This is a genomic window from Thalassospira sp. CH_XMU1420-2, assembly GCF_037029325.1.
GTDB classification, from domain to species: domain Bacteria; phylum Pseudomonadota; class Alphaproteobacteria; order Rhodospirillales; family Thalassospiraceae; genus Thalassospira; species Thalassospira povalilytica.
The window spans coordinates 170,039-285,381 of the sequence record NZ_JAYMEG010000001.1 but is presented as its reverse complement, the minus strand read 5'-3'; the positions used below and the strand labels follow the sequence as shown (position 1 = coordinate 285,381).

Annotated in this window: 104 protein-coding genes and 1 riboswitch (2 of these 105 running past the window's edge); of the genes, 46 read left to right on the top strand and 58 right to left on the bottom strand. The window is 55.2% G+C overall.

The genetic code is table 11. The features are described from left to right. The 5 genes in view from addA to tsaE are tightly spaced (each overlapping or abutting the next) and all read right to left on the bottom strand, a layout consistent with a single transcriptional unit that may run on beyond the window. On the bottom strand, nucleotides 1–1,178 hold the start of the coding sequence (addA, locus tag WA429_RS01375) for a double-strand break repair helicase AddA (RefSeq protein ID WP_287464465.1). Its footprint begins 2,287 nt before the window's first position; the window shows 1,178 of its 3,465 coding nt (coding positions 1–1,178); it begins with the start codon at nucleotides 1,176–1,178; the stop codon falls past the left edge of the window. Further along, the gene (gene addB / locus WA429_RS01370) at nucleotides 1,175–4,378 is read right to left on the bottom strand and encodes a double-strand break repair protein AddB (RefSeq protein ID WP_287464466.1); all 3,204 of its coding nucleotides are present in this window, start codon (nucleotides 4,376–4,378) and stop codon (nucleotides 1,175–1,177) included. The genes addA and addB overlap by 4 nt, the downstream gene beginning before the upstream one ends. Then, the gene (locus WA429_RS01365; RefSeq protein WP_101246501.1) at nucleotides 4,378–5,139 is read right to left on the bottom strand and encodes a nucleotidyltransferase family protein; all 762 of its coding nucleotides are present in this window, start codon (nucleotides 5,137–5,139) and stop codon (nucleotides 4,378–4,380) included. Before WA429_RS01365 ends, addB begins: the two co-directional genes overlap by 1 nt. Then, complete coding sequence (locus WA429_RS01360) at nucleotides 5,136–6,263, bottom strand: aminoglycoside phosphotransferase family protein (RefSeq protein WP_101246502.1); 1,128 nt, start codon at nucleotides 6,261–6,263, stop codon at nucleotides 5,136–5,138. The genes WA429_RS01365 and WA429_RS01360 overlap by 4 nt, the downstream gene beginning before the upstream one ends. Then, nucleotides 6,260–6,736, bottom strand: coding sequence for a tRNA (adenosine(37)-N6)-threonylcarbamoyltransferase complex ATPase subunit type 1 TsaE (tsaE, locus tag WA429_RS01355; RefSeq protein ID WP_101246503.1), 477 nt, complete (start codon nucleotides 6,734–6,736; stop codon nucleotides 6,260–6,262). The genes WA429_RS01360 and tsaE overlap by 4 nt, the downstream gene beginning before the upstream one ends. Nucleotides 6,737–6,978: 242 nt before the next feature. Here tsaE and WA429_RS01350 point away from each other — a divergent pair, with 242 nt between their 5' ends. Both WA429_RS01350 and WA429_RS01345 read left to right on the top strand, forming a co-directional pair. Further along, on the top strand, nucleotides 6,979–8,001 hold the full coding sequence (locus WA429_RS01350) for an NAD(P)/FAD-dependent oxidoreductase (RefSeq protein ID WP_170310180.1): 1,023 nt from the start codon (nucleotides 6,979–6,981) through the stop codon (nucleotides 7,999–8,001). A gap of 40 nt (nucleotides 8,002–8,041) precedes the next feature. Next, complete coding sequence (locus tag WA429_RS01345; protein WP_287464467.1) at nucleotides 8,042–8,440, top strand: GFA family protein; 399 nt, start codon at nucleotides 8,042–8,044, stop codon at nucleotides 8,438–8,440. An 8-nt stretch (nucleotides 8,441–8,448) separates the two neighbouring features. On the opposite strand, the gene WA429_RS01340 is transcribed toward WA429_RS01345, so the two are convergent. Further along, entirely contained in the window at nucleotides 8,449–9,246 is a 798-nt protein-coding gene (locus tag WA429_RS01340; protein WP_287464468.1) for an SDR family oxidoreductase, read from the bottom strand. Between the two features lie 44 nt (nucleotides 9,247–9,290). Further along, entirely contained in the window at nucleotides 9,291–9,611 is a 321-nt protein-coding gene (locus WA429_RS01335) for a nuclear transport factor 2 family protein (RefSeq protein WP_287464469.1), read from the bottom strand. Nucleotides 9,612–9,716: 105 nt separating this feature from the next. On the opposite strand from WA429_RS01335, the gene WA429_RS01330 reads away from it, so the two are divergent. Further along, entirely contained in the window at nucleotides 9,717–10,061 is a 345-nt protein-coding gene (locus WA429_RS01330; RefSeq protein ID WP_287464470.1) for a winged helix-turn-helix transcriptional regulator, read from the top strand. A 36-nt stretch (nucleotides 10,062–10,097) separates the two neighbouring features. Here WA429_RS01330 and WA429_RS01325 read toward each other — a convergent pair whose 3' ends face one another. Further along, a complete protein-coding gene (locus tag WA429_RS01325) occupies nucleotides 10,098–10,562 on the bottom strand; it encodes a heme-degrading domain-containing protein (RefSeq protein WP_287464471.1) in 465 nt (154 codons plus the stop codon). A gap of 135 nt (nucleotides 10,563–10,697) precedes the next feature. Further along, a complete protein-coding gene (gene lepA, locus WA429_RS01320; protein ID WP_114112000.1) occupies nucleotides 10,698–12,503 on the bottom strand; it encodes a translation elongation factor 4 in 1,806 nt (601 codons plus the stop codon). A gap of 560 nt (nucleotides 12,504–13,063) precedes the next feature. On the opposite strand from lepA, the gene WA429_RS01315 reads away from it, so the two are divergent. After that, complete coding sequence (locus tag WA429_RS01315) at nucleotides 13,064–15,106, top strand: sensor histidine kinase (RefSeq protein WP_228194758.1); 2,043 nt, start codon at nucleotides 13,064–13,066, stop codon at nucleotides 15,104–15,106. A gap of 150 nt (nucleotides 15,107–15,256) precedes the next feature. Further along, a complete protein-coding gene (locus WA429_RS01310; protein WP_228194759.1) occupies nucleotides 15,257–15,730 on the top strand; it encodes a hypothetical protein in 474 nt (157 codons plus the stop codon). Nucleotides 15,731–15,835: 105 nt separating this feature from the next. Here the strand turns inward: WA429_RS01310 and pheT are convergent, their stop codons facing one another. From pheT to rpmI, 4 genes are all read right to left on the bottom strand, one after another. Then, the gene (gene pheT / locus WA429_RS01305) at nucleotides 15,836–18,244 is read right to left on the bottom strand and encodes a phenylalanine--tRNA ligase subunit beta (RefSeq protein WP_287464472.1); all 2,409 of its coding nucleotides are present in this window, start codon (nucleotides 18,242–18,244) and stop codon (nucleotides 15,836–15,838) included. A 4-nt stretch (nucleotides 18,245–18,248) separates the two neighbouring features. Next, nucleotides 18,249–19,319, bottom strand: a complete 1,071-nt coding sequence (gene pheS / locus WA429_RS01300) for a phenylalanine--tRNA ligase subunit alpha (protein ID WP_287464473.1) — start codon at nucleotides 19,317–19,319, stop codon at nucleotides 18,249–18,251. A gap of 121 nt (nucleotides 19,320–19,440) precedes the next feature. Next, entirely contained in the window at nucleotides 19,441–19,797 is a 357-nt protein-coding gene (gene rplT / locus WA429_RS01295; RefSeq protein WP_101246511.1) for a 50S ribosomal protein L20, read from the bottom strand. A 17-nt stretch (nucleotides 19,798–19,814) separates the two neighbouring features. Next, entirely contained in the window at nucleotides 19,815–20,012 is a 198-nt protein-coding gene (rpmI, locus tag WA429_RS01290) for a 50S ribosomal protein L35 (protein ID WP_044829755.1), read from the bottom strand. Between the two features lie 253 nt (nucleotides 20,013–20,265). Here rpmI and WA429_RS01285 point away from each other — a divergent pair, with 253 nt between their 5' ends. After that, on the top strand, nucleotides 20,266–21,225 hold the full coding sequence (locus WA429_RS01285; RefSeq protein WP_287464474.1) for an AEC family transporter: 960 nt from the start codon (nucleotides 20,266–20,268) through the stop codon (nucleotides 21,223–21,225). A gap of 100 nt (nucleotides 21,226–21,325) precedes the next feature. Here the strand turns inward: WA429_RS01285 and WA429_RS01280 are convergent, their stop codons facing one another. From WA429_RS01280 to WA429_RS01265, 4 genes are all read right to left on the bottom strand, one after another. Beyond that, a complete protein-coding gene (locus tag WA429_RS01280) occupies nucleotides 21,326–21,730 on the bottom strand; it encodes a response regulator (protein ID WP_101246513.1) in 405 nt (134 codons plus the stop codon). A 52-nt stretch (nucleotides 21,731–21,782) separates the two neighbouring features. Beyond that, on the bottom strand, nucleotides 21,783–22,298 hold the full coding sequence (gene infC / locus WA429_RS01275; RefSeq protein WP_101246514.1) for a translation initiation factor IF-3: 516 nt from the start codon (nucleotides 22,296–22,298) through the stop codon (nucleotides 21,783–21,785). A 231-nt stretch (nucleotides 22,299–22,529) separates the two neighbouring features. After that, nucleotides 22,530–23,561, bottom strand: coding sequence for a glycosyltransferase family 9 protein (locus tag WA429_RS01270; RefSeq protein WP_287464475.1), 1,032 nt, complete (start codon nucleotides 23,559–23,561; stop codon nucleotides 22,530–22,532). Next, complete coding sequence (locus WA429_RS01265; RefSeq protein ID WP_336107142.1) at nucleotides 23,558–24,712, bottom strand: glycosyltransferase family 4 protein; 1,155 nt, start codon at nucleotides 24,710–24,712, stop codon at nucleotides 23,558–23,560. Before WA429_RS01265 ends, WA429_RS01270 begins: the two co-directional genes overlap by 4 nt. A gap of 116 nt (nucleotides 24,713–24,828) precedes the next feature. Between WA429_RS01265 and WA429_RS01260 the strand changes: the two genes are divergently transcribed. Beyond that, nucleotides 24,829–25,647 (top strand): alpha/beta hydrolase, encoded by an 819-nt coding sequence (locus WA429_RS01260; protein WP_287464477.1) that lies wholly within the window; start codon nucleotides 24,829–24,831, stop codon nucleotides 25,645–25,647. Between the two features lie 39 nt (nucleotides 25,648–25,686). On the opposite strand, the gene WA429_RS01255 is transcribed toward WA429_RS01260, so the two are convergent. From WA429_RS01255 to tsaD, 5 genes are all read right to left on the bottom strand, one after another. Next, nucleotides 25,687–26,022, bottom strand: a complete 336-nt coding sequence (locus WA429_RS01255) for a Rieske (2Fe-2S) protein (RefSeq protein WP_258548098.1) — start codon at nucleotides 26,020–26,022, stop codon at nucleotides 25,687–25,689. Then, nucleotides 26,019–26,432, bottom strand: a complete 414-nt coding sequence (locus WA429_RS01250; protein WP_101246518.1) for an EVE domain-containing protein — start codon at nucleotides 26,430–26,432, stop codon at nucleotides 26,019–26,021. Before WA429_RS01250 ends, WA429_RS01255 begins: the two co-directional genes overlap by 4 nt. 3 nt (nucleotides 26,433–26,435) lie before the next feature. Continuing rightward, nucleotides 26,436–26,714: a YciI family protein gene (locus WA429_RS01245; RefSeq protein ID WP_101246519.1), complete on the bottom strand. Its 279-nt coding sequence runs from the start codon at nucleotides 26,712–26,714 to the stop codon at nucleotides 26,436–26,438. Between the two features lie 113 nt (nucleotides 26,715–26,827). Further along, a complete protein-coding gene (locus WA429_RS01240; protein WP_287464478.1) occupies nucleotides 26,828–27,832 on the bottom strand; it encodes an NAD(P)H-dependent glycerol-3-phosphate dehydrogenase in 1,005 nt (334 codons plus the stop codon). Nucleotides 27,833–27,892: 60 nt separating this feature from the next. Further along, the gene (gene tsaD / locus WA429_RS01235; protein WP_114112346.1) at nucleotides 27,893–28,951 is read right to left on the bottom strand and encodes a tRNA (adenosine(37)-N6)-threonylcarbamoyltransferase complex transferase subunit TsaD; all 1,059 of its coding nucleotides are present in this window, start codon (nucleotides 28,949–28,951) and stop codon (nucleotides 27,893–27,895) included. A 318-nt stretch (nucleotides 28,952–29,269) separates the two neighbouring features. Here tsaD and hemC point away from each other — a divergent pair, with 318 nt between their 5' ends. The 4 genes from hemC (at nucleotide 29,270) to WA429_RS01215 (ending at nucleotide 33,916) form a co-directional block, all read left to right on the top strand. Continuing rightward, nucleotides 29,270–30,214 carry a hydroxymethylbilane synthase gene (gene hemC, locus WA429_RS01230; protein WP_206926580.1) on the top strand — a complete coding sequence of 315 codons (945 nt, stop codon included), beginning with the start codon at nucleotides 29,270–29,272 and terminating at the stop codon, nucleotides 30,212–30,214. A 75-nt stretch (nucleotides 30,215–30,289) separates the two neighbouring features. Continuing rightward, nucleotides 30,290–30,973, top strand: coding sequence for a uroporphyrinogen-III synthase (locus WA429_RS01225; protein WP_287464479.1), 684 nt, complete (start codon nucleotides 30,290–30,292; stop codon nucleotides 30,971–30,973). 40 nt (nucleotides 30,974–31,013) lie between these two features. Further along, on the top strand, nucleotides 31,014–32,486 hold the full coding sequence (locus WA429_RS01220; protein WP_287464480.1) for a COG4223 family protein: 1,473 nt from the start codon (nucleotides 31,014–31,016) through the stop codon (nucleotides 32,484–32,486). Continuing rightward, nucleotides 32,483–33,916 carry a heme biosynthesis protein HemY gene (locus tag WA429_RS01215; protein WP_287464481.1) on the top strand — a complete coding sequence of 478 codons (1,434 nt, stop codon included), beginning with the start codon at nucleotides 32,483–32,485 and terminating at the stop codon, nucleotides 33,914–33,916. Before WA429_RS01220 ends, WA429_RS01215 begins: the two co-directional genes overlap by 4 nt. A 72-nt stretch (nucleotides 33,917–33,988) precedes the next feature. Here WA429_RS01215 and WA429_RS01210 read toward each other — a convergent pair whose 3' ends face one another. Genes WA429_RS01210 through WA429_RS01195 form a run of 4 tightly spaced genes read right to left on the bottom strand, consistent with a single transcriptional unit; the run spans nucleotide 33,989 to nucleotide 37,839 of the window. After that, nucleotides 33,989–34,951 carry an ABC transporter substrate-binding protein gene (locus WA429_RS01210; protein WP_287464482.1) on the bottom strand — a complete coding sequence of 321 codons (963 nt, stop codon included), beginning with the start codon at nucleotides 34,949–34,951 and terminating at the stop codon, nucleotides 33,989–33,991. A 22-nt stretch (nucleotides 34,952–34,973) separates the two neighbouring features. Further along, nucleotides 34,974–36,038 carry a FecCD family ABC transporter permease gene (locus tag WA429_RS01205; protein ID WP_287464483.1) on the bottom strand — a complete coding sequence of 355 codons (1,065 nt, stop codon included), beginning with the start codon at nucleotides 36,036–36,038 and terminating at the stop codon, nucleotides 34,974–34,976. Beyond that, nucleotides 36,038–37,051, bottom strand: a complete 1,014-nt coding sequence (locus tag WA429_RS01200) for a FecCD family ABC transporter permease (protein WP_287464484.1) — start codon at nucleotides 37,049–37,051, stop codon at nucleotides 36,038–36,040. The genes WA429_RS01205 and WA429_RS01200 overlap by 1 nt, the downstream gene beginning before the upstream one ends. Then, nucleotides 37,048–37,839, bottom strand: a complete 792-nt coding sequence (locus WA429_RS01195; protein ID WP_287464485.1) for an ABC transporter ATP-binding protein — start codon at nucleotides 37,837–37,839, stop codon at nucleotides 37,048–37,050. Before WA429_RS01195 ends, WA429_RS01200 begins: the two co-directional genes overlap by 4 nt. Before the next feature lie 122 nt (nucleotides 37,840–37,961). On the opposite strand from WA429_RS01195, the gene WA429_RS01190 reads away from it, so the two are divergent. Further along, nucleotides 37,962–39,269 carry an NtaA/DmoA family FMN-dependent monooxygenase gene (locus WA429_RS01190; protein WP_287464486.1) on the top strand — a complete coding sequence of 436 codons (1,308 nt, stop codon included), beginning with the start codon at nucleotides 37,962–37,964 and terminating at the stop codon, nucleotides 39,267–39,269. Nucleotides 39,270–39,335: 66 nt separating this feature from the next. On the opposite strand, the gene purH is transcribed toward WA429_RS01190, so the two are convergent. The 4 genes from purH to WA429_RS01170 form a co-directional block, all read right to left on the bottom strand. After that, nucleotides 39,336–40,913 (bottom strand): bifunctional phosphoribosylaminoimidazolecarboxamide formyltransferase/IMP cyclohydrolase, encoded by a 1,578-nt coding sequence (purH, locus tag WA429_RS01185; RefSeq protein WP_287464487.1) that lies wholly within the window; start codon nucleotides 40,911–40,913, stop codon nucleotides 39,336–39,338. 347 nt (nucleotides 40,914–41,260) lie between these two features. Beyond that, on the bottom strand, nucleotides 41,261–42,667 hold the full coding sequence (gene hglS, locus WA429_RS01180; protein ID WP_287464488.1) for a 2-oxoadipate dioxygenase/decarboxylase HglS: 1,407 nt from the start codon (nucleotides 42,665–42,667) through the stop codon (nucleotides 41,261–41,263). Nucleotides 42,668–42,862: 195 nt separating this feature from the next. After that, complete coding sequence (locus tag WA429_RS01175; protein WP_101246530.1) at nucleotides 42,863–44,824, bottom strand: polysaccharide biosynthesis protein; 1,962 nt, start codon at nucleotides 44,822–44,824, stop codon at nucleotides 42,863–42,865. Between the two features lie 124 nt (nucleotides 44,825–44,948). Next, entirely contained in the window at nucleotides 44,949–45,962 is a 1,014-nt protein-coding gene (locus tag WA429_RS01170) for an MraY family glycosyltransferase (RefSeq protein WP_287464489.1), read from the bottom strand. Between the two features lie 232 nt (nucleotides 45,963–46,194). Here WA429_RS01170 and WA429_RS01165 point away from each other — a divergent pair, with 232 nt between their 5' ends. From WA429_RS01165 to WA429_RS01150, 4 genes are all read left to right on the top strand, one after another. Then, nucleotides 46,195–47,541 (top strand): RsmB/NOP family class I SAM-dependent RNA methyltransferase, encoded by a 1,347-nt coding sequence (locus WA429_RS01165; protein WP_287464490.1) that lies wholly within the window; start codon nucleotides 46,195–46,197, stop codon nucleotides 47,539–47,541. A gap of 132 nt (nucleotides 47,542–47,673) precedes the next feature. After that, nucleotides 47,674–48,339 (top strand): ribulose-phosphate 3-epimerase, encoded by a 666-nt coding sequence (gene rpe, locus WA429_RS01160; RefSeq protein ID WP_101246533.1) that lies wholly within the window; start codon nucleotides 47,674–47,676, stop codon nucleotides 48,337–48,339. Nucleotides 48,340–48,516: 177 nt separating this feature from the next. Continuing rightward, nucleotides 48,517–50,829 (top strand): FdhF/YdeP family oxidoreductase, encoded by a 2,313-nt coding sequence (locus WA429_RS01155; RefSeq protein WP_287464491.1) that lies wholly within the window; start codon nucleotides 48,517–48,519, stop codon nucleotides 50,827–50,829. A 50-nt stretch (nucleotides 50,830–50,879) separates the two neighbouring features. Next, entirely contained in the window at nucleotides 50,880–51,176 is a 297-nt protein-coding gene (locus WA429_RS01150; protein WP_287464492.1) for a hypothetical protein, read from the top strand. Nucleotides 51,177–51,186: 10 nt separating this feature from the next. Here WA429_RS01150 and WA429_RS21410 read toward each other — a convergent pair whose 3' ends face one another. Continuing rightward, entirely contained in the window at nucleotides 51,187–51,459 is a 273-nt protein-coding gene (locus WA429_RS21410; protein ID WP_412559274.1) for a DUF1674 domain-containing protein, read from the bottom strand. 245 nt (nucleotides 51,460–51,704) lie between these two features. Here WA429_RS21410 and WA429_RS01140 point away from each other — a divergent pair, with 245 nt between their 5' ends. The 5 genes from WA429_RS01140 to WA429_RS01120 all read left to right on the top strand — a co-directional run bounded on the left by WA429_RS01140 (nucleotide 51,705) and on the right by WA429_RS01120 (nucleotide 57,213). Further along, on the top strand, nucleotides 51,705–54,062 hold the full coding sequence (locus WA429_RS01140; protein ID WP_114112021.1) for a Tex family protein: 2,358 nt from the start codon (nucleotides 51,705–51,707) through the stop codon (nucleotides 54,060–54,062). Nucleotides 54,063–54,191: 129 nt separating this feature from the next. Then, nucleotides 54,192–54,297: riboswitch (TPP riboswitch) on the top strand. Between the two features lie 76 nt (nucleotides 54,298–54,373). Next, complete coding sequence (gene thiM / locus WA429_RS01135) at nucleotides 54,374–55,183, top strand: hydroxyethylthiazole kinase (RefSeq protein ID WP_287464493.1); 810 nt, start codon at nucleotides 54,374–54,376, stop codon at nucleotides 55,181–55,183. Continuing rightward, nucleotides 55,180–55,812 carry a thiamine phosphate synthase gene (thiE, locus tag WA429_RS01130; protein WP_287464494.1) on the top strand — a complete coding sequence of 211 codons (633 nt, stop codon included), beginning with the start codon at nucleotides 55,180–55,182 and terminating at the stop codon, nucleotides 55,810–55,812. Before thiM ends, thiE begins: the two co-directional genes overlap by 4 nt. Nucleotides 55,813–56,023: 211 nt before the next feature. Then, nucleotides 56,024–56,329, top strand: coding sequence for a hypothetical protein (locus tag WA429_RS01125; protein ID WP_287464495.1), 306 nt, complete (start codon nucleotides 56,024–56,026; stop codon nucleotides 56,327–56,329). A 278-nt stretch (nucleotides 56,330–56,607) separates the two neighbouring features. Next, nucleotides 56,608–57,213, top strand: coding sequence for a superoxide dismutase (locus tag WA429_RS01120; protein WP_101246540.1), 606 nt, complete (start codon nucleotides 56,608–56,610; stop codon nucleotides 57,211–57,213). Nucleotides 57,214–57,270: 57 nt separating this feature from the next. On the opposite strand, the gene WA429_RS01115 is transcribed toward WA429_RS01120, so the two are convergent. The 5 genes from WA429_RS01115 to WA429_RS01095 form a co-directional block, all read right to left on the bottom strand. Then, on the bottom strand, nucleotides 57,271–57,555 hold the full coding sequence (locus tag WA429_RS01115) for a type II toxin-antitoxin system RelE/ParE family toxin (protein ID WP_114112025.1): 285 nt from the start codon (nucleotides 57,553–57,555) through the stop codon (nucleotides 57,271–57,273). After that, the gene (locus tag WA429_RS01110) at nucleotides 57,555–57,809 is read right to left on the bottom strand and encodes a CopG family ribbon-helix-helix protein (protein WP_206926563.1); all 255 of its coding nucleotides are present in this window, start codon (nucleotides 57,807–57,809) and stop codon (nucleotides 57,555–57,557) included. Before WA429_RS01110 ends, WA429_RS01115 begins: the two co-directional genes overlap by 1 nt. Before the next feature lie 112 nt (nucleotides 57,810–57,921). Beyond that, entirely contained in the window at nucleotides 57,922–59,421 is a 1,500-nt protein-coding gene (amaB, locus tag WA429_RS01105) for an L-piperidine-6-carboxylate dehydrogenase (protein ID WP_287464496.1), read from the bottom strand. 58 nt (nucleotides 59,422–59,479) lie between these two features. Continuing rightward, nucleotides 59,480–60,799: an aspartate aminotransferase family protein gene (locus WA429_RS01100; RefSeq protein WP_287464497.1), complete on the bottom strand. Its 1,320-nt coding sequence runs from the start codon at nucleotides 60,797–60,799 to the stop codon at nucleotides 59,480–59,482. Between the two features lie 61 nt (nucleotides 60,800–60,860). Further along, nucleotides 60,861–62,048 (bottom strand): NAD(P)/FAD-dependent oxidoreductase, encoded by a 1,188-nt coding sequence (locus WA429_RS01095; RefSeq protein ID WP_287464498.1) that lies wholly within the window; start codon nucleotides 62,046–62,048, stop codon nucleotides 60,861–60,863. 290 nt (nucleotides 62,049–62,338) lie between these two features. On the opposite strand from WA429_RS01095, the gene gcvA reads away from it, so the two are divergent. Continuing rightward, on the top strand, nucleotides 62,339–63,253 hold the full coding sequence (gcvA, locus tag WA429_RS01090; RefSeq protein ID WP_101246545.1) for a transcriptional regulator GcvA: 915 nt from the start codon (nucleotides 62,339–62,341) through the stop codon (nucleotides 63,251–63,253). A 200-nt stretch (nucleotides 63,254–63,453) separates the two neighbouring features. Further along, complete coding sequence (locus WA429_RS01085; RefSeq protein WP_287464499.1) at nucleotides 63,454–65,163, top strand: methyl-accepting chemotaxis protein; 1,710 nt, start codon at nucleotides 63,454–63,456, stop codon at nucleotides 65,161–65,163. 12 nt (nucleotides 65,164–65,175) lie between these two features. On the opposite strand, the gene WA429_RS01080 is transcribed toward WA429_RS01085, so the two are convergent. From WA429_RS01080 to WA429_RS01045, 8 genes are all read right to left on the bottom strand, one after another. Beyond that, complete coding sequence (locus tag WA429_RS01080; RefSeq protein ID WP_287464500.1) at nucleotides 65,176–66,000, bottom strand: heme ABC transporter ATP-binding protein; 825 nt, start codon at nucleotides 65,998–66,000, stop codon at nucleotides 65,176–65,178. Further along, nucleotides 65,997–67,082 carry a FecCD family ABC transporter permease gene (locus WA429_RS01075; protein ID WP_114112033.1) on the bottom strand — a complete coding sequence of 362 codons (1,086 nt, stop codon included), beginning with the start codon at nucleotides 67,080–67,082 and terminating at the stop codon, nucleotides 65,997–65,999. Before WA429_RS01075 ends, WA429_RS01080 begins: the two co-directional genes overlap by 4 nt. Next, nucleotides 67,079–67,936, bottom strand: coding sequence for a heme/hemin ABC transporter substrate-binding protein (locus tag WA429_RS01070; RefSeq protein ID WP_287464501.1), 858 nt, complete (start codon nucleotides 67,934–67,936; stop codon nucleotides 67,079–67,081). The genes WA429_RS01075 and WA429_RS01070 overlap by 4 nt, the downstream gene beginning before the upstream one ends. Nucleotides 67,937–67,939: 3 nt before the next feature. Continuing rightward, complete coding sequence (locus WA429_RS01065; protein WP_287464502.1) at nucleotides 67,940–69,013, bottom strand: hemin-degrading factor; 1,074 nt, start codon at nucleotides 69,011–69,013, stop codon at nucleotides 67,940–67,942. A gap of 63 nt (nucleotides 69,014–69,076) precedes the next feature. Beyond that, on the bottom strand, nucleotides 69,077–71,146 hold the full coding sequence (locus WA429_RS01060) for a TonB-dependent hemoglobin/transferrin/lactoferrin family receptor (RefSeq protein ID WP_287464503.1): 2,070 nt from the start codon (nucleotides 71,144–71,146) through the stop codon (nucleotides 69,077–69,079). Between the two features lie 114 nt (nucleotides 71,147–71,260). Continuing rightward, on the bottom strand, nucleotides 71,261–71,428 hold the full coding sequence (hemP, locus tag WA429_RS01055) for a hemin uptake protein HemP (protein ID WP_101246552.1): 168 nt from the start codon (nucleotides 71,426–71,428) through the stop codon (nucleotides 71,261–71,263). A gap of 207 nt (nucleotides 71,429–71,635) precedes the next feature. Beyond that, nucleotides 71,636–72,862 (bottom strand): CynX/NimT family MFS transporter, encoded by a 1,227-nt coding sequence (locus WA429_RS01050; RefSeq protein WP_114112037.1) that lies wholly within the window; start codon nucleotides 72,860–72,862, stop codon nucleotides 71,636–71,638. A gap of 94 nt (nucleotides 72,863–72,956) precedes the next feature. Then, nucleotides 72,957–73,592, bottom strand: a complete 636-nt coding sequence (locus tag WA429_RS01045) for a LysE family translocator (RefSeq protein WP_206926555.1) — start codon at nucleotides 73,590–73,592, stop codon at nucleotides 72,957–72,959. A 161-nt stretch (nucleotides 73,593–73,753) separates the two neighbouring features. Here WA429_RS01045 and iadA point away from each other — a divergent pair, with 161 nt between their 5' ends. The 14 genes from iadA (at nucleotide 73,754) to WA429_RS00975 (ending at nucleotide 88,527) form a co-directional block, all read left to right on the top strand. Continuing rightward, complete coding sequence (gene iadA, locus WA429_RS01040; RefSeq protein ID WP_101246554.1) at nucleotides 73,754–74,923, top strand: beta-aspartyl-peptidase; 1,170 nt, start codon at nucleotides 73,754–73,756, stop codon at nucleotides 74,921–74,923. 198 nt (nucleotides 74,924–75,121) lie between these two features. Beyond that, on the top strand, nucleotides 75,122–75,355 hold the full coding sequence (locus WA429_RS01035; protein ID WP_101246555.1) for a hypothetical protein: 234 nt from the start codon (nucleotides 75,122–75,124) through the stop codon (nucleotides 75,353–75,355). Between the two features lie 14 nt (nucleotides 75,356–75,369). Continuing rightward, a complete protein-coding gene (locus WA429_RS01030; protein ID WP_287464504.1) occupies nucleotides 75,370–75,948 on the top strand; it encodes an RT0821/Lpp0805 family surface protein in 579 nt (192 codons plus the stop codon). A gap of 234 nt (nucleotides 75,949–76,182) precedes the next feature. Further along, nucleotides 76,183–76,479, top strand: coding sequence for an SCP2 sterol-binding domain-containing protein (locus tag WA429_RS01025; protein WP_101246557.1), 297 nt, complete (start codon nucleotides 76,183–76,185; stop codon nucleotides 76,477–76,479). Nucleotides 76,480–76,511: 32 nt separating this feature from the next. Continuing rightward, complete coding sequence (locus WA429_RS01020) at nucleotides 76,512–77,180, top strand: DUF6134 family protein (RefSeq protein WP_206926552.1); 669 nt, start codon at nucleotides 76,512–76,514, stop codon at nucleotides 77,178–77,180. Nucleotides 77,181–77,234: 54 nt separating this feature from the next. Beyond that, complete coding sequence (locus tag WA429_RS01015; RefSeq protein ID WP_101246559.1) at nucleotides 77,235–78,545, top strand: OmpP1/FadL family transporter; 1,311 nt, start codon at nucleotides 77,235–77,237, stop codon at nucleotides 78,543–78,545. A 97-nt stretch (nucleotides 78,546–78,642) separates the two neighbouring features. Next, entirely contained in the window at nucleotides 78,643–80,334 is a 1,692-nt protein-coding gene (locus WA429_RS01010; protein ID WP_287464505.1) for a long-chain-fatty-acid--CoA ligase, read from the top strand. A 105-nt stretch (nucleotides 80,335–80,439) separates the two neighbouring features. Next, nucleotides 80,440–80,844: a MerR family transcriptional regulator gene (locus WA429_RS01005; RefSeq protein WP_101246560.1), complete on the top strand. Its 405-nt coding sequence runs from the start codon at nucleotides 80,440–80,442 to the stop codon at nucleotides 80,842–80,844. A 45-nt stretch (nucleotides 80,845–80,889) separates the two neighbouring features. After that, entirely contained in the window at nucleotides 80,890–82,026 is a 1,137-nt protein-coding gene (locus WA429_RS01000; RefSeq protein WP_101246561.1) for a thiolase family protein, read from the top strand. Beyond that, nucleotides 82,026–84,350 carry a 3-hydroxyacyl-CoA dehydrogenase/enoyl-CoA hydratase family protein gene (locus WA429_RS00995; protein WP_287464506.1) on the top strand — a complete coding sequence of 775 codons (2,325 nt, stop codon included), beginning with the start codon at nucleotides 82,026–82,028 and terminating at the stop codon, nucleotides 84,348–84,350. The genes WA429_RS01000 and WA429_RS00995 overlap by 1 nt, the downstream gene beginning before the upstream one ends. 22 nt (nucleotides 84,351–84,372) lie before the next feature. After that, nucleotides 84,373–86,157, top strand: coding sequence for an acyl-CoA dehydrogenase C-terminal domain-containing protein (locus tag WA429_RS00990; RefSeq protein WP_287464507.1), 1,785 nt, complete (start codon nucleotides 84,373–84,375; stop codon nucleotides 86,155–86,157). Nucleotides 86,158–86,212: 55 nt separating this feature from the next. Next, nucleotides 86,213–86,743 carry a thioesterase family protein gene (locus tag WA429_RS00985; protein ID WP_287464508.1) on the top strand — a complete coding sequence of 177 codons (531 nt, stop codon included), beginning with the start codon at nucleotides 86,213–86,215 and terminating at the stop codon, nucleotides 86,741–86,743. Nucleotides 86,744–86,804: 61 nt separating this feature from the next. Then, entirely contained in the window at nucleotides 86,805–87,611 is an 807-nt protein-coding gene (locus tag WA429_RS00980) for an enoyl-CoA hydratase/isomerase family protein (protein ID WP_287464509.1), read from the top strand. Nucleotides 87,612–87,633: 22 nt separating this feature from the next. Then, nucleotides 87,634–88,527 (top strand): SDR family oxidoreductase, encoded by an 894-nt coding sequence (locus WA429_RS00975; protein ID WP_287464510.1) that lies wholly within the window; start codon nucleotides 87,634–87,636, stop codon nucleotides 88,525–88,527. A gap of 254 nt (nucleotides 88,528–88,781) precedes the next feature. Here WA429_RS00975 and WA429_RS00970 read toward each other — a convergent pair whose 3' ends face one another. The 7 genes from WA429_RS00970 to WA429_RS00940 form a co-directional block, all read right to left on the bottom strand. Next, nucleotides 88,782–89,279, bottom strand: coding sequence for a hypothetical protein (locus tag WA429_RS00970; RefSeq protein ID WP_287464511.1), 498 nt, complete (start codon nucleotides 89,277–89,279; stop codon nucleotides 88,782–88,784). Between the two features lie 159 nt (nucleotides 89,280–89,438). After that, nucleotides 89,439–91,517, bottom strand: coding sequence for a glucans biosynthesis glucosyltransferase MdoH (mdoH, locus tag WA429_RS00965; RefSeq protein WP_250281325.1), 2,079 nt, complete (start codon nucleotides 91,515–91,517; stop codon nucleotides 89,439–89,441). Between the two features lie 56 nt (nucleotides 91,518–91,573). Then, nucleotides 91,574–93,349: a glucan biosynthesis protein gene (locus WA429_RS00960; RefSeq protein ID WP_114112047.1), complete on the bottom strand. Its 1,776-nt coding sequence runs from the start codon at nucleotides 93,347–93,349 to the stop codon at nucleotides 91,574–91,576. Between the two features lie 349 nt (nucleotides 93,350–93,698). Beyond that, entirely contained in the window at nucleotides 93,699–95,297 is a 1,599-nt protein-coding gene (locus WA429_RS00955) for a gamma-glutamyltransferase family protein (protein ID WP_287464512.1), read from the bottom strand. A 23-nt stretch (nucleotides 95,298–95,320) separates the two neighbouring features. Continuing rightward, nucleotides 95,321–96,844 (bottom strand): tripartite tricarboxylate transporter permease, encoded by a 1,524-nt coding sequence (locus WA429_RS00950; RefSeq protein ID WP_101246570.1) that lies wholly within the window; start codon nucleotides 96,842–96,844, stop codon nucleotides 95,321–95,323. 15 nt (nucleotides 96,845–96,859) lie between these two features. Continuing rightward, nucleotides 96,860–97,411 (bottom strand): tripartite tricarboxylate transporter TctB family protein, encoded by a 552-nt coding sequence (locus WA429_RS00945; protein ID WP_101246571.1) that lies wholly within the window; start codon nucleotides 97,409–97,411, stop codon nucleotides 96,860–96,862. Beyond that, complete coding sequence (locus tag WA429_RS00940; protein WP_101246572.1) at nucleotides 97,408–98,352, bottom strand: tripartite tricarboxylate transporter substrate binding protein; 945 nt, start codon at nucleotides 98,350–98,352, stop codon at nucleotides 97,408–97,410. Before WA429_RS00940 ends, WA429_RS00945 begins: the two co-directional genes overlap by 4 nt. Nucleotides 98,353–98,587: 235 nt before the next feature. On the opposite strand from WA429_RS00940, the gene WA429_RS00935 reads away from it, so the two are divergent. Further along, complete coding sequence (locus WA429_RS00935) at nucleotides 98,588–99,421, top strand: sulfite exporter TauE/SafE family protein (protein WP_287464513.1); 834 nt, start codon at nucleotides 98,588–98,590, stop codon at nucleotides 99,419–99,421. 112 nt (nucleotides 99,422–99,533) lie between these two features. Continuing rightward, a complete protein-coding gene (locus WA429_RS00930) occupies nucleotides 99,534–100,205 on the top strand; it encodes a FadR/GntR family transcriptional regulator (protein WP_101246573.1) in 672 nt (223 codons plus the stop codon). Nucleotides 100,206–100,291: 86 nt separating this feature from the next. On the opposite strand, the gene WA429_RS00925 is transcribed toward WA429_RS00930, so the two are convergent. The 5 genes from WA429_RS00925 to WA429_RS00905 form a co-directional block, all read right to left on the bottom strand. Further along, nucleotides 100,292–101,050 (bottom strand): aspartate/glutamate racemase family protein, encoded by a 759-nt coding sequence (locus tag WA429_RS00925; protein ID WP_287464514.1) that lies wholly within the window; start codon nucleotides 101,048–101,050, stop codon nucleotides 100,292–100,294. Further along, complete coding sequence (locus tag WA429_RS00920) at nucleotides 101,047–101,874, bottom strand: ABC transporter permease (protein ID WP_250281310.1); 828 nt, start codon at nucleotides 101,872–101,874, stop codon at nucleotides 101,047–101,049. Before WA429_RS00920 ends, WA429_RS00925 begins: the two co-directional genes overlap by 4 nt. 2 nt (nucleotides 101,875–101,876) lie before the next feature. After that, nucleotides 101,877–102,734 (bottom strand): ABC transporter permease, encoded by an 858-nt coding sequence (locus tag WA429_RS00915; RefSeq protein ID WP_101246575.1) that lies wholly within the window; start codon nucleotides 102,732–102,734, stop codon nucleotides 101,877–101,879. A 154-nt stretch (nucleotides 102,735–102,888) separates the two neighbouring features. Beyond that, nucleotides 102,889–104,202 carry an ABC transporter substrate-binding protein gene (locus WA429_RS00910; protein ID WP_101246576.1) on the bottom strand — a complete coding sequence of 438 codons (1,314 nt, stop codon included), beginning with the start codon at nucleotides 104,200–104,202 and terminating at the stop codon, nucleotides 102,889–102,891. A 41-nt stretch (nucleotides 104,203–104,243) separates the two neighbouring features. Then, entirely contained in the window at nucleotides 104,244–105,329 is a 1,086-nt protein-coding gene (locus tag WA429_RS00905; protein WP_101246577.1) for an ABC transporter ATP-binding protein, read from the bottom strand. Nucleotides 105,330–105,644: 315 nt separating this feature from the next. On the opposite strand from WA429_RS00905, the gene WA429_RS00900 reads away from it, so the two are divergent. The 5 genes from WA429_RS00900 (at nucleotide 105,645) to WA429_RS00880 (ending at nucleotide 112,895) form a co-directional block, all read left to right on the top strand. After that, nucleotides 105,645–106,376, top strand: a complete 732-nt coding sequence (locus WA429_RS00900) for a GntR family transcriptional regulator (protein WP_101246578.1) — start codon at nucleotides 105,645–105,647, stop codon at nucleotides 106,374–106,376. Nucleotides 106,377–106,680: 304 nt separating this feature from the next. After that, on the top strand, nucleotides 106,681–107,193 hold the full coding sequence (locus WA429_RS00895; RefSeq protein ID WP_101246579.1) for an RNA polymerase sigma factor: 513 nt from the start codon (nucleotides 106,681–106,683) through the stop codon (nucleotides 107,191–107,193). Nucleotides 107,194–107,259: 66 nt separating this feature from the next. Next, nucleotides 107,260–108,288 carry a FecR family protein gene (locus tag WA429_RS00890; protein WP_101246580.1) on the top strand — a complete coding sequence of 343 codons (1,029 nt, stop codon included), beginning with the start codon at nucleotides 107,260–107,262 and terminating at the stop codon, nucleotides 108,286–108,288. Nucleotides 108,289–108,472: 184 nt separating this feature from the next. Beyond that, on the top strand, nucleotides 108,473–110,932 hold the full coding sequence (locus WA429_RS00885) for a TonB-dependent siderophore receptor (RefSeq protein WP_101246581.1): 2,460 nt from the start codon (nucleotides 108,473–108,475) through the stop codon (nucleotides 110,930–110,932). Nucleotides 110,933–111,317: 385 nt separating this feature from the next. After that, complete coding sequence (locus WA429_RS00880; RefSeq protein ID WP_206926534.1) at nucleotides 111,318–112,895, top strand: aldehyde dehydrogenase (NADP(+)); 1,578 nt, start codon at nucleotides 111,318–111,320, stop codon at nucleotides 112,893–112,895. 83 nt (nucleotides 112,896–112,978) lie between these two features. Here WA429_RS00880 and WA429_RS00875 read toward each other — a convergent pair whose 3' ends face one another. After that, on the bottom strand, nucleotides 112,979–113,428 hold the full coding sequence (locus WA429_RS00875; RefSeq protein WP_287464515.1) for a PaaI family thioesterase: 450 nt from the start codon (nucleotides 113,426–113,428) through the stop codon (nucleotides 112,979–112,981). Nucleotides 113,429–113,750: 322 nt separating this feature from the next. On the opposite strand from WA429_RS00875, the gene WA429_RS00870 reads away from it, so the two are divergent. Both WA429_RS00870 and WA429_RS00865 read left to right on the top strand, forming a co-directional pair. Beyond that, nucleotides 113,751–113,927 carry a hypothetical protein gene (locus tag WA429_RS00870; RefSeq protein WP_170310186.1) on the top strand — a complete coding sequence of 59 codons (177 nt, stop codon included), beginning with the start codon at nucleotides 113,751–113,753 and terminating at the stop codon, nucleotides 113,925–113,927. A gap of 100 nt (nucleotides 113,928–114,027) precedes the next feature. Beyond that, the gene (locus tag WA429_RS00865) at nucleotides 114,028–114,960 is read left to right on the top strand and encodes a LysR family transcriptional regulator (protein WP_101246583.1); all 933 of its coding nucleotides are present in this window, start codon (nucleotides 114,028–114,030) and stop codon (nucleotides 114,958–114,960) included. 17 nt (nucleotides 114,961–114,977) lie between these two features. On the opposite strand, the gene WA429_RS00860 is transcribed toward WA429_RS00865, so the two are convergent. Then, nucleotides 114,978–115,343: the end of a sirohydrochlorin chelatase gene (locus WA429_RS00860; RefSeq protein WP_287464516.1), read on the bottom strand. 435 nt of this gene lie beyond the right edge of the window; 366 of the gene's 801 nt are visible here — the last part of the coding sequence; its start codon lies off the right edge, out of view; the stop codon is at nucleotides 114,978–114,980.

The window sequence follows — 115,343 nt, the reverse complement described above, 5'->3', positions numbered from 1 at the left end:
CCGGCAATCCCGGCCTGACGTTGCAAAAGCTGCAAGCTGGTCAGGATCAGATCATCGTAATCAAGCCGCGCATGCAGCGCCTTTTTGGTGGCATAGCGATCAAGCATCGCATTACCGATGGTAATTAGCGCCGATGTCGCCCCGGCCATGGCAGCCGCCTTGCGCTGACGGTCAATTTCGATCAGACGCGCACATTCCTGTTCAAGGGCATCGGCCCCCATCGGGTGGTTTTCCGCCGCCCCCTTGGTGATCAGTTTGGCGCGCGGTTCACCCGCGGTCGTAAAGAACACGCTGCGATAATCATTAAACACCGCCAAGCGGTCTTCGACCGTGGTCTTTTCCAAAAATTGCGCCAGTGCCGGCACACGGGCCTTATCGGTTTTGGTTCCGGCTTCAAGGGCGGCAAGACCGCGCATCAATCCGTCACGGTCAAAGGCATCATCGGATAGCGCCTTGGCAAGAATGGCTTCCTCGTTAACACCGACCGGCACGCCAAGCGCCTTATAGACCGCTTCGCGCATGCGATTGGCCCCACCCAGATTGGCCAGCATCCGTTTAAGACGGCCACGTTCGCGGGCCAGTTCGCCCATGACTTCGCCAAATGCGCCTTCGCGGACCTGTCCGGTGACAACCGAAAGTGCCTTGGCCAGATCTTCGTCGCGCCCCGTACGGGCAAAGGCCAGAACTTCTTCCTGCACATCGGCCATGGTTTCGGCGGCTGTGCGGTCATCCATGATTTCGAAATGCGGGGCAAGGCCCGCTTCAAGCGGGAAACGACGCAGCAGTGACTGGCAGAATGCGTGGATGGTCTGGATTTTCATCCCGCCCGGCGCATCAAGAACACGGGCAAAGAGCTGACGCGCACGGATGGTTTCATCGGCACTGGGCGCCGATCCGGCCAGATTGGCCAGATCATCATGCAATGCGCGGTCTTCCATCGTCGCCCAGCGGCCCAGCCGTTCATTGACACGGTTGGCCATCTCGGCGGCGGCTGCCTTGGTAAAGGTCAAACACAGAATGCGATGGGGTTCGGTGCCCGACAGCATCAACCGCAATACCCGGTCAGACAACACCTTGGTCTTGCCTGCCCCCGCCGATGCCGACACCCACACCGATGCAGTTGGATCGGACGCATTGCGTTGCAGGACATTGGGATCCGTACCGCGCATTTCGGTCATGACTTTTCCCCTTTTCCCGCATCAGGATTTGCAACGATCTTAGCGCTAACATCACCATTTTCCGCACCGTCCGCATGGGCGTCGATATCCTCACTGCCCATCCATTCACGCAGGCGCGACAGATGCACATAATCGGAATATTTCGGCGCGTGATCCGGGTGCGGGACACTCAGATACGGCGTGTCGGGATCAGCGAAGGCTGCGGCCAGACCATTCACACCTTCCACGGCCTCGTGCGCCAGGGCGGCGGGCGTGGTTTTCATGCGGGCGGTATTAATCTCGACAATTTCACCGGCCGGATCACCGCCCGATAGCTTCCAGAATGCCATGCTGGCCGGTGGCCCGGCGGGCACATCGCCAAATCCGCCCTTTTCGGCAATCGCGGCTTCAAGCGGCAATTGTGGAGCAAAGCCGTTGGCAACGTCCCCCTGACTGGGCGGAGCACCGGTCTTATAGTCAATGATCGCAATGCCACCATCACGAAGCTGATCAATACGATCGGCCCGGGCATAGACCTGAAAACCGCTGCTGGTATCGAGGGTTCCGGCCTGTTCGGTATAGGACCGGCGCACCGCATCACGCCTTGTGGCTTCGGTCTGGATGAACCATTTGGCAATGCGTTCAAAGCGCGGCCACCAGAATGCCCAAAGCCCCGGGCGTGCTGCCAGCGGCCGGAAGACTTCGTGCCCGATAATCAGCAATTCCTGTTCGCCGTCGGGTGGCAAATGATCGGGATGGCGGGCAATGAATTGATCAAGGGCATCATGGATCAGATTGCCGTAATCCGCCGCGCCGGGATCTTCATCAACCCCGTCAAGTTTGCGCAAACCCAGAATATGGCGGGCATAGATCGCATAAGGATCGCGCATCCATGTTTCGATCTGGGTTACCGACAAACGTTGCGGACGGGCCGATACCGGTGGTCTTGGGGCCGGACGCCCGATCCTGATCCGCATTTCGTCAGTCGGCTCGTCAAGGGTTTCGGCCAAGGCACGCCAGTCGGCCGCATCGGATTTTTCCATCGAAACACCCGATTTCCGCAGAATGTTTTCAATCCGTAACAACCACCGCGACGGTACTGTCGGCGTGCCTTCGATACGCAATGCGCGGGTCATCACCACATCTGGCGAACAAAACAGTTGCTGAAAATCATGGGCCGATTGCCCGACCCGATGTTCGGGGGCCGGAAGACCGAAATTGCGGCGCATCGGGCGGCTCATCCACGGGTCGGCCCCGGCTTCTGGCGGCCAGACGCCTTCGTTCAGGCCCCCCAGAATGGTCAGATCGGCCTGTTGCATCTGGGCTTCGACCGTACCCCAGATAAACAAACGCGGATGTTTGCCATAGCGCGGGCGCACCGCACGATCAGCCATCAATGCATCGAGAAACGCGCCATAACGATTGCCCGGCATTGGCACAAACTCGCCCAGGGCATTCAGCAATTCATGCACGAAATCGGCCAATGCCTCGCCCGCTTCGCCGCGCCAAAGTCGGTCTGCACCCGATTGGGTATCGCTTGCGGCCAATGCCTCGGCTGCGGTGATATGACAACGCAGGGCATGAACCGGCGACAGGGCCTTTTCCGCATTCAGATCCGACAGACTTTCAAGACAGGCCGCACAACGCGCGACCAGATCAGACAGCCGATCATGATCATCGCGTATCCGTTCAATCCGGGCCGGGGCACTGTCCGATCCGCTTGCCGTCAGGCGTTCGATAGCCTCGTCACGCCAACCATCAAGGGCGGTTTGCAAACCATCCAGTCCGGGGCCCGGACGCGCCCCGCGCAACACTTCCTTTTCCAGAAGTCGGGTCAGAACACGGAATGTTTCCGGCGACAAACCGGCAGCCGACAAGGGATGTTTGAGAAGCTCCAGCAACGGAACCGGTGCGAATTCTTCCTGAACCGCACGCACGACAAGGCGCAGGTAAATGGCAGGCGCCGTGTCATGAAGCGGAATACCCGCCGAATCATCAATTTCAACTTCCCACCGGCGAAGCTCGGTTGCAACACGGCGTGCCAAGCCACGATCGGGGGTCACCAGCGCACAGGTCTTGCCGGGATGTTCAAGGGCCTCGCGCATCATCAATGCGATTGTCGTTGCCTCTTCCCGAGCACCCGAACAGTCAACACGCAACACCCCATCAAGCACATCAGGCGCAAAGCCCGTGATATGCCGCCAGTGATGGGTGGTTTTGGCCGGACGCAGGGCTTCGCGGGCCAGACGACGGCGTTCGATGGTGGCATCCGACTCTTCGCCTAGTGCGGGCCATGGCAGCACACTGTCGGCATGACGTCCGATATGGCGCAATGTCTTGCCCAGCAAATGCTGGGGATGGGTGGCGTCCTCATTGATCGCGGCCCAGTCTTCGTGATTAAGCCCCTTCATCAGACCGGGCAGAACCACGCGCCCCTTGGGCATCCCAAGAACTGCACGCATCAGATCACGCAATGCCGGAAACGGCCCGGTCGACCCAACAATCAAAACCGGGTTTTGTGGCGGATTGGCATCCCAAAGATCAATCTGCGCCTTGATCAGGGCATTGCGGCGCATCGCCCGGTCACTGACATCCTGGGAGGCCAGAATACCCGGCCAATGCAGGGTCAGGATTTGCAGGAATTCAAGCGTCAGTTGCCAATGCTCGGCAAATTCTTCGGGCACCAAGCCTTCAAGATCATCAAAGGCGCAGTTTTCGGTCTGTACCTGATCCAGGAAACGGGCCAGTTCCCCGGCAAGACGGGCGGCCTGATCGGCGGTCGGTTTTTCACCGCGGTGATCGGGCCGGTTCATGATCAACCGGGTCAAAAGCAGTTTTCGTTGCAGGTCCGGAATGGCTGGCGGAAGATCAAGGGCCGCCTGTTCCCCGCCGGCACCATAGATCGCCAGTTCGTCTTCGTCGGCCTCGCCCAGTGGCCGGATGGTCGGAAGCAGGGTGACCGCGCCATTCGATTGGCGCAGAAAAGCATCGCGCATCACCTTGGCCGACCGGCGATTGGGCACCATCAAAACATAATCGGGCAAGGCGACTGGCTGATCAGCGGTTTCTGCGATCAGTTGCCTGGCGATCAGATCGGCAAAAGCTTCGCCCGGCGGGATAAAGAACAGGTTTTGCGCAAGCGCTTCTTCACCGCCAAACGGGTCCGCGCCGCCATCATCGGGATATTCGGGTGCGTCCATGTAATCAAATAGGTCCGCCATTACTTGCCCCCGGCTGCGGCTTGTTTGTCGCGTTCGATTTCAAGCGCCCGGGCAATGACCGGTTCGGAGTCCGAAAGGGCTTCGGGGGTTCCGATATGAAAATGCCCGCCATCATGGACAAGCCCGTAACACCGCCCTTCTGCCAGCGCCTTGTCATAAACGACGTTCAGCGAAAAGGCCCCGTCCGGGGTGTTTTCAAACAGCCGCGGGGACAGGACCTGAACCCCGGTAAAGAAATAAGGCGCGCTTGCCGCGTCGCCGCGACGTTTTAACCGCCCATCAACCTGCCAGAAGAAATCACCGGCGCCATCATAGCCATATCCATCCGCCACCGGATAGATCGCCAAAAGCGCATCCATATGATCAGGATCAAAGGCACTGATCAGGCGATCAAACAAGGCTTCCCGTCCCTCGGTCCAGAAGACATCGGCATTGGCAATCAGGATCGCCTCACGGTCCAGCAACGGCAGGGCCTTTTTCACCCCGCCCCCGGTTTCCAGAAGGTCAACTTCCGGCGAGGTCACGACCATCGGTGCCGCCCGTGCCGCAACATGATCGGCAATCATCTGGCCAAGGTAGTGGCAATTGACCACCGCCTGATCAAACCCGGCCGCTGCCAGCTTATCAAGCACATGATCAAGCATCGGCTTGCCTGCCACCGGCACCAGCGGTTTGGGCATGGTATCGGTGATCGGGCGCATCCGTTTGCCAAGACCGGCGGCCAGTACCATTGCCTGTGCGCGATGATTGTTGCTGGTCATGGATGCGCCTTTCGGGTCGGGGTGGTGGCCAAATTTGTCGCAAGATCGGGTGCCTTACGTGCCGGTTCGGGGATATGGGTTTGGACCCAGTCTGCAAGGGCTGGCAAATGGTCACCCGCCCCGCGCAGGATCAGATCCCAACAGCGCGGGATATAGTCAAAATATCGCGTTTTCCCGGCCTTGACCGCAAGCCAGCCAAACCGACCAAGAATACGGAAATTACGAACCATCGATGTCGCCACATATGACGTTTCGAAATCGGAATGATCAACATTCGGAAAGGCCGCCAGATAAAACTGCTTCATCCGGTTTTCAAGATCAGGGCCGATATCATGGCGCACATCGCGCATAAGCGACGCCAGATCATAGGGGCGCGTGGCAATCGCGGCATCCTGAAAATCAATGATGCCGCAATCATCGCCGCCATCGCCATTTTCGACCAGCATCAGGTTATCGACATGATAATCACGATGAATAATCACTTCACCCGCCTGCCAGCACATCGGCAATACATCATCCAGTAACCGGTCAAATGCGGCAATTGCGTCGGCGCGCCTGGCTTCGTCGTCAATGATCAGTGGCAGATAGTCATTCTTGAAACTGGCCAGCATCTTGCGGAAGTTATCCGGGCCATACTGGACAAGGCCACTGTCTTGCATGCCACCACCATCGCAGAAGCGATGCAGAATGATCAGTTGTTCGACCGCACGAAGATAAAGCCCGTCCTTGCCTGTCCCATCCATCATGGCCCCGGCCTGAAGCGCGCGGGTAAAGGTGATATCGCCAAAATCCTCGATCAGGACAAGACCGCGTTTTTCATCGGACGCCTGGATGTGCGGCACCCGCCAACCGGCACGTTCAAACAGCGGCGTCGTATGCAGAACCGGGGCAACCGATGCCGGGCGTTCGGGATCATCGTAAATGCCATGCGGATCGACATGGATCGCACTGGGCGGGAAATCCATCAAAAGGGCCGTGTCATGACGACGTTCAAGCCGGAAATATTTGCGCGCTGATGCATCATCGACCAGCGGGGAAACCTGTGCATTTTGCCAGCCACACGACACCAGAAAATCCTGGCGTTCGAAATTGCGGCGTTCCTGATCGGGGGTCGCGCGGCTCATACCCCGTCCCCTGCCAGCTGATCAATGCGCTTCACCCAGTCATCCCCGCTTGGTTCAAGGATGAACACCCGCCCATCGGGGGTTGATCCGGGTTCGATATGAATATCAAGACGGTTTTCCGGGGTCAGATATTCCAGCCGGTCGGGCCATTCAATCAGGCTGACGGCATCGGCAAAGGCGTCCTCGATATCGAGTTCGTGGATTTCTTCGGGGTCAGACAGGCGATAGAGATCAAAATGCCAGACCGGCAGACGATCAAGTTCGTAAATCTGAACCAGCGTGAAGGTCGGGCTTGGGACTTCTTCATGCGGATTATCGGCAACGGCCCGGATGAAGGCCCGGCAAAACGCACTTTTGCCCATGCCCAATGTGCCATGCATCAAAATCACATCACCCGGCTTGGCGATGGCGGCAAGGCGCGTGGCAAAGGCTTCGGTCCCGGTTTGATCACTGACAGTGACTGTCTTGCTCATGATATCCGTTCATTGAATGGGATCTGTTTGTTCTGTTGTAGGGTGACTGACCGTCCCTTCGCAATGATTTTACAAAATCCCGATTGCATGCACAGCAAAACAGGCCGCACATGGCAAATTTGCCCGGTTTACGTTGCGATAAATGCCCCCAGATGCTATTTCGCAGCTAACAGTTTTCCCGCAGATCGTCGGGCAAAGGTCGCGACCTGGCCCAAACTTGATTTTAGTTGGATGGAATAAGTATGTCAGACGCATCAAACAGCACAGATATTGCCATTATTGGCGCAGGCCCGGTCGGGCTTTTTGCGGTTTTCGAAGCCGGTATGCTGGGGCTTAAATCCCATGTGATTGATGCGCTTGAAATGGTTGGCGGCCAGTGCAGCGCCCTTTACCCGGAAAAGCCGATTTTCGACATCCCGGCCCATCCGCAGATTGCCGGTCAGGACCTTATTGATCAGCTGGCCAAACAGGCCGAGCCGTTCGAGCCGACCTATCACCTGGGCCAGCAGGTCATCAAACTTGAAAAACGCGACGATGGCCGTTTCACGCTTGAAACCAATACCGGCACGGTGATTGACGCCGGTGCGGTCGTGATTGCCGCTGGTTGCGGTGCCTTTGGCCCGAACAAGCCGCCGATGGATGGCCTTGAAGATTACGAGGGTTCCGGTGGCGTTCAGTATTACGTCAAACGTCGTGCCGATTTCGCCGGCAAGAAGGTTGTGATTGCCGGTGGCGGTGATTCGGCCGTTGACTGGGCATTGTCGCTTCATGATGTCGCCGAAAAGGTGATGGTTGTCCACCGTCGCCCGAAATTCCGCGCCGCGCCCGACAGCAGCGCAAAGCTTCAGGCACTGGCAGAAGCCGGCAAGATCGAAATGGTCATCCCCTATCAGCTTAAGGGCCTTAAGGGTGAAAACGGCAATCTGTCACATGTGGTTGTCGCGACGCTTAAGGGCGAAGAGCGCGAACTGGAAGCCGATCACCTTCTGCCGTTCTTTGGCCTTGCCATGGAACTTGGTCCGATTGCCGACTGGGGCCTTAACCTTGATAAAAGCCATATCGGCGTAACCCAGGGTACGATGCAGACATCGGTTCCGGGCATTTTCGCGATCGGTGATATCGCGACCTATGAACATAAACTGAAACTGATCCTTTCGGGCTTTGCCGAAGGTGCCAGCGCAATCCACGCGGCGCGTTCCTATCTGTTCCCGGACAAGGAATTCCACTTCGAATATTCGACCACCACGGGTGTTCCCAACGAATAATCGAAGCCGGTCCAAAACCACCATTTCAGGAAAGCGCACCATGACCACGCATAATCCAACCCATTCCGGTGGATGTCTGTGTGGCGCGGTGCGCTTTGTTGCTTCTGGTGATCCGATTGGCGGCAATCATTGCCATTGCGACATGTGCCGGAAAGACAGCGGTTCGGGGGTTTCGACCTTTGTCACCTTTGCGACCGGTTCTGTGACGTGGGATGGGAAGCCCACCGATTATGAAAGCTCGCCAGGCAAGTTTCGCGGATTTTGCCCGAAATGCGGATCAAGCATCACCTGGCGGAATGGCGCCAATGACAGCACCATCGACATCCGGCTTGGCAGCTTTGACGACCCGCGCCCGTTCAAGGCCCGCAAACATTTGTGGATGCGTAACGCCCTTGAAAGCTTTGCCGGAATTGATCCCGATATCGAACATATCGACTGATATTCAATTCAAACGGTCGGGATCGTGCCGCAATCGATCGTATATTCCGCACCATGAATGGCCGATGCGCGTTGTGACACCAGAAATGCCACCAGTTCGGCAATTTCATCCGGAACAGCCGGCCGCCCCAGCGAAATACCACCCAAAGCATCAAGAATAGATTGCCTGGCGGCATCTTCGGTCATGTTTCCGCCCTTTGCGATGCGCGATACCATCGCCTTGGCCGCATCGGTATATATCCAGCCCGGGGCGATGCTGTTGACGCGGATGCCTTTGGGACCAACCTCCTTTGACAAGGATTTGCTGTATGTCGTCAAAGCCGCCTTGGCCGCGGCATAAGCCGTGGTTGCGTCATGAAGTGGCAGTTGGCGTTGAATAGATGACGTATGCAAAACAACACCCTGCCCGTTCCTGATCATCGCGGGCAATATGAAGCGATCCAGCCTGACAGCAGAAAGCAGGTTCAGGTTTAATTCCTGCATCCAGATATCATCATCAATGACCGCAAATCCGCCCGACGGCGCGGTTGAGCCCCCAACAACATGAATAAGAATATCCACATGCCCAAAGTGCGATAATGCGGCCTCACCAAACCTTTTGACATCGGCCGGATCGGTCAGGTCGGCCTGTATATATGGCCCGTGTTCCAGATCATCGGGCTTTGACGACCGACCCGCAGTCAAAATGTCGGCACCCGCAGTTTTAAGCCGGTCGTAAATGGCCTTGCCTGCCCCTTGGGTTCCGCCGGTCAGCACAACTGTTTTGCCGGCGAATTCCCGGTCGAAACCCGATTGATGCCTGGTCATGTTCATCGCTTTCATCAACTCGTTAAAACTGTTGGCAGCTGTGACTATGAAATTGAAAGACGGTGAATAAGCCCGTCACAAAGCGTGAAACGGTAATCAAGCATCACTGGACTGCCGGGAAAGTTTCCCGACACCTTGGCGCGCACAATGACGTCGTCTGCATCGTTGGTCAGTTCTTGGGGTTCGGCGTGGAAGTCGTATTTTTGTCGTGCTGCGGCCTGCCAGGCGTTGATTTCCGCATGGCCACGATGTGTGTTGCTTTCGTCATGAACGATAGCGTCATTGGAAAACGCCCGCAGATCAAAGGACCCGTCATGCTTTCCGGAAAAATATCGATCGATCGGTGATGGAAGGATCGGTTTCATGGTCTGGACTCCTGATTGGATGATTGTCAGACCGCGATATTTTGCCTTAACTTACTTTTTGTGAAGTACGCACTTAAAAGTAAGTTAGTGAGCGTAAGGTAGGAAATGGGGAAACAATACACACCCGATAGTGCAGCATCTGATGTCGAGGCCATTCTGCGGATGCTCGAAGGTCGATGGAAACTGGTGATCCTGTTTCACCTGTTCGGTGGCAAGACGCAGCGTTATTCCGACCTTGAACGTCTTATTCCGGCGATTTCACAAAAAATGCTGGCCCAGCAGTTACGACAACTTGAAGCCGACGGCATCATAAAGCGCAAGGTGTACCCGCAAGTCCCGCCCAAGGTGGAATACAGCATGACCGAATGGGGCCAATCATTGTGCCCTGCACTGGATGCACTTTTGAAATGGGCAGAAGCACGCCCGGCTACAACGGAAGCAGAAAGCTGACAGCTTGTCCTTGGCAGAACGGGTCTGCACCGCGGGTCAGAGACCGGGGTCTGTTTTCAGATAGGCTGCCAGAACATCAACAATCATGCCGTGATCTTCGTGCGATGCCAGTCCAGATACCGTAATCGCACCAATGACCCCGACACCGGCAACCCGGATCGGGAAACTGCCGCCATGATCGGCGAAATCGGCAAAATCAATCCCGTGATCGGCCAGCGTCTTGCCCTTGGCCTTAAGAGCCATGCCAAAACGCATTGAACTTTCATGTTCGCGCAAGGTCAGGTTGCTTTTGCGACGCGCCCAGGCGTCATTGGCCGGTTTGGCACCGGGCAAGGATACATGAAACAGTGTGCGGTCAGGGGTTCGGATATCAACCACCACAGGCGCATTCTGGGCACGCGCGACCGCAACCAGATTTGAGCCGATGGCCCATGCCGTATCCTCGTCAAAGCGATCAAAGACCAGCTTTTCTTCCTGACGGGCGAGAAGGTCGAGATCCATGGACGGCTCCTTGGCAACGGTGTTTGATGATCTTGCTTCATCCATAACGCGGCTTTGGCATTGATGGAAACAGCAAAGAAAAAAGGCTGCATCCGCAATTGGATACAGCCTTTGTTTCGATATCGTAATTTCAGCTTATTTATCGTCGCCCATCTTGAGCGCATTGATAAAGGCCGATTGCGGAATTTCGACCTTGCCGAACTGACGCATCTTTTTCTTACCGGCCTTCTGTTTTTCCAGAAGTTTACGTTTACGCGAAACGTCACCGCCGTAACATTTTGCCGTCACGTCCTTACGCAGGGCTGATACGGTTTCACGGGCAATCACCTTGCCGCCGATGGCGGCCTGAATGGCGATGCGGAACATCTGGCGCGGAATAAGGTCCTTGAGACGTTTACAAATCTCGCGGCCACGATATTCAGCAGCCGAACGGTGAACCATCAATGCCAGCGCATCGACCGGTTCTTCGTTCACAAGGATGGAAACCTTGACCAGATCGCTTTCGTCATAGCCGGCGATCTCGTAGTCGAAGCTTGCATAGCCGCGCGAGATCGATTTCAGGCGGTCATAGAAGTCAAACACCACTTCGTTAAGCGGCAGCTTGTAGACCACCATCGCACGGTTACCGACATAGGTCAGGTCAAGCTGCACACCACGGCGTTCGGTACACAGGGTCAGGATGCCGCCAAGATAATCATCGGGCACCATGATCGATGCCTTGATCCACGGTTCTTCAATCGCCTTGATCTTGGTGACGTCCGGGAAATCTGCCGGGTTATGAAGCAGGATTTCTTCGCCCTTGCTCATGGTGATCTTATAGGACACCGACGGGGCGGTCGTGATCAGATCAAGCTCGAATTCACGTTCCAGACGTTCCTGGATGATTTCGAGATGAAGCAGACCCAGGAAGCCACAGCGGAAACCAAGACCAAGTGCGGTCGAGTTTTCCGGTTCGAACTGGAAGGATGCGTCATTGAGATGCAGCTTTTCAAGCGCATCACGCAGCACTTCATATTCGCTGGTATCGACCGGGAAGATGCCACAGAACACAACCGGGATGGACGGTTTGAAACCGGCCAGCGGCTTGGCACAGGGGCGCTTTTCTTCGGTAATGGTGTCACCGACTTCGCATTCTGCCACGGTTTTCATGCCGCAATTGATAAAGCCGACTTCGCCCGGGCCCAGTTCATCAAGGGCAAGCGGTTTTGGCGTAAAGACGCCGACACGTTCGATCTGATGGGTGACCTTGGCGTTCATGAAGCGGACTTTCTGCCCTTTTTTGAGCGTCCCTTCCTTCACACGCACCAGAATCATCACACCAAGATAGGTGTCATACCAGCTGTCCACCAGAAGGACCTCAAGCGGGGCATCCGCATCACCGGTCGGTGCCGGAAGACGATGCACCAGTGCTTCGAGTACATCAGGCACGCCAAGGCCGGTCTTGGCCGAAATCATCACGGCTTCGGATGCATCAATGCCAATGACTTCTTCGATCTGTTCCTTTACGCGGTCGGGTTCGGCAGCCGGAAGATCGACCTTGTTCAATACCGGAACGATTTCGTGATTGTTTTCAATTGCCTGATAAACGTTGGCAAGGGTCTGTGCTTCCACACCCTGGGCGGCATCCACCACCAGAAGCGATCCTTCACACGCCGCAAGCGACCGCGATACTTCATAGGCAAAGTCCACGTGGCCCGGCGTATCCATCAGGTTGAGCGTATATTCCTGCCCATCCTTGGCGGTGTATTTCAAACGCACGGCCTGTGATTTGATCGTGATGCCGCGTTCACGTTCGATATCCATCGAATCGAGAACCTGATCGGCCATTTCACGTTCGGTCAGGCCACCGGTCAACTGGATCAGACGATCGGCCAGGGTCGATTTGCCGTGGTCGATATGCGCAATGATCGAAAAGTTACGAATGTTCTTAAGGTCAGTCATTTTGGCTGCTTCTGGCACTAAAATTGGCTGGCATTTCGCCGCGTGGCACATGTGTTTCGATTTGGTGTGATCCCCCCGAACCGGGCGGTTACGATTCACACAATCAACAAGCTTTCCCATTGCGATCCATCCCGGTCTGCACGCCTGTGTGGCGGCGACTCAAAGGTAGGATCACATCCGGTTACCGGACTGGCATAAACAGGAAAACCCGCCTTGCGTGATCGTCGTATCCGTCAGAAAACCGCATTTTCAATTTTCCGGATCAATCACCAGCGGGTTTATAGGGGTTTTTGCCCGCAATTAGAAGCGTTGTGTTGTGTTTGCGGCCCAACGAATTCACATGCCAGACACGCACCCCATATCAACAGAACACCGCGACCAGGTGCCAAAGCATCGCCCGATCACGCAAACAGGCACAGTTGAAGGCTTTTTCTTTTGCAGTACCTATGAATTCATCTGTTTGTCATCTTTTCAACCGCATGAAAAGAACATAGGTTTTAAAGAGTAAAAACAACAACCTTCCTGACAGGGACAGCCGGGGATACGCGAAGAACATGTTCATGACGTCGATCGAGCCGTCCCTGTCACGGCGCAGCCTGGTGAAATTGCGCAAAAGGCTGGCGGCCCTGACCCTTACGGGTGTGTTTGTCTTGCTGTTTTCGTTCTTCTTTATTCAGAAGACGCTTTATGACAGTGCGGTTGAACATGCCAGTGCCCAGCTTGAAGCAACGGCCTACCGGCTGGGCTCGATGTTGTTGCAACATGACGATGTCGATCTGCAACAGATCGTGAATGACAATTCCACCATCACCGTCGGGGTTCTTGATCAGGACCTTAATCAGATCAAGGGGTTTATCCCGCCGCATCTGATCGGTGATCTGGCTGACTATATCAGCCATCAGAATAATGATCGTGATTCGCTGATTTGCGTGCACGGTCAGCAGGTCATGGTTCTGGCATACAGCAAATTGCCCGAACTTGACCGCATTGTGGTGGCCTATACGCCGCGCAGCATCCTGATGGAAAGCTGGCGCGAAGCCATCATCCTGCATGCCCTGATGTTTGTCATGGCGCTGGTTATCATGTGCGGATTGTCGATCTGGCTTTGGCAGCGCCTTAAACGCCAGCATCTGCGGGCGATCAACCTGACGGAGCATTTCAGCGAAACGGAAAACACGCTTTCGGAATGCGGATGTGCTGTCATCAGCTGGCCGGTCGAAAGCAATGATGGCAGGCTTTCCACGCAATTGAACTGGCCGGAAATCCTTGGCCCCACCGACGAAACAGTTGGGCCGTTCATGACCGATTTCCTTGATCGGCTGTCGCCGGCATCAAGGGCCAAATTGCAGGGCCCCCTTATTCAGAACAAATGGCCCGACGAGCGGATTGGCGCGATGGTCGATCTGCGGGTTTCGGGGAGCCAGTTGCAGCGTTTCTATCTGATGGCGCAACGCGTTCAGGAAGATGATCACGAAACCATTTCGGTTTTGCTGCTTGAAACGGCAAGCCATCAGGAACTTTGCCATCCGTTTGAAACCTATTTGCGCCACACGCCCGAACCATCCATCGCAATTGATCAGGACGGGATTTTACGCGGCTTTAGTCCGGCACTCGAAGAGCTTGTCGGGTTGCAATTGCATGAAGTGATCGGCAAACATTTCTTCAAGATCTTTGAGCCGGATGATCAGCAATCTGCCATGACCGCGTTTCGTGACCGCGGCCCGGCACATATGATCGGGGACGGCAATTCCATACTGCGCGTGCGTGACCATCACAACCAGGTGCGCTGGCTGGCCTGGCGCGGTACGCGGCCGATCGACGGCATGATCTTTGCCAGTGCGCGCGACGTGACCGAGTTTGTCGAAAACGCCAACAAGTTGCGTGATACCCTTGATCAGCTCAAGCGCAGTAACGAAGATCTTGAACAGTTTGCCTATGTTGCATCCCATGACCTGCAGCAGCCATTGCGCATGGTGGCAAGCTATACCCAGTTGCTTAAACGTCGTTATGGCGGAACCCTTGATCAGGAAGCCGACGAATATATCGATTATGCCGTTGATGGCGCCAAACGGATGCACAAGCTGATCAGTCATCTGCTTGAATATGCCAAAACCGGCACCAGCGAAGATTTCACCGAAATCGACTGCAATCTTGTTCTGAACGAAGCACAGGCCGATTTGAAAGCCGTGATCAGTCAGGAACATGCCACCATTACCCATGACGATTTGCCGATCATCAAGGGCGACAGGATCGCATTGTCGCGTCTGTTCCAGAATTTGCTGTCGAACGCCATCAAATACCGCCGTCAGGGCGTGCCGCCGCATATCGAAATCACCGTCGAACCGGACCCGGTCATGGGTGATTTCTGGCGGTTTTCGATCCGCGATAACGGGATTGGCATTCATCCCGAACATGCACAACGCATCTTCCGGCTGTTCCAGCGCCTTCACAAGGATGAATTTTCCGGCACGGGACTTGGTTTGTCATTATGCCGGAAAATCGTGGAACAGCATGGCGGTCGTATCTGGCTTGATACCAGCCGTCCGGTCAGCGACCCGGGCACGACCATCATCTTTACATTACGGGTCAACCGGCCGGACTGATCGGGAAATTGCCCCGCCGGGGCATCCCGAAGGCTCCAGAAATACGTCGCATCGCCAGAACGTCACACCGGATGGCAAGCATATTGCTTTGATAACGGGGTATCGGGGCTGCCGGGAAAAAGCTGCCCTGTTGTGGCAATGGAGTGACGCATGTTCAGATTTTCGGCCCTGTCCCGCCCCCGTCTTGGCATCCTGTTTGTGATGCTCGGTACATTGACCATAAGCGCCTGTGGCTCGGACATGCGCACCATGAATAACAGCCACATGCAAAAACTGGCCTATTTCTTTGCCGAACATGAACCGGGTGAACCGTTGCCCCGCGGCTGGAGACGACTGGACGGCCGGGAAATCAATTACCGTTTCGCAAACGAAACATATGCCATCTACTCAATTGATGAAGATGAACAGCTTTTGGTCATGCATCTTTATGACAATGGCGAAGGCCGCCTTGAAGCCGACGATGATCGCGAACGGTGCGCCTGGAACACCATGATGGATCAGTTGACGATCGAATGCGACGACACCGATATGGAATGGCATGTCTATACCAACGGTCCCGATTTGATTGCGCTTGATCTGGACGAGGAAGAATATGCCATCCTGCGCAAACGGCCGGGTCGGTAAATATTGTCCGGTCGGCGTTTATCACACTGTCGGAATTTCCAAAAGAAAACGGGCCGCGCATTGGAAAATGCGCGGCCCGTTTTGATTTTACATGGTCTGCGGCACTTAAGCGCGCAGCGATCCACCAGTTGCCTTTTGAACGGCTTCGACAACCTTTTTGCTGACCGCTTCAATTTCTTCTTCGGTCAGGGTTGCCTTGGTCGGCTGCAAGGTGATCGAGAAGGCAAGTGACTTCTTGCCGTCTTCAATGCCCTTGCCTGCATAAAGGTCAAAGATCGTCACATCCGTGATCAAAGCTCGGTCGGCACTGCGTGCGGCCTTGACGATGGCTTCGGCTTTAACGTCGTCATCAAGCAGGAAGGCAAAGTCACGCTCTACCGACTGGAAGCTCGATGCGTTCAGTGCCGGGCGAGCGGTGCCTTTTTTCTTGGGCATCGGAATGTTTTCAACAAACAGCTCAAACGCCACGACGCGGCCTTTGACACCAAGCGCTTTGAGCACTTTGGGGTGCAGTTCGCCGAAATAACCAAGCACGTTTTTCGGCCCCAACTGCAAGGCAGCCGATCGACCCGGATGATACCATGCCGGTGCGCCCTCGGTATTTACCTGAAGGTTGGCCGCATTGGTACCAAGTGCGTCAACAAGTGCTTCGACATCGGCTTTGACATCAAAGACATCGACATCACGACGCGAACCGGTCCAGCTGCGCGGGGTTGTTGAACCGGCACGAAGACCCGCTGCGACCAGACGCTGATCACCGGGCTGATCGCCAAAGAATTCCGGACCAACTTCAAACAGCGACAGATCGGCAAAGCCGCGCGCCTGGTTGCGTCCCGCGGCGGCGATCATGTTGATCAATGCGTTCGGACGCATGACATCCAAATCGGAGCTGATCGGGTTTGCCAGATACAGACCTTCTTTGAGTTCGCCAAACAGCTTTGCCCAGCGCGAGTCGGTAAAGGACCAGGTCACGGTTTCATAAAGACCACGCGATGCCAGAACACGACGGGTCAGACCGACACGCTTTTGCATCGGCGACAGGGCCGGAACCGGAAGGCTGGTTTCACGTTCCAGCGCAACAGTCGGGATCTTGTCATAGCCGACGATACGCAGGACTTCCTCGACCAGATCGGCTTCACCAATGATGTCAGGACGCCAGGTCGGTGCAACCGCGGTAATAACCGGGGCCGATCCGCTGACGTCAAAGCCAAGTGCGGTCAGGATTTCAATTGCACGGTCGGCCTCAACAGCAACACCGCCAAGTTCAAGAATCCGGTCAATGCGCAGATCAAAGGCATTGCGCGGATTGGGAACTTCGCCCGCCTTAACAACGTGGGAAACTTCACCACCACAGATTTCGGTGATCAGGTGGGTGGCCACTTCCATACCCCAACCGATCGACTGCGGATCAACGCCGCGCTCGAACCGATAGCGGGCATCAGAATTGATCTGAAGCTTACGGCCGGTCTTGGCGATGCTGATCGGATCAAACAGCGCGCATTCGACAAACACATTGACGGTTTCATCAAGGCAGCCGGTTTCTTCACCACCGATGATGCCACCGATGCCCAGTGCCTTTGCCTGATCGGCAATGACAACCATGGAGTCTGAAAGCTCGTATTCCTTGTTATCAAGGGCAGCAATCTTTTCGCCATTGGTCGCATAGCGGACATTGATATTGCCCGACAGTTTGTCGGCATCAAAGACGTGCAACGGACGGCCAAGATCGTGGGTCACAAGGTTGGTGATGTCGACCAGTGCCGAAATCGGGCGCAGACCGATGGCTTCAAGACGGGCTTTGAGCCAGTCCGGGCTTTCACCATTTTTCACGCCACGGATATAACGCCCATAAAATGCCGGGACCGCGTTGTTTGCTGCGATCTCGCCAGAAATGGTCACGCCAATCGGGCTATCAAACGAACCGGCAACCGCCTCCTGACGCGGATCCGCCTTAAGGGTGCCGATACCGGCAGCCGCCAGATCACGGGCAATACCACGCACACCCGTACAATCGGGGCGGTTCGGGGTCAGACCGATTTCAATGATCGGATCATCCGCACCCAGAACAGCCGCAACCGGTGCACCGATTTCAGCATCTTCGGGAAGTTCGATGATACCGTCATGATCTTCGCCCAGGCACAGCTCGCGGGTGGAGCACATCATGCCCTGGCTTTCGACACCACGGATTTTGCCCGGTTTCAGCTTGGAACCGTCGATCGGAATAATCGCGCCCGGCTGTGCCAATGCAACCTTGAGGCCCGTTCGGGCATTCGGCGCACCACAGACGACCTGGATCATCTTGTCACCGGTATTGACCCGGCACAGTTTCAGTCGGTCGGCATCTGGATGCTGACCTGCTTCTTCGATATAGGCGACACGGATGTCAGCAAGGGCTGCTGCGCGGTCGGTGACGCTTTCAATTTCCAGACCGATATCGGTCAGTTTTTCGGCAACCACCTCGATCGATGCATCGGTATCAAGGTGCTGTTTCAGCCAATTCAGTGTGAATTTCATAATCTCAGCCCCTTACCATGTTCGGTACATCCAGCGGCAAGAAACCATAATGTTTCAGCCAGCGCAGATCGGTATCGAAGAAGGTGCGAAGATCGGGAATGCCGTATTTCAGCATGGCGATACGTTCGATCCCCATGCCAAAGGCAAAGCCCTGATATTCATTCGGGTCAAGGCCACAAGCTGCGAGAACACGCGGGTGAACCATGCCGCAGCCGAGAATTTCCAGCCAGTCATCGCCTTCACCGATTTTCAGCTCGCCGCCTTTGCGCGAACAACCGATATCCATTTCGGCACTCGGCTCGGTGAACGGGAAGAAGCTTGGACGGTAACGGACCGGCACATCATCAAGTTCGAAATAGGTTTTGACGAACTCAAGCAGGCAGCCCTTCAGATGACCCATATGGGTTTTCTTGTCGATGACCAGACCTTCGACCTGATGGAACATCGGCGTATGGGTCATATCGCTATCGGAACGATAGGTGCGACCCGGCGCAATGATACGGATCGGCGGGGTTTTGCTCTGCATGGTTCTGATCTGAACCGGGGATGTATGGGTCCGCAGCACAAGGCGCGATCCATCTTCCTGTTCAGGCAGATAGAAGGTGTCCTGCATTTCACGCGCCGGATGTTCCGGCGGAATGTTCAATGCGGTAAAGTTATGGAAGTCGTCTTCGACGTCCGGCCCCTCGGCCAGGGCAAAGCCCATCTCGCCAAAGATCGAGACAATTTCATCAATCGTCTGGCTGATCGGGTGAATGCGGCCTGCGGTTTCATCCGGGCGTGACGACAGGGTGACGTCGATCCGTTCGCCGGCAAGACGCGCCTCAAGGGCTGCATCTTCGAGGGCGGTTTTGCGGGTGTCGATTGCGCCTGCTACCTGGTCTTTGACAAGGTTCAGCGTCTGACCAAATTCACGACGCTGATCCGGGTCCATCTTGCCAAGGTTTTTCATAAGGCCGGTAATGCGGCCTTTCTTGCCAAGGGCGCTGATGCGGACTTCTTCAAGGGCAGCAAGATCAACTGCCTTTTCGACTTCCGCCAGAACCTCTTCGCGCAATGCTTCGATGTTTTCCATAACTTCCGACGCTTTGGCTTGGGTTTAAAAAAGTACATAAAGAAAAAGAAAGGGGACGGCCAATATGGCCGCCCCCGATCAAATCAGGCAAGTGCCGATTAAACCTTTTGACAAAGGTTTATTAGCCGAGTGCAGCCTGCGCCTGGGTGACCAGAGCTTTGAAAGCTTCCGGTTCACGCACTGCGATGTCGGCGAGCACCTTGCGGTCCAGTTCAACACCAGCCTTCTTCAGGCCGTTCATGAACTGCGAGTAGCTCAGGCCGTTCTCACGTGCGCCAGCGTTGATACGCTGGATCCAGAGCGAACGGAACTGGCGTTTCTTAACGCGACGATCGCGGTATGCATACTGCAGACCTTTTTCCACAGCCTGAACGGCGGTGCGGAAAGTATTGTTGCGGCGACCGCGGTAACCCTTGGCAGCCTTAATAACCTTGCGGTGACGAGCGTGTGAAGACACGCCCCCTTTTACACGAGCCATTTAACTCTCCTTCAACCTTAACCGTACGGCAGGAATTTTTTGACGATGCGGGCATCTGCGTCACAGAGGATCTCCGTGCCACGAGCCTGGCGCTTCATCTTGGTCGGTTTTGCAGTCAGAAGGTGGCGCTTGTTTGCCACGTTGTGACGAACCTTCCCGCTTGCAGTCAGGCGAAAGCGTTTTTTCGCACTCGATTTGGTCTTCATCTTGGGCATTTTTCTATCCTTGCATAAGCAATGAAAACGAAATCCCCTTCGGCGGCTGGGCATGCCCTGAAGGACCATTACAGACCTTCCAGCCTCACCACCTGTTTTGGGGACGGGTGGTTATAGACTCCGGGATTGCCTTTTTCAAGGGCCAATTCGCCCCTTTCCCCTTGCTTTTTGCGGCTCTGACCCGTCATTGTGCGCAGGCTTGTTTGTTCATCCACTCAGCAAGCGTCCTGATTTCAGCTATCTGACTGATCATATGTCACAAATCACGTCTATCATTTTGCCGTTCTTTGCCCTGATCGGTCTGGGCTGGATTGGCGGCAAGTTCAAAATTGTCACGCCTGAAGGCATGCGCGGCATTAACGGGTTTGTCTTTTATTTTGCCCTGCCTGCCCTTTTGTTCCGCGCGCTTGCAACCCGCACGCCGACAGAAATCTGGCAACCAGACATTCTGCTGGCTTATGGCGGGGGGACACTTGTGGTTTATGGGCTGATCCGTCTGATGGCGGCCAAAATCTTTGATCTCGATCCGACCAGCCAAACCCTGTTTGCCTTTGCCGGCACGATGTCCAATGTCGGCTTTATGGGATTGCCGCTTATTATCGGGTTATTGGGCCCCCAGGCCACGGTTCCGCTGATCGTCGCCCTGGCCTTTGATTTGATCGTGATGTTGTCGCTATCCCTTTTGCTACTGGAAGGGGCCAAGCATGCCAATGGCAGAAAATCGGTTGGCAAAATCATTCGCGGGACGCTGACCAACCCGGTTGTCCTGGCGATCATGGCTGGCGTGTTTGCCAGCCTGATGGACCTTCGCTGGCCCGATGGTGTTGACTATCTGCTTGAATTGCTTGGGCGAAGTGCAGGGCCCGCTGCCCTGTTTGCAATTGGCGTTGCCCTTGTCGGTCGGCCGATTGCCGAAAAACGTGCCGAGCTTGCGGCCATGTCGATCGCCAAACTGGTGATCCATCCACTGATCGTTTTTGTCGGCTTTTATCTGGTGGGGACCGTTAGTGCACTTGAAGCAAAGGCTGTATTTCTGCTGGCCGCATTGCCGACTGCGGGCAATGTCTTTGTCGTGGCGACGACCTATGACCGATATATCGTCCGCAGCTCATCGATTGTGCTGGTAACGACAGCATTGGGCGTGATTACGTTTTCGATCTTTTCGTTTTACATCGATCCGATCTTTGGCGTGCTTGAGCACATAGCACCCTAGCCCCGCCCGACATAAACGGGGCAACATCACGTGCATTGCGATCTGATTTCGCGAAACGGACTTTAACAGGAAAATTTGCAGTCTGATCCCGGTGATTGGATCAAACAGCGGTTTTGATGGTGTGGGCGCGGCCGATCCACTTGTCGATTCGGCTCATCAGCTTTTCACGATTGACCGGTTTGAGAACAAAGTCATTGCCCCCCGCAGCAACACCACCGCGCAGATCTTCTTCGCCCTGGCGGGCTGTTACATAAATGATGGCACAGGCCAGATCAGGGAACTGGGTACGCACATTCAGCGCGGTTTCAAACCCGTTCATGTCCGGCATCATGATATCCATCAGAATGATACGGGGGCGCTTGGTCTTCAGAAGCTTGAGAAGCTCCGCGCCAGAGGAAACACCGACAAACGAGAAACCGCCGCTTTCGACGATTCGTTTGAGCAGAACCAGACTCTTGGGATCGTCATCGACACCAACGATCAGAAGATCATTTCCAGCTGGCATGGCATTCCCTCTTTGGCTTGGACCTTGGGGCAAAACGGCAAAACGCCGCGTCTTAACGCGGCGCCAGCACCATAATCATAACACGGCCTTCCATCTTTGGCATCATTTCCGCTTTTGCGAGATCGTCGAGATCCCCCGAAAAACGTTGCAGCATGCCAAGACCGAGATCCTGGTGAGCCATTTCACGTCCGCGGAACCGCAGCGTGACTTTCACCTTGTCTCCACCGCCAAGAAACTTCTGCGCGGCGCGCAGTTTGACATTGTAGTCATGGGTGTCGATGTTCGGACGGAGTTTGATCTCCTTGACCTCGATCACCTTCTGTTTCTTCTTGGCCTCGTTCTGCTTCTTGCTTTGTTCGTATTTGAACTTGCCGTAGTCGATCAGCTTGCACACAGGCGGTTCAGCATTCGGCGCGACTTCGACGAGGTCGAGTCCAACTTCCGCTGCCATTTCAATGCCTTCACGCACCGTCATCGGCTCCGACATATTGCCTTCGGCATCGACAACACAGATGGAACGGGCTTTGATATCCTCATTGACGCGCGGACCTTCCTTGGTCGGCTGCATCGGTTTGCGTGGTCGTGCTATGGATAATCTCCTATGGTAATCAAACAAATCGGTCAGAAACAGAAACGACGAAAAGCACCGCTTGATCCGACAGTGTTTTCGTTCCGACCTCACCTAGCATATCCGCGTGCGTTCAGAAAGCAATGTTTTTAGGCAATTAAACCGGACGCAAAGCGCCATTTTCTGCGCCTTTTATTCACAAGCCCCTGTAACGGCATTTGCGCAAGACGCCTAATCTGTCAGATCGAGACGGTGACGCACTTCATCCATCACCCGATTGACGGTCAACTGACGCAGATCACTCTCGCGGATAATACTGACAGCATCCTTTGAAAGTCCGCGCGGCGCACTGAGTTTCGGATCAGATTCGCGGGAAAACAGCACAATGGACGGTGCCCCCGCAGCAGCCGCGACATGCATCGGCCCGGTATCATTCCCAATCGTCAGCACCGAACGCGCCGCAAGCGATGCAATTTCAAGGAAATCGGTCCGTCCCATAAGGTTTCTGGCCTTGGGACACATCTGATCAATCTTTTTAAGGACGTCGCTTTCCTTGTCTGTTCCGATCAGGACCGGCGTCAAACGGTAGTCTGCAAGCTTCTTGGCCAACAGACCAAATCGTTCAGCAGGCCAGCGCTTTGCCGGACGATGTGGCGCCCCGCCCGGACAAATCAGGACAAACGGGCTTCGAATACCGAACCGTTCAAGATCAATATCCGGCCCCTGAATATAAGGAAGCGGCACATCGGAAATGCCCGCGTCATGCAGTTGTTCGGCCATACGATCAATTGAATGCATCGAATCCCGATGCGGATTGGCGTGAGGATGCGAACAGCCTCTGGCGATCCCCGACCATTCCGGTTTCGGGCCCGGCCAGAACAGCTTGTAATAAAAGCCGCTGCGATCTGATGTCTGAAGATCATACACCCGATCGAACCTGCCATTGCGCAGAAAACGGCGCAGTGCCAGAACTTCACGTGGCTGGCTTAGTTTGGGGCGGCGATCAATGGCGATGGAGTCAAAATGACCACTTGCCTTCATCAGATCGACATAGGGACGGGTGGTCAAAACGGTGATATGCGCGTCAGGATGTGCTGCCCGGATGGCCGCAAACGGCCCCAAGGCCAGGATGACATCCCCAAGCGCCGACAGCTTGATAACAAGAATCCTCTCTCGATGCGGTTCTGGTGCAGACACAGCACCATCGTCAACCGCGAGAGAAATCGCAGGATCCTGGCCGGTTTCAATTTTTTGATCGGTCATACTGCGTTCCTGGTAACGCGCTTGAGCGCCTTGGCGTATACCCGCAAGGTCCGCTCAGCCATCTGTTCAAGCGAATATTCCGCAATCACGTGATTGCGTCCTTTGCTCGCCAGAATTGCCCGTTTTTCCGGCGTCAGGCTCAGGACCTGAATCAATGCTCGGGATAGCTGATCGACCTCGTTCGGACTGACCAGCCAACCGGTTTCGCCAGGCAAGACCGTCTCCATCGCGCCACCATGTGCTGTTGAAACAACCGGCCGCCCCATGGCCTGGGCCTCGGACGGAATGCGACCGAAAGCCTCGGGCTCTACTGACGGACACGCAACAACATCTGCCAACATGTAGGCAGCAGGCATATCGGCACAATGGTCGACGATATGCACAACATCCTGAAGGCCAAGCTTACGGGTCAATTGAAGGATTTCCTCGCGGTAGGCTGTTCGCCCCTGATCCGATCCGACAATCAGGCAACGCACCTTTCGGTGGCCCAGCTCTTCAAGGACTGCCGGCAGGCCACGAATCAAGAAACTGTGCCCTTTCCAGCGCGTGATCCGACCTGGCATCATGATGACATATTCTTCACCATTCAGACGCCATTGGGTCGAAAGCGCAATCAGGCGTTCCTGACTGACATTTTCCGGATTAAACAGATCAACATTCGTACCACGTGGCACAATGTTCAGCCGATCCGGATCAACCTTGTAATATTTGTTGATGTGATTGGCGATATGCTTGGAAATCGCGATCACCTGATCGCCCATGGTCATGATCGCGTTGTAACGGCGCTTGAACGGATTGGTATAGCCGGAATAGGTACCGTGGAACGTCGTGACAAAGGGAATGCCGGCCTTGCGTGCCGCGAAATACGCGCTCCAGGCAGGCGCCCGTGACCGGGCGTGAATGATATCAACCCCTTCTTCCCGGATCAGCTTGACCAGCGCGTCAATATTTCTGCGCATCACCAGAATGTTTTTGGATTTGAGCGGCAGGTTGATGTGTTTGGCGCCAAACCGGGCCAGTTCACGCTCAAGGCGCCCGCCTTGCGATGCGACAAGTGCCTTGCCACCACCATCGACGATGGCACGCGCAATATCGACGGTACCGCGTTCCACCCCACCGGCATCAAGTTCGGGCAGCACTTGCAGAATCACGGCAGGACGATAGTCCCCGTCTTGCACTCGGGGCTCGGTTCGATAGACTGTTTCTGTCATTACTTCTGACGCGCTCATGCAACTCCAACCATCAACACCCAAGGATCCCGCCCCGGATGACACATGACATGCCGACGCCACAGCGTGAAAAGCCCCAATTTCTTGACCGGCCTGACGGGTTAAAAATCGCATACCATCACGTGCCGGGCAAGCCATCTGACGTACAGGCCCCCAATACTCCCGGCGTGATGTTCCTTGGCGGCTTCATGTCGGACATGACCGGCACCAAGGCCACGCACCTTGAGGCACACTGCGTTCGGCAGGGGGTGGCTTATACCCGCTTTGACTATTCCGGTCACGGACAATCGTCGGGGAAATTCGCAGACGGGACGATCGGCAAATGGGCCAGTGATGCCATTGCCATTCTTGATGAAATCGCAACCGGCCCGCAGATATTGGTCGGATCTTCAATGGGCGGATGGATCATGCTTCTGACCGCGCTAGCACGCAAGGAACGGGTCGCAGGCCTGGTCGGGATTGCAGCAGCGCCGGACTTCACAGAAGATCTGATGTGGGCACAATTCAGTGAAGAACAGAAAAAAGCGATCCTTGAGGATGGTGCGCTGATCGAACCCACGGAATACGGAGATGATCCCTATACCATCACGCGTGATCTGATCGAAGATGGCCGCAACCAACTCTTGCTACGCAAGCCGATTGATCTTTGCTGTCCGGTCCGGCTGGTACAAGGCATGCAAGACCCCGATGTGCCCTGGCAAACCGCCATTCGCCTGACCGAGGCACTGGTCAGCGATGATGTTCGGGTTGATCTGATCAAGACCGGTGATCATCGCTTGTCCGAACCCGATCAGCTTGATGTCATTACCGGTCATCTGGATGACGTGATCGCAAAAACGGCGTCCCAGGGAACCTAGGATCGCCGTTTCGATCGTCCGAAAACATCAACTTTCCGATCAGGCGAGAACCACGTTCTCGCCTTTGATCGTTACTGCGACCGGTTCAAGAACATCGCCGGTGCAAGGACCCGAAACACATTCCCCGTCTTCGATGCGGAACCGTGCGCCGTGGGTTGAACAGATGATTTCTTCACCGAAATCACTGATGAATTCGTCCGGTTCCATTTCAAGCGGCACACCGATATGCGGACAGCTGTTTACATACCCAAACACATCACCGCCGCTTCGAACGACAAAGATACCGGTGCCAGCAAGATTGATTCCTTTGGCACCGGTCGCATCAAGATCAGAAAGCGCGCACAAAACGGTCCCGGATTCCGGAAGACTGATCACGGTGTCACCCCGCCCATTTCACAGATCGCCGCCCAGGACGCATCATCAATCGGCATCACAGACAGGCGCGACTGTTTAAGCAATGACAGCTCGGCAAAGCGCGGATCAGCCTTGATATCGGCAAGGGTCACCGGAGTTTTGAACGGCTTGACCGTCTTGAAATCAACCTGCACGAACTTGCCAGTCGCATCGGTCGGATCTGGATAGAATTCGCGCACCACTTCAACGATACCGACAATGCGTTTTTCATTCACCGAATGATAAAAGAACGCCTTGTCACCGATTTTCATGGTGCGCAAATTCTTCGCGGCCTGATGGTTACGCACACCATCCCAGCCTTCGACATCTTTCTTGACCTGGTCGTCCCACGACCAGCTTCCCGGTTCGGTTTTGACCAGCCAATATGCCATGGATCAGAACACCTTCTTGAACGGGCGGATCACAACCGATTCAAAAAGCCCGGCCTTGGCATAGGGATCATTGGCCGCAAATTCGCGGGCATCTTCGATTTTATCGAACTCGATGATAAAGACCGAACCATTCATGCCCTCAAGATCAGGATCAAGGGTCGGGCCAGCCGCAACAATACGATCAGCAAAGCCCCCCTTGATATAGGCAAGATGGTCATCACGATTGGCCTTGCGGACATCAAGATGACCGGGCTTATCAACGCAACGAATATAGAAATGCATGGACTGTTTCCTGCTTCTTTATGGGATCAATGGCCATAAAGTGACAGAACCACCCGACATTCTCAAGCCGAACCAATCGGGACTACAAGGCTTGCTCAAACAGCAGCCCGACGTCAGCCGACACTTTCCAGCTCATCGCGGAACGGACGTTGCAACAGGGCGTTAATCGTGCTGCGCAGATCGGCATTATGGTTTGCGACCTGATCGACCGCGGCGCAGATCGGCATTTCAACACCGTATTTTGCCGCAACCGCCGTGATTGACGCAGCGGTATGAACGCCCTCGGTCACGGAACGACGTTCTGCAAGAATATCCTTGGCCTTGCGACCTTCGCCAAGGGCAACACCAAAGGTGTAATTGCGCGAAAGCGTACCGGTACAGGTCAGGGTCAAATCACCAAGGCCCGCCAGCCCCATCATGGTTTCAACCCGTCCGCCCATCGCAACAGCAAGGCGCGACATTTCGGCAATTCCCCGTGTAATCAGGGCCGCGCGCGCATTGTCACCAAGTTTGAGCCCGGCAACCACACCACTTGCAATCGCAAGAACGTTCTTGATTGCGCCTGCAACTTCGACACCGGCAACATCAGTACTGAAATAAGGACGGAATTCCGGGGTCCCGATGAGATCGACCAGTCGCTTTCCAAGCACCCGGTCTTCGCAGGCAAGCGTGATCGCAGCGGGCAGGCCAACCGCGACTTCCTGTGCAAATGTTGGCCCGGAAAGCACCGCAACCGGCACATTGCCAAGGGTCTCATTGACCACCTGCGCCATCAGGGCACCGGTTTCCTTTTCAATCCCCTTGCAGCAAATCACCGCCGGAAGATTATCCGTCCAGTGCGCGGCAAACCGGGTCAGGGTTTCACGCAAATGCTGTGCTGGCGTAACCAGAAGCACAGCATCTGAATCGCGAATACCGTCATAGTTTGTTGTCGCGCGAAGCGCACCTGGCAACGAGATACCGGGTAGGTAAAAGTCATTCTCGCCGTTATTGTTGATCCGGTCCGCAAGGTCGGGATTGCGCAAGATCAGTTCGACATCTTCGCCCGCACGCACCGCCTGCACCGCAAGAGCCGTTCCCCAGGCACCGCCACCAACAACTGTAATGCGCTTTTTCATGTTCATTGTTCCGGCAAAAATGAAGTCGTTTCGTATCGTGGTAACCCGCCCCGAGAGCCACTAGGCCTTGACGCCGGCACCGGGTCTTTTGGGGGCTTCGGGGTCGAGTGGCCAGCGCGGACGCGGCTTGAAATCAAGATCATCGCGTTCGCCAAGTCGGAACCGTTCCAACCCGGCCCAGGCGATCATCGCGGCATTATCGGTGCAAAGATCAAGTGGCGGCGCAACAAGCTGCATCCCTGCCTGATCTGTCAATTCCGTCAAACGGCCGCGCAGATATTTGTTGGCGGCAACCCCGCCGGCAAGAACCAGCGTTTTGCCCGTCGGGTAATCGCGCATGAATTCAAACACCGCATTGCGCGCCCGATCAATCAGCGTATCACCGACAGCGCGCTGGAAAGATGCGGCAAGATCGGCTTTGACTTCGTCTGTTTGCTGATCGACCGGAAAACCGTCCATATATGTGCGAACAGCGGTCTTGAGCCCGGAAAACGAAAAATCACAGCCCGGACGGCCGCGCAACGGGCGCGGCAGGCCAAAACGATCCGGATCGCCCTTTGCCGCGATCTTTTCCAGGGCGGGACCGCCCGGATAGCCAAGACCCATCATTTTGGCAGTCTTGTCAAAAGCTTCGCCGACCGCATCATCAATGGTTGTGCCGATCCGTTTATATTTTCCGACACCTTCAACAATCAGAACCTGACAATGACCACCGGAGACCAGCAACAGCAAATAGGGAAACGCAACATCATCGGTCAGACGCACGGTAAGCGCATGACCTTCAAGATGATTGACCGCCAGAAACGGCTTGTTGGCGGCAAAGGCAATGGCCTTGGCCGTCATGGTGCCAACCATCACCCCGCCGATAAGCCCCGGCCCGCCGGTGCAGGCAACCGCATCAAGATCATCGAAATCGACACCGGCATCATCCATGGCCTCGGCGACCAGCCGGTCAAGATGTTCCAGATGGGCGCGCGCGGCAATTTCGGGCACAACCCCGCCATAGGGACGATGATCGTCAAGCTGGGACAAAACACGGTTTGCCAGAATTTCGCGCTTGTCATTGACGACAGCAGCGGCCGTTTCATCACAGCTTGTTTCGATACCAAGTACGATCATGGGTCTGATCCGGTCAGGGTGTGCCAAACAGTCGGCAATCGGAATACAATAATACGCCTGGCGATGATGTAGCGGAAAGTTTGCCTGCTTTCCACCCCCGACGGGCGCATTTGCCATATGCAGTTATCGCGCTTCACGCCCAACTTCGGCAATTTTCATCGAAATCCCCCGCATCGCCGACACCACGGCACGCGCGATATAAGTCAATGCGCGCAACCAATCAGTTGCTATCATCACCATGGACAGAACGGAAAATTCGCACCCGATTTCCGCTGGCGAACCTTGTTTCCAAACGATTTTACGACTAAGACTCCTGCCATGACAGATACAGCAAAACTTCGCATCGGTACCCGTGGTTCACCCTTGGCTCTTGCCCAGGCACATGAGGTCCGTGACAAACTGGCAAAAGCGCATCCCGAACTTGCAGAAGACGGTGCAATCGCCATTACCGTGATTACCACGACCGGCGACAAGATCCTTGATCGTGCCTTGTCCGAAATTGGCGGCAAGGGCCTTTTCACCAAGGAAATCGATGACGCCCTGATGGGGGGCGAAATTGACCTTGCCGTTCATAGCATGAAGGATGTGCCGACAGTCCTGCCTGATGGCATGATCCTGCCGACCATTTTGCCGCGCGAAGATGTCCGCGATGCGTTTATTTCGCTGAAATATAAAAGCTTTGCCGAAATGCCGGCGGGGTCTGTCATCGGATCGGCGTCCCTGCGCCGTCAGGCAATGATCCTGAACAAATATCCGGACCTGAAAGTCGTGACATTCCGTGGCAATGTTCAGACCCGCCTGCGCAAGCTGGGTGAGGAACAGGTTGACGCCACCCTGCTTGCGATGGCCGGACTTAACCGGTTGGGTCAGCCGGAGATCGCAACCGCACCAATCGCCGAAGATGACATGTTGCCCGCAGTCGCGCAGGGTGCGATTGGCATTACCATCCGCGAAGAAGACCAACAGACCAAAGATTGGCTTGCCGCCCTTCATTGTGAAAAATCGGCCATTCGCGTGGCGGCCGAACGTGCCGCACTCAAGGCACTGGACGGTTCATGCCGCACCCCGATTGCCGCACTGGCAGAATTCAATGACGATGGCAGCATGCGCTTGCGTGTCAGCATTGTGCGCCCGGATGGCAGTGAACGACTTGATACCGAACGCCTGATTGCCAAACCCGATATGGCATCCGCCGCAGCAGCCGGCACAGACGCCGGTGAAGAATTGAAGCAACGTGGCGGGCCCGACTTTATTTCGGCCTGATCCCATAAATGGACGGGAACGCAGATGGGACCCTTGGTGTTAAATACCCGGCCCGAAACCGATTCTGCCGACCTTGTGGCCGCGCTTGATGCGCGCGGCTACCGCCACCTGTCTGCTCCGATGCTGCATATCTCGTTCCCGGCGCGACAAAAGCCACTTGATATCGGCCACTATCAGGGGCTGATATTTACATCTGCCAATGGTGTACGTGCCTTTATCGGTCTTAGCAGCGAGCGCACTTTACCGGCATTTTGTGTCGGCGATGCCACGGCACGCATGTGCCAGGAGGCGGGTTTCAATTCCGTTCATTCGGCAAATGGCGACATTCATGACCTTGCGACCCTTATTCGTCAGAAAGTCATGGCATCTGATGGGCCGCTTTTTCATCCTGCGGCACGCAAAACAGCCGGTGATCTTGGCGCGATGCTGCGCGATGACAGATATGAAATAGATCGCCAGACAGTTTATGAAGCAATCGCAAGTGATGAACTGCCAGAAGATGTACTGACGGCCATTCGCCGTCATCACATTGATGCAGTTTTATTTTTCTCTCCCCGCACTGCGGAAACCTTTGTTAAGCTTGTTCAAAGCTATAAACTTGAAGGTGACCTGGCCAGGGTGAATGCAATTTGCCTCAGCCCGGCAGTGCAATCGAAGATCTCAGACCTTACATGGCATAGAACGCACGTTGCATCACAACCGACACAAGAATACCTTCTTTCCTTATTAGGGTCCGTCGTAACGGCTTGCCGTACCTGACGCCGTTTTGGGAATAACCGCAAACTGCAATGGTCCAATCGTGAAAACACCAGAAACGCCAAAAACCAACGCTTCCGCAAAGTCGACCGATACGGAAAAGCCAACTGAAACCATTTCCGTTGACAGCAAGGGCAATGCCAGCCCGGACCCCAAAAAAGCAGATGCAACCCACGCATCAAAACCCGGCACGTCCGACAATTCGGCAAAGAAACCCGATAGCAGTCCCAAGGCCGAAAATCCCGCAAAGGCGGATGCCACCAAGCCTGGCTCCACATCGACGGGTGCAAAGCAACAGGACGAAAAACCGGCAAGTACAGCAGCCCGCAAGGGTGCCGGTGGCAAGGCAATTGTCATCTTTGTCCTGATCATTGTTGGCGGCCTAGCAGCTGGCTGGTTGACCCGCGCAATCTGGTGGCGCGATGCCCAGCCGCATCTGGCACAGTTTGTCCCGAACGATATTCTGGCTGAAATTGCGCCGGACGGCTTTGACGCAGACAATCCGCAAAGTGGTGAAATCACAGTCACCAACGGGCCGGAAGCTGCGGGCGGATCAGAAGAAAACACCATTCCGGCACCAAGCGAAGATGCCGCAATGGCCGAAAAGGATGACGCCGAAGTCAAAACCGAAGAAGAATCCCGGCCGACCGTAACCGGCATGGACAGCGAAACAGCCGACGCAGCACCGATCCCGGACGGGGCGGTTGTGGTCGATCCGGATTTGACCGAACGACTTTCGCGTCTTGAAGGAACGATCAATGCGCTGCGTGAACGACTGAATAGCGAACGTGGCGATACCCTTAACAATACGGTTGCCCGCCGCATGGCCGAGATCGAGACCCGTACCGCCCCCATCGAGGAACTGGCACGCGTCGAAAGCGAACTGGCCGGTGTGGCCAATGAAATGCGCGAACTGTCCGCACGCCTGTCGACCATGGAAGAAGAAGTTCGTGCCACCACCGGCCTTCGCGTCGAAAGCCGTGGTCAGGCCATCGCCATGGCCGTTACCATCCTGCGTGATGCGCTTCAGCGGGGTGGACCGTTCATGATTGCCCTTAATCAGCTTGAACGCAGTGCCGGCGATGACGCCGTAATCCTTGATCAGATCGAAACCCTTAAACCGCTTGCCGAACAGGGTGCACCGACCATCGAAAAACTGCGTCAGTCGTTCCCTATCATGGCGCAAGAGGCCGTGGCCGCAGCGACCGACGATCATTCGGGGAGTGTCCTTGATGCGACCTGGGCCAACATCAAAAAGCTGGTTCCGATCCGCCGTGTCGATGCCGCAGGCGAAGAATCCCTTGAGGGACGTCTTGTTCTGGCAGAAAACGCCCTAGCGCAAGATGACCTTGATGGCGCAGTCGCGGCACTTAACGGCGTCGAAGGTGAACATGCACAGGCTGCTGTAAGTGACTGGCTTGATGCAGCTAAACGCCGTCAGACCCTTAACGCGTCGATTGCAACCCTTAGCGCCCACGCCATCGGCCTTCTGACCGGGGCGGAGGACAGCCAATGATCCGTCTTCTGACCTTTATTCTGATCACGGCTGTTCTGGTTTTCTGCACCGTCTGGTTTGCCGAAAATCCGGGCAACATGACGATTGTCTGGCTGGGATACCGGTTTGACGGATCGATCGGCATGGTTGCACTTGGCCTTCTGGCCTTGACCGTGGTGCTGGTTCTGGTCTGGCGTGGCTGGACAATGATTGCAAATTCGCCGGGCTGGATCGGGCGTTTGCTTGGCAGTCGTCGCCGCAAAAAGGGCCAACAGGCATTGACCATGGGGTTGCTTGAACTGGCATCAGGCGATGTGCGTCAGGCCCTTAAACATACCCGTGCGGTTGACCGTTATCTTGAAGATGACACCCTGACCCGTCTTCTGACAGCACAGGCCGCCGAACTGGATGGCAATAACGACGCTGCCAAACGCCAATTCGAAGCCATGCTTGAAAAACCGGACTCGGCATTTTTCGGGCTACGTGGACTGTTGCAATTGGCCCTTAAGGCCGATGACCGCGAAGCGGCACTTGATTACGCCGAACGGGCCCACCGTTTGCGTCCGCGCAACCCGGCGGTAATCGTGACCCTGTTTGACTTGTTGCTGACGTCGCGACGCTGGGACCGTGCATTAAGCCTGCTGGTGGATGCGCAAAAGGCATCGGTGTTCGATGAACAGGAACTGACACGTCGTCGCGCCCTTTTGATCACAGCCAAGGCCGAAGACGCCATTGCAGCTGGTGAAAATGCCGAGGCGATCAAACTCCTGCGCAAGGCATTAAGCGCATCCGCCGAATTCACCGGCGCGGCCGTCCTGCTGGCGGGTCTTTATCGTGACCTCAAACAGGATGCCAAGGCCCGTGATGTTGTCATGCAAAGCTGGCGTGTTGCGCCGTCAGCGGCACTGGGCACCATTTATCGTGAAACCCTGACCGGCGACCCGCTGCTACAAGTCAAATCGGTTGAGAAGCTGGTGGCAACCAATCCCGAACATGTTGAAAGCCAGATCGTCCTTGCCGAAGCCGCCCTTGAAGCGGACCTTTGGGGGGTTGCGCGCAGCAACCTTGAAAAGGCGATGGCATCCAAAGCCGAGGCACGCCATTACCGGCTTCTGGCCGATCTGGAATTGCGTGAAAATCAGGATGGCGCAAAGGCCCGAGATCTGTTGATCAAGGCCAGCCACGCCAACCCCGATCCGGATTGGCGTTGCGGAGCCTGTGGCGCGGAAACTGATCGCTGGGTCGTATCCTGCCCGTCCTGCCATTCATTTGGCAGCGTAGATTGGCGTGCCCCGCTGCGCGTCCATCAGGACAACACAGCCAAATCACCTGACAACCGTGCAAAGAATCCGGTCGCACTGGAACAGGATGGCACCGTCATTGACCATGATAATGACGATACCCCGTCCCCGACCGATCAGACATCAAAAGGCAACCAGCCAGCGATTTAAAATCGTGTCGGCCCGGGAAAACAAACAAACCCCTGCAACCATGTTGCGGGGGTTTGGTTTATATCAGCCATGCTATTTCGATGTCGCCCAGGCCTCGATTGCATCAAGCGTGTGCCGCGCACTGGCGACCGTTGGCGTGGTTACGGCAACCGAATCAAGATAAAGAACCCGGCCTTCCTTGTGCGGGCGCAGGAAACGATCCCATCCGGGCACAATGGCATTCAACCGGTCACGAATGGCAGCCTGACCACGATCCGCACTGACATAACTGTTCATAATAATCAAAATATCAGGATTAAGGCGGGCGAACTGTTCGGAACTCAGGGGCACGGCGAAGCCTTGGCCATAACCCGATGCCTTGCCACTGCCTTGAAGGTCTGCACGACGATATCCCAGATCCTCGATCGCCTGAATGACACCGGACATGTTGCTGACGACATTGATCTGGTCATAAATGATCACCGCCAGATACGTCTTTTCGTCCGGGGTTTCGGGCAATTTGGCACGCACATCATCAAGCTGGCTTTTATAGTCGGCCATCAGGGCATCGAAACGATCCGATGCGCCCAGAAGGTCTGCCAGTTTTTGCTGGGTGCTGAACCCGGTGATATCCGGGGTCCGGATGTTTTTGAGATAAACCGGTGCGACAGATGACAGGATATCGGCCTTATCCGCGTCACTTTCCCCACCAATGATCAGATCCGGTTTCAGGGCACTCAGTTTTTCAAGGTCAATATTCCCCAGCGGACCAATACCAGAAATCCCGAGATCCGCGCCATCCTTGCCCAGAACGGTTTTGATGAAATCGACCCGCAACATCGAACTGCCATCATCGTTGCGCCCGTAAGACCCGACAATATCAAGCCCGAGTTCAAGGATCGGAATCCCCAATAGCGGTTCTTGCAAGACAACAATACGTTCGGGCGTATCGGGCATGGGCACGGTACGCCCGCGATCATCCTGCACATCGTGACTTTGTGCATTTGCCAGTCCGCTTACAACAATCAGCGCCAGGGTCAAAAACAGCTTGTGCATGGGAACTCCAATCAATCGGGTATCAACCTGTTCGGGCCTGTGAAATGGTCCGAAGACGCAGGGAAATGATAAAAATCGGGGCCCCGATCATCATGATGGCAAGCCCGGTCGGCAGTGCCACCTGATCAGAGCCAAGACGCGTCAATCCATCGGCCGCCACCACCAGAACACCCCCGGTCATTGCCGCCAGAAACAGTCGCGCCCGCCCCTTTGCCGGGGATATGAAACCGGCAAGATGCGGGGCCATCACCCCCAGAAACACCAATGGTCCGACCGCGGCGATCGCCGCGGCCGTCAACAGCACGGCAACAATCAGAATGACCGGCTTGGTGATATGAACGGCCTCCCCCAGGGCCAGCGCCATATGGTCACCAAGGTCAAGACTGCGCAATTTACGACCGATCACCAGAATTGCCGGAATGGAGATAACAAACCATGCCGCAAAACTGCCAACAGCCGACCAGTCGGAATGGAAAAGCGACCCGGCCAGCCAGCTTGAAATCGCGTGTGACTGTTCGGGCGGCGCATAAAGGATCAGGATCGATGTCACCGCTGACAAAGTGGTTTCCACCGCAATCCCCATCAGCAAAATACCAAGCCCCCCTGAATGATGACGCCCGACCAGTACCATCAACAGCACGGCCACCGCCAACCCACCGGCAAATCCGGCAAGGGGGGTAAAGATCAACGGCAATCCGGGGAAAAGGACCAGCACAAGCATGATGACCACAAGCGACCCCTGGCTAAGCCCAAGCAGCCCCGGATCCGCCAGCGGATTTTGGGCAAGTGATTGCAACATCGCCCCGGTCAGCGCAACGCACCAGCCTGCCATGAACCCCATCAGAATGCGGGGCAGACGGACATCTGCAATTGCAAATGCGACATCACCAGAGACAGCATTGCCATCAAACAATCCGACAAGATCGGAAAATGTGCTGTCGGTTGATCCTGTGGTCAAAAGCGCCACACCACTGACCACAGCAACCATCATCAGGATCACCGCACAGATCAGATTATGCAGACGGATTTCCAAACCACCGGAAAATTTGAGAACAACATATCCATGAAGGCCGGTCGTCAAACGCATTACAATGACCTCCGCAATCCGGGGGTCAGGTAATAGCGCCGCACGACAAAGGCAAAAACAACGCCACCGAACAGGTCCATCATCACGCCGGTATGAAGAACAAACGGGCTGAAGGCCAGTCTTGCAACCATGTCGGCAATCAGACTAATGCTGGCCCCGACCAGAATGCAGCCCGGAATGATCACTGTCTGCTTTGCCCCGACCAATGGCCGCACGATATGGGGCACAACCAGACCGACAAACCCGATCGGCCCGCAAATTGCGACCGCCGCACTGCTTGAAAGAACCACGGATGCAATTGCCAGACGCGACACAAGGACAATATTCACACCGGCCGATGCCGCCTTTTCCGGGCCAAGGGCAATAAGGGTCAGCGCGCGCGACAAGATCAGAAGCACGACCACACCACCGACGCCAACCGGCCACATCTGATGAAGGCGGTCGATATAGACATGGTTGATATTGCCCGTTACCCAGCCAAGAAACTCGTTTCGCAGTTCCGGCGTCGATAACAGCAAGGCATTGGCAATGCCGATAAACAGCATTGAAACCACCGCCCCGGACAGAATAAGCGACAACCCCCGCGGGTTGCCATCCATGCCCGACATACGTGCAACCATCAGACAGGCGCCAAATCCGCAAATCCCGCCAATCAGCGCCGCAATTCCCTGAAATGCGGATGAAATCCCGAAAAATATCACCCCGCCAACCACAAACAGGGTCGCACCGGCATTGATCCCCAAAAGCGCTGGTGATGCGAGGGGATTACGCATCAATCCCTGAAGCACAGCACCGCTGCATGCCATCACCGAACCGACAAAAACGGCAATCAATACCCGTGGAAGACGTTGATAGATCACGACAAAATGGTCGTAATTATCCGCATCAAAGCTGAAAAACGCCAAAAGGATGTCTTCGGGTGCAATATTGGTCGCCCCAAGTGACAGATTGGCAAAAAATGCTGCCATCAGGATCAGAATGAAGGCCGAAAAGACCTTTGCACGACCGGTCATTCTGCGCGTGCCGGCATCTGTGCGTCCTGACGCGGCAAACAGACAAGACGATCTTCACGCATGAAAACATCGGCATCGAAATCAAAGACCATGCGGATGTTTTCCGGTGTGATCACCTGTCTGGTCGGGCCGGAAATGCCTGCTTTGCCCTGACGGACCATCACAACATGGTCGGCAAATGCCGATGCCAGATTAAGGTCGTGCAAAACCGTGATGATTGTTTTGCCATGCGCCTGACCCAGACGGCGCACCAGATCAAGCACGGCATACTGGTATTTCATATCCAGATGATTGACCGGCTCGTCCATCAGAATGATGTCGGCATCCTGAGCCAGAACCATGGCGATCCAGGCCCGCTGGCGTTGCCCGCCCGAAAGCGAATTGACCGGCACATGGGCCATATCGGCCAGCCCAACAGTGCGAAGAACGTCTGCAAACAATGCCCGGTCCTGTGCACTTGGCCCGCCAAACAGGGAATAGCGTGCATATCCGGCAAGTTCGATCAGCTCACCCAGAACGATATAATCCGGGCAATGGTTTTCCTGTGGCAAATAGGCGATGCGCCGTGCCAAGGTTCGCCGCGGAATATCGTCGATCGGAACACCATCAAGGGTGATGGTCCCGGCTGATTTTGGCAAGAGACCAAGGATCGCCTTGAGCAGTGTGGATTTCCCACATCCGTTTGGCCCGACCAGTGCCGTCACACCGCCTGTGTCGAACTGCACCGAAAGTCCGTTCAGGACCGGTGATTTTCCATAGGAAACAACAAGATTCTGGGCAGACAGCACGTTCAAAGGTCCGGTTTTTCAATCCTGACCAGAACATAGATCAAGGCGTTTTATGCTGCAAATGATATTCATTCATATTATCAAGCATGCAACAGACGACGATCAAAGGAATTCTGCCCGCCATGACGACCCGCAAGCACATCCATATCGGTTTGTCCGTCGCCCCGACCTGGTTGATGAATGATGCCTGGCGCCGTGATGACAGCAATGTCGAAAATGTCTTTTCCACAGACTTTTTTGTCGAGATTGCCAAACGCGCGGAAAAGGCCAAGATCGACTTCCTGTTTCGTCCTGACACGCTTTTCATGAAACCGGAAATGATTGCCGGTTCCCCCGGGTTTTCCAGTCTCGATCCGACGATCCAGCTTGCGGCACTGGCCGAGCACACCAGCAAGATCGGACTGGTCACGACAGCGTCCACGACGTTTTATCCGCCCTATATCGTCGCCCGACAGATCCAGTCGCTTAATATCCTGTCCAAGGGGCGGGTTGGCTGGAACATCGTCACATCCCTTGATGGCAACGAGAATTTCGGAATTTCGGAAATGCCGTCAAGCGAGGATCGCTATCGACAGGCTGCCGAATTTAGCGATGTGGTCCACAAACTTTGGGCAAGCTATCCGTCCGATGCCATCATTGCCGACCGCGAAAGTGGCACTTATGGCACCCCGGACGCCCTGACACGGATTGATCATCACGGGGAGTTTTATAATGTTGCCGGGCCGCTGAACACACCGGCCTTTGGCAATGGCAAAGTCCCACTTTTTCAGGCCGGGGCATCGCCGGCCGGACGTAACTTTGCCGCATCCGTTGCCCATGCGATCTTTGCCGCCACCCCGGACCCGGAAGTTGCGCGCGAACTGCGCAGTGACCTGCGCGAACGGGCGGCAAGCAAAGGCCGCGACCCCGATGATATTCGCATCCTGCCCGGGCTTAACATGTATCTGGCCCCGACCCGCGAAGAAGCCCGCGAAATTTTCGCCCAAACCCACGCCCGCATGGACCCGCGCCGCATGATTGCCAAGGTCAAGGAACTGATTGCCCTTGATCTGACAGATCACCCGATGGATGCACGTGTCACTGCCGATATGTTGCCCCCCGCGGATACGGTGGTGCGCAGCAAGACCCATGGCGACCTTGTCCGTCGTGTGATTGAACGCGACCAACCAACGGTCAAGGATCTTCTGATCCGTCCGGAAGTCATGGGGTCATCGCACTGGATCGTGGTCGGCACGCCCGAGGATGCGGTCAACGAAATTGCGGCATGGGCTGATATCAATGCCGGTGATGGCATCATTGCCTTGCCCAGCGGATCACATCAGTCGGTTGACCTGTTTCTTGATCAAGTGGTTCCGGGTTTGCAGGAGCGCGGACTTTTCCGCACCGAATATTCCGGTCATACCCTTGCTGATCATCTTGGCATCAAATAGCCAACAAAAAACCCCGGGAAGTTCCCGGGGTTTTTCAATTTGATCTGGACGTGATCCCGACCGCGCTTAGTGGCGGAAGTGACGCATGCCGGTAAAGACCATGGCAATGTCATGTTCGTCGGCTGCGGCAATGACTTCTTCGTCACGCATGGAGCCACCCGGCTGGATCACAGCCGTTGCACCGGCCTTGACTGCGGCCAGAAGACCATCTGCAAACGGGAAGAAAGCATCAGACGATACGACCGAACCCTTGGTACGCAGTTCGGCTTCACCGGCATTTTTGCCAGCTTCTTCTGCTTTCCAGGCGGCAATGCGCGAGCTGTCAACGCGGCTCATCTGACCGGCACCTACACCAACGGTCTTGCCGTCTTTGACATAGACAATCGCGTTTGATTTCACGTGTTTGCCAACGCGGAACGCAAACAGAAGATCATCAAGTTCGGCCTCGGTCGGCTTGCGCTTGGTGACGACTTTCAGTTCTTCGCGTTTCACACGGCCTGCATCACGGTTCTGAAGCAGATAACCACCTGCCAGCGAACGAAGCGTCATGTCTTCGCCTTCCGGGTCGGCCATGCCGCCGGTTACCAGCAGACGCAGGTTTTTCTTGGCTGCCAGAACTTCCTTGGCGGCATCGTCTGCATCCGGGCAAATCACAACTTCGGCAAACAGTTTGGCGATTTCTTCGGCGGTTTCTTTATCAAGGGTACGGTTGACCGCAATGATGCCACCAAATGCCGAAACCGGATCACAAGACAGCGCCTTGTTATAGGCTTCGATCAAAGTTGCACCCTCGGCAACACCGCACGGGTTGGCGTGCTTGATGATCGCAACAGCCGGTTTTTCGTCAAACTCGGAAACCAGTTCAAACGCGGCATCGGTGTCGTTCAGGTTGTTGAATGACAGTTCCTTGCCCTGAAGCTGGGTCGCGGTTGCCACACCCGGGCGGTTTTTACCGTTGGTGTAGAATGCGGCCTGCTGGTGCGGGTTTTCGCCATAACGCAGGGTCTGTTTCAGTTCGGCCGAAACATTCAGGCGCTGCGGGAAGGTTTCACCAAGCTGACCGGCAAACCAGCTTGAAATCGCCGAGTCATAAGCACCGGTGCGGGCAAAGGCCTTGGCGGCCAGAACACGACGGGTTTCAGCGGTGGTGGCACCGGCATTGTCATTCATTTCGGCGACAACACGGTCATAATCGGACGGATCGACAACCACGGTAACCGATTCATGGTTTTTCGCCGCCGAGCGGATCATGCTTGGACCGCCGATATCGATATTTTCGATGCAGGTGTCGAAATCGGCACCCTTGGCAACGGTTTCTTCGAACGGATACAGGTTCACACAAACCAGATCGATCGGGGAAATGTCGTTATCTTCCATCGCCTGCATGTGGCTGGAAAGAGAACGGCGGCCCAGAAGGCCGCCGTGAATCTTCGGATGAAGAGTCTTGACACGACCGTCCATGATTTCGGGAAAACCGGTGTGATCGGCAACTTCCTTGACAGGCACACCAGCGGCTTCGATCGCCTTGGCAGAGCCGCCAGTCGACAGAATTTCAACACCCTGGGCGTGAAGGGATTTGGCAAATTCGACCAGACCGGTCTTGTCGGAAACGGAAATAAGCGCGCGCGCAATACGAGCAGTCATTGGGTTCGCTTTCATGCATCAATGTGATGAAGGTTACGGACCCATTGATGATATATCGGCCCACAATATCAGAAATGCGCATGGCTGCTCGTGCATGCGATGTGACAGTGTTGCGGGCAAAACCGGCCTTTTAACGGGACAGAAATGACATCATTTCGATCCGGGCCGACACATGATCAATGAGTCCGAACCATGTTTCGCGCGGAGCTTTATCATGTGCAGCGCAAAATGTGGACCCCGAATTCTTGCATGGCCGCCTTTTGCAAACCCGTCAACTGTCCGGGCATCCGATACTGAAAACGGGGCGGTCCAATGACCACCCCGTATCGGTTTTGCCAACTATCGGATCAGGCGACGTTTTTCCGAATACCCAATGTTTCGAACGCCTGATCAATAGATGCCTGTTGATGGGCGGCATAAAGCGCCAATTCATCGGCAACAGATGCGCCAAGGCATTTCTCGAACACATCCTGATTGGACTGTTCGGCGTAATTTTTCTGTTCGTCACTGCCAAGATTCGACTGGAAGATGCCCGCCGCACTGACCGGCAGGAAATCTTCATAGATGATCGGGTCTGCATGCAGGTATCCCTGATCAACCAGCTCGTCTACCGAAACATCACGATCAACCTTACCCGCCGCATCGCGACCAGCGTCCGTCACGCTGTAACGGAAGAAAGCCAGCTTTTCGACACGGAGCGTCTCGTAATCATCGGGAAAGGCGGCAAAACGTTCGGCCAGTTCGGTTTCATAATCGCGTGCGTTTGATCCGCCAGCACTGACCTGAACGGCATGGCGCACCGATGCCAGAAGCGTGTCATAAAGTTTGCGCCCCTCGGCGGTAAGGGCAATACCGCGCTGCTCGATCTCGCCAAAGCGTGCGGTGTGGGTGCCCGCCGTTCCCTTCGGATTGCTCCCGACGAAATAGACCTGCTCTTCGAGTGCCTTGAAGCTGGTTTGGCGCAAAAGGATCGGACATTTGCGTGATGGCGGACCTTCGACAATGGCCTTGGGCGAAATGCCGCGTTCGGGCATGGCACGCTGAACCGCATCAATATCAAGGGTCCGCGGCGTCAGATGGTTGATATGCGGCCCCTTAAAGCAGACAACGTCGGCAATCAGGCGGTGCGCATCATGAAGCTTCTGATAGGTTTCAAGTGACACCGTGGCATCACTGTGCCAGCGGAAGGTTTCCAGTGCCTCGGTGACAAATTGTTCGGCCTGAATACGGTCAAGCCCGCCGTTCTTTTCAGCCAGATAAATCAGTTTCAGCGCATCGGGGGTAAAGATTTCACGCTTTGCCAGGATTGCTTCGGCCTCTGTACGCAGTTGCGCATCCTCGATCAGTTCAAGGCGCAGGAGCGACGTGAAAACACGGAACGGATTGCGGCGCAGGGCATCGTCATCAATCGGGCGAAATGCCGTTGAATGCACCGGCACACCGGCAACCGACAGATCGTAATACCCGACCGGATGCATGCCCATCACCGCAAACAGGCGGCGCATGTTGAACAGTTCTTCGGGCTTGCCCAGACGGATTGCGCCATGACGTTCAAGATCAATACGATCAAGGTCATCACTGCGTACAAGTCTGTTACGAAGCACGGGATCAGCAGCAAGTCTTTCCTGATTGATGTCCGAAACGAGTTCCATCAGGGTGCCATATTGCGGCACTTCGGCACGGTACATGTCCGACATCGCGCCGGAAAACATCGAACGGATTTCATCAGGGTGGACAAAAGCATCTGCCGACATGCGGGGCCTCCAATAGACGGATCGTCAGGAAAATCGGCTCACCATCAACAAGGTCATTCCGATTTGTCATTCTGAGCGCAAGATATGGCCCGCATTTGGCAATGACAAACGACAATTCCGCACGAGTTCATTCATTGAAGGAATGAACATGCATCGCTATTGCTCGGCTGTGGATGATTGAAAATGGCCCGATAACTAGGCCGTATCACCGGTCACTTGATTGGCCGTTTCCGCCGGGGTGTCGGCAAAGATCGATTTGACACCAATTTCGGGCGGCTGGAATTCCGGCACCAGCTTGCTGATCAGTTCGAGTGTCTGGTGGGTATTGCGGTTGGTTGCACTGTCTTCAAGCGCATCGAAAACCTGTTTGATTTCGGCATAATCAACCACACGCGGGCTTGCCAGCATGACGCCATCGGTTTCGGTGGGAACCGGCGGTTCGCTGTCATGGAACAATTCTTCATACAGCTTTTCACCGGGGCGCAGGCCGGTAACCTTGATCTCGACATCCTTGCCCGGACGAAGTCCCGAAAGCAGGATCATCTGACGGGCGAGGTCAATGATCTTGACCGGACGCCCCATATCAAGAACGAAGATCTTTCCGCCATCGGTCACGCCATGGCGACCAAGTTCCGCTGATTGCAGGACAAGTTCGACAGCCTCGGCAATGGTCATGAAATATCGAGTGATGCCTTCATGCGTTACGGTCAGCGGCCCACCGGCTTCAAGCTGGCGGCGGAACAATGGTACAACCGATCCGGTCGATCCCAGAACATTCCCAAACCGCACAGTGACAAAACGGGTCGGACCGCGCTGATCAAGTGGCAATGTCTCCAACGCCTGACAATAACATTCTGCCAGACGCTTGGACGCCCCCATGACATTGGCCGGGTTTACCGCCTTGTCCGTCGAAATCAGAACCATGGTCGCTACACCGGCTGCACGGCAGGCCTCGGCAACATTTCGGGTGCCAAGGGTATTGGTCAGAATACCTTCATTGGGATTGTGTTCGACCAGCGGGACATGCTTGTAGGCTGCTGCATGAAACACGATTTCAGGTGCCACATGGTCAAATACCTGACCGATCCGGACACGATCACGAACATCGCCAAGAATGCTTTCGCGTGGCAGATCAGGGAACTTTTCTGCCATTTCCATGTCGATGGCATAAAGATTATATTCCCCCGCATCGACCAGGGTCAGGCTGGCCGGACCATAAGAAGCAATCTGGCGCACCAGTTCCGACCCGATCGAGCCACCCGCGCCGGTTACCAAAACCCGCTTGCCCCCGATCATTTCACGCACACGATCACGATCCAGACGCGCTTGTGGCCGGCCCAGCAAATCTTCGATGGCGACCGGGCGAATTTGCAGCGGATCGGCAAGACCTTCGCGCAGATCACCGAGTTTCGGCAAACGCGCCAGTGTCATACCGTAACGATCAGCAATTTCCACCCATTTGACATTGTCTTCGTGGCGCAGCGCATCACCGGTCAGAACAAGACGACGCGGAACGCCATGGCGGCTCATTTCCAGTTTTTTGATGACGTCTTCAAGTTTATCAGCGGTGGCGAGCACATCAACGCCATGCATGTTGCGCCCGACCCGTCCTTCGGTCAGGGACACAATGCCAACAACCTTGAACGGGGTATCTGCCGATCGTTCGGTTTCACGAATAAAGGCCTCGGCCTCGTCACCGGCACCAATCAGCAAAACAGGCAGACGCGTTGTTCCCTGCCGAACCAGTGCGCGTGCAGTGGATTTATCCTTGGCAATACGGTAGGTCAGCCGCGATCCACCCAGCAACGCCATCAGCAGGAACCACTGGATTATCGGTGCTGAACGGGGCATCCAGTCCAGACGCGTGGTCAGAAACAGCACAAGGAACAAAACAGCCACGGCAACCGAAACCGCCTTGGCAATACGGGTCAGATCATTAAGCGACGCATAGCGCCAGATGCCGCGGTAAAGCCCGAAATACCAGAATGATGCCGCTGCAATCAGGGTAAATAAGGCAGCCGAAAACAGGATGTTGTCAGCCTGATAAAACCGCACACCATCGCCAACCCGAAGATAAAGGGCCAACGGGAACGAAATCGCAGCCATGAAGACATCATGGACAAAGGCAATATGGCTTCGCTGTAAAATGCGCGACATGCGGTCCCTAGTGGCAGTTTTCTGTTTTTAAAAGGATATACCTGTCTGCCCAAAAGACGGACAAGGCATTCTTTTCGCGCCCGTCCGGGCACAAGTCAAGCAATGCGCAACTTCCGTGCGATACTTAACTGTCCGTGCGTCCCTTGACCGGCATCCGCACCATCATTCCAACCAGTGACAACACCACAATCAGGGCAGCAAATACCCGCATCCAGCCGGGCGTTTCGCTTTGTGCAAAACACACCGCAATCAGGATCAGATTGCTGATTGCAATCATGGTCGAAACCCGCGCATGGGAAAAGCCGCGCTGGGTTGCCAACTGATAGAAATGTTCGCGGTGGGCCTGCCAGATTTTTTCACGACGAAGCGCACGTTTGACCAGGGTAAAGGTCGCATCAAAAAGATAATAGGATGGCAGGATCAGCGCGACGACCCATGCCCCTTCTGACGCTGTCTTAAGCAACACCCAGCCCAGAACAAAGCCAAGCGGCACGGATCCGACATCACCCAGAAACAGTTTGGCCGGATGCCAGTTCCAGATCAGAAACCCGATCATGATGGCCAGAATACCAAGCCCGATATAGCCAAGCCCGATGAATTGCGGCAATGGCATCAGAAGCGCCAGAATAAAAATGCCCAGCCCGATCGAGCCGGCTTCGACCCCGGAAATGCCGTCAATGCCATCCATGAAGTTGAACAGATTGATAAACCAGACCCAGGCAAATACCATCAGAACGTGATCGAGCCACACAGGCACCAAACCACCCAAAACCGGTTTGTCGATGGCAAAAACGCCGACAATCACCGCAACAAATTGCATGGCAAAGCGTATGGCAGCCGAAAGATCGTGACGATCATCAAGCCAGCTGAGCAATCCAAGCCCGGCTGCTGCTGCCAGCATCAACCAATGACTGACCGAAGTGACCCCGGTATGGATAAACACAACCGCAACCAAAAGGATCAAAAGCGGTGTGACCGCAAGCCCGCCACCGCGCGGCGTCGGCACCGCATGGCTGGACCGGTGGTTGGGCATATCAAGGATCGCCTTGCGTCGCAGATAGTTCAAAACCACCCAGGTCAGCAACATCGAGCCAATCAGAAAGATGCTCGAAAAGGTCGCAAGGCCGGTGAAAGTCATGGTTCTGGCGTTCCTGTCACTATCGACGTCAAATGATCCGTCTGGATTAGCCGGACCGCACATCCATCGCAAGGCTTTTCAAACCTTAAGCCAAACCCTAAGCAAGGTAATCTGCCCCCTCATCTGCCCGATAACACAAGGCAGCCATGCCACCTATTCGGGTGCTTGGTGCTTTACACTTTGCCACGCGACGCTTAACTAACCTTCATAACACGAAACCGGAGATATCCCTTTGACAGAACGCCGTTCCCGTCCAGCACATCGCAACGCCCCGCGCAAACAGCCGGTCGAGACACCCGATCCGCGGATGCTTGCACTCAAAACCTTGCAGGAACTGCGCGGCGGTGAAGTGACTCTGGACGAACTTCTGTCAAAACATGGCTATGGTCTGCCATCGCTTGATCGCAATTTCCTGCGTCAGCTGCTTGGCACCACATTACGCCATTTGGGTGAAATCGATGCGGTTCTGGCCCCGCGTTATCAGCCACCGCAAGACCGCGTTGCCGCCCGCCTGACCAATATTCTGCGCCTTGGCGTCGCACAGTTGTTCTTCATGGATACATCCGATTACGGTGCGGTCGACAGTACGGTCAATCTGGCCCGCGACGCAGGCCTGCATAAATACACCAAACTGATCAACGCCGTGCTGCGTGGATTGCAGCGTGATGGATTTGAATGGCCCGAAGGTGTCGAAGACTGGCAGCTTAACATCCCGGCATGGCTGCGCGGGTCATGGAAAAAGGCCTATGGGGCGGAAATCAGCCAAGCCATTGCCGAGGCATGCCTTGGCCATGCCATGCTCGATCTGTCGATCAAGAATCGCAGCACATCGGCCGACTGGGCGGAAAAGATGGATGGCCTTGTCCTGCCGACCGGTTCGGTCCGCCTTGAAAGTGGTCGTCGCATTCGTGATCTTCCGGGCTATCGCGATGGTGACTGGTGGGTTCAGGACGCAGCCGCGGCCATTCCGGCAACCCTGTTTTCCGCCTATAAGGGCAAAACGATCTATGACCTTTGTGCTGCCCCCGGTGGCAAAACCATGCAATTGGCATCCCTTGGTGCCAATGCGATCGCCGTCGATAAATCCGAAGGCCGCCTGAAACGGGTGTTTGAGAATCTTGAGCGCGTTTCCCTTGGTGCCGCAGTTGTCACCGGGGATGCCACCGATCTTGCACCCGATACCCCGCGTGCGGATGCGGTCCTTCTTGACGCACCCTGCTCGGCAACCGGTACCATTCGTCGTCATCCAGACATTTTGCTGCGTCAAAATGACAAATTGATGCGGTCGCTGCTGCCGATCCAGACCAAGCTGCTTAATCAGGCCGACAAGCTTTTGAATGTTGGTGGCGAGCTGATCTATTGCACCTGTTCCCTGCAGCCCGAAGAAGGCGAACATCAGGTCAAATCGTTCCTGGCCGACCATCCCAATTACGAACGTAAACCGATCACGGCGGACGAACTTGGTGGCTGGGATGAAGCCATCAACAAGGATGGTGAATTGCGGGTTCTGCCGATCCATATGGCCGATTTCGGCGGCATGGATGGTTTTTTCTGCGCCCGGCTTGTCAAAAAGTCCTGATTTCACGTCAGGATAGCCGTCAAACCTGCAAACAAGGCAGCCATGAGCCCCATTCGGGTGACAGGGCTGCCTTTTTACGTTATGAGATGCGCGAATTTCCCATATCCCGCATTGCTTCAGGACCCGTGACGCATGACCACGTCGAACATTAAAATCGCACCTTCGATCCTTTCGGCCGATTTCGCCCAGTTGGGCGTTGATGTCCGCGCTGTTGACGCAGCAGGCGCCGACTATATCCACATTGATGTGATGGATGGCCATTACGTGCCCAACATCACCATCGGACCGGATGTGGTCAAAGCACTGCGCCCGCATTCCGACAAGGTGTTTGACGTGCATCTGATGATCGCGCCGGTCGATCCGTATATCGAAGCATTCGCCAATGCCGGTTCCGACATCATCACCATCCATGCCGAAGCAGGCCCGCACCTGCATCGTTCGCTTCAACTGATCAAGTCGCTGGGTAAAAAAGCCGGTGTGTCGCTGAACCCGTCGACTCCGGAAAGTGTCATTGAATATGTCATGGATCTGGTTGATCTGGTTTTGGTCATGACCGTGAACCCGGGCTTTGGCGGCCAGAAATTCATCCCAAGCCAGCTTGAGAAGATCAAACGCATCCGCAAGATGATCGATGCGACCGGCCGCGATATCGATCTTGAAGTCGATGGTGGTGTAAACCCGGAAATCGCCCCGCAGGTCATCGAAGCAGGCGCCAATGTTCTGGTTGCCGGTTCTGCGACCTTCAAAGGCGGTCCGTCGGAATATGCCAACAATATCAAGGCTATTCGCGGCGCGTAATCTGCGTTAAAGGCAGCATCAAAGATTGTTCGGGGTCGGAATCACCACAGGGTTCCGGCCCCGATTGCATTTTGAACACATTCAAATCATTGCCGGAACTCTTTGATAAATTTTTTCTATCGACCGATTAGGTATGCATACTTGACCTAATTTCGGTTCTGGCAAATAGATGCCTGCATGAATGAAAGCTTTATTGGAAAAAAATCGTCGGCAGCCGGTGGCTGGGGTGCGCTGAAAAGTTGCGGCAAGCAACTATTGCAAAGCGGCAGCCCGTTTAACGGCGCACGCACGATGCTTAAGGCCAATCAACCTGACGGTTTTGATTGCCCGGGTTGTGCATGGGGTGATCCCGAGCACGGGTCATCTTTTGAATTCTGTGAAAACGGGGTCAAAGCCGTTTCATGGGAAGCAACCGAAAAGCGTGCGACGCCGGCATTTTTTGCCAAGCATACCGTAACCGAACTGAGCAAACTGAGCGATTACGAACTGGAACTGAACGGGCGCATCACCCACCCGATGCGCTATGATCGGCAAAGCGATACCTATCAACCTGTCGCGTGGGAAGATGCCTTTGCTGAAATCGGTAGCATCCTTAAGGGGTTAAATACCCCCGATGAGGCCGAGTTTTACACGTCAGGCCGCGCAAGCAACGAAGCAGCCTATCTCTATCAGCTGTTTGTCCGCATCTTTGGCACCAACAATTTCCCTGATTGTTCGAACATGTGCCACGAAGCCAGTGGCGTTGGTCTGCGTCAGGCAATTGGCGTGGGCAAGGGAACGGTTCTTCTTGAAGATTTCGAAAAGGCGGATGCCATTTTCGTCCTTGGACAGAACCCGGGCACCAACCACCCGCGCATGCTGGGCGATTTACGCCGGGCGGCAATGCGTGGTGCAAAGATCGTGGTCTTCAACCCGATCCGTGAACGCGGACTTGAACGGTTTTCCGACCCGCAGGACAAGCTTGAAATGTTGCATGGCGGATCCACCGAGATTGCCAGCCATTATTTCCAGCCTTGCCTTGGCGGTGACATGGCCGCCGTTCGCGGCATGAGCAAAGCGGTCTTTGCCGCCGACGATGCCGCGATTGCCAAGGGCGAACCTTCTGTTCTTGATCACGCGTTCCTTGATGAACATTGCGCCGGACTTGCCGATTACCGTGCTGTGGTTGACGCCACCAGCTGGTCGGAAATCGAAGATCAGTCAGGGCTGAGCCGCCAGGAAATTGAACAGGCCGCCAATGTCTATCTCTCGGCAGAGCGAGTCATCTGCACATGGGCAATGGGCATCACCCAGCACCTTCATTCCGTGCCGACCATTCGTGAAATTGCCAATTTCATGTTCCTGCGCGGCAATATCGGCAAACCGGGTGCCGGCCTGTGCCCGGTCCGCGGACATTCCAACGTTCAGGGCGACCGTACGGTCGGAATCAATGAAAAGCCGCCCGCGGCCTTTCTCGATGCGCTGGAAAAGGAATTCGGTTTCAAGGTACCGCGCAAACACGGGCACAATGTTCTTGGCGCGATCGGCGCGATGCTTGATGGCAGCGCCAAGGCCTTTATCGGGCTGGGCGGGAACTTTGCCCGTGCCACGCCTGACAGTGCCCTTGTCGAAAAGGCGATGAAGAACCTCAAACTGACGGTTCACATCGCAACCAAGCCCAACCATTCGCATCTTATGCCCGGCGAAACCGCCTTTATCCTGCCCTGTCTGGGCCGGACCGAGATTGATCTGAATTCCCGTGGTCAGTCCCAGGTGGTCAGTGTCGAAGATTCCATGAGCATGGTGCACGGTTCGGCTGGTATCAATCGCCCTGCATCACCGCATCTTCTGTCCGAAGTTGGCATCATTGCCGGAATTGCCGAAGCAACGGTTGGCAGCGATATCGTATCCTGGGCAGCACTTGCCGATGATTACGAGCTGATCCGCAGCCATATCGAGGCGACCGTTCCGGGCTTTACCGATTATAATACCCGTCTGCGCAAGCCGCGCGGCTTCCATCTGCGCAATGATGCAGCACACCGGGAATGGAATACCCCCGCTGGCAAGGCGACATTTTCCAATGCGCCGCTTCCCAAGCAAACCGTCCACCAGCAGGCACGCCAGACCCGCCCCGCATCTGCCGCCCAATCGCGGTTTGCCTTGCAGACATTCCGCTCCCACGATCAGTACAACACGACCGTCTATGGTCTTGATGACCGGTATCGCGGGGTTTACGGCGAACGAAAGGTCATTTTCATCCATCCAGATGATCTTGCCAATCTGGGTGCCAAGGCCGGTGATCGCGTTGATGTCATTTGTGAATATGATGACGGGATCGAACGGATCGCCAATGATTTCCGGTTCGTTTCCTATGACATTCCGCGTGGCAGTGTTGCCGGCTATTACCCGGAACTGAACGTTCTGGTGCCGCTTGGCAGTGCTGGTGAACAAAGCGATACACCGACATCCAAATCGGTGATGGTTTCGTTCCGCCCGGAAGACCGGGTTTGAACAACCACGCCCGAAATCCCGTGGATGGCCATCTTGCACCGGATGCAGCGATGTTTCTGCATCTGGTCGAACGCCTGATGGCAACGCAGCCGGAACTTACCCCCGTTCAAGCCGGCATTCTTGTCGCCGCGCGTGAAGATATCGCCCGTGACAGCCGGACCTTTGCCCGGCTGTTCGGGGTGGCGCATGCCATTGTATTACGGGAACTTAATGCGCTTGTGCAGTCAGGCGATCTGTTAACCGTGACCAAGCGCGATGCACGCACGTTGCGTACCCATTATCTACCGACAACCGGCCGTGCAAGCCCAGACAACGCGGACCGACCGCCCCACAGCCCGGCCGGGTAGTAAGGTCGCATCAGAAATCGATGCAGCGGCCCTTGTTTTCCCAATCGCCAAAGCGGGTCGGTTCCGGGCCTTTGGGGCCACCGATTTCCCGGGCCTTGGCAGCCGCTTCCTTGAAGGCCTTTGCTTCGGCCAGCGCATTGATCGCATCTTGCGACAATTGCGGGGCTGTGTCGGCACCTGCGATTTCGTCGGCTGCGCTATCTGCAGCCGCATCGGTTTGCGGTTCGGCTTTTTCTTTTGGCTCTACGTTATGAATGACGGTCTCGCGGAATTTGCCGGCCATCCGAATTCTCCTGCTTGGGCGCATCGCCCCTGAAATCACATTTGCCAAAGAAATAACGTCATCGGCCACCACTCGCAACCCTTGGCGCCGGGCGATCGAACCGGTCAAAAGACATTGGATTTCAGTCCTTTGGAATCAAACACGGAATCCTGATCCGGACTTTGGGAAAAATTTGGAAAAACTGGCTCTTTTCGATCACGCCCAAAGCCGCTATTTCAGGCATACGAGCAAAACAAGGAGAAACCATGCGTCCAATTCCCCAGCGTATCGCCGAAGAACTTTCGGTTCGTCCGGAACAGGTCATTGCCACCATCGAGATGCTTAACGAAGGCTCTACCGTTCCGTTTATCGCCCGTTACCGCAAAGAAAAGACCGGTGGGCTTGATGACACCCAATTGCGTACGCTGGAAGAACGCCTTCGCTATCTGACCGAGCTTGAAGAACGGCGCGCATCGGTGCTTGAAAGCATCCGTGAACAGGAAAAACTGACCCCGGAACTTGAAGCCCAGATCAACGAAGCCGATACCAAGACGCGTCTGGAAGATCTTTATCTGCCCTATAAGAAAAAGCGTCGCACCAAGGCCCAGATCGCCCGCGAAGCAGGGTTGGAGCCGCTAGCCGATGGCCTGTTCAATGATCCGACCCTTGATCCGGAAACCGAGGCCGCCAAGTTTGTTGATGCCGAAAAGGGCGTCGAAGATACCAAGGCCGCCCTTGATGGCGCCCGTCAGATCCTGATGGAACGCTTTGCCGAGGATGCCGACCTTGTCGCCAAACTGCGTGACCATTTGTGGAACGAAGGTGAAATCACCGCAACCGTGGTCGAAGGCAAACAGGCCGAAGGCGCGAAATTCTCCGACTATTTCGAACATTCCGAAAAAATCAAAACCTGCCCGTCGCACCGTGCGCTCGCACTTTTCCGTGGCCGCAACGAAGATATCCTTCAGCTGAAGCTGACCCTTGGCAAAGAGGACGAAGACCGTCCGCGCAGTCAGCCGGGCCGCGCTGAAATCATGATCGCCGCCCATGTCGGCATTGCCGATAAGGGCCGGGCAGCCGACAAATGGCTGCTTGATACGGTACGCTGGACCTGGCGCGTCAAACTGTCGCTGTCGATCGAGCTTGATCTGTTTGGTACCCTGCGCGACAGCGCCGAAGAAGGCGCAATCAAGGTCTTTGCCGATAACCTCAAGGATCTTCTGCTGGCCGCACCAGCCGGGCAAAAGGCCACCATGGGTCTTGATCCGGGGGTTCGTACCGGCGTCAAGGTCGCAGTTGTCGATGCCACCGGCAAGCTGGTCGATACCGCAACGGTTTACCCGTTCCAGCCGCGCAATGACGTTGAAGGGGCGCTTAATACCCTTGCAGCCCTTGCTGCCCGTCACAAGATCGAACTGATTGCGATTGGCAATGGCACGTTCTCGCGCGAGACGGATGAACTTGCCGGTCAGCTTCTGAAACGTTTTCCGGCCCTTAAGGCCACCAAGGTCATCGTGAACGAAGCCGGCGCATCGGTCTATTCGGCATCGCAATTCGCGGCTGAAGAATTCCCCGATCTTGATGTGTCGCTGCGTGGGGCAGCATCAATTGCCCGTCGATTACAGGACCCGCTGGCAGAACTGGTAAAGATCGAACCGAAATCCATCGGTGTCGGGCAGTATCAGCACGATGTATCGGAAACCAAACTGGCCCGTTCTCTTGATGCCGTGGTCGAGGATTGCGTGAACGGCGTTGGTGTTGACCTGAATACCGCATCGATCCCGCTTTTGACCCGAGTTGCCGGTCTGACCGAAACACTGGCCCGCAATATTGTCAGCTATCGCGATTCAAACGGTGCGTTCCAGTCCCGTGCCGACCTGAAAAAGGTCGAACGTCTGGGACCAAAGGCGTTTGAACAATGTGCCGGCTTCTTGCGTATTCGTGGTGCCCAGAACCCGCTTGATGCATCGGCCGTGCACCCGGAAGCCTATCCGCTGGTCGAAAAAATCAGTGCAAAGGCATCAAAACCGCTGGCGACCCTGATTGGCGACTCGGCCTTTATCAAGACCCTGCGCGCCGAAGATTTCGCTGATGACACGTTTGGTGTCCCGACCATCCGCGACATTCTGGCCGAACTTGACAAACCCGGCCGCGATCCGCGCCCGGAATTCAAAACCGCGAAATTTGCCGATGGTGTGAATGAAATCAAAGACCTTCGCACCGGCATGAAGCTTGAAGGAACGGTCACCAACGTCACCAATTTTGGGGCATTTGTCGATATCGGAGTCCATCAGGACGGTCTGGTTCACATTTCCCAGTTGGCCGACAAATTCGTCGAAGATCCGCGCCAGGTGGTCAAGGCCGGTCAAATCGTCTCGGTGACGGTGATGGAAGTTGACGCGCCCCGCAAACGTATCGGGCTTTCGATGAAATCGGCCCCGGATTACGAAGCTGTGCGTGAAAAACGGTCCGATAACCGTGGGCAGGCACCACGCGGTGGTCATGGCGGTCGCCCGCAACACACATCTGGCGGCGGGAATCGCGGTAATGCCGGCGGAAATTCCGGCGGTGACGGCGGTGCGATGGCAGCCGCCCTTAAGGCTGCGATGGAACGTCGCAAATAATCACGACGAACCAACGACATTTTCAAACGGCGGGATGGCGCAAGCTGCCCCGCCGTTTGCATTCTGGTCCCTGATCATGCTGTGACCGACAGGATGAATTGACAGAAAGCACATTAAAACCCATTTTGGGCATTCACCAAGGGGAGCCCCGTCAGGGGGCTGAGAAACTGCCGCGCAGTGACCCTTTGAACCTGATCCAGTTCATACTGGCGTAGGGACGGTGTGAACGCGAAATTTTCGGCGTTCTCCATCTTTCCGACTTCGAACTGGGTCTCCAAACGCACTTGAGTTTGCTGCATTGGAGCCTCGACATGACGACTGATCTTTCCACCACCGCAACCGGGCTGTTTGAAAAAATGCGTGCGACCAATCCGCTGGTCCATTGCATCACCAACTATGTTGCGATGAATTATGCTGCCAATGTCCTTCTGGCGGCGGGCGCATCACCGGCAATGGTCCATACACCAGAAGAATCCGGAGAATTTGCCGCAATCGCAGGCGCACTGACCGTCAATATCGGCACCCTGTCGCCCCATTGGGTCGAAGGCATGATTGCCGCGGCCAAATCGGCAAATGACGCAGGCAAGCCATGGGTTCTTGATCCCGTGGCACATTTCGCCACCACATATCGCCGCGATACGGTTGCCCGGTTGCTGAAACTGAACCCGACTGTCATTCGCGGTAACGCTTCCGAAATCATCGCCCTTGGCGGCGGCCAAAGTGCCGGTCAGGGCGTTGACAGTGGCGATCCGGTCGAACAGGCCGAAGAAGCCGCCCGCACCCTTGCCACCGCGCAGAAGGCCATCGTTGCCGTCACGGGCGAGGTTGATTTTGTCACAGATGGAACGCGCAATGTCCGCATTGCCGGTGGTTCGGACCTGATGCCGAAAATCACGGCCATGGGCTGTTCGCTGACCGCACTTGTTGGTGCCTATACCGCAATCGCCAAAGATCAGGCTTTTGAAGCCACCATCGCCGCCCTGACCAATTTTGCCGTTGCGGGAAGCATCGCGGCAAAATCAGCCAACGGTCCGGCATCCTTCATGACGGCCTTTGTTGACGGGCTGCATAATCTTGATGCTGCAACCTTTGCCGGCACTGCGCGTATCGAGGTCCTATGACATCCTTTGATCTGTCCCTTTATCTGGTGCTTGATCCCGAGCTGTGCCGAACTCATTCGATGGTCGAAACCACTCTGGCAGCGATTGCTGGCGGGGCAACCATCGTCCAGTTGCGCGACAAAAGAGCCGGTACCGAAGGTCTGATACGCATTGGGCGCGAACTGATGGATGCGATGCGCGGTACCGGTGTGCCGCTGATTGTGAATGACGATATCGACGCCGCAATCGCCATCGGTGCTGATGGATTGCATGTCGGTCAGGATGACCTGCCGACAAAAACTGCGCGCGACCGGCTTGGCCCGGACAAGATCATTGGCCTGTCGATCGAAGACGAAACTGTCGCCCGCAAGGTTGATCGGTCGATTGTCGATTATGTCGGTATTGGACCGGTCTTTGCCACACCGACCAAACCCGATCATAAACCGGCCATCGGGTTTGATGGTCTTGCCAATCTGGTTCGGATCGCCGGTTTGCCATCCGTTGCGATCGGCGGATTGAAACGCGATCACGTCGACCCGGTATTTGAAGCCGGTGCGAACGGCATTGCGGTTGTATCGGCAATTTGCGGACAACCCGACCCCGAAGGCGCCACCCGCAAGATTTCTGATGCCATCAAAGCCCGGAAATAACCGGTTAAATCAGATACCTGACCCGAAATTCATCGTCAAAACCCCCGCCCGAACTTCCGGTCTGGCGGGGGTTTTGATGGCAGTGACGCATGGCTGTCCCCCACCCCGCGCAGCAAACCGCACGGAAATGCCGCAATTGCGCCGCTAATTCTCCGGCTTCGGGGTGCATCTTGTTTCCATGAGATCGATGCACACAAGCGCGAGGGATATCATGTTGAAATCTATGCGCAGCAAACCGGTCGCCATCGCCCTGATCTGTATCCTGACCGGAACGACCGCGGCTGTGGCAGCCATCCGGATTGCCCCGAAGCCGACGACCGACAGTGTTACTATCAGCTCTGAAAAGCCGGCTGGTGAAGTCATTCTGACACACCAGGACGGTACCATTGCGCTTGATCGTGACTGTCATACCTTCCCGTGCAAACTCGATATTTCGTCCCTGCCAACGGGCGAATATGACGTCATGATCCGCAACGGGACGGATATCGAACATCGCACCGGCCTGTATAAGGAATAAACGGGGACACCGATTTTTTTGGCGAGTCCCCGGAACGTTTTCCCGGCCGGGATGTTCAGTGAACAGGGCCAGGCAATATCATATTGCCAAACGGCGCATTGCATAAAATGCCAGCCGACCTAGATTATGGCCCAGAGGCACCCCTCCCTGCCCGGTGAAGTGGCCCTGCAACAAAGGTTTCCAACAGGTTGCACGGGATTTTCACTTTCACCAAAGGTGGAAAAAGGGATATGTTGCGTTACCGCACAGACCAATAATGAAAGTCGAGGAACTGTATCATGGCATTTGAACTCCCAGCACTTCCGTATGCATATGACGCACTTGCGCCGGTCATGTCGGCTGAAACTCTTGAGTTTCACCATGACAAACACCACAACGCCTATGTTGTGAACGGCAACAAGCTGCTCGAAGGTTCGGGCCTTGAAGGCAAGTCGCTTGAAGAAATCGTTGTTGCATCTTACGGCGACGCATCCAAAGCCGGCCTGTTCAACAACGCTGCACAGCACTGGAACCACATCGAGTTCTGGCAGATGATGAAAGGCAACGGCGGCGGTGCCATTCCGGGTGAACTGGAAAAGAAAATCGTCGAAGATTTCGGCTCTGTTGATGCCTTCAAAGAAGCCTTCATTCAGGCTGGCGTTACCCAGTTCGGTTCGGGCTGGTGCTGGCTCGCACTCGACAAATCCGGCAAACTGGTTGTCACCAAGACCCCGAACGCGGAAAACCCGCTTGTTCACGGTCAGACCCCGCTGCTCGGTTGTGATGTTTGGGAACACTCCTACTACATCGATTACCGCAACGCGCGCCCGGACTATGTCAAAGCCTTCCTCGACAGCCTGGTTAACTGGGAATATGTCGCAGAGCGCTTCTCCAAAGCCGGCTAATCAGCCCGGCTTTGAGACGAGATTAAAGAAAGCGGTCCCTTCGGGGGCCGTTTTTTTTTAAAACTCGTCAGGCCAGCGTCGTGCGGCATGCAATACCGCAATGATGGTCACCGTATCTTCTTGAAGGCCATAGGCAACAAGATAGGGCGTGCCATTCACAATCATTTCGCGTGTTTGTTCCACCCGCCCGGTGCGACCGATAAAGGGATGGCTGGCAAGCTGGGAAACAGAACCTGATATCAGCTGATAGGTTCTAAGGGCTGCTGTTGGATTGCGATCCTCTATGTAATCAAGGATATCGCGCAGGTCATCGATAGCCCGACTGTCCCAGCGAATACGCATCAGGAGTGCTTGTCAGCAAAACGTTGCTCAAACGTGGCAAGCACATCTTCATGATCAATCAGTGTTGCGCGACCCTCGGCAATGCTGCGCGCGCGGTCCGCAATAAGGTTCACTTGCCATTCCTGATGATCAGCATACTGGCGAAGGGCATCATTGATGATGCTTGAACGTGTCTGCCCGAAGGCTTCAGCAAGTTTATCAAGCCGCTTGCGCAGATCTGCATCAACGCGCACCGCCATTGTATCTTTGCTCATGACCGACCTTCTGGTTGCGACGTAATACAACGTATTCTATCGCAATCAGAGACAAATAAAAACCCCGCCGGCGAACCGACGGGGTTTGGATCGAACCTGATCGGGCGAGAGATCAGATGTCGAATTTGATACCCTGAGCCAGCGGCAGCTCGCGGGAATAATTGATGGTGTTGGTTGCACGGCGCATATAGGCCTTCCAGGCGTCCGAACCGGATTCACGACCGCCGCCGGTCTCCTTCTCGCCACCGAACGCACCGCCGATTTCTGCACCGGACGGGCCGATATTGACGTTGGCAATACCGCAATCGGAACCAACCGCCGAAAGGAACAGTTCGGTTTCGCGCACATCGGTCGAGAAGATGCACGAAGACAGGCCTTGCGGCACGCCGTTCTGAAGCGCGATGGCTTCTTCAAGGGTTTCATAGGTCATGACATACAGGATCGGTGCGAAAGTCTCGTTGCGCACGGTATCGGTCTGACCCGGCATTTCAACAACCGACGGGGTGACATAAAACGCGTTCGGATATTCGGATTCCAGCACACGTTCGCCACCATGAACAACGCCGCCGTCCTTTTTGGCATTGGCAAGGGCGGTCTGCATGTTGTTGAAGCTGTCTTCATCAATCAGCGGACCAACAAGGGTGCCATCGGCAAGCGGATCACCGATTTTGACCGACTTGTAAGCGGCAATGATTTTCGGAAGCAGCTGATCCTTGACGTCTTTATGGACGATCAGGCGACGAAGCGAGGTACAACGCTGACCACAGGTACCAACAGCCGAGAACACAACCGCGCGAACGGTCATATCAAGATCGGCCGACGGGGTCACGATCATGGCGTTGTTGCCGCCAAGTTCCAGAATGGTGCGCCCGAACCGTTCGGCTACACGCGGGGCAACTTCGCGGCCCATGCGGGTCGAACCTGTTGCCGAAACCAGAGCCACATCATGGCTGTCGGTCATGGCTTCGCCGATCTTGCGATCGCCGATCACGACCTGATGCAGGCCTTCGGGTGCATCACCGAATTTCGCCAGTGCCTTTTCAAAGATTTTCTGGCAGGCAAGGGCGGTTAGCGGGGTCTTTTCCGACGGTTTCCAGATCACAGCATTACCGCACACAAGCGCAAGCGCGGTGTTCCAGGACCAGACAGCAACCGGGAAGTTAAACGCGGAAATCACACCAACAACACCCAGCGGATGCCAGGTTTCCATCATTTTGTGGCCCGGGCGTTCTGATGCGATGGTCAGACCGTAAAGCTGACGCGACAGACCGACTGCGAAGTCGCAGATATCGATCATTTCCTGAACTTCGCCAAGACCTTCCTGATAGATTTTGCCGCATTCAAGCGACACCAGACGCCCCAGCGGTTCCTTTGCTGCGCGCAATTCTTCGCCCAGAAGACGGGCCAGTTCACCGCGACGCGGACCTGGAACCTGACGCCATTCACCGAATGCCTTTTTGGCATTGCCGATGATGTCGGTCATCGCCGCCGGATCGGTTTCGGCAACAGATGCGATTTCCGAACCGTCAACCGGGGTCTGGACCTTAAGCGTGCCATTGGCGATCTCGGCGTCAGACAGACCAAGCTCGGTCAGGATGGATTTGAAACTCACAGTAAAACTCCCTTCTTTTTAAACTTTCCGGTGATCCCACCGGCATTTCCCGTGATGCCTATTGCGTTACCTGCGCCACTTTGGGCAGAAGTCTGGCGATGATGGCAAAGGCCTCATCAACCTGATCAAACGGAATGGTCAAAGGTGCCAGCAGGCGCACCACATTGGCGTGTTCACCACTTGGCATTAACAATAGCCCGCTTTCACGGGCCAGTTGCAACAAGCTTTGCAGACGTTTGGGTGACGGCTTGCCGTCATCTGCAATCACCTCGAACGCGCGCATGGCGCCAATTCCGCGCATATTGCCGATCACATGCCCGCCGGGCAGATCACGCAACCATGCGATATGGGTCGCATATTTCTCGCCAAGCTGCTTGGCACGACCAAGAATGTTGTCTTTTTCCAGAACCTCGAACACACCGGTTGCCGCCGCACAGGCAACGGGATTGCCCGAATAGGTCCCGCCAAGGCCACCGGGTGCCAGCGCGCTCATCACATCCTCGGCACCGGTGATCGCGGCCAGCGGGAAACCACCACCAATCCCCTTGCCCATGACAAGGATATCAGGCGCAACACCGGCATGTTCGATGGCAAACATCCTGCCGGTGCGGGCAAAGCCCGACTGGATTTCATCGGCAATCAGAACCATGCCGTTTTCATCACAAAGGCGGCGCAATGCGACAAGGAATTCACCGTAACAGGCACGAAAACCGCCCTCGCCCTGAACCGGTTCGATCACGATGGCGCCAACCGATTTCGGATCGGCAGAAACCGTAAACAGCTTGGCAATAGCCGCCATTGCATACTCAACCGATGTACCTGTTTCCGGGCAAGGATATGGCAGATGCCAGACCGGCCCCGGAAGCGGCCCAAGACCGGTTTTATAGGGCTTGGTCTTCCCGGTCAGTGCCAGGGTCGCAAGCGTTCTGCCATGAAAGGCCCCTTCGAATGCAATCACCCCGGTCCGGCCGGTAAAGGCGCGGGCCAGTTTCAGGGCGTTTTCCATCGCCTCGGCCCCGGAATTGGTCAGCATTGATTTTGCCGGACCTTCAATCGGGCAGTTTTCCGCCAGCCAGTCGGTCACCGCAACATAGGGTTCATGGGGCAGCGCGTTAAAGCAGCTGTGGGTAAAACGCTCACACTGGGCAATCACCCGATCCATCACAACCGGGTTGCGATGGCCGACAGTCAAAACACCGATCCCGCCAACGAAATCGATATAGCGATTGCCATCACTGTCCCAGGCTTCGGCATTCAGCGCCCGATCAAGATAGACCGGGTGCACATTGCGCACCCCGCTTGAAACCGAGACGGTCTGACGGTCACGAATGGAAGCGCCAAGCGTTTCAGCAGTTTTGTTGGCATCATCACGGGGCATTGGGGCCTGCTCCGACAATTGGTTTAACATGTTGATTTCGCAATATCGTTTCGAAATCGAATTAAATAACATTCAGCTCGAAAACCGGGGCGTTATCGCGGATGCGCTCATACCCGAATACCGACAGATCAAGGGTCTGATAACTGCCCGTGGTGACAAGTTCGGCAATCCCGCGACCAACGGCGGGGCTTTGCTGCAACCCGTGGCCCGAAAACCCGTTGGCAAAGACGAAGTTCTTCACATCGGTATGACGTCCCAGGATCGCGTTTTGATCGAGCAGGTTATAGGAATAGTGACCAGCCCAGGCATTGACGACCTTGATCGCCTCAAACCGTTCGCAGCGCTCATACAGGCCCGGCCAGATGATGTCGTCAAACAGGCTGTGATCAACTTCGAAATCCCAGCATTCCGGGTCACGATCCTTGGGCGGGGCGATCCCGGTGATAAAGAATTCGCCTTCGGGACGGACATAAAGCCCGCTTGGATCAATCAGCATCGGACAGGACGCACTGATGTCTTCGGCATCCCGGCAATTGAAGACAAAGATGCAGCGTTTGCGCGGCTCGACCGGGATTTCAAGACCCGCCATTCCGGCAACTTTCGAACAACCGGTTCCCGCCGCATTGATCAACGTCCCACAGCCAAACCTGCGCCCGTCTTTCAGGACAACCCCGGTAATCTGATCGCCTTGACGGGTAAGTTCGACAACTTCGCCGTCGATATATTCTGCACCGCGCCGGCGGGCCTGTTTGCGGAACGACTGCATCAGGCAATAGGCATCAAACCAGCCTTCACCCGTGCGGCCCCAGCACCCCGCCGACAAATCAGACGTATTCATCCACGGATATTTGGCGGCCAGTTCATCGGGTTCCATCCAGACGATATCCGCACCGAATTCGATCTGGGTCGCGTGGTTCTGCTTCAGGATATCGCGCCCCTGATCGGTTGCCAGAATCAGATAGCCCTTTTCATGCAGGGCAATGTCGACATCGGGATCAAGGTCACGTTTCAGATTGCGCAGGAAATCGATGCCATAGGCCGACATTTCGATATTCACCGGGGTCGAGAATTGCTGACGGATTGATGCCGCCGACAGGGCCGTTGAACAGAATTCGTAATTGGGATCTTTTTCAATCACCAGAACCCGGCCCGTGAAATCATCCCGGCCGGTCAAATGCCACGCGATGGAGCTGCCAATAACCGCCCCACCGACAATGATCACATCATAATTTGCGTCAACAGAACCCATTCTTGCCTTCTACCCGATAAATTGTTGAAGCTCTGGCCAATGGCCGAACGCCTTCTTCCCGGACATTTTTGTTTTATGCGCTGGATGCCATCCATGTCCGAAACGGGGGAGACATCCTTCCGAAACATTACAAACTGACGGCAATCCAGCGCGATGGCTCTTGGCCTGAACGCTTCATATGGTGGCGCGAGGAGGCTTGGAACCGTTTAAAACGTTACGCCTTGGCTGCACAGCAAACAAACGATATATTCGCACCACATCATTCCATTTTGTTATGAACTGGATCCTTCATGCGTCGCGTCCTGCCATCGCTGACTGCCCTGCAATTCTTTGAAAGCTCGGCCCGCCATCTGTCCTTTACCCGGGCTGCCGAAGAACTGAACGTCACGCAAAGCGCAATCAGCCGCCAGATCCGTGCGCTTGAGGAATATCTGGGTCGTGATCTGTTTCGCCGGGTGAAAAAACGCCTGAAACTGACTGCTGCGGGCGAAGCCTATGCCGCACAGGTTCGCGATCTTCTGGACCGGGCAGAAGCCGCCACCCTTCAGGTCATGGCCTATTCCGATGCCGGCGGGATGCTGAATGTCGGGACTTTGCCGACATTTGGCGCGCGCTGGCTTGTGCCGCGCCTTGGGGATTTCAAGGCAACCTGGCCTGATATCCAGCTTAATCTGATCACCCAGACGCGCGAGTTCAATTTCGACCGCGAAGGCATCGATATTGCCATCCATTTCGGGGATGACAATCTGCCCGGCTGTGTATCCCATCGCCTGATGGGTGAAACGCTTATTGCGGTTTGTGCCCCCAAACTGCTTAAGGAAAATGACGATCTGCCGATTGCGCGCGAACGAGTGCGCAACTGCACGCTGTTGCAACATTCCACCCGCCCGCGCGCCTGGCAGGATTGGCTGGCCGCAACCGGGGTGGCTGTGGTCGACGAACTGGCCGGACCACGGTTTGAGCATTTCCACATGGTCATCCAGGCCGCAGTCGCCGGATTGGGTCTGGCACTATTGCCGGAATTTCTGGTGCGCGAAGAACTCGAAAGCGGGCGCCTGGTTGCACCCTTTGATGTCTCGATCCCCAATCAGCACGCCTATTACGTTGTCTATCCCAAGGAAAAGGAAAACAACTTTGCGGTGCGGGCTTTTCGGGACTGGCTGATCGCGACCTGCAAAACCGAACAGGAAGCTCGCCCGGGCTGATCCCACCCGAACAAAACCCAGATACTATTCTTGTGGACAGAAAATTGATTGCCGATTGAACCAGCGATCCCTAAAGTTTCCGCATCCGGGGGTCGGGGCCGCATTTTTGGGCGCAATCCCCATATAGAAAAATGCTTTCAAAAGCATATTCGGGAGCAGTCCGGCAAACTGGCCGGGGGTGGGAGAAGGGAATTCAATCCGTGTCGTTACTTGAAGACCGCCTTGAACGCTACGACGTCTTGCCGGCCACATTTGGCATTTTGCGCAAGGCATCCAAGGACATTCACGATGGAGCCGCCAAACGCGCCAGGACATTTTACAAGATCATCGCCCAAAAAGCCGGTCCTGATCAGCCTTCCCTTTCCGATAGCGTGACAGCACAGCTGACCGATGCCCTTCAATCCCACTGGCAAAAGCTGTTTGATGGCAAGATTGATGATGATTTTGTACGGCAATCCATTGCCATCGGGAAACGCCACGAAGAATACGCCATCACGCCCAAACTTTATATTTCCGCTTATAACGCGGTTACCGATGCGCTGATTGAAACCATTATTGTCAAATTCCGATGGCGTGCGGGCGAAGCCGGGAAAATCGTCACGGCCCTGACATCGGTCATGCTGCTTGATATCGAATTGACCCTGACGGCCTATTGCGATGCCAGTGCCGAAAACCGGCATAAGGCATCGGAAAACGCGTTTGCCGATCAACAGCTTGACCGCACGATGGATTTGTCAGTCGCAATCAATGAAAGTGCGATTTCAAATGCACGGATGATGAACGTGATCAGCGATGTCGACCGGCAAGCCCAGTCGATTTCAGCGGCGGTCGATCAGATGGTATCGGGCATCAGTCACATTGCGGAAAACGGTCGGGTTGCTGCCGACAATGCCGAAGACGCCATCAATGTCACCCGCAACGGTCAGGAAACCGTCAATGGCGCAGTCGACAGCATGAATGCCATTGCCAACGCGGTTCAGGATGCGTCGCGCCGGGTCGATATTCTGGCCGATGCATCGGCAAAGATCGGGGAAATTGTCCAGTCGATCGAAGCCATTGCATCAGAAACCAATCTTTTGGCGCTTAATGCCACGATTGAAGCCGCCCGTGCTGGCGAAGCCGGCAAGGGATTTGCCGTCGTCGCCAACGAGGTCAAGGCACTGAGCCAGCAAACCGCACGTGCGACCGAGGAAATCCGAACCCGTATCTCCAACCTTCAGGACGAAACGCGCGGCATTGTCGATGCGATGAATCTGGGGACCGAAGCAGTATCGCGCGGGCAGGAAGTCATGGGTGAGGTCGCCCATGACATCAGTGAAATCGGCAACAAAATGGAAGACACCACCCAACGCATTGCCGACATTTCCAACATTCTTGATGAACAAAACCGCGCAACCGATGCCGTACGCACCGGTATCAGTGGCATTGCCAACCAGACCGGCGGACAGGTTACGGCCATCAAATCGGCAATCGCAACCGTTGGGGAAGTCGAACAACTGATAGAACAACAGGTTTCCGAACTTGTGCGGTATGACATTCCCAACCGCACCATCCGAAGTGCCCGGGCCGAGCACGCCGTCTATTTCAAGGCCGTCGCCGAAGTTCTGGCCGGGCTTGCCGATCCTGCCAATGTTGAAATCGGTGCCGCCACCAGTTGCCGGTTTGGCAAATGGTATGACAGCGACGCCAGCAAACCCTTCCGGGACCTGCCGGGATTTGCTGCCGTGCGCCAACCTCATGAAAATCAGCACAAAGCCGGGCATGACGCAATTGCGGCCTATGCCAATAATGACATTCCGGCTGCCGAAGCGGCCTTTGCCAGGATGGAGGCCGCAACGACCGATGTGCTTGCAGCCCTGAAGCAGCTTGCCGATGAAGCATCGCAAACAGTTTCAAAAAGCAGCACCTGACGGAAAAACCGGTCAACCGGGCTGACTGACCAGAACGCTACCGCCTTCGGGATCAGGGATGGCGCGGATCGGGCTTTTAAACACGGCCGACAACAAATCCGGGCGCATGACATCGTCAACCGCACCCTTTGCAACCATTTCCCCGTTTTGCAAAACAACAACCCGGTCGGCATAGGCCGTGACCTGATTGAAATCATGCAAGATCATCAGAACACCAACCTTGTTTTGATGGGCTTCGCGCCGGGCAACGCCAAGTAATGCATGCTGATGGGAAACATCCAGACCCGATGTCGGCTCATCAAGCAACAAAAACCGGTCACGATCCTCATGACCGTTTTTGGGAACCATATTGCGTTCCGGCCCATCCATTCCCCAGACCTGAACCAATGCACGGGCCAGATGCACACGCTGTTTTTCCCCGCCCGACAATGCCGGATAGGCACGGTCAGCAAGGTGATCGATATCGGCAAGCCTGATCGCATGACGGACCAGCTTCTGATCGAGTTGCCTGGTTGATATCTTGCGAAATGGTGCACGCCCCAGCGCAACCACATCGCGCACCGCAAACGGAAAGGTCATCGAGGCGGCCTGTGGCATCACGGCGCGTGACTGGGCCAGCGCCAATGCCGTGGTTTCCGTGATGTCCTGACCACTTTGCCGTATGGCCCCCTTGCTTGCCCGATATTCACCAGCCAATACCCTAAGCAGGGTCGATTTCCCCGCCCCGTTTGGCCCCAGCACGGCCAGTACCTCGGCCGGTGTGACTTCAAGCGAAATATCACGCAGCAAATAACGGCCACGTGCCACAAAGCTAACGTCTTGTGCCACCAAACTCATAGGCGACGCCTTTTCTTTTCGCGCATCAGCAATCCAAGGAAAAACGGCCCGCCGACAATCCCGGTCACAAGACCAATCGGCAGTTCGGCCGGAAGAACAATGATCCGTGCCACCGCATCGGCCCCGGTCAGCATGATCGCCCCGCAAATTGCCGATGCCGGCAGGACATAACGGTTATCAGGCCCGGTAACCAGCCGCACCAGATGCGGCGCCACCAGCCCGACAAATCCGATAATGCCCGAAACAGCCACGGCTGCACCGACGACAAGGGCCGTTACCACCGTTGCCCGGCGTTTGAGATGTTCGACCTCGACCCCAAGATGGCGTGCTTCGGCCTCACCCAGTAAAAACAGGTTAAGCGGCGTGCCAAGCGTCATCAGATAGGCAATACCCAGTGCCATGATGATCAGGGCCGGGGTATCAGTCGGGCCGTTCCCGGCAAGTGCCCCCATCTGCCAGAAGGTCAGGCTGCGTAACTGGGCGTCATCGGCCATATAGGTAAAGACACCGACACCGGCAAAGGCCATCGCATTGATGGCAACCCCGATCAGCAACATGATTGCGGCATCTGTCTGGCCATCCTGACGTGACAGAATTCGGATGAAGGCGGTTGCGATCACCGCCCCGCCAAAGGCCGCGACCGGAACACCATAAGGCCCGACAACCGGATAATAACTGCCCAAAATGATATGGCCGGTCACAATCATTGCAACCGCCCCCAGGGCCGCACTGGCAGATACCCCGATGATGCCCGGATCCGCGATCGGATTGCGAAACAGACTTTGCATCACCGCCCCGGCAAGACCAAGTCCCGCACCAATCACAATCGCACGCGCAATCCGGGGCAACCGCAAGGTATCAAGGACCCGCGCATCAAATGCATCAATGCCGACACCTGCAACACCAATCCGGTGCGCGATATGCGCAACCACATCACCAAGTTCGATGCGTGCCCCGCCGGTACCCAGCGAAATGATCACCAGGACCAGCAGCGCAACCATCAAAAGAACCAGAACCATCACCGGCCGATTGATTTGCCAGTATTGCCGAAGCGATGTTTCCACCTGCCTCACAGACTTCATTGACCGTGTTCTTGTTGATGAAGGGATTTCGCCACATCACGGATTTCTGATGCCGATTCCGGTCCGAAACCAAGAATGGTCGAAGACGAAACCGTCAAAACCTTGCCATTGGCAACCGCCTTGTTCAGACCAAGAACCGGGTCGGTTTTCAAACCGTCCAGGCCACCGAAATGATCAACCGTCGACTGCGGCACCAGCACATAATCGGACTGATCCGCAGCGATGATTTCCGGTGAAACCGGTTTGAACCCGTCAAAGCTTGCCATCGGATTGGTCCCGCCAATCAGATCGATGATTTCTGAAGCCGTCGTGTGGCTTCCTGCCGACAGCGGTTTGCCATGGCCAACCGCCATCAGGAAGATGATGCTTGGACGTCCGGCTTCATCACGTGCACCAAGACCCGAAATATCGTCACGGACTTTCTGGATCAGTGACTTCGCATCTTCGTCGCGCCCAAGAGCCTTGCCCGCAACCGCGATTGCATCTGGCAGGTTCTTGATCTCGTCCAAAGACGGCAATTTGACGACCGGTATTCCCAGATTGCCAAGTTCCTGCAACACGTTTTCGGGTCCGGATTTTTCAACAGCAACAACAAGGTCGGGCTTCAGGCTGATGATCCCTTCTGATGCCAGTTGCCGCATATATCCAACCTTGGGCAAGGTCGGCACGGGATCGGGTCGAGTACTTGTGGTGTCGGTTGCAACCACGCTGTCCCCGGCACCAAGTGCAAAGACGATTTCAGTTGCCGGTGCACCGACAGTAATGACACGCGCCGGACGCTCGTCGGCATGGCTTGGCACAGCAAGACCGGCACAGGCCGTCAGGACAATCAGGAATGCGATAAAACGACGCATCAGTTACTCCGCAACAGCTTGTTTAGCGGCATCAAATCGCGGAAGTCCTTCCGCCAGTTTCTGCCAGGCAGGGTTTTCGGGTTCTTTTGGTGCGCGTTCACCACAGAAGATCGCGAAGTTGTTAAGGTCCGCGTCATACAATTCAACAGTGGTCACCACACCTTCGCGGATCGGTTTGCGCACGATCCAGGCTTCGGCGATCTTATCCATGCGCAGATGCATGGTGAAACGCGGGTCCATGACATTGATCCAGTCCCCCATTTCACGGATGGTGTTCACGGGGCCGGTGTGAATCTGGATCGCACCGGCATTGCCGACAAACACCATGATCGGCAAACCGCTTTCGGATGCCGATTCCAGCATGGTTTTAAGGGAATCGTTGGTCAGTCGTTCGGCAAACTCGGTGCCGACAAGACGCATGCCCTGCTGACGCCCGACATTGAAATCCTTAAGCAGACCGTGGAACTGATGCACATCGGTCATTTTGCGCCAGTGGGCGCGCAGGTTCTCGACATCGACATCTTCATCCTTGCGGGTCACGGCCTTGGGCAATGGCGGAAGGGTCTCGATACCCGGTTGCTGATTCCCGGCACGGAATTCGGCAACCAGCGCCTCGTAACCCGCTGCGTTTGAATTGTCGGTCAGGAAAATCTTGTGGATCGCTTTGCCTTCATGATCGAAGAACTGCAAACTGCGGCGACGCCCTGCGCGCGGATTGTTGGTTTCAACCGCAAATCCGTGCCCCCAGCGCCCCAAAAACAGGCGAAGGTCCACATCCCCGTTCAGGACAAGGCCCATTTCGCCATTGATGCTGACCTTGCCAAAGGTTCCGATCTTTTCATGAACAACACTGGGATTGCGGGTCAGGATCTTGACCTCGCCCAGTTCTTCAAGGCGCTTGATCAGATCCCCCCAATCAGCATCCAGACGCACGACATTGTTGCCAATACCCGCTGCAACCAACTCACCTTCGGTCAGGCCAAGCTCGGCTGCGATATCCACCGCATAGCCCTTTGCCTCCCCGGCAGAAAAAGCGGACCAGGCTTCAAGCGGTGTTTTGAAATTGTTTTCACTCATGGCGTTTAAATACCTCCTCAAAGATCAGACGATGCAAAAGCTGCATCGTCTGATCCCGTGACATCAGAATTTCATGCTTGCGGAAATTTTCAGATTGCGGCCCGGCTCATAGAGGCCCTGATCAGCTGTCTGATAATTGTGATCAAGAATGTTATCGATCCCGGCATTGACGGTCAGGCCGGGCACTGTTTCATGCGCATCCCAGCTGACAAAAACGTCAAAGGTTGCATATCCCGGGACCTCGCTGCCCGATGCGATCCGGGTCAAACGATCAACCAGATTGGCCCGTCCACCAAGCTCGACACCATGATCCTGGAAACGATAGCCGCCTGACAACGCAACCTTGTCAGCGGGAATGTCGGAAAGATTTGCACCCGTGCGGGTATTTTCCCCGCGAATGCGCGATGCAGCCAATCCGCCAAAGATCACACCGGTATCGTAAGTCAGCTCTGCTTCGAACCCTTGAATCTCGGCTTCGGGAACGTTGACGCTTTTGGTTTCCGAACTGCCAAACGTCGCACCTTGCTGTTCGATATAGTCTTCGATTTCGTTGTGGAAATAGGCGACCTTGGCGCGGAACGCATCACCATGTGTCAACAGATTGTCGGATTTGAAGTTCGTCCCGAATTCCCACGTTTTGGCCTTTTCGGCTTCGAGATCGGGGTTGGCGACAAAATTATTCCCCGGGAAATGATAGCCGCTTGCATACATTTCAGTCATTGCCGGCGCGCGGAACGCCTCGGCATAACTGACATAGGGCTGCATCCAGGATGTCAGGCGATAACTTGCCGAAAAGCGCGGTGAAATGGCGCTGTCTTCGCGGGCACGCTGCCCGTCCGCGGAAAGATCGTAGGAATCAAAACGAACCCCGGCGGTCACATCAAGCGCATCGGTCAGCGCCAATGCATTATCGACATAGACGCCATAAATGGTCATTTCGGCATCAGGAAACAGGTTGGAAACGGCGACACCGTTACGACGGCCTTCCTGGGAATCCTGATAGATTTCACCACCGACAGTCACCGCCAGATCGCGTCCCGCCAGATCAAAGCGCGATGTGTTGCTGCCATCCAGACCAATGGTATCAAGGGTACGTTCATCGTGACGACCGTCACTGACCCGTTTTTCATCCAGATCCGTGCGCATGCCATAGGCATTCAAATTGGCATCAATCCAGTCATTTGCGGAGTCATGGTAACGATAGCCAAGCACCATTGATGTTTCTTCGCTTTCGCGATTCACAAGATAGTTGCTGGTACTCAGTGCAGCACCGCTATCGGGTGCCGACGGCAGGCGATGGTCATCGTTATATCGCTGCACGGTCAGGGTCAGCCGGCTGGCATCATTGATGTCGATACCCCCTTTGAGCATCCCGTTAATGTAGTCATCATCGGTGTAGGGTTGCTTGTCGCCATCACCGGATTCAAAATTGCCCGTACTTTCGCGGGTCACGCTGACAAGAAGATCCGTGTTGTCAGTTGGACGGCCATACGCCATGCCATTGGTCGTCAGGCCGTGATCAACCGATGCGTAGCCAACCTTTACCCGCGCACCCAATGTCTGACCGGGATCAAGAAGATCGTTGGCATCTTTGGTGGTCAGGGCGATCACACCCCCCAGTGCCCCGGTGCCCTGCATGGTCGATGCCGCACCACGATACACCTCGACCGATTTCAGAACCTCCGGATCAAAGAAGAACCGACCCTTGTGACCGACACTCATATTGGCGCGTGCACCATCCACGCGCACAACAACCCGGTCACCGGTCAATCCGCGAATGATCGGTTCCTGTACGGTGCTGCGCGGACCACCATGAATTTCAACCCCCGGCATTCCGCGTAAAATATCGGAAAGATCAGATGCCTGACGGCGTTCAAGTTCTTCTTCATCCACCACAGAAATGGATGCCGGGGCATCAATAACCGACGTTTCCAGTTTGTTGGCGGTAATCGTGATGGCATCAAGTGCGACGACGGCGACTGTTCCGGTTTGCGCGGAAGTTTCCGCTGTCGTTTCGGTTTCGGCCGGTTGGCCGGTTGTGGGCGATGCCGCGTCCTGGGCCTGGGCCGCTGTTGCAAGCGCAAATGTGGATACTGTCGCCATAAGCAGGCGCGCAGAATTGCTAAGAGCCATGATCTTCCCCTAAGGCAGCTTTTTTCCGATTTCGGCTGGCTGGCTGGCTTGTGCAGGGCACTGGCGCGCTGGCTGGCAAATCTGGTGATTTGATTGTCGGGCGTCGGGCGACGCCTATTTCGTAAGAATAAGTTTGTTGTTTGACGTCATGCGCAGGCGGTATTCATCCCCCTGATGAAGAATGATGATCTCGCGATCCATTCCCATCAGATCTTCCACCTGGATCTGTCTTGCCTGACCGGTTTTTCCCGGCTTTTCTGATTTGGCTGCGATGTCAGGCATCGCAAACTCCTTGTCCAAATGACACCTTAATTGATAATGATTTGCATTCTTATAGAATTTTGCGAAAACAAGTCAACTGCGCAATTGCGTCGAATTCGCAACTTACATCCCCAAAGCCGGCTCAATGTGAAAAAGGCCACATTTCCACACAGGAAATGCAGCCTCATGATCGGGATCAGGACCATTTTGGTCGTATAATTTGCGCGCTCAGGCTTCGCCGATTTTGTCTGGTGACCCGGCACGCATCGATGCCACAAGCTGAATCGCCACGACAACAAACAGGAAATAAAGCGCGACCTGCCAATCCCCAAGCAGGTCGTGAAGAGCACCAAACAATACCGGGCCAATCGCCGCAAACAGATATCCGACCGATTGCGCCATGCCCGACAAACGTGCCGATGTTTGCGGGTCCGCACCGCGCATCCCCACCAGGGTGAGTGCAATACTGATCATGCTGCCCTGCCCCAGACCAAGACATACCGCCCATACATAGGGAAGTTCGGTTGTGGCAAAAACGAACCCGGGAATGGCGATGATCAACGGGATATGCAACACCAGCATTGCCAGCTTCTTGTTGGCAATTTTCGAATAGATCAGCGGTGCGGCAAAGGCTGCGGGAATCCCAAATACGTTAAAGATCGACAAAAGTGTCGCGGCCTCGGCCTCGGTGATTCCGTGATCAATAAAGACCTTCGCAAGCCATGCGACCCCTGTGTAAAACATCAGGGACTGACAACCAAAGAACAGGGCAAGCCACCAGGCTTCTACATTTTTCCAAAGCGATATTTTGGCCGTCAATGCCGGTGCAGCAGCCTTGTGCCGGTATCGCAGCATCGGCAACCAGCACACAAAGGCGATTGCCGCAAACACCGCCCAAACGCCAAGCGACCAGCGCCAATCCCCGCCGGCTGCATTGCGGATCGGAATAGAAATGAATGCAGCGACGGTGGCCCCGGTTGACATGGTGAAGGTATAAAGGGCTGTCACAAAAGCCACATGGGTCGGAAAGCTCCGCCGCACCAGTGACGGGGTAAGAACATTCATCACCGCGATCGCCGCACCCAGAATGATGGTCCCGATCACCATGATGTCATAGGCCCCGCTGGCCCGAAGCCCCTGCCCCACCGCAATGAACAGCAACATGGTCATCAAGGTTGCCTCAAGACCGAATTTCTGGCCCAGACGCGGCGCAAAGATCGACAAGACACCGAAGCTCAGAACCGGCAATGTGGTCAACAGGCCAAGCTCCGTTCCCGAAAGAGACAAATCGGTGCCGATAATTTCGGCGAGCGGGCCAAGCCCGACGATGCTTCCACGCATATTGGCCGCCAAAAGCAACACAGCCAGCAAAAAGCCGATATGCGCACCAAGGCGGTTAAACCCGCGTCCCGCATCATGGGCTGGATCGGTGGTCGGGGCAGTTTTGTCAGTCATCGGAAAACTCCGTCTGGATCACACACGATCCGCGTTACGTCGTGATGGTGGCACGATCTGATCATCTTGATTACAGGTTGGAAGAACCCGTTCTTTATCCAAATGCGGTAACACCCCACAAAACCCGAAGGGCGATCAGCACAAACAGAATGGCGATAATTCGTTCAATCCAGGCAGCATGATCGCGCAGCCATGGCAATACCGCACCATGGGACAAACCGATCGCCACCAGGCAATACCAGCCCGCATCAATTGCCGCTGCGGTAAATGCCAACAGGAACTTGCCGCTCCATTCGAATTCGGGGGATACAAACTGGCTAAACAAGGCCAGGAAAAACAGCGCGATCTTGGGGTTGAGAAACGCGATCATAAACCCGTCACGCGCCGCCTGCCCGATTGATCCGGAAAGCTTGGCTGTGCCGTCAACATTGAACTTTGCTCCTGATCCTGCCGCACGCCATGCCTTGATCGCAAGCCAGATCAGATAAAGCGCCCCCAGAATGCTGACTGCATTGTGAAATACCGGTACGGTCTGAAACAGGATGCCAAGCCCGGTCATGGTGATCACGGCATAAAAGCCGATACCAAGACCATGCGCCAATGCACAGGCGAAACCTGCCTGACGGGACTGCCCGACCGAATAGCGCAGAACAACAGCCAGGCTCGGCCCCGGGGTCATCGCCCCCAGAACACAAATGGTTGCCACAGACAACCAGGCGGCAAAACTCATGACGTTTCCTTTTGGTGGCGCGGGCTTGGGTCCCGCCTTGTTTGCCTGCAAAGCTATATACTTGGCAGAACCGTTTCAACGGAAATGAAGTGTCGCTATGATGCCCGACTGCGCCACCCTGCACATGACCGGGAATTCCCCGCAAAAGACGGTTTCAAACGATGTTTCTGCTGCTTAAAAACGCCAATCTGTTCGCCCCTGCCGCACTCGGGATCAATGACATCCTGATCTGTGGTGAGAAGATTATCGCCATTGCCCCTGATCTTGTGGTCTCGGTTCCGGCCGAAATCAGGACGATTGACCTTCGGGGAAAAACGACAGTACCGGGCTTCATTGACGGTCATGCACATCTGATTGGCGGTGGCGGTGAAGGCGGATTTGCCACCCGCACCCCCGAAGTGGCGATTGGCGACTTGATCGAAGCCGGTATCACGTCAATTTGCGGGTTGCTGGGCACGGATGCCGCAACCCGCCATATCGCGTCCCTTTATGCCAAAACCAAAGCCCTGCGCACCGAAGGCCTTTCGGCCTGGTTCTTTACCGGCGGGTATCGTGTTCCATCGCCAACGCTGACCGGAAATATCGGCGATGACGTCACATTCCTTGATGCCTGTATCGGCCTTAAGACCGCAATTTCGGACCATCGCAGCAGTCAAAGCACCGTTGACGAACTGGCCCGCATCGCATCCCAATCACGTATTGGCGGCATGACATCGGGAAAATCCGGCGCCGTGGTCGTTCATCTTGGCGATGGCGACGGCCACTTTGATCCATTGATCGGGGTGGTTGAAAATACTGAAATCCCGATTGGTCAGTTCATTCCAACCCACGTAAACCGCAAACGTGCCCTGCTCGATGCGGCAAAGGATTGGGCCAAACGTGGTGGCAATATCGATTTCACAACCGGGATTGATGCCGAAAGCGATCCAACCGGGTCGGTCAAGACATCAGCCGGCATTGCAGAATGCCTGGCAGATGGCGTGCCCCTTGATCGTATTTCCATGACATCGGACGGAAACGGTTCTTTGCCTGATTTCGACAAGAATGGCAAAATGATCGGGCTTTCGGTGGCCGGATTTGACACTGTCGGGCGTGAATTTGCCGATCTTGTCGAATCCGAAAAGCTTGATATCCCTACCGCACTTGCGCCGATTACCTGCAATCCGGCAAGGATGCTGGGGCTTGGCGGTTCAAAAGGGTACCTTGGGTGCGGGCATGATGCCGATATTCTGGTTCTTGATGATGCGCTGGCACCTGAAACGGTCATCGCGCGCGGCAAAGTGGCAATGATCGGCAAGGAACGGCTATTGCGTGGTACTTTTGAGCGATAAGTCCCCGGTTTTTTGAGAAAACCGACCATATATGGCATCAAACCGCCGCGTTACCGGGGTTTGATGCCTTTTTATTGTCATATCTGCCCGAATTATCCCCCAATAAGGTCAAACCTCTCTCGCAATTGTCGGTCACGATCCAGTCAGGAGACAGGCTTTCAAACGATCTGTTCCAATATGGCGGAAAGGACACGGGAAATGCGACAGGCAGCCATCGTCTTGGCCGTTGCAAGCGCATTGGGGCTTTCAGCTTGTAGCGGATTGAATGACCGAAATCAGAAAATGCTAAGTGGTGCCGCCATCGGTGCCGGTGTTGGTGCAGTCGGCACCGTTATCACGGGTGGATGCGTCACCTGTGGTGCCGTGATCGGCGGCGCGGTAGGTACCGGTGTCGGTTACATCATGCATGAAAACGAACAGGCCCGGAAATGATCGGAAAATCCATCATGATCGCTGCGGCACTGGGCCTTGCGATACCGGTCGGTTTTGCCGACATCGCCCGGGCCGATCCACCGCCATGGGCCCCGGCGCATGGCTATCGTGCCAAACACCATGATGGCCATGGCGACAAACATCACCCCAAACAAGGACCCGATCAGGACATCTTTGTATCCAATGGCAGCTATCTGCGCTGCAACCGCGACATGATCGGTGCGGTGATCGGGGCCGGGTCCGGTGCGGCACTTGGCTCAACCATCGGTAAGGGTGACGGTCGTACTGCTGCGATGATTGGCGGGGCAATTCTGGGAATGCTCGGCGGCTATAATATTGGTCAGACCCTTGATCAAAGCGATGTGGCCTGTACCGGATATACCTTGCAAACGGTGCCCGATGGGCGGCCGGTGCGGTGGCTTAATCCGGAGTCGGGGAACAGCTATAACGTTGTGCCGACAAGAAGCTGGCAAAACAGCGATGGCCGCTATTGCCGTGAATATACTGCAACCGCAGATATTGGCGGAACACCGCACGAAACCTATGGCACCGCATGCCGTCAGGCTGACGGATCCTGGCAAATTGTTTCCTGAATGTGCGGCGCATCCTTCTTCTAAAAACCTAATCACCAAACATGCAAAGACCCGGTATTTCCGGGTCTTTTTTTATATTCACCCCTTGAAAATACGCATCTTAAAATCACTTGAAATCAATGCCTTATTCGTTGACGAAGTGTCCATATCGTAATTTGATTTACGTTAACGTCACTTTGTATTACAGTCTGATCACAATCATAAGAAAAATACGTCCAAATGAGGGAGGCGTTCGTGGATGACATCCTCGAAACCGTAAAAGAAAAGCTGCCACAGCTTCGCGGACTTAATGCCGTTGTCGCATTTGATTGCGGCGATGACGGCCATATTGTTGTCGATGCCACCGGTGACGAGCCGGTCATCAGCGATGATGATCTTTCGGATGCGGATTGCATCTTGAAAATCAAAAAAGCCAACCTCGAAAAACTGATCGCCGGAAAACTTGACCCGATGCTTGCCTTCACGCTTGGCAAACTCAAAATCAAGGGATCCATGGGAATAGCGGCAAAATTGTCATCCATGCTGGATTGACGCGGCCGGATGATCCGTTCTGCGGGGGAAACATGCGCCAACACAACTGGAAGCGCACCGTATCGGGGTTGATAGCAGGCATACTCGCCCAATCCGCCATTGTTTCAATGGCATCAGCAGGCGAGACCCTTAATTTTCGCGTCCTCAAGGACGGCGAACCGATTGGTCACGAGACAGTCGAAATCACACCGACAGATACGGGACATATCGTCAGGATAGAAACCCTGACCGATGTCAGCGTGCTGTTCCTGAAGTTCCATTACGACCATCAGCGCACCGAGATTTGGCAAAACGACGCGCTGGCTTCGGTCGAAACCACCACCAATGATGACGGCACACACTATAGCTGGCAGGCAAGCTATGATGGTGATTGTTACCAGCTTGTCGGCAAGGGTGTCGGAAAACGCGACGCATGTGACGGTGCCTGGCCCCTAAGTTTGTGGTCCGAAGACGTCACAACCAAAACCAGCCTCTATAGCGTCATTGATGCCGAACCTTATGGCGTAGAAATCCGGAAGGTCGGCACAGAAAATGTAATGATCGAAAACCGGGAAACACCGGCGACACATTACATCATGTCAGGGGATGTCCAGCGCGACCTTTGGTACGGTCCTGACAAAAAACTGCTGAAAACCAGCTTCAAACGAAAGGGTTACGACATCGACTTCATTCGGGTTGATGCGATGAGCCTTCACAAATAAAAGCGGGCGTTTCGAATTAAGAATTTGAAGCGTTTAAGATTAAGGGAGAAACTGATGTCAAAGCTCAAGATGAGCTGCCTCTGGGGGGCAGCTTCGGGTACTGCAATTTTGTGTGCATTGGCAACCATTGGCACTGCACACGCTTCGGGTTTCCAGGTCCGCGAAACCAGCGGCACACTGCAAGGGTCAAGCTTTGCAGGGATGTCGACACTGACCACCGATGCTTCCACAATGTCCTACAACCCCGGCTCGGTCGGACAATACACCGAGACAACATACAGTGCCGGCGTCACCGTGATTCGGCCAGTCGCAAAAGCGACCAATACTGTCGCAACAGATGGTGCACGTACAACCATTGCCCAAACTGGCGGCGGCTATAAGGACATGGCAGAAGATGCTGCTGTTCCGAACGCCCATGCAGTCTGGAAACTCAACGAACAAATTAATCTCGGTGTATCAATCACTGCCCCTTGGGGTCTGGTAACAGATAACGACTCAGATTTCGCAGGGCGTTTCTTTGGTACAACATCCAAAATCAAAACCGTCAATATCAAGCCCGTGATGGCGTATCGCTTTGACAACGGCCTGAGCATCGGAGCTGGGCCGCAAATTCAGCGTTTTGAAGCAAGATTGGACAAAGCTGTTCCATCTTTGGCCGGTGCCAAGACGGAAGGGAACTCATCGCTTAAAGGCGATGATATCGGGTATGGCTGGACAGCTGGCCTTAACTGGGAGCTTACCGACGCAACCCGCCTTGGTCTGTCCTACAATTCCGAAGTCGATCACAAACTCGAAGGCAAGATCAAGTTTGACAGCGCTGCGAAAGGCCTTCTGACCCCTTATACTGATCGCAATGCTTCGGCAAAGATCACAACCCCAGAAGCCATTGCATTCGGGATGTCCCACGATATCGACGATCAATGGACAATTATGGGCGACGTCCAATGGACGAACTGGAACTCGGTGAGTGAGCTGGTCTTTAACTATGACGGCCTAATCAACAGCAACCTTTCCACCAGCGGCAGCACAACCGAATATTACAACTGGGGATCGTCATGGTTCGGGGCACTCGGTGCACGTTACCAGCATGATGAAAACTGGGCCTTCACCGGGGGTATTGCTTATGACGAGACCCCGATCAAAACCCGCAACCGTAATGTGCGCTTACCCGATTCCGATCGTTATTGGGTATCGTTTGGCACCACCTACAAGGTTGCTGACTGGGTGGATGTGAATCTTGGATACACCCACATTTTCGCTAAGTCTGCACGGGTAGATCACACCTCTGCAGCACTTGGTAACTATGCAGCAGACTATGATGCAAAAGTCGACATCATCGCTCTGCAGGCGAATTTCAAGTTCTGATCTGCTATAATGCCTGGCATGGGGCGGCAATAGCCGCCCCGACCGGGTTGCTTTTTTTTGCCCGCAAAGTGACGTTAACGTAATGGAGTTAACGCAAGTGAACAAAGTAAACGTTCAAGAATCCCCTATCCTGATAAACGGCGTTGATGTCAGCACGCCCATTCAGACGCGTCTGGTTCACGAGATTTTTGATTCCGCGGCCAAGCGGTTTCCGCAACGCCCGTGTCTGGATTTTCTGGGAAGGATCTATGATTACAAAACCATCGCCGAGCAGGTTGATCGTGCCGCCGAAGGGTTCAAGCAACTGGGCGTGCGCAAAGGCGACAAGGTCGGCCTTTGCCTGCCAAACACGCCTTATTATGTCGTATGTTATTACGCGATTTTGAAATGCGGCGGCGTGGTGGTCAATTTCAACCCGCTTTATGCCAAGCGTGAAATTGCCTATCAGATCGAGGATTCCGGCTGTCGCATGATGGTGACGCTGAACCTCAAACAGATTTACCCCAAGGTTGCTGCCTGCCTGGATGAAACCTGTCTCAAACGCATTGTTGTTTGCGAGATGAGCGACATCCTTCCGCCGGTCAAAAGCGTTCTGTTTTCGCTGTTCAAACGCAGCGAACTGGCCGAAGTCCCGAATGATCTGCGTCATATTGCCTATGAGCGGGTCATTGGCTGCAAGCCGGTTGAAACTGTTGCCGATGTGTCGGTCGAAGATCTTGCCGTTCTGCAATATACCGGCGGAACCACCGGTCGCCCCAAAGGGGCAATGCTGACCCACGCCAATCTGAGCGCCAATGTCGATCAGTTGACCCGCTGGATGCCCGATGCTCATCCCGGACACGAAGTCACGCTTTGTGTTCTGCCATTTTTCCACGTGTTCGCAATGACGGTGGCACTTAATACTTCAATCAATCTTGGAGCAGAACTTGTACTGCATCCAAGGTTTGAACTCGGCGCGCTTTTGAAGTCGCTCGACAAGAAAAAGGTCACCATCTTCCCGGGGGTTCCGACCATCTATACGGCGATCAACAATTCGCCTGAAACACCCAAACACGATCTGTCACATATCCGGTGCTGCATTTCCGGTGGTGCCCCCTTGCCGGTCGAGGTCAAGCACCGCTTTGAAGACATCACCGGCTCGAAAGTGGTTGAAGGATACGGACTTTCCGAAGCCAGCCCGGTTTGCACCTGCAACCCGGTCAAAGGCGAAAACAAGGAAGGGTCCATCGGCTTGCCATTGCCGGGTACCGAAATCGAAATACGCTCACTTGCCAACCCGTCCCAGACCATGCCGGTCGGCGAGAAAGGCGAAGTCTGCATTCGCGGTGCACAGGTTATGCCGGGTTACTGGCAAAACAACGCCGCAACACAAGATGCCTTCATCGACGGATGGCTCCGAACCGGCGATGTCGGATATCAGGATGATCAGGGATATACTTTCCTTGTTGATCGCCTGAAGGATGTCATTCTGTGCAGCGGCTATAACGTATATCCTCGTGCGATTGAGGAAGCACTGTATCTGCATGAACAGATCGCCGAAGTCACCTGTATCGGTGTTCCCGACCAATATCGCGGTCAGGCCCCGAAAGCCTTTGTCCGGCTGAAAGATGGTGTCACCGATGTGACCCCTGATGATTTGCGTGCCTTTCTGGATGACAAAATTTCAAGAATCGAGATGCCCCGCGAAATCGAAATTCGCGAGGAACTTCCAAAAACCATGGTCGGCAAACTGTCGAAAAAAGAACTGGTCGAGGAAGAACGCCTGAAGCGAGAGGGAAAAGCGTCTTAGTTGCCGTGCGTTAGCGTCATCAAACACACACTGGAAAAAATCCAAGTGACGTTAACGTAAACTAATTGACGTTAAGATAAAAATATATACGATTAGGGGCGAAAAATGACCAAACTTGACGACCGGTTTTACACCGTTCCCGAACTGGCCAAGGATTTGGGGATCACGCCGCGCACCATCCGGTTTTACGAGCAAAAGGGCCTTGTAAATCCGCAGCGTGCCGGCACCACCCGGGTCTATACCCGCCAGGACCGCGCGAAGCTTCTGATCATTTTGCGCGGCAAACGACTGGGGTTCAGCCTGAACGAGATTGCAGATTATCTGGATCTTTATGGCGCGGATCCCACACAGGCAGAACAGATCAAAATGTTGCTGCGTCGTGTCCGGGGACGGATTTCCGATCTGGAGGAACAGCGCCAGGCACTGGACGTCACGTTGGATGAATTGCGCGACATCGAACAACAATCGATTGATGCGCTTGAAGAAAAAGGAATCAATCCGGATTCGTAACAAGATCCCCGGATCAGAGGACAGCTCAGGAAGGAAGACATAGCCATGACCAACGCCGTTATTGCCGGATATGTCCGGTCGCCATTCACCCCGGCCCGCAAAGGGGCCCTTGCCAAGGTCCGTCCTGATGACCTGGCGGCACAGGTCGTAAAAGGTCTGGTCGAAAAGACCGGCATTGATCCCAAAGCAATCGAAGATTTGATTCTTGGTTGCGCCTTTCCGGAAGGTGAACAGGGCTTCAACGTTGCCCGGCTGGTCACCTTCCTTGCAGGTCTTCCGCGCTCTGTTGCCGGTGTCACTGTCAACCGGTTCTGTGGATCGTCGATGCAATCGATCCATCAGGCTGCCGGCGCAATTGCCATTGGTGCAGGCGAAGCATTTATCTGTGCCGGCGTTGAAAGCATGACCCGTGTCCCGATGATGGGCTTTAACCCGCTTCCGAACCCGGAACTTTATAAGACCATGCCCGAAGCCTATATGGGCATGGGCGATACCGCTGAAAACGTTGCCGCCAAATACAGCCTAAGCCGTGCCGATCAGGAAGCTTTTGCGGTCGAAAGCCACAAACGCGCGGCAAGCGCGCAGGCTGCTGGAAAGTTCGTTGATGAAATCATCCCGATCCAGACCAAGGATGGCGTTGTTTCCGAAGATGGCTGCATTCGTGGTGACACAACGGCCGAAGGTCTCGCAGACCTGAAACCGGCCTTCCGTGCTGATGGCGTGGTGACTGCAGGCACCTCATCGCCACTGACCGATGGTGCATCTGCGGTTCTGGTATGTTCCGAAGAATTTGCAGCCAAAAACGGTCTGACCCCGCTTGCCCGCATCAAATCGGTTGCGGTTGACGGTTGCCTGCCCGAAATCATGGGCATTGGTCCGGTTGGCGCGTCGAAAAAGGCATTGGCACGTGCCGGCCTGACATCGGCGGACATTGACGTTACCGAACTGAACGAAGCGTTTTCGTCTCAGGCAATGGCAAGCATTTCCGATCTCGGACTTGATGGTGCCAAGGTCAATATCGATGGCGGTGCATTGGCCATCGGTCATCCGCTGGGGGCGACCGGTGCCCGTATCGTCGGCAAGGCGGCAAGCATCCTGAAACGTGACGGCGGCAAATATGCGCTGGCCTCGCAATGCATTGGCGGGGGTCAGGGGATCGCGACCATTCTGGAGGCGATGTAATGACCACCATCAAACAGGTTGCCGTTATCGGCGCCGGTGTGATGGGCGCGGGGATCGCTGCCCATATCGCCAATTCCGGGACCCCGGTCCTGCTGCTTGATATCGTTCCCGACGGGGCAAAAAACCGCAACGCGGTTGCCGAGGGCGCGGTTGCCAAAATGCTGAAAACCGATCCGGCACCGTTCATGTCCAAACGGGTCGCCAAGCTGATCACATGCGGCAATATCGAGGATGATCTTGATAAAATCGCCAAATGTGACTGGATCATCGAGGCCGTCATCGAACGCCTTGATATCAAGCAGGATCTGTATCGCAAGATTGATGCCGTCCGCGCCAAGGGCTCGGTCGTGTCATCCAACACATCGACCATTCCGCTTGCCACCCTGATTGGCGGCATGGATGAAAGCTTTGCCCAGGACTTCATCATCACCCATTTCTTCAACCCGCCGCGCTATATGCGTTTGCTCGAGCTGGTTGGATCGGGTGTCACCCGTGATGGCGTTATTGACATGGTTGCCGATTTTGCTGATCGCAAACTGGGCAAGACTTGTGTCACCTGCCATGATGAACCGGGCTTTATTGCCAACCGTCTGGGTGTTTACTGGATTCAGGCTGCCATGGTCGAAGCCATGGATCGCAAACTGACCGTCGAGGAAGCCGACAGCGTCATTGGCCGCCCGTTTGGCATTCCCAAAACCGGTGTGTTTGGCCTGATGGATCTGGTTGGTCTGGATCTGATGCCCCATGTACAGTCGAGCATGGCGGGGCTTCTCGATAAATCAGATCCGTTCCATGCCATTTACCGCGAAAGTGAACTGGTCGGCAAACTGATTGCCGATGGTTATACCGGTCGCAAGGGCAAAGGCGGGTTCTATCGCCTGAACCGTGATGGCGGTGAAAAGATCAAGGAATCGGTTGATCTGCAAACCGGCGAATTTTCCAAATCTGAAAAGGCCCGCATCAGCAGTGTTCGCGCCGCTGGCAAGGACCCGCGCAAGATGATGGAAGCAACCGACAAGGGCGGTCAATATGGCCGTGCCGTTATGGGCAAAACCCTTGCCTATGCTGCCTTCATTGCCGAGTCCGCGGCAAACTCCATCCTTGATGTCGATGATGCGATGAAGCTCGGCTATGCATGGAAAACCGGTCCGTTTGAGCTGATTGACGCGATTGGTGTGGATACCCTGATTTCAATGCTGGAAGAAGACGGCATTGAAGTCCCCGCCCTGCTGAAAAAGGCTGCTGGCAAATCGTTCTACAAGGTCGAAGACGGTGAACTTTATTACCTCGGCTTTGATGGCGACTACACCAAGGTTACCCGCCCGGACGGCGTTCTTTTGCTTGAAGACATCAAACGCAAATCCGAACCGGTCGCCGGTAACCGTGCCGCATCGCTTTGGGATATTGGCGATGGTGTCGCCTGCCTTGAATTCCATACCAAGATGAATGCCCTTGATGCAGATGTACTTGGTGCGATCAAGACATCGATCCGGACTGTCAAAAAGCAGTTCAAGGCAATGGTGATCTATAACGAAGCCAGCAATTTCTCGGCGGGTGCGAACCTTGGCCTTGCCCTGTTTGCCGCCAATATCGCCGCATGGCCGGAAATCGAGAACCTTGTTGAAACCGGTCAGGAAACATACAAGGCGCTGAAATATTCGCCTTTCCCGGTTGTTGGCGCGCCAAGTGGCCTTGCCCTTGGGGGTGGCTGTGAAGTTCTGCTTCATTGCGATGCGGTTCAGGCGCACGGGGAAACCTATATCGGGCTGGTTGAACCCGGTGTTGGCCTGATCCCGGCCTGGGGCGGGTGTAAGGAAATGATCCGTCGCTGGACGGAAAATCCGAAATTCGTCAAAGGCCCGATGGCCCCGAGTGCCAAGGCGTTTGAAATCATCTCGGTCGCGACCGTTGCCAAATCAGCAATGGAAGCCAAGGAAAACCTGTTCTTCCGCGAAACGGATGGCATCACCATGAACCGGAACCGTTTGCTGGCCGATGCCAAGGAACGCGCGCTTTCGATGGTCGATGGGTACGAAGCCCCCGAAGAATTCACCTATCGCCTGCCGGGCGAGTCTGCCCGGGTTGCCTTTGAAATGGCCGTTGATGGTTTCCATCGTCTTGGCAAGGCAACCGATTATGACCGCGTGGTGGCCGGTGAGTTGGCCAAGGTTCTTGCCGGTGGTGACACCGACGTGACCGAGGAACTGTCCGAAGACGACATTCTTGAACTGGAACGCGAAGGTTTCATGCGTCTGGTCCGCAACGAAGGCACCATGGCCCGGGTGGAGCATATGCTTCTGACCGGCAAGCCGTTGCGCAACTAACCGGTCCAGGAGGAAAAGTAAAATGGCTGAATATAAAGCACCCCTGCGCGACATGCGCTTCGTCCTGACCGAGCTGTTTGATTACAACGATATCAATCAGTTGCCCGGTTGCGAGGATTTCACCCCCGACGTCGTTGACGCCGTTCTCGAAGAAGCCGCCAAGGTCTGTGAAGAAATCCTGTTCCCGATCAACCGGTCGGGCGATGAGGAAGGCTGCACCTGGGATGACGGCGTTGTCACCACCCCCAAAGGGTTCAAGGAAGCCTATCAGACCTTTGCCGAAGGCGGATGGACCGGCATTGCCTGTGACCCGGCCTATGGTGGTCAGGGCGCACCGAAATCGATCAATGCCCTGGTCGAGGAAATGATTTGTTCGACCAACCTGTCATTCGGGATGTATCCGGGCCTGTCATTTGGCGCCTATGCCGCCATGCATGCCCATGCATCGGACGAACTTAAGGACAAATACCTTCCGAAAATGGTCGAAGGCACCTGGTCCGGGACCATGTGCCTGACCGAACCGCATTGCGGCACCGATCTTGGCATCATCAAGACCAAGGCTGATCCGCAAGGTGACGGGTCCTATGCCATCACCGGCACGAAAATCTTCATCTCGGCGGGTGAACATGACCTGACCGAAAACATCATCCATCTGGTTCTGGCCAAGCTTCCCGATGCGCCCAAGGGCACCAAGGGTATTTCCCTGTTCCTTGTTCCGAAATTCATGGTCGGTGACGACGGATCGCTTGGCGATCGAAATGCGGTCAAATGCGGTTCCATCGAACACAAGATGGGCATCAAGGCATCTGCCACCTGTGTCATGAATTTTGACGGCGCAATCGGCTATCTGGTCGGTGAACCCCATCAGGGCATGCCCGCCATGTTCACCATGATGAACCAGGAACGCCTGTCGGTGGGTATTCAGGGACTTGGTCTTGGCGAAGCCGCCTATCAGGGCGCGCGTGCCTATGCCAAGGACCGCCTTCAGGGCCGTGCTCTGACCGGTGCAAAATCCCCCGACAAGGCCGCTGATTCCATCATCGTCCATCCTGATGTCCGCCGCATGCTCCTGACCGCGAAGGCCACCAATGAAGGCTGCCGTGCGATGGGCATGTGGGTTGCCCGTGCCCTTGATACCGCCAAACATCATGAAGACCCGGTCAAACGCGAAGAAGCCGACGAATTCGTCCAGCTGATGACCCCGATCGTCAAGGCACTGTTCACCGACTGGGGCTTTGACAATACCAACCTTGGTGTGCAGGTCTTTGGCGGTCACGGTTACATCCGCGAATGGGGCATGGAACAATATGTCCGTGACGCCCGTATCGCCCAGATTTACGAAGGCACAAACGGTATTCAGGCGCTTGACCTTGTCGGTCGTAAAATGCCGACCAAGGCCGGCCGTTATCTTCGCCGGTTCTTCCACCCGGTTCAGGAATATATCGAAGCCAATGTCTCCAAGGACGGCCTTGGCGACTTTGTCCAACCGCTGGCAAAGGCGTTCATGCGCCTGCAACAGGCCACGGGTGAACTGGCACAGCGCGGCATGAAAAACCCGAACGAAGCCGGTGCCGCCGCAACCGAATTCCTGCGTCTGTTCGGTCTGGTGGCAGTTGGCTTCATGTGGGCCCGGATGGCCGAAGTCGCATTGGCAAAACAGGATGACGACCCGGACGGCTTCTATAAGGCCAAACTGATCACGGCAAAGTTCTATATGGAACGTATCCTGCCGCAATCAGGTGCCCTGTTCAGTCAGATGATGTCAGGGTCTTCGACCATGATGGCACTCGACGAGGAGCTGTTCTGATCATGGCTGCGGGCCGCATAAATCGTCAGACCACATCAGAAAACGGAGACATGTCGTGAACCTGATTTTCCGGCTGATCCGTGTGGTGATCCTGTCGCTGTTGCGGCCCCGCCTGCATCCGCTTGATCCATCCTGCCTGCATTTCCGGGCATGGCCACTGGATCTTGATATCAATGTCCATATGACCAATTCGCGCTATTTCGCGCTTATGGATCTGGGCCGGACCGAACTTATTGTCCGCAATGGCATCGCCAAACAGATGTTGAAACGCAAATGGCAACCGGTGGTGTCGGGATCAACAATGCGGTTCAAGCGCGCGATCAAGCCGTTCCAGAAATTCGCCGTCGAAACCCAGGCACTCTATTGGGATGACAAGGGGTTTTATCTTGAACAACGCTTTGTTTCTGATGGCAAAACCCTGGCACTTGGCGTGGTCAAGGCCGTGTTTGTCGGTCCGGAAGGTATCGTCACCCCGCAAGAAGTCTGTCGTCGGGTGGGGGCGGACCAGAATTCGCCTGTCATGCCCGACTGGCTATCGGGCTGGCCCGATATGGAAAGCGCAATAGAAGCCCGGCTTGCGATTTAATACCGGCCCAATCCCCGATAGCGGGAACAAAAAAAGCGGCAACCCCGCGGGAGGAAACCACATGACATCGACCGACGCCGTATTGCTGAACATCACCGATGACATCGCGACGATCACGCTAAACCGGCCAGACCGGATGAATGCACTTGATCACGCAATGATCGCCGGTTTCTCCGATGCGCTCGACAAGATCGAAGCTCAAAGCAACCAGATCGGTGCTGTGATCCTTGAAGGATCGGGTGGCACCTTTATGGCAGGCGGTGATGTCAAATTTTTCTATCAGATGACGCAATCATCTGCCGAGGAAACCCGTTCGGTGATTGATGCCATGATCAGCCGCGTGCATGACATTGTCATCCGCCTGACCGCCCTTCCCTGTCCGGTGATTGCCAAGCTTGAAGGTGCGGTTGCCGGGTTTGGCGTCAGCCTGATGAATGCCTGCGATCTTGCCATCGCTGCGGAAGAAACCGTTTTCACCCTGGCCTATATCCATATCGGCACCTCGCCCGATGGCGGTTCGACCCATTCGCTTACCCGGTTGGTCGGCATGAAAAAGGCCAAGGAAATTGCCCTGTTCGGTGATCGTTTCGGCGCGGACGAAGCCCATGATTGCGGCCTGATCAACAAGGTTGTGCCCGCCGATCAACTGGCATCGGCGACGGCGAATTATGCAGCCCGTCTGGCATCGGGTCCGCGTGGTGCCATTGCACGTACCAAGGCGCTTCTGAATGCCGCCCCCCAGGCAACCCTGACAGAACAACTGACAGCCGAAGCCAAATCATTTGCCGAATGCGCCATCAGTGCCGATTTCCGCGAAGGCGTTACCGCCTTTGTTGAAAAACGCAATCCGCGCTTTGGCAAATCATAAAAAGAACCCAGGGAAATAAACGATGACTAGTCTTAAAGGCAAAACACTGTTCATCACCGGTGCATCGCGCGGTATCGGCAAGGAAATTGCCCTTCGCGCAGCCCGCGAAGGTGCCAATGTCGCGATCATCGCCAAAACCGATGAACCTCACCCCAAACTTCCCGGCACGATCCATTCGGCTGCTGCCGAGATCGAGGAAGCGGGTGGCAAGGCCCTGGCCCTTAAGACCGACATTCGCGACGAAGACCAGATTGCCGACGCTGTTGCCAAAACGGTCGCAACATTCGGTGGCATCGATATCCTGATCAACAATGCCAGCGCGATCAATCTGACCCCGACCTTGCAAACACCCATGAAGCGGTTTGATCTGATGCATCAGGTCAATACACGGGCGACTTTTGCCTGCGCACAGGCCTGCCTGCCGCATCTTTTGAAGTCGGATAACCCGCATATCCTGACCATGTCGCCACCGCCCAACCTGTCACCACAATGGTTTGCTAATCACACGGCCTATACCATTTCGAAATACGGCATGAGCCTGGTCACCCTTGGTCTGGCGGCCGAATTTGCTGATGACGGGGTGGCCGTCAATTCGCTTTGGCCGGTTACGGTGATTGAAACCGCCGCCCTTAATATGATCCCCGGTCTGGAACAGGGCCGCGCGCGCACCCCGCAAATTCTGGCCGATGCCGCGCACGCCATCCTGACCGCGCCCGCACGCGAAGTGACCGGCGGCTTCTTTACCGATGAATCCGTGCTTGAAGCCATCGGAATTACCGATTTCGAACCCTACAACCTGACACCGGGCAAGGCGCCCTATCCGGACTTCTTCCTTGAGCTTGATCGCAACGGAAAGAACGATCCCGCGGTTGTAGGGCTTCTTGAAAAACTGGGCCGCTTTCACAAAGCAGCCTGACGATTTGGCGTCGGGGAAGTGTGTGTCCCGGCGTCTGGTAGGGGCCTGATTTGACGAGCGTGGAAACCCCACACGGAAAATCGGGCTCTCTCGCCCGCTGAACTAAACCCGCCCTTTTGGGGCGGGTTCTTTTTTTGAAAATCTTTGGCCGATACACATAAAGACACCGCCAAATTGCTGGCGGTGTCTACCTTCGCAAAACGCATTAACGTTGAGGGTAAAGATGAAAAAGCGTGGGCGAAGGATTTACCGGGTTACGATGCCCGGCGTTCGAGTGCCCGTTTTTCCAGTGTCTGGCGCGGCATCTCACAGGCCTTAAGGCTGGGTGTCGGCAGCATCATCTGAACCGAAAGTGCCATGGCAAGATCACGATGATCACCATCCTGATCAAGGAACCGGCTCGACCAGATGCCGTCACGGTTTGCCGACAGGAAAGCGCAGCGCAACATGGAAAATGACGCCGATCCATAGCAATCCTGCTGACCGGTTACACGGGCAAGCCATCCGGCAATCGCATCATGTGCGGCCTGATCGAGGATATCCTGCATGCTTGCCCGGTCATGACTTGTGACACTGTCTGCGGCCAGCGCATCGCGCAGGGCGTTGATCAGACGCTGATTGGCCTGTGCATCGGACATGATTCCAAATGACCGAAGCCAGGCGCGTGCTGTGTCTTCGATCAGACGGGTCATTGCGGCCGACTCAAATGCGGCATAGGAAAAACCCTGTGATGCAACGGTCATATCAGTCATGTGTTTGGCCCTCCGGGCAGTAAACGATCATCGGCGATTAACGCTTCGTTAAGGATAAGCATCGCTGAAAAAACGCGGGATAATTTGCTCGAATCTGGGCGTTTTTGTGGCGCACAAGATTCTTTTAAAACAATTGGTTAGACAAAGCGCTTTTGAAAATCAGGACCCGTTGACGTCCCGGCCCGCCATGATCTGGTCAAGCGGTTTGACCGGCCAGGACAGGATCAGGATTTTTTCATCACGTGTCAGACTTTCAATGCCCAGCCGGGCAAGCTTTTCATAGATGATGCCGATCTCGATCGTGGTCCGCGCATCGGGTTTGCGGACCGGAAGCAATGCCGAATGCAGGGCATTGGCATACGGGTCCTCGATCAGCCGCATCAGCCCATCCTTGACGTCCCCGTCGGCCAGCTCGGCACTGATCCGGGCCAGACCGCGCAGTTCATCGGGGCTGTCATATTCTTCCGGTGTCAGGAAAAGCTTCATCCGGCGTGCGGCCTTGCCGATTGCAAGACTGCTCGAATAATGGGTCAGCCACGGCGACAGAACCAGACCAGCCAGAATCGGCGACAGCCACCAGAAGAACGCCGTATCGACAAAGACGGCAACCGCCCCCCAGACCAGACCGATGACAATGATCGTCCGATGGGTTTTAAGCGCCGCCTTGAACGGCACACCCGCATCGTCACGTTCCTGCGCATCCCAGCCAACCTGATTGCCGGTCAAAACCGAAAACACGAACTGGGAATGCAGCATCATCATGATCGGGGCCTGCAAGGCCGAATAGATCGTTTCGAACAAGCCACTGAACAGAACCATGACCCCGCCATACTTTTTGCGGTCACGGCCCAGACACACCATCAGGATCGAGATGATTTTCGGCAAAACCAGCATCCCGATGGTAAAGATCAGCAACACCAGCATCTCGAACGACCGGTCCACCGGCCATTGCGGGAACATGGTGAAATGCCCCGGAAAGAAGCTGTAGGTCAGCTGCGTGTTTTGCAGCGTCGCAATGGTCGAACTCAGCAACAGCAACAGCCAAAGCGGCGATGACACAAAGCTCATCACCCCCATAAAGAAGTGCAAACGACTAAGCGGTTTGAAACCCGGTGCGACCATCAGACGCGCATGCTGCATATTGCCCTGGCACCAGCGACGGTCACGGATGGCAAAATCGATCAGGTTGGGCGGCAATTCTTCCCAGCTGCCTTCCAGCTGCGGGATCAGCCAGCACCGCCAGCCTGCCTTGCGCATGAAGGCGGCCTCGACGAAATCATGGCTCAGGATATGGCCACCCATCGGCGGTTTGCCCGACAGAACCGGAAGCCCGCAACATTCAATGAACGCCTTGGTGCGAATGATCGCGTTATGGCCCCAATAGTTCGAACTGCCCATGCACCAGAATGATAAACCGGCCGACATGGTCGGACCATGCACACGCGAAATGAACTGCAAGATGCGGGCAAACAGGGTCTGGCGACCGGTCGGTTGCGGCGGGCTCTGAATAATGCCGGCATCCGGATTGTTTTCCATCAGATAGGCCATATTCACCATGGCCTCACCCGACATCACACTATCGGCATCAAAAACGATCATGTGATCGTAATTGGCCGCATAGGTTTCGCAGAATTCCTTGAGGTTGCCCGATTTGCGTTCGGTGTTTTCCGGACGGCGGCGGAAGAAGATTTTCCCGCGCGCATTCAAATCCGTACAGGCCTTTGCCCATGCCAGTTCCTCGGCGATCCAGATATCGGGATCGCGGGTATCAGACAGAACAAAAAAGTCAAAGGCATCAAGCTCGCCGGTTTTGGCAAGACTTTCATAACTTGCACGCAAACCGGCAAAAACCCGGTTGGGGTCCTCGTTATAAACCGGGATCACGACAACGTTTTTGGAACGCAGCGGTCCCTTGCGCACGATCGGTTTCAGGCGCTTTAATGTGATGGCATCAAGCTTGAGCCCGCGCAGGATCAACCCGACAATCCCGGTAAAGAACGAAAGCGAAATCCAGGCAAAGTTGATGGTAAAGAATGCCACCACCACCATTTCCATGATGGTCAGCTGATCGGCACCCAGAACATCTGTCATCAGCCATGCGGCATAGGCCGTGGCAGCAATCGACGCTCCGAACAAAAACAGACGCCGCTGACCAACACCGGGGCCACGTAACTGGACCGTCGGATCATACTGGGTCTCTGAAATGTTTTCGTTTCTATGGTCAGACTTCTGACTCATCTGCATCTACCTGAATGTCGCATCTGTGTGAACGGCACGGTCCGGAAAATCCGGGATCAAAAAACCCACGGCATGGTCCAGGTTTCACTAAGGACCCTGTCCTTGTGAAGAAGAAATACCCGAAGGTTGCTTGAACGCGCCTCGCCATCATTGACCAGATCAAAGAACACGCGCACACCGCCGTTTTCCGAATCCGGCATCACACGGATGTTTTCAATCTTGCCTTCGGACGCGCTGACATCTGCCCGCATGTTTTTGGCATCGCCAATGAAATAATCCAGATCACCACCGGCAAAATTCAAGACGAACCGGGTACGACCGGCATCATCATCGCCCTGGGATGCGATGCGCATGATCCGCGTATCGGTCGCCTGGGCCAGATCGTGCAAACCGCCGCCATCACGGGTCGCTGTGATGCTGTATTCAATTTCCATCTCGCCACCGGCCACCGGTTTGGTTTCCGGCACCCAATAGGCAACGATATTGTCATTGGTTTCAGACGGGCTTGGAATTTCCACCAGTTCGACATGGCCCTTGCCCCAATTGCCTTTGGGGGTGACCCAGTAACCGGGCTGGCGATCAAACCGGCGTTCAAGATCCTGGTAATGATCGAAATTACGATCCCGCTGCAAAAGCCCGAAGCCGATCGGGTTTTCATCCAGAAACGAGCTCATCTGTAGGTGAACCGGGTTATCAAGCGGTCGCCACAACCATTCGCCACGTCCATTATTGATCAGAAGCCCGTCACTGGAATGGACTTCGCCACGATAATCGTCAAAGGACCGACGACGCTGTTCACCAAACAGGAACATGCCGTTCAGCGGCGCGATACCGATCTTTTCGACACCATCACGGAAAAACAGATTGGCTTTGACATCGGCCTGACTGCGCGTGCCCGGATTGATTTCAAACCGGAAGGCACCGGTCACCCGCGCACTGTCAAGCAGGCCATAGACCGTAATCGTCTGATCGCCCTTTTTCGGCTCGACAATCCAGAATTCGCGAAATACCGGGATTTCTTCGCCAGTCGGGCCGGCAAGGTCAATGGCAAGTCCACGCGCCATCTGGCCAATCGATTGTCCTTCGCCCTGAAGACGGAAATAGGACGCACCGAGGAAGCGGGTCAGCTCATCGCTGCTGCCGACATTCGACAACGGATAGCGCAACCGGAACCCGGCATAGCCCTGGGTCGAGAAATCATTGCCCGAAAGGCCGGTCTTGCCGAAATCAAAAAGACCGGCAGAAAACGGAATGACCTGGATTTCACCGTCGCGCACCAGATTGATGGCGACCGGCACATCATACATGTTGCCCGGGTGAAACAGCTCAAGCGAGAAGTCCGAATTATCCGGATTGAAGAAGGCGCGCTGCGACTTGAAGCGGATCTGGTCATACGCATCCGAGCTCAGATTGGCCAGTGCATCGGGCAATTCACGATGCGGGTTTTCAAACGGCGCATTCGCAAGTGCACGTGCACGTTCAATCACCATGGCCGGATCAAACATGACCGGTGCGCTGACTGCCGGTTTCTGGCTGTCTGCCTGATCGGCATTATCCGCCTGTTCTTCGGATGTCTGTTCGGACGCCGCGGTTGCGTCATTGTCGGTCGCAGGCTGCGCGTCGGGGGTTGCCACCGGCGCAACGGGTTTGACCTGTGCCTCTGATGCGGGCGCGGGCGCAACTTCCGTATTGGCGGGCTGTGCCGCTGCCGGGTCATTTGACTGTGCCTGTGCCAGTAACGGGGTGCCAAACACGACTGTTCCGGTCGCGATTGCAACCAGAAGGACATGCTTTAAAACCAGCGCCGTGCGCCGCGGAAAATGATGCGTCATGCCTCTATACGCTACCAACCATTGGATTTTTTCGATTTGTTCAGTGTGCTTGTGCACAAAAAACAGGGCAGGAATGTGTCGCCATCAGGGAAAGAATCCGCAAAACCTGACAAGCCCCCCTGCCATAACTGATCGCTTTATACCTGTCGATGGCCTGTACGAAGCGTCATTTTTGCATGGGCTATCCCCCTGAAATGCGGCACTTTCCATCTTGACAGATGCCGGAAATCACAAGGGCCCCTGTATGTTGAGTCGTCCCGGCCATGCGCAAAGAAAAAGGCCGGCCCATTACTGGGCCGACCCTGCTTTCAGATGACTGCGAATGCCGATCCGAAAATCTGTTCTTTCATCAATAGCCGACGGCACATCCGTCCTTGCGCGGATCGGAACCCGCGATATATCCGGCCTCGGTCTTGGCAATCAGCTGGGCGCCGCCAAAACCGAAATTGGTGCTGTCTGGCGTTTCGACCTTGATCGCATGACCCTTGGCCTTAAGCGCATCGATAACTTCATGGCCAAGCGATGCTTCAACCGCAACATCAAGCCCCGACAGTGCCTGCCAGCGCGGTGCATCCACCGCGGTTTGCGGATCCTGGCCCCAAAGCTGGGTGCGCAAGGTCATTTGCAGATGCCCCTGGGCCTGCATCGGGCCGCCCATCACGCCAAAGCTCATGATCGGGTTGCCGGTATCGCTCATCAGGAATGCCGGAATGATGGTCTGGAACGGACGTTTTCCACCTTTGACAAGGTTGGGATGACCGTCTTTCAGGCTGAAACCGTGACCACGGTTTTGCAAGCTGATCGAAGTTCCCGGCACCACGACACCGGACCCGAAGCCCATATAGTTCGACTGGATGAACGACACCATCATGCCGTTTTCGTCGGCCGCGGTCACATAAACCGTCCCGCCATGCTTTGGCGCACCGGCCTTGAAATCCTGTGCCTTGTTGGCATCGATCAATGCCGCACGGGATTTCAGATAATCATCCGACAGAAGATGTTCGACCGTAACATCGGTCATGTAATCAAGATCGGCGACATAGGCCCGCATATCGGCAAAGGCCAGCTTCATGGCCTCGATCTCAAGATGCAGGGCCTCGGCCGAATCGGGCTGATAATCGGTGATATTGGTATGACGCAGAATGCCCAGCGCGATCAGGGCCGAAATCCCCTGACCATTTGGCGGGATTTCATGCAGTTTCACCTTGCCGAAGCTTTGTGAAATCGTGCCGACCCAATCGGCCTTGTGATTGCCAAGGTCATCCTCGGACAGGGCAGCGCCATGTTCCTTGGCAAAAGATGCGATCTTTGCGGCAAGCTTGCCACGATAGAAACTTTCACCTTTGGTTTCGGCAATGTCGATCAGGCTGTCAGCAGCGGCCTTGTTTACAAACAGCTCGCCCGCTTTGGGGGCCTTGCCATTCGGAAGAAACGCCTCGGCAAAGCCCGACTGCTTGCCCAGCAATTCCCCACCCTTTTCCCAAAGGGTGGCAATGATCGGCGAAACAGCAAATCCGCGCGATGCATATTCGATGGCCGGCTCAAACAGCTTTTCGAACGGCAATTTGCCAAATTTGTTGGAAATTTCCTGCCATGCGGAAACCGCACCCGGGGTGGTTACCGATTCCCAACCACGCTGGGGCATCTTGTCTGCGCCGGCAAACCGTTCGGGGTTCCAGGCCGCCGGTGCGCGACCCGATGCATTAAGCCCGTGCAGTTCCTTGCCATCCCAGATGATGGCATAGGCATCCGAACCAAGTCCGTTACCGGTCGGCTCAACCACTGTAAGGGCGATGGCCGACGCCAAGGCCGCATCGGCGGCATTGCCACCTGCCAGCAACATGCGCAGGCCCGCCTGTGCGGCCAATGGCTGGGATGTGGAAACCATGTTGCGCGCCAGAACCGGTGACCGGCGTGAGGCATAAAGCGCGTCATGACGAAGTTTCATAGGAGTCTCCTCAAAGCAGTGGCCTAGTCGCCATCTTGTTCATCGGTGGCAGGACGGTCTTTTCGGCGCATCTTGAGAACCGAACGGACGCTGAAAATAACAGACAGAACAGCAGCCGCCAGCAATACAGCCGAAATCGGACGGGTAAAGAATACCGTCCAGTCCCCGTCACTCATCAATGCACGGCGCAGGTTGGTTTCGGCAATCGGTCCAAGGATCACACCCAGAACAAGCGGCGCCAACGGATAATCAAGCGATTTCAGCCCGTATCCGACAAGCCCGATCGCACCAAGCAGATAAAGATCGGTTACCCGGTTATTGAGTGCAAAGGCCCCGATCACACAACAGATCATCACGGTCGGCACAATGAACTGTTTGGGAATGTCGGTCACCCGCAGGAACAGGCGCATCGACAGAACACAAACCACCAGCATCATCAATGATGCAACAACCATGGCAACGAACATGCCATAGGCCAGATCGGCATGATCCATGATCAGGCGCGGACCAACCGAAATGCCATGCACCATAAGGGCCGCCATCAGGATCGCATCAACCGCCGACCCCGGAATGCCCAGCGCAATCATCGGAATCAAACCGCCACCGGCCGTGGCAGAGTTCCCCGCTTCGGACGCGATCACACCATTTGGCGTGCCCTTACCGAATTCTTCCGGGGTTTTGGAGCTACGCTTGGCCTGATCATAGGCCAAAAGGTTGGCAATCGACCCGCCCGCACCGGGCAGTGCGCCAATAAACACACCGATCAGCGATGAGCGCACCAGATTGACCGGATGCATCAGAACTTCGCGCATCACAGCCCAGGTCTTGAATTCAATCACATCTGGGATCAGCGCGCCCTTGTTGTCATTCTTCCCATGGTCCTCGACTTCGCCCATCAGCTGACTGATGGCAAAAATACCGATCAGAACAATCAGGAACGGCAAGCCCGGCATCAGAATATCAGACTCAAATGTCAGACGCGGGCGCCCCATCATCGGGTCCGGACCGATCGTTGCCAGACCAAGACCGATGACACCGGCAATCAGGCCGCGCATCAATGAATTGCCGACCAGGCTTGCGACAATCGTCAGGGCAAACACGATCAGCGAAAAATATTCCCAGGGGCCAAGCTTAACCGCAATCAGCGCAAGTGGCGGGGCTGCAACAATCAAAATGATTGTGGAAATCACCGTGCCAAAGAACGACGCCCAGACACCAAGCGACAATGCACGTCCGGGTTCGCCCCCACGCGCCATGGGAAAGGCGTCAAAAGTGGTGGCCACCGAACTTGGCGTTCCGGGGATACCAAGCAACGCTGCACTGATCAGACCGCCGGTATAACCACCGACATATACTGACAACATCACCGAAACCCCCTGAAGCGGTTCCATGGTAAAGGTCAGCGGCAAGGTCAGAATGATGGCCATGGTCACGGTAAAACCGGGAATGGCCGCTGCAACGATCCCGGCAACGGAACCGATCAGCATGTAAATCAGGGTATCGAATGCGAAAACCTGATGGGCACCGGCAAGAAATGCATCCAACATGATCGTAAACTTCTGTTAGCCCGCGAACAGCATGCCGCGCGGGAGAAACACGTTAAAGACTTCGGCAAACAGCAGATTCAAGCCAACCGAGAAGATCAGGGCGGCGATCACGGACTGTATGACGGTCTTTTTCGAAATGCCTGCGATCATAAGTTGGCTGATCAGCAGAAAAACAAAGGTCGCCAGCGAAAAGCCGGCAAAGGGCAATGCGCCAAGATAGACAACCAGCAAGCCAAACAGCGCAAAGGATATCCGGCGGACCTTGACCCAGCTGCACAACGCTTCGCCAAGCGCGTCAAGCTGACCGGCCTTGCGGATATCAATAATCGCCCGGATGGCTGCAATCAGGCAAAGACCTGCAAGAACGCCAAAGACCAGCTGCGGGAAAGACCCGGCACCCAGCGGTTCCCAGCGCGAGGTCGGCAATTCACCTGCCCGCAGGGACAAATAAACCGAACCAGTTCCGAAAACGATATAGGAAACCAGCCGCGCAAATTCTGTTCTTGCACGAGAAGCAGCGGGTGCCGATGCACCCGCTGCTGCTGATTTCTCAGCCCCGTTCGTCATCCTGCGAGCTTGCCGACCAGACGGTTAACCGTGTCAGACAGCTTGCCGAGATATGCCTTGTAGGCATCCTGGCCAAGGAAGACCGGCTCGGAACCGACATTCTTGATTTTTGCGCGAACGTCTTCGTTCTGCATGACTTTTTCCAGATGTGCCTCAAGCGCATCTGCAACATCCTGCGGGGTGCCTTTGGGCAGAACAACACCGCGGGTCACAGCCAGATCAAGATCATGACCAAGTTCGGCAAAGGTCCGAACATCAGGCTCATCGGCGGTACGTTCCGGCATGCCGACAGCAGCAAAGATCAGATCGCCGTTTTCAACAAACTGACCAGCCGAGGAAACATCACCGATGGCAACATCGATATTGCCGCCAACCAGGGCACGGATACGCTGACCGGTACCTTCGTAACCGACATAGGAGAACTGGATACCAAATGCGTCTTCAATCATCGCCATATGAAGGTGCGGAACACCAGCAAGGGTAACACCGGCGCGAACCGCACCCGGATGATCCTTGGCAAAGGCGACCATTTCTTCAAAGGTCGAGAAGTTCTCGTTCTTCGAGAAGGTCAGATATTGCGGCGACGACGTCACCAGCGCGATCGGCATGAAGCTGTCCCAGTTCAGGTCGGTGATGCCCGTACCATTGGAAATCAGCAGGCCTTCGTGGATCTGCGAAATGGTGTAACCATCAGCCGGACGCTTTGCGAATTCTGCCAGACCAACATTGCCGCCAACGCCCGGCATGTTGATGACCGGAACAGCCTGACCGGTTTCTTCGGCAAGACCCTGTGCGACCAGACGCATCAGCGTGTCACTGCCGCCACCCGGACCCCAGGGAACGATGAATTCAATCGGTTTTTCGGGATAGTCCTGCGCCTGTGCAGGTCCTGCAATGGCAGCCGCCATCAGACCAGCGGCAACAGCAATCTTGCGGAACATGTCAATGCCTCCTGATAAATCTACTGGATCAATTAAAACCAATTATTTTTTGGTTCGTTCATTTTGTCGACATATTGTTGTCATCGTAACTTGGCATCCGCAACCCCAAAAACGCGAAACTACGTATTTTTCGCCATATTTATGGATTTCAGGCGCAAAATCATTGCCAAATGGATAGGACTGGCGTTACTACCAATAACATATAACCGTAAAAATTGGTTTGGATTGGTTCAAGATGATTGAAATCGAAGGCACCATGAGCCTTTATCTGATCTGGGGCGCTGCAATGCTGTTTGCCGGCGTTGTCGGCGGCATTATGGCTGGCCTGCTAGGCGTGGGTGGCGGGATCGTGATTGTCCCGGTGCTCTACCATTTTCTGACCACCATGGGCGTTGATGAATCGTTGCGCATGCAGGTCGCTGTGGCCACCTCGCTCACGACAATCATTGCAACCGCGATCTCGTCGACTCGCAGCCACTATAAAAAAGGTTCGGTCGATATTGCCCTTCTCAAACATTGGGGTCCGGCAATTGTCGTCGGGGTGATTATCGGCACCGCGATTGGTGGCCTTGCCGATGGTCGCGTCCTGACCATCGTCTTTGCCGTGGTGGCAATTCTGGTTGCGGCAAACATGATGCTGGTCAAGGACCGCGAAACCGACGAGGCCAAAAACCCGCCGAAATCGGTCTGGGCGATCCTGGGCGTCCTGGCCGGAAGCCTGTCGGCAATGATGGGAATTGGCGGGGGAACCATCTGTGTTCCGGTGCTCAATTTCCTGGGATATGACATTCGCCGCGCGGTCGGAACGGCTGCTGCGATCGGTCTGATCATCGCCCTTCCCGGGACCATCGGCTATGCGATGTCGGGGATCGGTGTTGACGGTCGTCCGCCATTTTCGATTGGCTATGTCAATGTTCTGGCGGCAGCCCTTTTGATCCCGATGACGGTTCTGTGCGCACCGATCGGGGCACGCATTGCCCACACCATACCGCGACGTGCATTGCGCATGTGTTTCGGCCTGTTTCTGGCCATCACATCATTGCGAATGTTCTATGATCTGATTAACTGATATCAGAAACAAAGACTTGCGATCCGAACCAGTCTTCTGGGAGATGGCACCACAAAAAAACCGGTGCAGATTGGTTCGGATACAGGGAACGCCATAATAAAGAACAAAGACCATGAATGACCTTGTGACCCACGGATTGGCTGAAAAGCTCAAATCCGGATTTGCCCGCGGCGAATTTGTCAAAGACGGCCGTGTCATTGCCGAACGCAACCTTGCCGAACAGCTTGATGTCGGACGCAGGGCATTGCGCAAGGCACTTGATCTGCTTGAAGCAGAAGGCCTGATATGGCGCCGTCAGGGTCAGGGAACCTTTGTCGGCACGCCCCCGACACCGCGCCTGCGCAAGCTTGAAGGCATCGCCACCAAAACAAGCCCGTTCGAAATCATGGAAGTCCGTCAGGAAATCGAACCGTCCATGGCACGGTTTGCGGCCCTGCGCGCATCCCAGGGCGACATTGATGCCATGCGGACCATGGTCGAAAATGCCGCACGCGCCACCACCCAGGGCGAATATGAAAAATGGGATGCGGCCTTTCATCAGAAACTGGCCGAATCGGTCAAGAACACCCTGTTTCTTGCCGTGTTCGAAGCCGTAAATGCCGTTCGCCGTGACGCTGCCTGGGCCCGCATGCGCGAAAGCAGCCATTCCGACAGTCTTATCAATGATCTGAGCGCCCAGCACCGCGACATCGTCAATGCCATTGAACAGCGTGACCCCAAACGCGCCGAAGAAGCCATGCGCCGCCACCTCGCACAGGTCGAGCAGGCCCTGAAACAAAGCTGACCGGCAAAATTTCGGCTTTGCCCAAACATAAAAAAGGCCCGTCACTGTGCGGGCCTTTGTTGATTATGACAGGCGGAAACACCCAATCAGCCTTGCGGCGCAAACCCCGCAAACACCCCGTGATAGGCCTTTGATGGCGGCGCGGCATAGGCCCCGGCCTTGCTGGTCCGAGTGCCCAGCATTGCCAGAGCTTCGATCATTTTGACCGCCGCACTGACCCCGTCAATCACCGGCACGCCAAGCTCCACCTGAAGACGCTGCGCAATATCGGTCATGCCGGCACAGCCCAGAACAATTGCCTCTGCATGGTCATTGGCAAGGCAAATCTCGGCCTGTTTCTTTAACGCGCCATAGGCCATGGCGGCATTTTCACCTTCGAAATCAAGGGTCCGCACACCTGCGGCACGCACCACGCATTGCGATGAAGCCCCGTATTTCGACACCAGATGTTCAAGCGGACGCACCGAAACCGGCATCGGGGTCACGATTGCAAAGCGCGACGCAACAACCGCTGCCATGCGAAGGGCTGCTTCGCACAACCCCATCACCGGGGCCGCGGTCAGACAGCGTGCCGCATCAACCCCCGTATCATCAAAACACGCCACCACATAGCCACCAACCGGATCGGCAAGCTGATCGGGCGCTGCTTCAAGATCACGAATAACTGACAGCAACCCGACACTGGCAAAGGCCTCATCGTAATAGCCTTCGATGCTGTCCGGACCAAATTGCGGATTAAGGGCAAGCACGGCGGTACCGTCCGCCACAATCCGTTTTGCCTGATCACCGACCTTTTTGGTGAATCCTGTCGACAGATTGGGATTGATGACAGCAATCCGGCTCATGCTTTTTGCCCCTTGCGACGCCGAAGGATCATGACCGATCCCAAGGCAATTCCGATCACCAGGAACGAGAAACCGGTGGTTACTGTACCAAGCGCATAAAGAACCGGCGTCGTGACATTGGTGGTCATGCCATAAATCTCAAGCGGCAGGGTATTAAGCGCCCCGGCCGTCATCAGGGTACGGGCAAATTCATCGTAAGACAGGGTAAAGGAAAACATCGCAACCCCGATCAGGCTCGGCCCCACCATTGGCAGAACCACATACTGGATCGTCTGCCAGTTGCTCGCCCCCAAATCACGTGCGGCTTCCTCGTAAGACGGATCAAACCGGTTAAACACTGCAAACATGATCAAAAGACCAAACGGGAAGGTCCATGTCAGATGCGCACCAAGGGCGGATGTGAACCATTGCGGCTGCCATTCGATGATATTGAACAACAACCCGATCCCCAGTGAAATCAGGATCGACGGCACAATCAGACTGGCAATCGCCAGATAGAAAATCACACTGTCGCCACGGAAGCGGCGACGGAATGCCAGACCGGCCATGAACGAAACCACCACAGTCACGACCATGACAATCAGGCCAAGCTTCAGTGATCGGGTAAATGATCCGCCAAAATCACCCACGGCCTGCTGTTCAAACAGATTGCCAAACCAGTGGAACGAAAACCCGTTCATCGGAAAGGTCAGCCCCCCATTTTCTCCCTGGAATGACAGGATAAAGATGGTCAGCATCGGCCCGTACAGGAACAGAACGAACAGGGTGAAAAAAGCCGCAAGGATGTAAAAGCTTGTCGGGCGCCGTTCACGCGTGATTGCCATGATCACAGCTCCTTCCGGATATCAACAAGGCGCAAAAGCCCGGTCACAATCAGCAACACCGTGATCAGAAGCACCACCGCACTTGCCGCCGCGGCCGGGTATTGCAAAAGCCCGATCTCGTTTGAAATCTGCAAACCGACCGACGCACTTTGCCCGCCACTCATCAAACGCACCGTGATGAAATCCCCCATCACCACGGTGATGACAAAGATCGAACCAATGGCAATGCCCGGCTTTGACAACGGCACGATGACCGATTTCAGGGTTTCAAACCCGCTGGCCCCGGCATCGCGCGCCGCCTCAATCAGGGAACGATCAATCCGCATCATGGAGTTGAAAATCGGCACCACCATGAAAAGCGTATAGAGATGCACATCTGCCAGCACGACTGCGAAATCGGAAAACAGAAGGAACTCAAGCGGTTGATCGACAATTCCCAGATTGATCAGTGCCGAATTCAAAAGGCCGTTGCGACCAAGGAATGGAATCCACGAAATCATCCGGATGATATTTGACGTCCAGAACGGGATCGTACACAGCATGAAAAGCACGATCTGCCAGGTCAGACTGCGCACATGAAACGCCAGGAAATAGGCAACCGTAAAGCCGATCGACAAGGTAAAGACCCAGGTCAGTGCTGCATATTTCAACGTATTGAGATAAATTTTCCAGGTCACCGATGACCCGAGCAAATAGCTGTAATTTTCCAAAATAAAATCGGGCAGGATCCGGTATTCGTCATAGTCCCAGAAACTGACAATCACGATGGTCAGAAGCGGTATGACAAGAAAGACCGCAAAGATCGCCGCCATCGGCGTGATCAGAAAATAGGACGATCGTTTGGACGTATCAAAAGCCATTATCTGTCCCTAAAAGCTCTGGCCGCGGTGCTTTGACATTGCTGTCTGGCGCAAAAACTGCCGCACACACGGATCAACCGGACAACTGAAATTATTAAACCGTGGTGCCGGGCGCGGCCAAAACCGCGCCCGATCAAAATCTTTGAACCCACGCTTAGGCCGCGATGAATTCGTTCCACTTGCGGACCATGTGCTTGTTCTCGTCCATGACAGAGTTCCAGCACGCGACCGAGCCCATGCGCTCTTCGTAGGAACCGCCATCGCGAACCGCACCGGCTTTTTCCATGACCTTGCCATCCGGGCTAAGGATATCGCCTTGGGCTTCCTTGCCTTCCATCCAGAAGCCCCATTCGTCTTCGGACATGAACTTCTTCGCGGTTTCCGGTGCCGCACTGTAGTAACCCTGACGGTTAAGATACGCACCAACCCAGCCCGACAGGTACCAGTCGATATATTCATAAGCCGCTTCAAGCTCGAGACCCGAAAGATGCTTGGCAAGGCCGATACCGCCACCCCATGCACGATAGCCTTCCTTAAGCGGCTGATAGGTGCAGGCAATGCCCTTGGAACGAACGGCCGCAACCGCCGGTGACCACATGGACTGAATGACAACTTCACCCGATGCCATCAGGTTGACCGACTCATCGAAGCTCTTCCAGAAGGCACGGAACTGGCCGGCTTTTTTGGCATCGATCATCACCGCGATGGTCTTGTCGATTTCTTCCTGGGTCATGTTGCCCTTGTCGCCATAGGTGACTTCGCCCATGGCTTCACAAACCATCGCCGCATCCATGATGCCGATCGACGGGATGTTCAGGATCGATGCCTTGCCCTTGAATTCAGGATCAAGCAGATCGGCCCAGCTGGTGATCGGACGGCTGATCAGGTCGGGGCGGATACCAAGGGTATCGGCGTTATAAATGGTCGGGATCAGGGTCATCCACTGGGTCGGTGCCGATGCAAATGTGGTGCTGTCCGCACCTTCAACAAAGCCGACTGTATGCGGTGCGGTGCCCTGAGCAATTTCGGAATCAGGCGTCAGTTTGCCATCGATGAACAGCTTGGAAATATACTGATAATTCTTAAGCTTGGTCGTATCCATCGGCTGCATGGTGCCAGCCGGGAAGACTTTCTTACAGATCCAGTATTCGATATCGGCAATATCGAACGAGTTCGGCTGGGTCACGGCGCGCTGGGCAACCGCATCGGAATCAAGGGCCGTCATCTGAAGGGTAAAGCCAAGATCTTCTTTGACCTTGTCAGCAACTGCATTGATGTTCGAAACACCGGTACCGAACTGTCGCAGCGTCACATTCTTGATGTTCTGCGCCCAGATGGTCGGGAACCCGGTGATGGCACCAGAACCAATCGCGGCACCGGTTACGGCAGCCGCCCCTTTGACAAAACCGCGGCGCGATACACCGGCATCGCTCAGCAAATTCTTTGACTTCTTGGTCTCGATCGTCATGTGAAGCACTCCTGATAGATTGTTTTGGTTTGGTTGGTTATTCACGCCAGAACATGGGCATGTTCGGGCTTCCAATAGGCGATGTATTTGTCCTGCCGCCTTACTGGCGCCTGCCGAAATTCGCTTTCGGTCTTCATCAGGGTTATTTCCTTGCCGTCGCTTGTGGTCGCGACGATCCTTACCCACAGGCCGAGATATTCGACCGTGGTAATCTCGACAGGGATTTGCCCGTTTTGGGCCTCTTGCGGGGCCGTTTCATCCAGACCGATCAGATCGGTCCGAATGGTGAATTCCAGTTCCTCGCCCGCCTTGCCATCCGCAAAGCCCGGCAGGAAAAAGCTGTCCGGCCCCCGCGCAAGCAACGTGCCCGCTGGACCGGACTCCGAAACCGTTCCTTTGAAAATGTTCTGACCGCCCATGAAATTGGCGATGAAGCGCGATTTTGGCTGGTTGAAGATTTCCTGCGGTGTGCCTTTTTGACGGATGATGCCGTCTTCCATCACCACCACCATGTCCGAAAGTGCCAGGGCCTCGTCCTGGGCGTGGGTCACATGGACAAAGGTAATGCCGAGTTCCTGCTGCAAACGACGCAGCTCGTCGCGCATGCGTGCACGCAAAAACGGATCAAGTGCTGAAAGCGGCTCGTCAAGCAACAGAACGGATGGTTCGGTAATCAATGAACGGGCCAGGGCAATGCGTTGCTGCTGGCCACCGGAAAGCTGATCGGGTTTGCGATCGGCAAACTGGGCCATCTGCACCCGCGTCAGCATTTCCATCGCCCGTTCCTTGCGATCGGCTGGCGACACGCCCTGCATTTTCAGGCCAAAGGCGACATTTTCCGCACAGGTCATATGCGGGAAAAGCGCGTAATTCTGGAACATCATCGCCGTGCCACGCTTGACCGGCGGCAATTCGGTCACATTGCGATCCCCGATCAGAAGATCGCCTTCGCTGATCACTTCGTGGCCGGCGATCATGCGCAATGTCGTCGACTTGCCACAGCCCGACGGGCCAATCAAACAGCAATACGCCCCTGCGGGAATTTGCAGGTCAATGGACTTGACCGCCTGCGTGCTGCCATAAAACTTACTGACAGCAATTAGTTCGATGGCTCCGTTGCCCTTCATCCGCTCACCCGTCACTGCATGCAAAATTGTTAACAATCCTGTTGTCGATTGCAGGCAAAATGCGTGCCACTTGTTTTTATTGGCGGTTTTGTGCGGGACGCCCGGCCTATCCCGTCCAACATGGCGGGAATGCTGCTTGTTTTATGCTCACGTATTGTGCATTTTTTGCGCATTATGGTTTACGTGGTCAATTTAAATGCAATTTCTGCGCATAGCATTCATTCGATGGGGTGATTTTTTATTGTCCAAATCGTCAACAATTTTGTAGAAAGAATATATCGCGCGAAAACATAAACGACGGAAAGCATCGTCAAGATGGCCAAGGCCGAAGAAACCGGCAGCTATAAAGGCAGTGGCAAGCTGCGCCCGGAGGAAATGATCTATCAGGAAATGCTCGACGCGATCCTTGATCGCCGTCTTGAACCGGGCATGAAACTGGTCGAAGAAGACCTGGCCAAGACCTTTGGCGTCAGCCGCGCACGCATCCGCGCCACATTCCTGCAACTTGCCCATGACAAGCTGATCAACCTTGTGCCCAATCGCGGGGCTTTTGTTGCCGAACCGACCATCGACGAGGCCATCGAAGTCTTTTCAGCCCGCCGCATGATCGAAGACGGCGTTGCCCGCAAGGTTGCGGTTTCCATGACGGACGCGCGTGCCGCCCAGATCAAAAGCCATCTGGACCGGGAACATGATGCCCATCATCGCGGCGATCATCGTGCTGCCATCATCCTGTCGGGCGAGTTTCATCTGCTTCTGGCCCGCCTGACCGGCAATCTGGTGATCGAAGAATTTCTGGAACGCCTGATCCTGCGCACATCGCTGATCATTGCCATGTATGAAAGTCCGCAACCTGTCGATTGCTCACATACCGAACATGACGATCTTCTAAAAGCACTGACAAGCGGCGATCCGGATATTGCAGCAGCCGAAATGTCGCGCCATCTCGATGCCATTCGCGACCGACTGCAACTTCAGCGCCCCAAACCCGGCAAGACGGACTTTGCCAGCATCTTTGGCCGCACACCAAAATCAGCTGCAAGCTGACCGGTGCCCGAGGCAACCCGGGGCAGCCAGTACCTTCGGGAACATACCCACCCCACGCCAACCAAGACCAGACCGGACCAAATCACCGCACACTTGGGATGACGCACCACAAGACATGCCCGAAACACCGCTGCGGATTTATTGGCTCGACCTGTCATCAGCACAGTCGCCACCAAACGGACTACGATTTAGTGGCCGGGGCGCAACAGGCACGCAGCCATGTTTTTGATCTCCTGATCAATATAGTTGCGATTGATTATCACAATGATTATCATGGGAATCACCCTGAACAGCTACTGATCCCATGGCGAGCAAGCCCGACACCCAGCAATTATTCCGGCAATATGGCGAAGAAGTCCGACGCTTCCTTGCCCGCAAATTGTCATGCGCGGATACTGCCGAAGATCTGACTCAGGAAACTTTTGCGCGTTTGCTCCGGATCGATAGCGACATCATCATCGAAGATGGCCGCGCCTTTATCTACAAAACGGCCAACAATCTGGCGATTGACCATATCCGGGCGCAACGCCGGCGGCGTACCGATCCCACAGATCACGATACCATGGCGCTGATTGCCGATGATCGCCCGAATGCCGAAACCCAGACCGGTGACCGGCGGAGATTGAAAATCCTTCAACAGGCGATTGCAGAATTGCCGCCGCGCACCCGGGAAATTTTTGTACTCGGACGGATTGAAGGTTACAGTTATGGCGCAATCGCACAGAAACTGTCGGTGTCGGAAAGCACGGTCCAGAAACATCTGGCAACTGCGCTGGCCCATGCGGTAACCAAACTCAAAAAACATCAGGCCGAATGAAAAAGATGTACGTTTTTCACGATGTGAAACGTCATAATAAACAGACCGAAATTCAGGAAGCAGTTCGTGGCACAGGGCAAAAACAAACCCGAAATTGATGAAATGGACCAACACGCAGCCGCGTGGGTGATCCATGATCATGCTGTCGCCACAACCGGCAAACAGTCGCCATCCGATGCCGCCCGGCAATCCGGCCACGCATCAAGCCGCGAATGGATCCAAAGCACCCCGGCCCGTGCCGAGGCCTATGAAAACGCGCAATCGGTCTGGGATGATCTTGCCCTGATTGATCCGGAAGACCTGAAACAACCCGGACCGGCCGCAAACGATGCCAGCACCGGCCCCGCCAAACGCAGCTGGCATATTGTTGCGGTCGCCGCGACCATTTTGCTTGCGGTGATTGGCGGCATTGAATTGCCCGACCTGATGGCGCGATCCTTTGCCGATCACAGCTCCGCACATGGGGAAATCACCACGCTGACGCTGGCCGATGGCAGTCGCGTGCTTCTTGATTCCGCATCGGCAATCGATGTTGCATTTAGCGATACCGAACGCGCCGTCACCCTGATTTCCGGGCGGGCAAGCTTTGATGTCGCCCCGGCAAGCGACACGGTTCCGCCCTTCGTCGTCCATGCCGGAAACAGCACCACACGCGCACTCGGGACCAAATTTGATGTTGAATTTGGCGATGACGACGACGGTCATGATCTGACCGTGACGGCTATCGAACATCAGATCATGGTAACCCCCGATGTCGCACAGGCTGATACCAGTCTGGTTCTGTCACCGGGTGAACGCATTTCAATCCGCGCCGGGGCTTCGGATATCGCGGTACAACAGATCAATCTGGCAACCAGCACCAGCTGGCAAAACGGCTTCCTGATTTTTGACCATGCTCGCCTTTCGGACGTCACGCGAACGCTTAATCGTTATGCCAGCGGTCCGATCCTGATTGCCAGCGGCGATCTTGCCAATCGCGAGGTCAGCGGCATGTTCCGGATCGACAAGATCGATCAGGCAGTCGATGTCATCAGCAAGGGCCTTGGTGCTTCAAGCTACAGCATACCGCATGTTGCGACATTCCTCGTCGAATAACCCCAAGAAAACCGCCATTTCCTGACGGGATCCGGGATTGGAAGTTCCGTATCTGAAAATTTTCAAAAAAAATTTCGGATATTTTTACCGGATCGGAAAACCGGCGCGTCTTCTCCTGTAGGACAGAGATAATGCGACCTACTTGCATTATCAATTAATGTGAAGACCTAGGGGAGATGGCTAAATGGCCTCCAAAAGGGGAACCTCGGCAATGCGTGTTGCCGATCATCATAATATGCGCGCATCACAGCGCAGCATCGCCAAACAACTTCTGGCCGGTACCGCAATGTCGCTTGGGGCGATGATGCTGTTTGCACCGGTCGATGCACAGGCTGCACAAGCCACCCAGACCGGCAGCAAGACCGAAATTGCCCAGGCAAGCGCAACCTTCGATTTCGCCATTGCATCTCAAAACCTGAATGATGCGCTTCTGGCATTTGCCCAGCAAACCGGCATCCAGATTTTCTATGATACCGCGCAGGTCGAAAATCTGACCAGCACCGCGGTAAACGGCAAAATGACCGCAGCCGAAGCACTTGGAAAATTGCTTGAAGGCAGCGACGTCAAATACAGCTTCACCGACGACAATTCCGTCACCCTGGTTGCCGGCGGCGACGCCATGCTCGACCCGGTTGTTGTCGAAGCCCAGGGCACATCAAACCCGGGCGACCCGGCCGCAACAGAAGGCACCGGCAGCTTTACCACCACTGTGGCAAGCGTTGGTTCAAAAGGGAACGAATCACTTCGCGAACTGCCGCAGACGGCAAGTGTTGTCACCAGCGAACGCATAGAACAGCAGAACTTCCAGTATCTTGATGACGCAATGCGTTACACCACTGGCGTACAGGTTGCCCAAAATACTGCTGGTCGTTCGTCCCTGTTCTCACGCGGTTACGAAGTCGCAGATGTTCAAACCAACGGTGTCTCGGTACCACTTTCAAGTCGCGATGGCACGCTGCCAAACCTTGCGATGTATGACCGCATCGAAGTTCTGCGTGGCCCGGCTGGACTGTATGGCGGCTCAGGCGAGCCATCTGCCACCATCAACCTGATCCGTAAACAGGCAAATGACGAATTCAGTGGTGCGGGTTCGGTCGGGTACGGTTCATGGAACCACTATAGCGCGATGGGCGACGTCTCCGTACCGCTGACAGAAGATGGCAGTGTTCGCACCCGGGCCATTTTGTCTGCTGATTATCGTGACAGCTTTGTTGATGTTGAGGAAAACAACAACGAACTCGGATATGTCACCTTTGATGCGGATATCAGCGATGACACCTTTGTGTCCCTTGGTTTTTCCCATGAGCACAAGGACCAGGTTCCCCATAACGGCCTTCCGGCTGCATCCGATGGCAGTTTGCTGAATGTGTCGCGTTCAACCTTTGCCGGTGCGGACTGGAACACCTTCGAAAACACCATGGATGATGTTTACCTTGATCTGAAACATCAGTTCTCTGACGATACAGAAGGTGCATTCTCGCTTCGTTTCTCAAACCGAAACATGAATGCGTTCTACGCCTACACGATCTCAACGGCGTCGGCGTCAAATACCGCATCCTACCGCGCACTTGATCTGGCATCCGATGAACAGGCAATTGCTGCGGATGCATATGTAAATCACAACTTCGATTTGTTTGGCTATGAACAGACCCTGACGGTCGGTGCAGATATCGAAAACACCGACTTTTCCTATGTTCAGAAACTTGCAAACCTTGGTACTGCAAGCATTTCCAGTCCGTCGCTCAGCATTCCGACCTCTTTGAGCACGCGCAGCGACTATGATCAGGATTCCACCGAATTCGGTACCTATGCCAAGCTGAAACTCCAGACATTTGATGACGTCACCTTCTCGTTTGGTGGCCGTACAAGCTGGTACAACTCCATTCAAAAAGGCCTGGTGAATGGCTCAAACGGCGACAGCAACACATCTGATGATGCTGTGTTCACGCCGTTTGCCGGTGTGGTTTACGACCTGACTGAAGACTTCTCGACCTACTTCAGCTACACCTCGATTTATGACCCGCAAAGTGAAACCACCACAACCGGTTCACAGATCGAGCCGCGTACCGGTGAACAGTTTGAAATCGGCGTCAAAGGCGAACATTTCGGCGGACTGCTGAACTCTTACATCGCCGCATATCAGATGGAAGATGAAAACCGCGCGGTTACCGACCCCAATGATACCAATGCCAGTGTCGCCGCAGGTCAGATCCGTACCCGTGGTATCGAAGCAGAACTGAGCGGCGAGATCATGGATAACTGGCAAGGTTTCGTTGGTTATACCTATATCTACAGCACGGATATCGGCAGTCAGTCTGACAGCTCTTACCGGACTTATGCGCCGAAACACTATATTACGTCCTGGACGGATTACACCTTCGACGAGGGTGCAGTTGACGGCCTTAGTGTTGGTGGTGGCGTCACATGGTCGGATGGCTGGGTGTTTAACGACACGATTGCCGCACCAAGCTACACCGTTGTTGATGCCCGCGTTGCTTATCAGATCAATGACAACCTGTCGCTGGCACTCAATGCCAATAACGTTCTTGACGAGAAATATTACAGCCGTGTCGCGTCGACCTCGACATTCAACTATTACGGCGCACCGCGTAACTTCTTCCTGAGCCTGAACGGCACGTTCTAAACTCTCGAAGCAATAGTATGACTAATAAAAAGGCGGGGAACTCCCCGCCTTTTTTGCATTAGACTCATCGATTACAAGGCTTTGCAGCTCTCAAAGCTTTCTTTTCTCATGATTGTATAAAATATTCGACTGGTTCGACCCGCTCTGCTAAGGTCCCCGAAAAGCGGCTTCCGGCGAATCGTCGCAGTATTATCATATTGTATGATGTTTACATCTGCCGACCCGGACTCTAAGCTGCGCACAGTTTATCAGGGCTGCGCCATTTGGGCGTTCTGACCAGCATGGCCATGCGCGATTGTTTGCACATGGTACATGCGGATCGGATCGATCAAAAAGCATTGCGCTGGCCCATCCGGCACAGGACATAACCCCACAGGAGACCCACATGCTTAGTGGACAGCATTACATCGCAGGCGAGTGGCTGAATGGCCCGGACGTGTTTCAGGCCGACAATCCGTCAACCGGTGAAAAGCTCCCGACCAAGTTCCAGCACGGCACCGAGGAAATCGTCAATCAGGCGGTCGAAGCAGCCCAGGCCTGTGCCGAAGAGTTCGCCGCAATGCTGCCGGCCAAACGTGCGGAATTCCTGCGCGCCATTGCGGATGAAATCGATGCGCGCGGCGATGCAATTACCGAAATCGGCAACCTTGAATCTGCCCTGCCTGCTGCACGCCTGACCGGCGAGCGAGGCCGCACGGTTGGTCAGCTGCGCTTCTTTGCTGACTGGATCGAAGAAGGGTCATGGTTCGAAGCCCGCATTGAAACCGCACAGCCGGACCGTCAGCCGCTGCCCAAACCCGACATCCGCGTGATGAACAAGGCGCTGGGTCCGGTTGGCGTATTTGGCGCATCCAACTTCCCGCTGGCCTTTTCGACCGCGGGCGGCGATACCGCATCGGCACTGGCCGCGGGTTGCCCGGTAGTTTTCAAGGGCCATGCTGCCCATCCCGGTACATCTGAAATCGTCGCCAAGGCAATTGAAGCCGCCATCATCAAAACCGGCATGCCCAAGGGTGTCTTCAGCCTGATCCATGGTGGCACGCGCAAGGTTGGTCAGGCACTGGTGGCCCATCCGCTGATCAAGGCAGTTGGCTTTACCGGTTCGACCGGTGGCGGCCGTGCGCTGTTTGACATTGCGGTTTCCCGCCCGGAGCCGATCCCGTTCTATGGCGAACTGGGTTCAAACAACCCGGTCTTCCTGCTGCCCAAGGCAATGGGCGAAAAGGCCGCCGATATTGCCAAGGGCTGGGTCGGATCGCTGACCATGGGTGTGGGCCAGTTTTGCACCAATCCGGGTCTTCTGATCGCCCTTAAGGGGGCCGATCTTGAAACATTCATCGAAACCGCAGCTGCCGAACTGGGTCAGGTCGGTGGTGCCGCCATGCTGACTGATCGCGTATCAAGCGCCTATCACGACGTCACCAACGCCATGAGCAAACATGCCAAGGTGACCTGCCCGCTGAAACGTCGCGACTCTGACGGAAAATTCGAAGGCAGCCCGGCAATCTTCCGCACCACGGCCGCCGACTGGAAAGCCAACCCGGAACTGGCCGAGGAAATGTTCGGCCCGGCCGGGATCATTGTCGAGTGCGACAGCATTGATGAGATGTTAGCGCTGTCATCGACACTGATCGGGCAATTGACCGCGACCATCCACATGGTCGATGGCGATGCCGATCTGGCAAATGCCCTGCGTCCGGCGCTTGAAAAATGTGCGGGTCGTATTCTGATCAATGGCTGGCCGACCGGGGTTGAGGTCTGCCATTCCATGGTGCATGGCGGTCCTTATCCGGCCAGTACGGATTCGCGTTCGACCTCGGTCGGGTCACTCGCCATCAAGCGTTTTGTCCGTCCCGTTTCCTATCAGGCTTTCCCGGATGCATTGCTTCCGGCCCCGATCAAGGATGCCAACCCGCTCAATATCCCGCGTCTGGTCAATGGCAAGTGGCAGATGCCGAACTAGGATCTTCGGGTTTCAATCAAACACAAAGGGCGCGATCAATCGGTCGCGCCCTTTTGCATGATATGGACAGATCGGAATCGCGGTCAGGCATCACGCGGCACACCATCGGGGTCATCACTGCCGCGATGATATTTGAATGTTCCTGTTGCCGTCCCGATCACTTCGCCATCGGCGTTATAGGCCACTGCCTCGGTAAAGACGATCTTGCGACCCCCGCCCTGTTTGCGGGCAATCACACGCACCAGCCCATCCTTGGCCATACCAATGAAATTGGTGGTCAGTGAAAGCGTCATGGTTTTGCGCACGTTCCCCGCAACCGGGCAAAAACACACCGCATAGCCAGATGCCGTATCCATCAGCGTGGTCAAGATCCCGCCATGCAGGATCCCGACACGGTTGCGATGAAAATCCTTCATCTCCAGCTCGACGACCGCGTGGCCGTCTGCCCATTCCACCAGCCTGTATCCAAGATGGTCCTGAACCGCGCTGCCATGGGCCTGTTCATAGGCAAGATTATCGATTGTATCGGTCATATCAGCGACCCTGATTGTGAAAATTTCCCAAGCTATAGCAGATATTTGCCACCCCGAAAAACACACAGGACCGCCGATCACGGATTTGCCTGAGTCGCAGCGACCTTGGCGCACAAAACCGCCGCGCCAAGCCGAAAATCATACGAACCCCAAGACTTATTGCGCATCGCAACATAAAATAAATGTTTATTTTCAATTGGTTAATTGTACCGTTCTCCAAACAAGAACGGGATAGCGGTGAAAGGAGAATAGTCGCGAAGCAGGGTGTCTGGTATCTCTGAATTCATCGCAAAGACAGATGATGTCGCAAAGGATTAGAGCCATGACGACGATTGCTTACAAAGACGCAACCAGCATCGAACGTGAAGTCCGCACCGGCTGGTTCACCAGTTTTGTCCGTGCCCTTCAGGTTGCCGTAATCATGAAAGCATCCCAGGCCAAAACCCACGCAGAACTGACTGCGGACTGGAACAAGGCATGGCGTCAGGTTGAAGGTTAAGGCATCCGCCGCCTTCGTTTGAGGTTGGTGCGACGATCTGCACATCTGCCGCACCCTCAAACTTCTTGACGCTTCGGGCTGAACCACCGACAACGGTTCCATGCAAAAGTTTGATATCGTGACCATCCGGCTTTTCGTCGCCATCGTGCGCGCCGGAAGCATCAATGAAGCCGCAAGGCGCGAACATATCGCGACCTCGGCCGTGTCACGCCGCATTGGCGAACTTGAAGCCATGCTGGGTGTCAAACTGCTTCGCCGCCTGCCGCGCGGGGTCGAACCGACCGAAGAAGGCACGATATTTGCCCGCTATGGCGAAAAGCTTCTGGGCGATCTGAACCATCTTTCCAATGAGCTTCGCGATTTCAATGCCGGGGAAAAGGGCAAGATTTATCTTGCCGCAGTGACGTCTGCGATCCTGACCGGCTTGCCATCATTTCTGGCCGATTTTGAACGTGATTTCCCCCACATCACCGTTGATGTCCGCGAATTGACATCGCGCGAAAGTGCCGAAGCCGTCCGCGAAGGGCGTGCTGATCTGGCGATCCTGGCCGATAACAGTCCGCTTGGCGATCTGGCCCATGATGTGTTTTGCGATGATCCGATCTGGGTTGTCACGCCCAAGGGCCATCCGCTGATCCCCAATGCAGACACCCCCAAACCGGTCAAATTTTCCGAGGCCGCCAAATATGACATCATTTCCCTGCATGAAGGCGGGGTGATTGATGACCTGATTTCCGAAGCCGCATCGAAAATGAAGCTTGATATGCATCCCCATATCAAGGTCGTGCGTTTCGGGTCCCTGCGCCAAATGATTGCCGCGGGCCTTGGGATCGGCTTTTTGCGGAAAAGTTCGGTTGCGGGATATATCGGCCATATGAATATTGCTGGCGCACCGATTGCCGATGACTGGGCCAAGCGCCAGTTGCTGATCGCCCATGATGGTGATGCCAACCTGACCAGTGCCGCACGTCTGTTTCGCGACTATCTTCTCAAGAAATCATCGGAAACAAGCTTCAAACCGGTTCTGGGCTAATCTGGCGACCGTTGCGGTCAGGCGGATCTTGCCATCCGTTCGGCCCAGATATCACCGCCTGTCGGCCCCAGCGGCACCGCCATCCCGGCAAGACGGGCAACATGACGCCCGGCCTCATCAAGTACCAAACCGGGAAGTTCCGGCCACTGTCCGATCGGATCGAGAATTTCGATCTCTTCACCGTCGCGGGCATCGATCAATTCGGGCAGGTCTTCGCGCGCATGAGTGCCACCACCAGCCAGCATCGGAATGATCAGGGTTTTCTTGTGCGTGGAAAGGTCGCGCCAATCGGCAAGCGACGGTTTGCCTTCGATATTGCCAATGCAGATTTCAGGGCCGGCGCAAAGCCCCTGAACCTGGCGGGCAAAACGGACCGTTTCCGG

Excerpts from the sequence above, each read along its gene's own strand:
- tsaE (WP_101246503.1), bottom strand. The coding sequence starts at position 6,736 with ATGAGCAAGACAGTCACTGTCAGTGATCAAACCGGGACCGAAGCCTTT.
- WA429_RS01205 (WP_287464483.1), bottom strand. The coding sequence starts at position 36,038 with ATGCGTTTGACGACCGGCCTTCATGGATATGTTGTTCTCAAATTTTCC.
- purH (WP_287464487.1), bottom strand. The coding sequence starts at position 40,913 with ATGACTGCTCGTATTGCGCGCGCGCTTATTTCCGTTTCCGACAAGACC.
- tsaD (WP_114112346.1), bottom strand. The coding sequence starts at position 28,951 with ATGATCGTACTTGGTATCGAAACAAGCTGTGATGAAACGGCCGCTGCT.
- WA429_RS00945 (WP_101246571.1), bottom strand. The coding sequence starts at position 97,411 with ATGACGAACGGGGCTGAGAAATCAGCAGCAGCGGGTGCATCGGCACCC.
- hglS (WP_287464488.1), bottom strand. The coding sequence starts at position 42,667 with ATGTCGGCAGATGCTTTTGTCCACCCTGATGAAATCCGTTCGATGTTT.
- WA429_RS01000 (WP_101246561.1), top strand. The coding sequence starts at position 80,890 with ATGACCAACGCCGTTATTGCCGGATATGTCCGGTCGCCATTCACCCCG.
- WA429_RS01015 (WP_101246559.1), top strand. The coding sequence starts at position 77,235 with ATGTCAAAGCTCAAGATGAGCTGCCTCTGGGGGGCAGCTTCGGGTACT.
- WA429_RS00920 (WP_250281310.1), bottom strand. The coding sequence starts at position 101,874 with ATGGCAATCACGCGTGAACGGCGCCCGACAAGCTTTTACATCCTTGCG.
- WA429_RS01335 (WP_287464469.1), bottom strand. The coding sequence starts at position 9,611 with ATGAAACCGATCCTTCCATCACCGATCGATCGATATTTTTCCGGAAAG.
- WA429_RS00870 (WP_170310186.1), top strand. The coding sequence starts at position 113,751 with ATGACGACGATTGCTTACAAAGACGCAACCAGCATCGAACGTGAAGTC.
- WA429_RS21410 (WP_412559274.1), bottom strand. The coding sequence starts at position 51,459 with ATGGCCGGCAAATTCCGCGAGACCGTCATTCATAACGTAGAGCCAAAA.
- WA429_RS01060 (WP_287464503.1), bottom strand. The coding sequence starts at position 71,146 with ATGGCTCTTAGCAATTCTGCGCGCCTGCTTATGGCGACAGTATCCACA.
- WA429_RS00990 (WP_287464507.1), top strand. The coding sequence starts at position 84,373 with ATGGCTGAATATAAAGCACCCCTGCGCGACATGCGCTTCGTCCTGACC.
- WA429_RS01150 (WP_287464492.1), top strand. The coding sequence starts at position 50,880 with ATGTTTCTGCATCTGGTCGAACGCCTGATGGCAACGCAGCCGGAACTT.
- WA429_RS00935 (WP_287464513.1), top strand. The coding sequence starts at position 98,588 with ATGATTGAAATCGAAGGCACCATGAGCCTTTATCTGATCTGGGGCGCT.
- WA429_RS01310 (WP_228194759.1), top strand. The coding sequence starts at position 15,257 with ATGTTCAGATTTTCGGCCCTGTCCCGCCCCCGTCTTGGCATCCTGTTT.
- pheS (WP_287464473.1), bottom strand. The coding sequence starts at position 19,319 with ATGGAAAACATCGAAGCATTGCGCGAAGAGGTTCTGGCGGAAGTCGAA.
- WA429_RS01120 (WP_101246540.1), top strand. The coding sequence starts at position 56,608 with ATGGCATTTGAACTCCCAGCACTTCCGTATGCATATGACGCACTTGCG.
- WA429_RS00960 (WP_114112047.1), bottom strand. The coding sequence starts at position 93,349 with ATGACGCATCATTTTCCGCGGCGCACGGCGCTGGTTTTAAAGCATGTC.
- addB (WP_287464466.1), bottom strand. The coding sequence starts at position 4,378 with ATGGCGGACCTATTTGATTACATGGACGCACCCGAATATCCCGATGAT.
- WA429_RS01365 (WP_101246501.1), bottom strand. The coding sequence starts at position 5,139 with ATGACCAGCAACAATCATCGCGCACAGGCAATGGTACTGGCCGCCGGT.
- hemP (WP_101246552.1), bottom strand. The coding sequence starts at position 71,428 with ATGCCTGACATCGCAGCCAAATCAGAAAAGCCGGGAAAAACCGGTCAG.
- WA429_RS01325 (WP_287464471.1), bottom strand. The coding sequence starts at position 10,562 with ATGGATCTCGACCTTCTCGCCCGTCAGGAAGAAAAGCTGGTCTTTGAT.
- infC (WP_101246514.1), bottom strand. The coding sequence starts at position 22,298 with ATGCAGCCGACCAAGGAAGGTCCGCGCGTCAATGAGGATATCAAAGCC.
- WA429_RS01155 (WP_287464491.1), top strand. The coding sequence starts at position 48,517 with ATGAATGAAAGCTTTATTGGAAAAAAATCGTCGGCAGCCGGTGGCTGG.
- WA429_RS01075 (WP_114112033.1), bottom strand. The coding sequence starts at position 67,082 with ATGAAGTCTGTGAGGCAGGTGGAAACATCGCTTCGGCAATACTGGCAA.
- WA429_RS00930 (WP_101246573.1), top strand. The coding sequence starts at position 99,534 with ATGAATGACCTTGTGACCCACGGATTGGCTGAAAAGCTCAAATCCGGA.
- WA429_RS01175 (WP_101246530.1), bottom strand. The coding sequence starts at position 44,824 with ATGTCGCGCATTTTACAGCGAAGCCATATTGCCTTTGTCCATGATGTC.
- rpmI (WP_044829755.1), bottom strand. The coding sequence starts at position 20,012 with ATGCCCAAGATGAAGACCAAATCGAGTGCGAAAAAACGCTTTCGCCTG.
- WA429_RS01080 (WP_287464500.1), bottom strand. The coding sequence starts at position 66,000 with ATGAGTTTGGTGGCACAAGACGTTAGCTTTGTGGCACGTGGCCGTTAT.
- WA429_RS01200 (WP_287464484.1), bottom strand. The coding sequence starts at position 37,051 with ATGACCGGTCGTGCAAAGGTCTTTTCGGCCTTCATTCTGATCCTGATG.
- WA429_RS01115 (WP_114112025.1), bottom strand. The coding sequence starts at position 57,555 with ATGCGTATTCGCTGGGACAGTCGGGCTATCGATGACCTGCGCGATATC.
- thiM (WP_287464493.1), top strand. The coding sequence starts at position 54,374 with ATGACGACTGATCTTTCCACCACCGCAACCGGGCTGTTTGAAAAAATG.
- WA429_RS00900 (WP_101246578.1), top strand. The coding sequence starts at position 105,645 with ATGGCCAAGGCCGAAGAAACCGGCAGCTATAAAGGCAGTGGCAAGCTG.
- gcvA (WP_101246545.1), top strand. The coding sequence starts at position 62,339 with ATGCGTCGCGTCCTGCCATCGCTGACTGCCCTGCAATTCTTTGAAAGC.
- WA429_RS01285 (WP_287464474.1), top strand. The coding sequence starts at position 20,266 with ATGTCACAAATCACGTCTATCATTTTGCCGTTCTTTGCCCTGATCGGT.
- WA429_RS00955 (WP_287464512.1), bottom strand. The coding sequence starts at position 95,297 with ATGAAACTTCGTCATGACGCGCTTTATGCCTCACGCCGGTCACCGGTT.
- WA429_RS00880 (WP_206926534.1), top strand. The coding sequence starts at position 111,318 with ATGCTTAGTGGACAGCATTACATCGCAGGCGAGTGGCTGAATGGCCCG.
- WA429_RS00885 (WP_101246581.1), top strand. The coding sequence starts at position 108,473 with ATGGCCTCCAAAAGGGGAACCTCGGCAATGCGTGTTGCCGATCATCAT.
- WA429_RS01240 (WP_287464478.1), bottom strand. The coding sequence starts at position 27,832 with ATGAAAAAGCGCATTACAGTTGTTGGTGGCGGTGCCTGGGGAACGGCT.
- WA429_RS00950 (WP_101246570.1), bottom strand. The coding sequence starts at position 96,844 with ATGTTGGATGCATTTCTTGCCGGTGCCCATCAGGTTTTCGCATTCGAT.
- WA429_RS00915 (WP_101246575.1), bottom strand. The coding sequence starts at position 102,734 with ATGGCTTTTGATACGTCCAAACGATCGTCCTATTTTCTGATCACGCCG.
- hemC (WP_206926580.1), top strand. The coding sequence starts at position 29,270 with ATGACAGATACAGCAAAACTTCGCATCGGTACCCGTGGTTCACCCTTG.
- WA429_RS01045 (WP_206926555.1), bottom strand. The coding sequence starts at position 73,592 with ATGAGTTTTGCCGCCTGGTTGTCTGTGGCAACCATTTGTGTTCTGGGG.
- lepA (WP_114112000.1), bottom strand. The coding sequence starts at position 12,503 with ATGACTGACCTTAAGAACATTCGTAACTTTTCGATCATTGCGCATATC.
- WA429_RS01245 (WP_101246519.1), bottom strand. The coding sequence starts at position 26,714 with ATGCATTTCTATATTCGTTGCGTTGATAAGCCCGGTCATCTTGATGTC.
- WA429_RS00970 (WP_287464511.1), bottom strand. The coding sequence starts at position 89,279 with ATGACTGATATGACCGTTGCATCACAGGGTTTTTCCTATGCCGCATTT.
- WA429_RS01020 (WP_206926552.1), top strand. The coding sequence starts at position 76,512 with ATGCGCCAACACAACTGGAAGCGCACCGTATCGGGGTTGATAGCAGGC.
- WA429_RS00995 (WP_287464506.1), top strand. The coding sequence starts at position 82,026 with ATGACCACCATCAAACAGGTTGCCGTTATCGGCGCCGGTGTGATGGGC.
- WA429_RS00905 (WP_101246577.1), bottom strand. The coding sequence starts at position 105,329 with ATGAAGGGCAACGGAGCCATCGAACTAATTGCTGTCAGTAAGTTTTAT.
- WA429_RS01030 (WP_287464504.1), top strand. The coding sequence starts at position 75,370 with ATGATCGCTGCGGCACTGGGCCTTGCGATACCGGTCGGTTTTGCCGAC.
- WA429_RS00980 (WP_287464509.1), top strand. The coding sequence starts at position 86,805 with ATGACATCGACCGACGCCGTATTGCTGAACATCACCGATGACATCGCG.
- WA429_RS01125 (WP_287464495.1), top strand. The coding sequence starts at position 56,024 with ATGTTGAAATCTATGCGCAGCAAACCGGTCGCCATCGCCCTGATCTGT.
- WA429_RS01050 (WP_114112037.1), bottom strand. The coding sequence starts at position 72,862 with ATGACTGACAAAACTGCCCCGACCACCGATCCAGCCCATGATGCGGGA.
- WA429_RS01270 (WP_287464475.1), bottom strand. The coding sequence starts at position 23,561 with ATGACCGATCAAAAAATTGAAACCGGCCAGGATCCTGCGATTTCTCTC.
- WA429_RS01070 (WP_287464501.1), bottom strand. The coding sequence starts at position 67,936 with ATGCGTCGTTTTATCGCATTCCTGATTGTCCTGACGGCCTGTGCCGGT.
- WA429_RS00925 (WP_287464514.1), bottom strand. The coding sequence starts at position 101,050 with ATGAGCCGGATTGCTGTCATCAATCCCAATCTGTCGACAGGATTCACC.
- WA429_RS01210 (WP_287464482.1), bottom strand. The coding sequence starts at position 34,951 with ATGCACAAGCTGTTTTTGACCCTGGCGCTGATTGTTGTAAGCGGACTG.
- WA429_RS01190 (WP_287464486.1), top strand. The coding sequence starts at position 37,962 with ATGACGACCCGCAAGCACATCCATATCGGTTTGTCCGTCGCCCCGACC.
- WA429_RS00875 (WP_287464515.1), bottom strand. The coding sequence starts at position 113,428 with ATGACCGATACAATCGATAATCTTGCCTATGAACAGGCCCATGGCAGC.
- WA429_RS01100 (WP_287464497.1), bottom strand. The coding sequence starts at position 60,799 with ATGCCCCGTGATGATGCCAACAAAACTGCTGAAACGCTTGGCGCTTCC.
- WA429_RS01065 (WP_287464502.1), bottom strand. The coding sequence starts at position 69,013 with ATGAGTGAAAACAATTTCAAAACACCGCTTGAAGCCTGGTCCGCTTTT.
- pheT (WP_287464472.1), bottom strand. The coding sequence starts at position 18,244 with ATGAAATTCACACTGAATTGGCTGAAACAGCACCTTGATACCGATGCA.
- WA429_RS01340 (WP_287464468.1), bottom strand. The coding sequence starts at position 9,246 with ATGACCAGGCATCAATCGGGTTTCGACCGGGAATTCGCCGGCAAAACA.
- WA429_RS01260 (WP_287464477.1), top strand. The coding sequence starts at position 24,829 with ATGACACATGACATGCCGACGCCACAGCGTGAAAAGCCCCAATTTCTT.
- WA429_RS01315 (WP_228194758.1), top strand. The coding sequence starts at position 13,064 with ATGACGTCGATCGAGCCGTCCCTGTCACGGCGCAGCCTGGTGAAATTG.
- WA429_RS01005 (WP_101246560.1), top strand. The coding sequence starts at position 80,440 with ATGACCAAACTTGACGACCGGTTTTACACCGTTCCCGAACTGGCCAAG.
- rplT (WP_101246511.1), bottom strand. The coding sequence starts at position 19,797 with ATGGCTCGTGTAAAAGGGGGCGTGTCTTCACACGCTCGTCACCGCAAG.
- iadA (WP_101246554.1), top strand. The coding sequence starts at position 73,754 with ATGTTTCTGCTGCTTAAAAACGCCAATCTGTTCGCCCCTGCCGCACTC.
- mdoH (WP_250281325.1), bottom strand. The coding sequence starts at position 91,517 with ATGAGTCAGAAGTCTGACCATAGAAACGAAAACATTTCAGAGACCCAG.
- WA429_RS00940 (WP_101246572.1), bottom strand. The coding sequence starts at position 98,352 with ATGTTCCGCAAGATTGCTGTTGCCGCTGGTCTGATGGCGGCTGCCATT.
- WA429_RS00975 (WP_287464510.1), top strand. The coding sequence starts at position 87,634 with ATGACTAGTCTTAAAGGCAAAACACTGTTCATCACCGGTGCATCGCGC.
- WA429_RS00895 (WP_101246579.1), top strand. The coding sequence starts at position 106,681 with ATGGCGAGCAAGCCCGACACCCAGCAATTATTCCGGCAATATGGCGAA.
- WA429_RS01330 (WP_287464470.1), top strand. The coding sequence starts at position 9,717 with ATGGGGAAACAATACACACCCGATAGTGCAGCATCTGATGTCGAGGCC.
- WA429_RS01035 (WP_101246555.1), top strand. The coding sequence starts at position 75,122 with ATGCGACAGGCAGCCATCGTCTTGGCCGTTGCAAGCGCATTGGGGCTT.
- WA429_RS01250 (WP_101246518.1), bottom strand. The coding sequence starts at position 26,432 with ATGGCATATTGGCTGGTCAAAACCGAACCGGGAAGCTGGTCGTGGGAC.
- WA429_RS01170 (WP_287464489.1), bottom strand. The coding sequence starts at position 45,962 with ATGACTTTCACCGGCCTTGCGACCTTTTCGAGCATCTTTCTGATTGGC.
- WA429_RS01110 (WP_206926563.1), bottom strand. The coding sequence starts at position 57,809 with ATGAGCAAAGATACAATGGCGGTGCGCGTTGATGCAGATCTGCGCAAG.
- WA429_RS01350 (WP_170310180.1), top strand. The coding sequence starts at position 6,979 with ATGTCAGACGCATCAAACAGCACAGATATTGCCATTATTGGCGCAGGC.
- WA429_RS01095 (WP_287464498.1), bottom strand. The coding sequence starts at position 62,048 with ATGGGTTCTGTTGACGCAAATTATGATGTGATCATTGTCGGTGGGGCG.
- WA429_RS00865 (WP_101246583.1), top strand. The coding sequence starts at position 114,028 with ATGCAAAAGTTTGATATCGTGACCATCCGGCTTTTCGTCGCCATCGTG.
- WA429_RS01345 (WP_287464467.1), top strand. The coding sequence starts at position 8,042 with ATGACCACGCATAATCCAACCCATTCCGGTGGATGTCTGTGTGGCGCG.
- thiE (WP_287464494.1), top strand. The coding sequence starts at position 55,180 with ATGACATCCTTTGATCTGTCCCTTTATCTGGTGCTTGATCCCGAGCTG.
- WA429_RS01215 (WP_287464481.1), top strand. The coding sequence starts at position 32,483 with ATGATCCGTCTTCTGACCTTTATTCTGATCACGGCTGTTCTGGTTTTC.
- WA429_RS01140 (WP_114112021.1), top strand. The coding sequence starts at position 51,705 with ATGCGTCCAATTCCCCAGCGTATCGCCGAAGAACTTTCGGTTCGTCCG.
- WA429_RS01360 (WP_101246502.1), bottom strand. The coding sequence starts at position 6,263 with ATGAGCCGCGCGACCCCCGATCAGGAACGCCGCAATTTCGAACGCCAG.
- WA429_RS01280 (WP_101246513.1), bottom strand. The coding sequence starts at position 21,730 with ATGCCAGCTGGAAATGATCTTCTGATCGTTGGTGTCGATGACGATCCC.
- rpe (WP_101246533.1), top strand. The coding sequence starts at position 47,674 with ATGACCACGTCGAACATTAAAATCGCACCTTCGATCCTTTCGGCCGAT.
- WA429_RS00910 (WP_101246576.1), bottom strand. The coding sequence starts at position 104,202 with ATGACGATCGAGACCAAGAAGTCAAAGAATTTGCTGAGCGATGCCGGT.